The organism is Limnohabitans sp. MMS-10A-192, assembly GCF_003063335.1.
Lineage (GTDB): Bacteria > Pseudomonadota > Gammaproteobacteria > Burkholderiales > Burkholderiaceae_C > Limnohabitans_A.
Genome location: NZ_NERX01000003.1, coordinates 338,956 through 454,298, shown reverse-complemented (window position 1 = coordinate 454,298; position 115,343 = coordinate 338,956). Strand labels below are relative to the sequence as shown.

Annotated in this window: 95 protein-coding genes, 2 pseudogenes and 1 riboswitch (2 of these 98 only partly in view); of the genes and pseudogenes, 56 read left to right on the top strand and 41 right to left on the bottom strand. The window is 60.4% G+C overall.

Going from position 1 to position 115,343, the window contains the following annotated elements; translation table 11 throughout:
• The 4 genes from B9Z43_RS09290 to lspA all read left to right on the top strand — a co-directional run.
• Window positions 1-3,163 carry the 3' portion of a CusA/CzcA family heavy metal efflux RND transporter gene (locus B9Z43_RS09290; RefSeq protein WP_108324643.1) on the top strand. Its footprint begins 32 nt before the window's first position, so 3,163 of the gene's 3,195 nt are visible here — the last part of the coding sequence; its start codon lies off the left edge, out of view; the stop codon is at window positions 3,161-3,163.
• Between the two features lie 49 nt (window positions 3,164-3,212).
• Window positions 3,213-3,596, top strand: a complete 384-nt coding sequence (locus tag B9Z43_RS09285) for a hypothetical protein (RefSeq protein WP_104801472.1) — start codon at window positions 3,213-3,215, stop codon at window positions 3,594-3,596.
• A gap of 135 nt (window positions 3,597-3,731) precedes the next feature.
• Window positions 3,732-4,025, top strand: a complete 294-nt coding sequence (locus tag B9Z43_RS09280) for a zinc ribbon domain-containing protein (RefSeq protein WP_104801471.1) — start codon at window positions 3,732-3,734, stop codon at window positions 4,023-4,025.
• Between the two features lie 295 nt (window positions 4,026-4,320).
• Window positions 4,321-4,797 (top strand): signal peptidase II, encoded by a 477-nt coding sequence (gene lspA / locus B9Z43_RS09275; RefSeq protein ID WP_108324641.1) that lies wholly within the window; start codon window positions 4,321-4,323, stop codon window positions 4,795-4,797.
• Between the two features lie 95 nt (window positions 4,798-4,892).
• Here the strand turns inward: lspA and B9Z43_RS09270 are convergent, their stop codons facing one another.
• The 12 genes and pseudogenes from B9Z43_RS09270 to B9Z43_RS09215 all read right to left on the bottom strand — a co-directional run bounded on the left by B9Z43_RS09270 (window position 4,893) and on the right by B9Z43_RS09215 (window position 17,125).
• Window positions 4,893-8,018 (bottom strand): efflux RND transporter permease subunit, encoded by a 3,126-nt coding sequence (locus B9Z43_RS09270; protein ID WP_108324639.1) that lies wholly within the window; start codon window positions 8,016-8,018, stop codon window positions 4,893-4,895.
• Between the two features lie 15 nt (window positions 8,019-8,033).
• Entirely contained in the window at window positions 8,034-9,638 is a 1,605-nt protein-coding gene (locus tag B9Z43_RS09265) for an efflux RND transporter periplasmic adaptor subunit (protein WP_108324637.1), read from the bottom strand.
• Window positions 9,635-10,903 (bottom strand): TolC family protein, encoded by a 1,269-nt coding sequence (locus B9Z43_RS09260; RefSeq protein WP_104801467.1) that lies wholly within the window; start codon window positions 10,901-10,903, stop codon window positions 9,635-9,637. Before B9Z43_RS09260 ends, B9Z43_RS09265 begins: the two co-directional genes overlap by 4 nt.
• Window positions 10,900-11,142 (bottom strand): DUF2789 domain-containing protein, encoded by a 243-nt coding sequence (locus B9Z43_RS09255; protein ID WP_104801466.1) that lies wholly within the window; start codon window positions 11,140-11,142, stop codon window positions 10,900-10,902. The genes B9Z43_RS09260 and B9Z43_RS09255 overlap by 4 nt, the downstream gene beginning before the upstream one ends.
• 157 nt (window positions 11,143-11,299) lie before the next feature.
• The gene (locus B9Z43_RS09250) at window positions 11,300-13,687 is read right to left on the bottom strand and encodes a heavy metal translocating P-type ATPase (RefSeq protein WP_108324635.1); all 2,388 of its coding nucleotides are present in this window, start codon (window positions 13,685-13,687) and stop codon (window positions 11,300-11,302) included.
• A gap of 8 nt (window positions 13,688-13,695) precedes the next feature.
• Window positions 13,696-14,205 (bottom strand): TPM domain-containing protein, encoded by a 510-nt coding sequence (locus B9Z43_RS09245; protein WP_104801464.1) that lies wholly within the window; start codon window positions 14,203-14,205, stop codon window positions 13,696-13,698.
• Between the two features lie 2 nt (window positions 14,206-14,207).
• Window positions 14,208-14,786, bottom strand: coding sequence for a YgcG family protein (locus tag B9Z43_RS17500; protein WP_108324633.1), 579 nt, complete (start codon window positions 14,784-14,786; stop codon window positions 14,208-14,210).
• A 134-nt stretch (window positions 14,787-14,920) separates the two neighbouring features.
• A complete protein-coding gene (locus B9Z43_RS09235) occupies window positions 14,921-15,214 on the bottom strand; it encodes a CopK family periplasmic copper-binding protein (protein WP_108324631.1) in 294 nt (97 codons plus the stop codon).
• Between the two features lie 201 nt (window positions 15,215-15,415).
• Complete coding sequence (locus B9Z43_RS09230) at window positions 15,416-15,775, bottom strand: hypothetical protein (RefSeq protein WP_108324629.1); 360 nt, start codon at window positions 15,773-15,775, stop codon at window positions 15,416-15,418.
• Between the two features lie 7 nt (window positions 15,776-15,782).
• Window positions 15,783-15,899 (bottom strand): annotated as a pseudogene (locus tag B9Z43_RS09225) (DUF3489 domain-containing protein); the annotation flags it as partial.
• A gap of 329 nt (window positions 15,900-16,228) precedes the next feature.
• Window positions 16,229-16,438, bottom strand: a pseudogene (locus tag B9Z43_RS09220) (two-component sensor histidine kinase); the annotation flags it as partial.
• Window positions 16,439-17,125 (bottom strand): heavy metal response regulator transcription factor, encoded by a 687-nt coding sequence (locus B9Z43_RS09215; protein WP_108324625.1) that lies wholly within the window; start codon window positions 17,123-17,125, stop codon window positions 16,439-16,441.
• Window positions 17,126-17,279: 154 nt separating this feature from the next.
• Here B9Z43_RS09215 and B9Z43_RS09210 point away from each other — a divergent pair, with 154 nt between their 5' ends.
• The 6 genes from B9Z43_RS09210 to B9Z43_RS09185 are packed head-to-tail and all read left to right on the top strand — an operon-like array spanning window position 17,280 to window position 21,849.
• Window positions 17,280-17,597, top strand: a complete 318-nt coding sequence (locus B9Z43_RS09210) for a hypothetical protein (RefSeq protein WP_108324623.1) — start codon at window positions 17,280-17,282, stop codon at window positions 17,595-17,597.
• Window positions 17,594-19,027: a TolC family protein gene (locus B9Z43_RS09205; RefSeq protein ID WP_108324621.1), complete on the top strand. Its 1,434-nt coding sequence runs from the start codon at window positions 17,594-17,596 to the stop codon at window positions 19,025-19,027. Before B9Z43_RS09210 ends, B9Z43_RS09205 begins: the two co-directional genes overlap by 4 nt.
• Before the next feature lie 16 nt (window positions 19,028-19,043).
• A complete protein-coding gene (locus B9Z43_RS09200) occupies window positions 19,044-20,462 on the top strand; it encodes a multicopper oxidase family protein (RefSeq protein WP_108324619.1) in 1,419 nt (472 codons plus the stop codon).
• A gap of 39 nt (window positions 20,463-20,501) precedes the next feature.
• Window positions 20,502-20,987 (top strand): plastocyanin/azurin family copper-binding protein, encoded by a 486-nt coding sequence (locus tag B9Z43_RS09195; RefSeq protein ID WP_369910142.1) that lies wholly within the window; start codon window positions 20,502-20,504, stop codon window positions 20,985-20,987.
• 26 nt (window positions 20,988-21,013) lie between these two features.
• Window positions 21,014-21,502, top strand: coding sequence for a DUF411 domain-containing protein (locus B9Z43_RS09190; RefSeq protein WP_108324615.1), 489 nt, complete (start codon window positions 21,014-21,016; stop codon window positions 21,500-21,502).
• A 2-nt stretch (window positions 21,503-21,504) separates the two neighbouring features.
• Window positions 21,505-21,849: a copper-binding protein gene (locus B9Z43_RS09185; RefSeq protein ID WP_108324613.1), complete on the top strand. Its 345-nt coding sequence runs from the start codon at window positions 21,505-21,507 to the stop codon at window positions 21,847-21,849.
• A 184-nt stretch (window positions 21,850-22,033) separates the two neighbouring features.
• On the opposite strand, the gene B9Z43_RS09180 is transcribed toward B9Z43_RS09185, so the two are convergent.
• The 5 genes from B9Z43_RS09180 to B9Z43_RS09160 form a co-directional block, all read right to left on the bottom strand.
• Window positions 22,034-22,543, bottom strand: coding sequence for a PIN domain-containing protein (locus B9Z43_RS09180; RefSeq protein WP_108324611.1), 510 nt, complete (start codon window positions 22,541-22,543; stop codon window positions 22,034-22,036).
• The gene (locus tag B9Z43_RS09175; protein ID WP_108324609.1) at window positions 22,524-23,603 is read right to left on the bottom strand and encodes a helix-turn-helix domain-containing protein; all 1,080 of its coding nucleotides are present in this window, start codon (window positions 23,601-23,603) and stop codon (window positions 22,524-22,526) included. The genes B9Z43_RS09180 and B9Z43_RS09175 overlap by 20 nt, the downstream gene beginning before the upstream one ends.
• 331 nt (window positions 23,604-23,934) lie before the next feature.
• On the bottom strand, window positions 23,935-24,315 hold the full coding sequence (locus tag B9Z43_RS09170; RefSeq protein ID WP_108324607.1) for a BLUF domain-containing protein: 381 nt from the start codon (window positions 24,313-24,315) through the stop codon (window positions 23,935-23,937).
• Between the two features lie 33 nt (window positions 24,316-24,348).
• On the bottom strand, window positions 24,349-25,272 hold the full coding sequence (locus B9Z43_RS09165) for an MBL fold metallo-hydrolase (RefSeq protein WP_108324605.1): 924 nt from the start codon (window positions 25,270-25,272) through the stop codon (window positions 24,349-24,351).
• Window positions 25,273-25,279: 7 nt separating this feature from the next.
• A complete protein-coding gene (locus B9Z43_RS09160; RefSeq protein WP_108324756.1) occupies window positions 25,280-26,965 on the bottom strand; it encodes an AMP-binding protein in 1,686 nt (561 codons plus the stop codon).
• Between the two features lie 160 nt (window positions 26,966-27,125).
• Between B9Z43_RS09160 and B9Z43_RS09155 the strand changes: the two genes are divergently transcribed.
• From B9Z43_RS09155 to B9Z43_RS09120, 8 genes are all read left to right on the top strand, one after another.
• Window positions 27,126-27,857, top strand: a complete 732-nt coding sequence (locus B9Z43_RS09155) for a GNAT family N-acetyltransferase (RefSeq protein ID WP_108324603.1) — start codon at window positions 27,126-27,128, stop codon at window positions 27,855-27,857.
• Between the two features lie 72 nt (window positions 27,858-27,929).
• Window positions 27,930-28,817, top strand: a complete 888-nt coding sequence (locus B9Z43_RS09150; protein WP_108324601.1) for an HlyC/CorC family transporter — start codon at window positions 27,930-27,932, stop codon at window positions 28,815-28,817.
• Complete coding sequence (gene lnt, locus B9Z43_RS09145) at window positions 28,814-30,364, top strand: apolipoprotein N-acyltransferase (protein ID WP_108324599.1); 1,551 nt, start codon at window positions 28,814-28,816, stop codon at window positions 30,362-30,364. Before B9Z43_RS09150 ends, lnt begins: the two co-directional genes overlap by 4 nt.
• Window positions 30,365-30,651: 287 nt before the next feature.
• The gene (gene glyQ, locus B9Z43_RS09140; RefSeq protein ID WP_100120369.1) at window positions 30,652-31,557 is read left to right on the top strand and encodes a glycine--tRNA ligase subunit alpha; all 906 of its coding nucleotides are present in this window, start codon (window positions 30,652-30,654) and stop codon (window positions 31,555-31,557) included.
• Between the two features lie 11 nt (window positions 31,558-31,568).
• Window positions 31,569-33,701: a glycine--tRNA ligase subunit beta gene (glyS, locus tag B9Z43_RS09135; RefSeq protein ID WP_108324754.1), complete on the top strand. Its 2,133-nt coding sequence runs from the start codon at window positions 31,569-31,571 to the stop codon at window positions 33,699-33,701.
• A 12-nt stretch (window positions 33,702-33,713) separates the two neighbouring features.
• Entirely contained in the window at window positions 33,714-34,280 is a 567-nt protein-coding gene (gene gmhB, locus B9Z43_RS09130) for a D-glycero-beta-D-manno-heptose 1,7-bisphosphate 7-phosphatase (RefSeq protein WP_108324597.1), read from the top strand.
• A gap of 14 nt (window positions 34,281-34,294) precedes the next feature.
• A complete protein-coding gene (locus B9Z43_RS09125) occupies window positions 34,295-35,038 on the top strand; it encodes a 1-acyl-sn-glycerol-3-phosphate acyltransferase (RefSeq protein WP_108324595.1) in 744 nt (247 codons plus the stop codon).
• A gap of 16 nt (window positions 35,039-35,054) precedes the next feature.
• Window positions 35,055-35,972: a M48 family metallopeptidase gene (locus B9Z43_RS09120; RefSeq protein ID WP_108324593.1), complete on the top strand. Its 918-nt coding sequence runs from the start codon at window positions 35,055-35,057 to the stop codon at window positions 35,970-35,972.
• Here the strand turns inward: B9Z43_RS09120 and B9Z43_RS09115 are convergent.
• Window positions 35,963-37,051, bottom strand: a complete 1,089-nt coding sequence (locus B9Z43_RS09115; RefSeq protein ID WP_233250149.1) for an MBL fold metallo-hydrolase — start codon at window positions 37,049-37,051, stop codon at window positions 35,963-35,965. The genes B9Z43_RS09120 and B9Z43_RS09115 overlap by 10 nt on opposite strands.
• A 120-nt stretch (window positions 37,052-37,171) precedes the next feature.
• Between B9Z43_RS09115 and B9Z43_RS09110 the strand changes: the two genes are divergently transcribed.
• The 10 genes from B9Z43_RS09110 (at window position 37,172) to B9Z43_RS09065 (ending at window position 44,815) form a co-directional block, all read left to right on the top strand.
• A complete protein-coding gene (locus tag B9Z43_RS09110; protein ID WP_108324589.1) occupies window positions 37,172-37,576 on the top strand; it encodes a MerR family DNA-binding transcriptional regulator in 405 nt (134 codons plus the stop codon).
• Window positions 37,577-37,703: 127 nt separating this feature from the next.
• A complete protein-coding gene (locus B9Z43_RS09105; RefSeq protein ID WP_108324752.1) occupies window positions 37,704-38,078 on the top strand; it encodes a PaaI family thioesterase in 375 nt (124 codons plus the stop codon).
• Window positions 38,079-38,121: 43 nt separating this feature from the next.
• A complete protein-coding gene (locus tag B9Z43_RS09100) occupies window positions 38,122-39,303 on the top strand; it encodes an isovaleryl-CoA dehydrogenase (protein WP_108324587.1) in 1,182 nt (393 codons plus the stop codon).
• Between the two features lie 29 nt (window positions 39,304-39,332).
• Window positions 39,333-40,001 carry a carbonate dehydratase gene (gene can, locus B9Z43_RS09095; protein ID WP_108324585.1) on the top strand — a complete coding sequence of 223 codons (669 nt, stop codon included), beginning with the start codon at window positions 39,333-39,335 and terminating at the stop codon, window positions 39,999-40,001.
• 44 nt (window positions 40,002-40,045) lie between these two features.
• Window positions 40,046-41,227, top strand: coding sequence for an acetyl-CoA C-acyltransferase (locus tag B9Z43_RS09090; RefSeq protein ID WP_108324583.1), 1,182 nt, complete (start codon window positions 40,046-40,048; stop codon window positions 41,225-41,227).
• 118 nt (window positions 41,228-41,345) lie between these two features.
• Window positions 41,346-42,023: an SDR family oxidoreductase gene (locus B9Z43_RS09085; RefSeq protein ID WP_108324581.1), complete on the top strand. Its 678-nt coding sequence runs from the start codon at window positions 41,346-41,348 to the stop codon at window positions 42,021-42,023.
• 20 nt (window positions 42,024-42,043) lie between these two features.
• On the top strand, window positions 42,044-43,171 hold the full coding sequence (locus tag B9Z43_RS09080; protein WP_108324579.1) for an acyl-CoA dehydrogenase family protein: 1,128 nt from the start codon (window positions 42,044-42,046) through the stop codon (window positions 43,169-43,171).
• Window positions 43,172-43,315: 144 nt separating this feature from the next.
• Window positions 43,316-43,747 (top strand): rhodanese-like domain-containing protein, encoded by a 432-nt coding sequence (locus tag B9Z43_RS09075; protein ID WP_108324577.1) that lies wholly within the window; start codon window positions 43,316-43,318, stop codon window positions 43,745-43,747.
• Between the two features lie 5 nt (window positions 43,748-43,752).
• Window positions 43,753-44,136, top strand: coding sequence for a YchJ family protein (locus tag B9Z43_RS09070; RefSeq protein WP_108324575.1), 384 nt, complete (start codon window positions 43,753-43,755; stop codon window positions 44,134-44,136).
• 31 nt (window positions 44,137-44,167) lie between these two features.
• Complete coding sequence (locus B9Z43_RS09065) at window positions 44,168-44,815, top strand: HAD family phosphatase (protein WP_108324573.1); 648 nt, start codon at window positions 44,168-44,170, stop codon at window positions 44,813-44,815.
• A gap of 65 nt (window positions 44,816-44,880) precedes the next feature.
• Here the strand turns inward: B9Z43_RS09065 and B9Z43_RS09060 are convergent, their stop codons facing one another.
• Window positions 44,881-46,509 carry a peptide chain release factor 3 gene (locus B9Z43_RS09060; protein ID WP_108324571.1) on the bottom strand — a complete coding sequence of 543 codons (1,629 nt, stop codon included), beginning with the start codon at window positions 46,507-46,509 and terminating at the stop codon, window positions 44,881-44,883.
• Between the two features lie 126 nt (window positions 46,510-46,635).
• Window positions 46,636-46,732, top strand: a riboswitch (S-adenosyl-L-homocysteine riboswitch).
• An 80-nt stretch (window positions 46,733-46,812) separates the two neighbouring features.
• Between B9Z43_RS09060 and ahcY the strand changes: the two genes are divergently transcribed.
• The 5 genes from ahcY (at window position 46,813) to B9Z43_RS09035 (ending at window position 51,155) form a co-directional block, all read left to right on the top strand.
• The gene (gene ahcY / locus B9Z43_RS09055) at window positions 46,813-48,246 is read left to right on the top strand and encodes an adenosylhomocysteinase (RefSeq protein WP_108324568.1); all 1,434 of its coding nucleotides are present in this window, start codon (window positions 46,813-46,815) and stop codon (window positions 48,244-48,246) included.
• A gap of 10 nt (window positions 48,247-48,256) precedes the next feature.
• Window positions 48,257-49,105 carry a TlyA family RNA methyltransferase gene (locus B9Z43_RS09050; RefSeq protein ID WP_108324566.1) on the top strand — a complete coding sequence of 283 codons (849 nt, stop codon included), beginning with the start codon at window positions 48,257-48,259 and terminating at the stop codon, window positions 49,103-49,105.
• An 18-nt stretch (window positions 49,106-49,123) separates the two neighbouring features.
• A complete protein-coding gene (metF, locus tag B9Z43_RS09045; RefSeq protein ID WP_108324563.1) occupies window positions 49,124-49,963 on the top strand; it encodes a methylenetetrahydrofolate reductase [NAD(P)H] in 840 nt (279 codons plus the stop codon).
• Entirely contained in the window at window positions 49,960-50,421 is a 462-nt protein-coding gene (locus B9Z43_RS09040; RefSeq protein ID WP_369910132.1) for a septal ring lytic transglycosylase RlpA family protein, read from the top strand. Before metF ends, B9Z43_RS09040 begins: the two co-directional genes overlap by 4 nt.
• Window positions 50,422-50,564: 143 nt before the next feature.
• Window positions 50,565-51,155: an OmpW family protein gene (locus B9Z43_RS09035; protein WP_108324561.1), complete on the top strand. Its 591-nt coding sequence runs from the start codon at window positions 50,565-50,567 to the stop codon at window positions 51,153-51,155.
• A 67-nt stretch (window positions 51,156-51,222) separates the two neighbouring features.
• On the opposite strand, the gene paaE is transcribed toward B9Z43_RS09035, so the two are convergent.
• The 6 genes from paaE to B9Z43_RS09005 form a co-directional block, all read right to left on the bottom strand.
• Complete coding sequence (gene paaE, locus B9Z43_RS09030) at window positions 51,223-52,323, bottom strand: 1,2-phenylacetyl-CoA epoxidase subunit PaaE (protein ID WP_108324558.1); 1,101 nt, start codon at window positions 52,321-52,323, stop codon at window positions 51,223-51,225.
• 21 nt (window positions 52,324-52,344) lie between these two features.
• On the bottom strand, window positions 52,345-52,857 hold the full coding sequence (gene paaD, locus B9Z43_RS09025) for a 1,2-phenylacetyl-CoA epoxidase subunit PaaD (protein ID WP_108324746.1): 513 nt from the start codon (window positions 52,855-52,857) through the stop codon (window positions 52,345-52,347).
• Window positions 52,858-52,962: 105 nt separating this feature from the next.
• Entirely contained in the window at window positions 52,963-53,745 is a 783-nt protein-coding gene (gene paaC / locus B9Z43_RS09020) for a 1,2-phenylacetyl-CoA epoxidase subunit PaaC (protein ID WP_108324748.1), read from the bottom strand.
• 8 nt (window positions 53,746-53,753) lie between these two features.
• The gene (gene paaB, locus B9Z43_RS09015) at window positions 53,754-54,053 is read right to left on the bottom strand and encodes a 1,2-phenylacetyl-CoA epoxidase subunit PaaB (protein ID WP_108324556.1); all 300 of its coding nucleotides are present in this window, start codon (window positions 54,051-54,053) and stop codon (window positions 53,754-53,756) included.
• Window positions 54,050-55,078, bottom strand: a complete 1,029-nt coding sequence (paaA, locus tag B9Z43_RS09010; protein ID WP_108324554.1) for a 1,2-phenylacetyl-CoA epoxidase subunit PaaA — start codon at window positions 55,076-55,078, stop codon at window positions 54,050-54,052. The genes paaB and paaA overlap by 4 nt, the downstream gene beginning before the upstream one ends.
• 126 nt (window positions 55,079-55,204) lie before the next feature.
• Window positions 55,205-56,095, bottom strand: a complete 891-nt coding sequence (locus tag B9Z43_RS09005) for a 23S rRNA (adenine(2030)-N(6))-methyltransferase RlmJ (protein WP_108324552.1) — start codon at window positions 56,093-56,095, stop codon at window positions 55,205-55,207.
• A gap of 196 nt (window positions 56,096-56,291) precedes the next feature.
• Here B9Z43_RS09005 and rplM point away from each other — a divergent pair, with 196 nt between their 5' ends.
• The 3 genes from rplM (at window position 56,292) to erpA (ending at window position 57,660) form a co-directional block, all read left to right on the top strand.
• The gene (rplM, locus tag B9Z43_RS09000; RefSeq protein WP_089953382.1) at window positions 56,292-56,723 is read left to right on the top strand and encodes a 50S ribosomal protein L13; all 432 of its coding nucleotides are present in this window, start codon (window positions 56,292-56,294) and stop codon (window positions 56,721-56,723) included.
• Between the two features lie 11 nt (window positions 56,724-56,734).
• Window positions 56,735-57,127, top strand: coding sequence for a 30S ribosomal protein S9 (gene rpsI, locus B9Z43_RS08995; RefSeq protein WP_108324550.1), 393 nt, complete (start codon window positions 56,735-56,737; stop codon window positions 57,125-57,127).
• Window positions 57,128-57,294: 167 nt separating this feature from the next.
• Window positions 57,295-57,660 carry an iron-sulfur cluster insertion protein ErpA gene (gene erpA / locus B9Z43_RS08990; RefSeq protein WP_090137811.1) on the top strand — a complete coding sequence of 122 codons (366 nt, stop codon included), beginning with the start codon at window positions 57,295-57,297 and terminating at the stop codon, window positions 57,658-57,660.
• A 45-nt stretch (window positions 57,661-57,705) separates the two neighbouring features.
• On the opposite strand, the gene B9Z43_RS08985 is transcribed toward erpA, so the two are convergent.
• Both B9Z43_RS08985 and B9Z43_RS17515 read right to left on the bottom strand, forming a co-directional pair.
• Entirely contained in the window at window positions 57,706-58,845 is a 1,140-nt protein-coding gene (locus B9Z43_RS08985; protein WP_108324744.1) for an anhydro-N-acetylmuramic acid kinase, read from the bottom strand.
• A 78-nt stretch (window positions 58,846-58,923) separates the two neighbouring features.
• Window positions 58,924-60,390: a M23 family metallopeptidase gene (locus B9Z43_RS17515; protein WP_108324547.1), complete on the bottom strand. Its 1,467-nt coding sequence runs from the start codon at window positions 60,388-60,390 to the stop codon at window positions 58,924-58,926.
• A 143-nt stretch (window positions 60,391-60,533) separates the two neighbouring features.
• On the opposite strand from B9Z43_RS17515, the gene tyrS reads away from it, so the two are divergent.
• The 6 genes from tyrS (at window position 60,534) to dbpA (ending at window position 85,960) form a co-directional block, all read left to right on the top strand.
• Entirely contained in the window at window positions 60,534-61,766 is a 1,233-nt protein-coding gene (gene tyrS / locus B9Z43_RS08975) for a tyrosine--tRNA ligase (protein ID WP_108324545.1), read from the top strand.
• A gap of 61 nt (window positions 61,767-61,827) precedes the next feature.
• Window positions 61,828-62,754, top strand: coding sequence for a cation diffusion facilitator family transporter (locus B9Z43_RS08970; protein WP_108324542.1), 927 nt, complete (start codon window positions 61,828-61,830; stop codon window positions 62,752-62,754).
• Window positions 62,751-63,194: a D-aminoacyl-tRNA deacylase gene (gene dtd / locus B9Z43_RS08965; protein WP_108324540.1), complete on the top strand. Its 444-nt coding sequence runs from the start codon at window positions 62,751-62,753 to the stop codon at window positions 63,192-63,194. Before B9Z43_RS08970 ends, dtd begins: the two co-directional genes overlap by 4 nt.
• Before the next feature lie 472 nt (window positions 63,195-63,666).
• Complete coding sequence (locus B9Z43_RS08960; protein WP_108324537.1) at window positions 63,667-64,644, top strand: OmpA family protein; 978 nt, start codon at window positions 63,667-63,669, stop codon at window positions 64,642-64,644.
• Window positions 64,645-64,717: 73 nt separating this feature from the next.
• Complete coding sequence (locus tag B9Z43_RS08955; RefSeq protein WP_108324535.1) at window positions 64,718-84,259, top strand: Ig-like domain-containing protein; 19,542 nt, start codon at window positions 64,718-64,720, stop codon at window positions 84,257-84,259.
• A 291-nt stretch (window positions 84,260-84,550) separates the two neighbouring features.
• Window positions 84,551-85,960: an ATP-dependent RNA helicase DbpA gene (dbpA, locus tag B9Z43_RS08950; protein WP_108324533.1), complete on the top strand. Its 1,410-nt coding sequence runs from the start codon at window positions 84,551-84,553 to the stop codon at window positions 85,958-85,960.
• A 297-nt stretch (window positions 85,961-86,257) separates the two neighbouring features.
• Here the strand turns inward: dbpA and ybeY are convergent, their stop codons facing one another.
• Both ybeY and B9Z43_RS08940 read right to left on the bottom strand, forming a co-directional pair.
• A complete protein-coding gene (ybeY, locus tag B9Z43_RS08945) occupies window positions 86,258-86,713 on the bottom strand; it encodes an rRNA maturation RNase YbeY (protein ID WP_108324531.1) in 456 nt (151 codons plus the stop codon).
• A gap of 39 nt (window positions 86,714-86,752) precedes the next feature.
• Window positions 86,753-87,733 carry a PhoH family protein gene (locus B9Z43_RS08940; RefSeq protein WP_108324528.1) on the bottom strand — a complete coding sequence of 327 codons (981 nt, stop codon included), beginning with the start codon at window positions 87,731-87,733 and terminating at the stop codon, window positions 86,753-86,755.
• A gap of 86 nt (window positions 87,734-87,819) precedes the next feature.
• Here B9Z43_RS08940 and ruvA point away from each other — a divergent pair, with 86 nt between their 5' ends.
• Both ruvA and ruvB read left to right on the top strand, forming a co-directional pair.
• Window positions 87,820-88,395, top strand: coding sequence for a Holliday junction branch migration protein RuvA (gene ruvA, locus B9Z43_RS08935; RefSeq protein WP_108324526.1), 576 nt, complete (start codon window positions 87,820-87,822; stop codon window positions 88,393-88,395).
• Between the two features lie 12 nt (window positions 88,396-88,407).
• Complete coding sequence (gene ruvB / locus B9Z43_RS08930) at window positions 88,408-89,454, top strand: Holliday junction branch migration DNA helicase RuvB (protein ID WP_108324523.1); 1,047 nt, start codon at window positions 88,408-88,410, stop codon at window positions 89,452-89,454.
• 216 nt (window positions 89,455-89,670) lie between these two features.
• Here ruvB and B9Z43_RS08925 read toward each other — a convergent pair whose 3' ends face one another.
• From B9Z43_RS08925 to B9Z43_RS08900, 6 genes are read right to left on the bottom strand one after another with little or no spacing between them, the layout of a single operon-like run.
• Window positions 89,671-90,315, bottom strand: a complete 645-nt coding sequence (locus B9Z43_RS08925; RefSeq protein ID WP_108324521.1) for a histidine phosphatase family protein — start codon at window positions 90,313-90,315, stop codon at window positions 89,671-89,673.
• 21 nt (window positions 90,316-90,336) lie between these two features.
• Window positions 90,337-90,960 carry a DUF4136 domain-containing protein gene (locus B9Z43_RS08920; RefSeq protein WP_108324518.1) on the bottom strand — a complete coding sequence of 208 codons (624 nt, stop codon included), beginning with the start codon at window positions 90,958-90,960 and terminating at the stop codon, window positions 90,337-90,339.
• A gap of 17 nt (window positions 90,961-90,977) precedes the next feature.
• On the bottom strand, window positions 90,978-91,916 hold the full coding sequence (ttcA, locus tag B9Z43_RS08915) for a tRNA 2-thiocytidine(32) synthetase TtcA (protein WP_108324742.1): 939 nt from the start codon (window positions 91,914-91,916) through the stop codon (window positions 90,978-90,980).
• A gap of 5 nt (window positions 91,917-91,921) precedes the next feature.
• Complete coding sequence (locus tag B9Z43_RS08910; RefSeq protein WP_108324516.1) at window positions 91,922-92,293, bottom strand: dihydroneopterin aldolase; 372 nt, start codon at window positions 92,291-92,293, stop codon at window positions 91,922-91,924.
• Window positions 92,290-92,685 carry a dihydroneopterin aldolase gene (locus B9Z43_RS08905; protein ID WP_108324514.1) on the bottom strand — a complete coding sequence of 132 codons (396 nt, stop codon included), beginning with the start codon at window positions 92,683-92,685 and terminating at the stop codon, window positions 92,290-92,292. The genes B9Z43_RS08910 and B9Z43_RS08905 overlap by 4 nt, the downstream gene beginning before the upstream one ends.
• Entirely contained in the window at window positions 92,682-93,455 is a 774-nt protein-coding gene (locus B9Z43_RS08900) for an SDR family oxidoreductase (protein WP_108324740.1), read from the bottom strand. The genes B9Z43_RS08905 and B9Z43_RS08900 overlap by 4 nt, the downstream gene beginning before the upstream one ends.
• Before the next feature lie 272 nt (window positions 93,456-93,727).
• Between B9Z43_RS08900 and B9Z43_RS08895 the strand changes: the two genes are divergently transcribed.
• The 5 genes from B9Z43_RS08895 to trxC all read left to right on the top strand — a co-directional run bounded on the left by B9Z43_RS08895 (window position 93,728) and on the right by trxC (window position 96,518).
• Window positions 93,728-94,765, top strand: coding sequence for a class I SAM-dependent methyltransferase (locus B9Z43_RS08895; protein WP_108324738.1), 1,038 nt, complete (start codon window positions 93,728-93,730; stop codon window positions 94,763-94,765).
• A gap of 18 nt (window positions 94,766-94,783) precedes the next feature.
• On the top strand, window positions 94,784-94,978 hold the full coding sequence (locus B9Z43_RS08890) for a DUF2905 domain-containing protein (protein ID WP_108324512.1): 195 nt from the start codon (window positions 94,784-94,786) through the stop codon (window positions 94,976-94,978).
• Between the two features lie 482 nt (window positions 94,979-95,460).
• Complete coding sequence (locus tag B9Z43_RS08885) at window positions 95,461-95,712, top strand: hypothetical protein (RefSeq protein WP_233250147.1); 252 nt, start codon at window positions 95,461-95,463, stop codon at window positions 95,710-95,712.
• Between the two features lie 14 nt (window positions 95,713-95,726).
• Window positions 95,727-95,981: a translation initiation factor IF-1 gene (gene infA / locus B9Z43_RS08880; protein WP_108324509.1), complete on the top strand. Its 255-nt coding sequence runs from the start codon at window positions 95,727-95,729 to the stop codon at window positions 95,979-95,981.
• A 90-nt stretch (window positions 95,982-96,071) separates the two neighbouring features.
• Window positions 96,072-96,518 carry a thioredoxin TrxC gene (gene trxC / locus B9Z43_RS08875; protein ID WP_108324734.1) on the top strand — a complete coding sequence of 149 codons (447 nt, stop codon included), beginning with the start codon at window positions 96,072-96,074 and terminating at the stop codon, window positions 96,516-96,518.
• A gap of 91 nt (window positions 96,519-96,609) precedes the next feature.
• On the opposite strand, the gene B9Z43_RS08870 is transcribed toward trxC, so the two are convergent.
• From B9Z43_RS08870 to B9Z43_RS08860, 3 genes are read right to left on the bottom strand one after another with little or no spacing between them, the layout of a single operon-like run.
• On the bottom strand, window positions 96,610-97,863 hold the full coding sequence (locus B9Z43_RS08870; RefSeq protein ID WP_108324507.1) for a multifunctional CCA addition/repair protein: 1,254 nt from the start codon (window positions 97,861-97,863) through the stop codon (window positions 96,610-96,612).
• A gap of 8 nt (window positions 97,864-97,871) precedes the next feature.
• Window positions 97,872-98,555 (bottom strand): glutathione S-transferase family protein, encoded by a 684-nt coding sequence (locus B9Z43_RS08865; protein WP_108324505.1) that lies wholly within the window; start codon window positions 98,553-98,555, stop codon window positions 97,872-97,874.
• 35 nt (window positions 98,556-98,590) lie between these two features.
• Window positions 98,591-100,585: a lytic transglycosylase domain-containing protein gene (locus tag B9Z43_RS08860; protein ID WP_108324503.1), complete on the bottom strand. Its 1,995-nt coding sequence runs from the start codon at window positions 100,583-100,585 to the stop codon at window positions 98,591-98,593.
• Window positions 100,586-100,594: 9 nt separating this feature from the next.
• Here B9Z43_RS08860 and B9Z43_RS08855 point away from each other — a divergent pair, with 9 nt between their 5' ends.
• Window positions 100,595-101,179 carry a 5-formyltetrahydrofolate cyclo-ligase gene (locus B9Z43_RS08855; protein ID WP_108324501.1) on the top strand — a complete coding sequence of 195 codons (585 nt, stop codon included), beginning with the start codon at window positions 100,595-100,597 and terminating at the stop codon, window positions 101,177-101,179.
• Between the two features lie 11 nt (window positions 101,180-101,190).
• Window positions 101,191-101,820, top strand: coding sequence for a TetR/AcrR family transcriptional regulator (locus B9Z43_RS08850; RefSeq protein ID WP_108324499.1), 630 nt, complete (start codon window positions 101,191-101,193; stop codon window positions 101,818-101,820).
• A 33-nt stretch (window positions 101,821-101,853) separates the two neighbouring features.
• Here the strand turns inward: B9Z43_RS08850 and B9Z43_RS08845 are convergent, their stop codons facing one another.
• Window positions 101,854-103,350 carry an AMP nucleosidase gene (locus tag B9Z43_RS08845; protein WP_108324496.1) on the bottom strand — a complete coding sequence of 499 codons (1,497 nt, stop codon included), beginning with the start codon at window positions 103,348-103,350 and terminating at the stop codon, window positions 101,854-101,856.
• Between the two features lie 220 nt (window positions 103,351-103,570).
• Here B9Z43_RS08845 and B9Z43_RS08840 point away from each other — a divergent pair, with 220 nt between their 5' ends.
• A complete protein-coding gene (locus B9Z43_RS08840; RefSeq protein WP_199222282.1) occupies window positions 103,571-105,538 on the top strand; it encodes a PhoX family phosphatase in 1,968 nt (655 codons plus the stop codon).
• A gap of 138 nt (window positions 105,539-105,676) precedes the next feature.
• Here the strand turns inward: B9Z43_RS08840 and icmF are convergent, their stop codons facing one another.
• On the bottom strand, window positions 105,677-108,967 hold the full coding sequence (gene icmF, locus B9Z43_RS08835; RefSeq protein ID WP_108324494.1) for a fused isobutyryl-CoA mutase/GTPase IcmF: 3,291 nt from the start codon (window positions 108,965-108,967) through the stop codon (window positions 105,677-105,679).
• Between the two features lie 251 nt (window positions 108,968-109,218).
• Between icmF and B9Z43_RS08830 the strand changes: the two genes are divergently transcribed.
• The 3 genes from B9Z43_RS08830 to B9Z43_RS08820 are packed head-to-tail and all read left to right on the top strand — an operon-like array spanning window position 109,219 to window position 113,946.
• Entirely contained in the window at window positions 109,219-110,544 is a 1,326-nt protein-coding gene (locus B9Z43_RS08830) for a TolC family protein (protein ID WP_108324492.1), read from the top strand.
• Entirely contained in the window at window positions 110,537-112,738 is a 2,202-nt protein-coding gene (locus B9Z43_RS08825; protein ID WP_108324489.1) for a type I secretion system permease/ATPase, read from the top strand. Before B9Z43_RS08830 ends, B9Z43_RS08825 begins: the two co-directional genes overlap by 8 nt.
• Window positions 112,735-113,946: an HlyD family type I secretion periplasmic adaptor subunit gene (locus tag B9Z43_RS08820; protein ID WP_108324487.1), complete on the top strand. Its 1,212-nt coding sequence runs from the start codon at window positions 112,735-112,737 to the stop codon at window positions 113,944-113,946. Before B9Z43_RS08825 ends, B9Z43_RS08820 begins: the two co-directional genes overlap by 4 nt.
• Window positions 113,947-113,994: 48 nt before the next feature.
• On the opposite strand, the gene B9Z43_RS08815 is transcribed toward B9Z43_RS08820, so the two are convergent.
• Window positions 113,995-114,504 carry an Lrp/AsnC family transcriptional regulator gene (locus tag B9Z43_RS08815; protein WP_108324730.1) on the bottom strand — a complete coding sequence of 170 codons (510 nt, stop codon included), beginning with the start codon at window positions 114,502-114,504 and terminating at the stop codon, window positions 113,995-113,997.
• 388 nt (window positions 114,505-114,892) lie between these two features.
• Between B9Z43_RS08815 and glmS the strand changes: the two genes are divergently transcribed.
• On the top strand, window positions 114,893-115,343 hold the start of the coding sequence (gene glmS, locus B9Z43_RS08810) for a glutamine--fructose-6-phosphate transaminase (isomerizing) (RefSeq protein ID WP_108324485.1). 1,412 nt of this gene lie beyond the right edge of the window; the window shows 451 of its 1,863 coding nt (coding positions 1-451); its start codon is at window positions 114,893-114,895; its stop codon lies beyond the right edge, outside the window.

Here is a 115,343-nt window from a genome sequence, read left to right as displayed (position 1 = left end):
GCACCGATGGTTGGTGTTGCTGGCGGTCTTTGGTATGGCTGCCATCGGCGTGTTCAACTACCAAAAGTTACCTATCGATGCCGTCCCGGACATCACCAATGTCCAAGTGCAGATTAACACCCAAGCGCCGGGATATTCCCCTCTGGAAACCGAGCAGCGGGTGACTTACCCGATTGAAACCGTGATGGCGGGTCTTCCCAATCTGGAGCAGACCCGTTCCTTGTCTCGCTACGGGCTGTCGCAAGTGACTGTGATCTTCAAGGACGGCACCGACATCTACTTCGCGCGCCAGTTGGTCAATGAACGCATCCAGGAGGCCCGCGACAAACTGCCTCCCGGAATCACTCCTGCGATGGGGCCCATATCGACAGGCTTGGGTGAGATTTACCTCTGGACAGTCGAGGCCAAGGATGGTGCGAAAAAACCTGATGGCCAGCCCTACACGGCCACCGATCTGCGCGAGATTCAAGACTGGATCATCAAGCCACAGTTGCGCAATGTGCCCGGCGTGACGGAAATCAATTCGATTGGTGGTTTTGCAAAGGAATACCAAATCTCACCGATACCCGAGCGACTGGCCTCGTTGGGCGTCACCCTGCAGGACATTGTGACGGCTCTGGATCGCAACAACGGCAACGTGGGCGCAGGTTATATCGAAAAGCGAGGTGAGCAGTACCTAATTCGAGCCCCCGGGCAGGTTAAGACACTTGAGGACATCGGCAATGTCATCCTCAGCAGTGCGGGTGGCGTGCCGATTCGGGTGCGTGATGTTGCCGAGGTCGGCATCGGACGTGAACTTCGCACCGGTGCTGCTACTGACAACGGCCGTGAAGTGGTGCTGGGCACCGTCTTCATGCTCATCGGTCAAAACAGCCGAACGGTATCAACAGCCGTCGACAAGAAGATGATCGAGGTCAACCGCAGCCTGCCCGAGGGTGTACATGCGGTGACCGTCTACGACCGCACCGTCCTGGTGGATAAGGCCATCAACACGGTCAAAAAGAACTTGTTAGAAGGCGCGATCCTGGTGATCGTGATCCTGTTCTTGTTCCTCGGCAACATCCGCGCCGCCATCATCACGGCCACCGTGATTCCCTTATCGATGCTGTTCACCTTCACAGGAATGGTGAGCTACAAGGTCAGCGCTAATTTAATGAGCCTCGGCGCACTGGACTTCGGCATCATCATTGATGGTGCGGTGGTGATCGTCGAAAACTGTGTTCGCCGTCTTGCCCATGCGCAAGCTCACTACGGCAGGCCATTGACTCGGGCGGAACGTTTTCACGAGGTTTTCCTTGCATCCAAGGAATCACGTCGCCCGCTGCTATTTGGGCAGTTGATCATCATGGTGGTGTACTTGCCCATCTTTGCCCTGACCGGCGTCGAAGGGAAGATGTTTCATCCGATGGCGTTCACGGTGGTGGCGGCGCTTGTGGGAGCCATGATTTTGTCGGTGACCTTCATTCCGGCTGCGGTCGCACTGTTCATTGGCAACCGTGTCAGCGAAAAGGAAAACTTCTTGATGGTGCAAGCCAAGCGCTGGTACGGTCCCTTGCTAGATCGCGTGATGGCAGCCAAGGCTGTTGTGTTGGCTGCCGCAGCCGTGGCAGTGGTGTTGTGCGGTTTGATCGCAACGCGCATGGGCAGTGAGTTCGTGCCCAGCTTGAACGAAGGAGACTTCGCTATTCAGGCCTTGCGCATTCCTGGCACCAGTTTGTCGCAATCGGTGGCGATGCAGCAGCAACTGGAAGCAACGCTGAAAGCCAAATTTCCAGAGATCGACCGTGTCTTTGCGCGCACTGGAACGGCGGAAATTGCCTCCGACCCCATGCCGCCGAACATTTCTGATGGCTACATCATGCTCAAGCCAATGTCTGAGTGGCCCGAGCCGCGGAAGTCTCGTGACGAGTTGCTGGCCGCCGTGCAGGAGGTCGTGGGCAAGATACCGGGTAACAACTACGAGTTCTCCCAGCCGATCCAACTTCGATTCAACGAACTCATCTCGGGGGTGAGAAGCGACGTGGCGGTGAAGATCTTCGGGGACGACATGGACGTCTTGAACAAGACAGCCGAAGAGGTTTCGTCCAAGTTGCAAAAAATCCCTGGTGCGTCAGAAGTCAAGGTGGAGCAGACGACCGGATTACCGATGCTCACAGTCAACATTGATCGTCAGAAGTCCGCGCGCTACGGGCTAAACGTGGCTGATATTCAGGATGCAGTGGCCACGGCCATCGGGGGGCGTGAGGCCGGTACGTTGTTTGAAGGTGACCGTCGATTCGACATCCTTGTTCGTTTGCCAGAGTCCTTGCGCAACGACCTTGAGAGCATGAAACGTTTGCCGATTCCTTTGCCACGCGGTTCGGGCGGCGTCGAAGGACGAACCAATTTCATCCAACTGGCCGAAGTGGCTAGCTTCGAGCTGGCACCGGGGCCTAATCAGGTTAGCCGCGAGAACGGCAAGCGTCGCATTGTGGTGAGTGCAAACGTGCGTGGCCGTGATGTCGGTTCCTTTGTGGCCGACGCGGAAGCTGCTTTGGCGCAGGTCAAGATTCCCGCAGGCTACTGGACGAGCTGGGGTGGCACATTTGAAAACCTGCAGTCCGCGACACAGCGATTGCAAATCGTCGTCCCTGTGTCGTTGCTCCTGGTCTTCGTGTTGCTGTTTGCAATGTTCGGCAACGTCAAGGATGGCCTGCTGGTATTTACCGGCATTCCATTTGCGTTGACCGGCGGCATTTTGGCGCTGTGGCTGCGTGACATTCCAATGTCGATTTCCGCCGCAGTGGGTTTTATCGCCCTGTCAGGTGTTGCAGTGCTCAATGGCCTCGTGATGATTTCTTACATCCGCAGCTTGCGAGAAGAGGGAGCCCAATTGGACGCAGCCATCCGTGAGGGAGCGTTGACTCGTTTGCGCCCTGTATTGATGACAGCCTTGGTGGCATCGTTGGGCTTCATTCCAATGGCAATCGCCACGGGAACCGGCGCGGAGGTACAGCGTCCTTTGGCCACCGTGGTGATTGGCGGCATCCTGTCCTCCACATTGCTGACGCTGCTCGTGCTTCCGATTCTGTATCGGCTGGCCCATCGTCCGGACGAGGAATTGGAGGGCGTCACTGCCGAACCGGTGCATCCGCAGGCTGCGGCTGCTTCGCAGAATTCATAAGCCAGTCTTTAGATCTGATTCTTAACCTGTACTTTTGAAAGGAAAACTCATGAAACTGATTTCGACCACCTTCGCTTTGATGTTGATGGCATCAGGCGTCGTATTTGCTGCGGACAAACATGACCATGGTCATGGAGACAAGCCTCTCCATGGAGGTTTGGTCACGGAAATCAAGGATATGGACTACGAGCTCGTGGCCAAGCCCGATGTGCTTCAGTTGTACGTGCGAGATCACGGGAAACCAGTTGATGTCAGCAGGGCAACAGCAAAAATCACTTTGCTCTCAGGTAGCGACAAGCAAGAGATTGATTTGAAACCATCGGGTGACAAGCTTGAAGCAAAAGGCAGTTTTAAAGTCGCGCCCGGTACGAAGGTTGTCGCGCAGGTGAATCTTGCAAGCAAGGCAGCGACGGCACGATTTGTTCTGAAGTGACGTAAGGGCGGAGAACGACCTTCTTGGCACTTCTTTGCATTGCCCTAGCGAGTGCGAATGTTTCGAAAAATTGTGATGAGATCCGTTGGTTGGCCTTAGCGGCCTTGTAAGGCGTTCTTGAAAGAGGAAAGATAAATGAGTATTTTTGACAGACTTTTCGGTGGTCATCAGGGTGGCGGCCACCATGGTGGGGCGCATCACGGTGATCGCCACGGCTATGGCGGTGGGTACGGAAGCGGCGGACCTCCAACCAGCGGAGGAGGCAACGCCGGCGTTGCATGCCCGAACTGCAAGGCGCTGAACGCGCTAGGGGCTCGTTTCTGCCAGCAGTGCGGAACTACGTTGGTTCCTTCTGCGTGCACGCAATGCGGAACGACCCTGCAAGCGTGGGCGAAGTTCTGTGCTCATTGCGGAAAGGCAGCGACTTGACGGAACCATCTTTGTAGGCGACAACTTTTCGGTGTCGCTTGCACTGACTTGGCCTGTGAAAGTTCCTGTCATGCATGATTTGATGAATTTGATGATCAAGTTAAGGAGCGTCTGCTTTAACCTCTTCGAGATGTGCTGATGCCACCAATTCGAATCGCTGCGCAGGTTCAGGCCGCTGGCTGCTGATGCACTTTTGACTACCGGATATTCACGCAGCCGTATGCCCCTTCAAGTTGCACTGGCCGCCGTCACATGCGGTGCCAAGCATCGATGTCCTCGAAATTGAAAAGTAGTAATGACGTATCCGAATCGCAAATCCTATTGGTATTCCGTGGCGTTCATCGTGCTTGCAATCGACCAAGCCACTAAGAGTCTCATTGATCTGACCACGCCGCTGGGCTGGTCACTTGAAGTGACACCGTTTTTCAATCTGGTCCATGTTCTGAACCCGGGCGCGGCTTTTAGCTTTCTGGCTGGCGCCGGAGGTTGGCAGCGCTGGTTCTTCCTTGCGATCGCACTGGGGGCTTCAATATGGTTGGCCTGGATGCTGAGCAAACCGGTGCGCCGTCTTGAGGCCTTGGCGTACAGCCTGATCTTAGGCGGTGCCGTCGGCAATGGCTTTGACCGCGTCGCACGCGGGCAGGTCGTCGACTATCTGGACTTTCACTTGCGTGGTACGCACTGGCCTGCGTTCAACATCGCCGACGTGGCGATCACGGGAGGAGTTGTTGCGCTAATAGCAGTTTCATTTCTTGAGGAACATCAGAAGTGACCTATCGCTTTCTTCACGGACATGCGACTGCTCAGGATTGCAGTTTCCGCTTGGTCAATACACAAGCAAGTCAAATTCTCTAGGAGAATAAAAACTCATTTTGAGTTGAGCTCCCGAACTTTAACCAAAGCATAAAGCGCGGGAATAACTGCCAGCGTCAGCACAGTTGAGGAAATCATTCCGCCCACCATCGGGGCCGCAATGCGGCTCATAACTTCAGAGCCCGTACCAGTACCCCACATGATGGGTAATAGGCCCGCCATGATGGCAACTACAGTCATCATCTTGGGGCGAACCCGCTCTACAGCACCTTCCATGACTGCTTGATATAGATCATTGGTATCAGGAATTTTTCCTTCAGAGATGCGTCTTTCCTTTATTTCCTCCCATGCATGATCCAAATAAATCAGCATCACCACTCCAGTCTCAGCAGCTACGCCAGCCAGTGCAATAAAGCCGACCGCAACGGCCACAGACAAGTTGTATCCGAGCAACCACATCAGCCAGACGCCGCCTACCAGCGCGAATGGGACTGACAACATGACGATCAGTGTCTCGGTCAGCCGCTTGAAATTCAGATACAGCAGCAAGAAGATGATCAGCAGCGTTACCGGAACCACCAGCTTCATCTTTTGTACAGCACGCTCCATCGACTCGAACTGACCGCTCCAGGTCACGTAGTAACCAGTTGGAAATTTGATCTGTTCGTTTACCGCCTTACGGGCATCCGCCACGTAACTGCCGATGTCACGTTCACGAATGTCGACGAAGATGTAGGCAGATAGCAACGCGTTTTCAGTACGAATGCCTGGTGCACCTTTGGCCACCTCAACCCGAGCGACCTGTCCCAGAGGCACCATTGCACCGTCCATGGTGGTCACAAGAACTTCCCGTGCAATTTGCTGCGGGTCTGAACGAAGTTCGCGAGGGTAACGGACTGTCACTCCAAAGCGTTCACGCCCTTCAACGGTGGTGGTCACCATGTCTCCGCCAAGCGCGGTACCGATCACCTCTTGCAAGTCACCTACAGCCAGTCCATAGCGCGCCAGTTGTGCGCGATCTGGTTCGATGTTCAGGTAGAAGCCACCAGTGATGCGTTCGGCAAATGCAGATGTGGTGCCTGGAACCTGCTTGACTACCGTTTCAATCTCGCGGGCCAAACGTTCCATCTCGTTGAGATCCTTGCCGAAGACCTTGATGCCAATTGGTGTACGAATGCCGGTGGACAGCATGTCGATGCGCGCCTTGATCGGCATGGTCCAAGCGTTTGATACGCCCGGGAACTGCAACGCCTTGTCCATCTCGGAAATCAGTTTGTCGGTCGTAATACCCTTGCGCCACTCAGAGGTTGGCTTGAGGTTGATCACCGTTTCAAACATTTCTGTCGGTGCCGGGTCCGTGGCCGTGTTCGCCCGGCCAGCTTTGCCATACACCGAAGCCACCTCAGGGAAACTCTTGATGATCTTGTTCTGCGTCTGCAACAACTCGGCAGCCTTGGTGATCGACATGCCTGGTAACGACGCTGGCATGTAAAGCAACGTGCCTTCATTGAGTGTCGGCATGAATTCGGATCCGAGCTTGCTGGCTGGATATAGCGAAATTCCCAGCACGAAGAGCGCTACGCCAACGGTTAGCTTTTTCTTGTGCATCACGCCAGCGATGATCGGGCGATACACCCAGATCAAGAAGCGATTCACCGGATTTTTAGCTTCCGGCATGATTTTTCCCCGGATGAACAGCATCATCAGTACAGGCACCAGTGTCACCGAAAGCATTGCCGCCCCCGCCATGGCGAAGGTCTTAGTGTAGGCAAGCGGTGAGAACAGACGTCCTTCCTGCGACTCAAGCGTGAACACGGGCAAAAAGGACACGGTGATGATCAAAAGCGAGAAGAACAATGCTGGTCCCACCTCCTTGCACGCAGTGATCATGGCCTCAACCCGTTGCGCGTTATCGTGGTCTTCGGGTAAGCGTTCCAGATGCTTGTGAGCGTTCTCAATCATCACGATGGCTGCATCCACCATGGCACCAATCGCGATGGCAATACCTCCCAAGCTCATCAAATTCGAGTTCATGTCCAGCAGACGCATGGCAATAAAAGCGATCAACACCCCCACAGGTAGCATCAAAATTGCCACCAGAGCCGAGCGAACGTGCATCAGAAACACAACGCAGACCAAGGCAACGATCAGACTTTCCTCCAGCAGCGTGCGCTTGAGAGTGTCGATCGCGCGGTGAATCAAATCAGAGCGGTCATACACCGCTTGGATGCTGACCCCCTCCGGTAATCCTGCTGAGACTTCCGTGATCTTTTCCTTGAGGTTGTGGATTACCTCCAGGGCATTTTGACCGTAACGAGACATGGCGATGCCGGAGACGACCTCACCCTCACCGTTGAGTTCAGTGATGCCGCGCCGCTCATCAGGAACCAATTCAACTCGTGCAATATCTCGCACCAACACTGGCGTTCCCTTGTCGGACTTGACGACAAGATTCTCGATATCCGAAACGCCGCGCAGGTAGCCACGTCCCCGAACCATGTATTCAGTTTCGGCCATTTCGACCACACGGCCACCAACATCTCGGTTGGATTCGCGCACCACCTGAGACACTTTGGCCAGAGGAACGCCGTAGGCGCGGAGTTTTACAGGGTCGACAGTGATCTGGTAAGTCTGGACAAACCCACCGATGGAAGCCACTTCGGCGACCCCATGTGCTTTTGTGAGTTGATACCGCAGGTACCAGTCTTGCAAGGTGCGCAGTTCAGCCAGGGTTTTGTCCTTGGCCAGCACGGCATACTGGTAAACCCAGCCCACCCCGGTTGCATCAGGACCGATTTGTGGCGTCACCCCCTTGGGCATGCGACTGGACGCGAAGTTCAAATACTCCAGTACCCGTGAACGCGCCCAGTAAATATCGGTGCCATCTTCAAAAATGATGTAGACAAAGGACGCGCCGAAAAATGAAAAGCCCCGAACGACTTTCGATTTCGGAACCGACAACATGGCTGTGGTCAGTGGATAAGTGACCTGGTCTTCAACCACCTGCGGAGCTTGTCCTGGGTACTCTGTGTAAACGATTACCTGAACATCAGACAGATCGGGAAGCGCGTCCAGTGGTGTCCTGATGACGGCGAATACACCGCCAACAACGACAAACAAAGTAGCAAGCAGGACCAAAAAACGGTTTCGTCCTGACCAATCAATGATCTTTGCAAGCATGGTGTCCCCCAAAGATCAGTTGTGACCAGTGTGTGGATTGGCCGCACTTGCCGTGACAGGCTTGATGGCGGTGATGATCCATTCGCCCTGGCCACGCTCAACGAACTCAAAGCTCAAAGACATTCCAGGCTTCAGACCAGATAGCAGGCTGCTATTTGCAACCTTGAATTCCATGGTCATGGCAGGCCATTTAAGGGTGGATACCGGACCGTGTGCGATCGTCAGCGAACCACTTTTGGTATCGATGTCCTCGATTTTTCCTTCTGCACGATGGCCTACGGATGCCGTGGTCTTGGATTCTGCCGATCCTCCTTTAGAAGCTGCCGCCCCGTGTCCCGAATGTCCCAGCCCCCCGATCGCAGCCTTGAGGTTACTTTCGGCGTCAATTAAGAAGTTCGCAGCAACAACTACCATCTCGCCATCTCGCACGCCCTCCAGAACCTCGATGCGATCATCGCTACGCGCGCCAAGCTTGGCCTCCCTTGGATCGAAGCGTCCTTCCTGCACTTGAACAAGAATGATTTGACGAGTCCCGCTATCAATCACGGCGGACGTGGGAACGGTTAGCACAGAACGCTTGCTGTCTACGGGCAGTTCGACCTGCGCAAACATGCCGGGCTTGAGAAGTCCATGTGGATTCGACAACTCCACGCGAACCGGAACGGTTCGCGTCTCCGATTTGAGGGTCGGGTAAACATAGGTAATTGCCCCCGAAAACTGCTTATCTGGATAGGCGTTGATCCGCACAGTGGCCTTGGCACCGGTTCGAATCTGACCGATGTCTTGCTCAAAGACATCGGCAATCACCCATACAGAGGCCAGATTGGTAACTTGGTAAAGCATTTCTCCCGGCATAAAACGCATGCCTTGAACGGCCTTCTTCTCGGTAACGATGCCCGAAACTGGTGAACGCAGCGTTAATGTGCGACGCGTCGCTGTAGATTGGGTCAAAGCCGTGATTTGTTCATCCGAGATATCCCAGTTGCGTAGTCTTGACAAGCTGGAGTCCGCCAGTTCACGCATGCCTCGCTGGGCTTCTTCACTGGCACTTTTCAAGGAATCAACACCTTGCGATGCAATGGCGTATTCACGCTGAGCGGAGACCAATTCGGGACTGTACACATCGAATAGTGGCTGGCCTTTGCCAACCGGTTGACCCGTTGCATTGACATACAGACGTTCTACATAGCCCTCAAACTTGGGAGCAATGGTGAAGGTCTGGCGCTCGTCAGGCTCTATTCGTCCTGCTGCACGCACGGTCTTGTTCAGAGCTTGCGTGCTTGCTGCCTCGACGCGCACGCCCAGCTTTTGAACTTTATCCGTGCTGATACGAATCAAATTTGCACTACCGAGTGTCGATTCCTGCTCTCCCTCATAGACCGGTATGTAGTCCATGCCCATAGGATCTTTCTTGGGCGTGGGCGAGGTGTCGGGCAGCCCCATCGGATTCCGGTAGAAGAGTATTTTTCGTGCTTCAGAAGCACTCTTGGCTAGCGTATTTGTTTCAGCACTACCATCCTTATGAACAATGGCTTGCTGTTTCCCATACCAATATCCTCCACTTGCTGTCAAGGTTGCAACGAATACCGCCGCCATGCCCAACTTCAAGGCAGTTGTCATAATTCTTCTCCTACGATGCGCTCGATATCCGCGAGACGCATTTGTGCATTGATGCCTGCCTTGACTTGATTCAACTTGGCTTGGCGGATTTGCTTTTGAGCATCCAGAAGTGTCGCAAAGTCAACTTTTCCTGATTCATATCCAGCAAGAGCCGACCGGAAGTTCAACTCTGACTGGGGTAGAAGACTTTCTGTTGTCAAAGTGAGCGAGCGTCGCTCTGACTCAAATCCTGTAACGTTTTCATAAAGATCAGCCAGGACTTGGTTGTTTATCGCTTCTCGTCTGGAGCGTGAGGCGGAAAGCATGGCGTCAGACTCTCTTTCCTGTGCTCGACGAGCGCCTTGCTGCAGTGGGATATTGATTTCAACCATCAACTCCCATTCGCGAACTGAGTTGCCGTATTGAATGGGTGACGCGCCCACAGTGAAGTCAGGAAATCGATTTTTATAAGCAAGTTCACGTGTCTTTTCCGCCGCTTTGATCTGTGCACCTTCAACTTGCAAGAGTGGATTGTTCGAACGAACACGTTGTTCTAAGGCTGAAAAATTCAAAACTTCCGGCGTAGGTAGAGACCGAATTTGTGTTGGTCTTGCTAGTGGTTCATCGGCTTGCCTGCCTGTCAGAGCATTCAACCTCGCTTGCAATTGACGACGCTCCGACTCAATGAAAATCAACTCACTGCGTATAGCGGTTTGTTCCACTTGAGACCGGATAACGTCTTGCTGAGCAGCCAGCCCACTTGCATACCGAACCTGAGCCACTTTTTCTAAACGAACCATTAGATCCAAAATTTCCTGGGTCAAGCGTTCGCTTTGATCTAAATAGTAGAGTTGTGCGTAGGTTGTTTTTATCTTCGAGGCCAACTCAAGCCAAGTACTTGTTACACGTACTTTCGCTGCTTCAGAAAGGGCTTCAGCTGTTTCACGCTTTAGTTCACGCTTGCCAAACCAAGGGAGGTCTTGCATTAGCAAGTAGCGCGTGCTTCCAACACGACTGGGTGAAAGGGTGGGTCCCTGTTCTCCCATACGTGTGATGTCACGCCACTCAGTGCGAAATTTAGGATCTGGGAGTGACCCGGCAGGTATAACTCTTTCAGATGCAGCATTCGCATCAAAGCTCATGCTGGCTAAGTCAGGATTTCTTTCCTTGGCTAGCTTTAGTAATCCTTGCAAATTGCTACCAATTTGTAGATCTTGGCCGTAGCTCGTTGGGGCAAGAAAGAGAGTGAAGCACGCTGCAGCGATGGCCGATTTGAAGTTAATCATTGCTTTCCTCGCCGTAGGGCCGCATTCAGCTGATCAATAACTTCGGCCCAGTCTGCGTCCTGGAGTATTTCATCACGTAGCAGGGTAGATTGCGCCTGCGTCCAAAAGGGCGCGTTTTCCAAACGAATAGATGGGTCAAGGGGGCTATGGTTCTCTAGAAAATGTTTTATGCCATCAACATCGGATGGCAGACCCAACTGCAAAAAGAGTTCAGTAAAGCGGTGGTAGCTTTGATTCATTGCACAGATTCCAATTGGCTTCAAATGTCGCTGGCCTGCGCTTGGTCAGACTAACGATTTCATTTTCTAAATATGTACCTGTTGTGAAGATGATGGCCAGATTACATTCATGTAACCTGATGACCTACACTGACTATTTCATAACCTGGTTTTAGTCTTATTCACCACGACGCAAGCGAAGGGCATTGCCGATCACCGAGGCCGAACTGAAGCTCATGGCCAGCGCAGCGATCAATGGGGACAGCAGCCAGCCAGTCAATGGATACAACACACCCGCCGCAACAGGAATCCCCAACGCGTTGTACAGAAAAGCAAACATCAGGTTCTGTTTCATGTTGCGCACAGTGTCCTGTGAGAGCGTGCGGGCTACCGCAATCCCGCGCAAATCACCTTTTACGAGAGTCACCTGGGCACTGTTCATGGCCACATCAGTGCCTGTTCCCATGGCGATGCCGACATCGGCCTTGGCCAGTGCAGGTGCGTCGTTGATACCGTCGCCAGCCATCGCTACGATACGGCCTTGTTTTTGCAACTGGTCCACGAGAGCCAGTTTGTCTGCGGGCTTGACTTCACCATGCACCTCGTCGATTCCAAGTCGTTCGCCAACTGAGCGGGCAGTGGTCAAGCCGTCACCTGTCGCCATGACGATACGCAGACCGGCAGCCTTGAGAGTGGCCAGAGCCTCGGGCGTGCTAGCCTTGATCGGATCAGACACGGCTAACAAGCCTGCTAGTTGCCCATCAACGGCCAGATGCATTACGCTTGCTCCCTCTGACCGCAATAACTCCGCCTGTGACACCAGTGCCTGGACAGCCACACCAAGCTGCTCCATCAATGCCGTGTTGCCCAGAGCCAGTTGTCGTCCTCCAACCTGACCTCGCACGCCAATTCCTGAACCCGACTCGAAGTTCTCAGGTTTGTCCAAAGACAGATGACGTTCGCGGGCCGCGCGCACGATGGCATCGGCCAGTGGGTGCTCGCTGCCTTGGTCCAGGCTGGCCGCAAGGCGCAGCACCTCTATTTCGTTAAAACCCGGGGCAGCCACCGCGCGATCAAACGCCGGTTTACCCTCCGTCAGCGTGCCGGTTTTATCGATGATCAGGGTATCAATTTTTCTAAGATTCTCAATTGCAGCGGCATCGCGGAAAAGAACGCCATGGGTGGCACCACGCCCGGTGGCGACCATGATGGACATCGGTGTGGCCAGGCCCAGCGCACAGGGGCAGGCGATGATCAGAACCGCAACTGCGTTAATCAGGGCATAAACCCAGCTTGGCTCGGGACCGAACAGGCCCCAAGCAAAAAAAGTGAGCAAGGCAACGCTGACAACTGCCATCACGAACCACCCCGCTACGGTGTCAGCCATTCGTTGCATCGGTGCTTTGGAGCGTTGCGCTTGGGCCACCATTTGAACGATTTGAGAGAGCATGGTGGCCGCGCCGACTTTTTCAGACCGCATCACGAGAGAGCCATTGGTGTTGAGAGTTGCTCCAATCACCTTGTCGCCAACTCGCTTAGACACTGGCACGGGTTCACCGGTCAGCATGGATTCATCGATGGCGCTACTGCCCTCGGTCACTACTCCATCAACTGGAACTTTTTCGCCGGGGCGAATGCGTAGCAAATCTCCTACATGCACATGCGTTAATGGAACGTCTTCCTCAGAGCCATCGGGACGCAGGCGACGTGCCGTCTTAGGGGCCAGCCCGAGAAGTGATTTGATTGCAGCAGAAGTCTGAGAGCGAGCCTTGAGCTCAAGAACTTGTCCCAACAAGGTTAGTGAAATGATGACAGCCGTTGCTTCGAAATACACAGCGACTCGGCCCATCGAAATAAAGGAGTCTGGAAATACCTGCGGTGCCACAGTGGCAACCACGCTGTAAACAAAGGCTGCACCGGTGCCCAGGCCAATCAGTGTCCACATATTGGGACTGCGGTTTACAACAGATTGCCAGCCTCGAGAGAAAAATGGCCAGCCAGCCCATATAACGATTGGCAGTGAAAGCGCAAATTCGCCCCAGCTTTGCACAGACATGTCAAACCACTTCAACCGGTGGCCAGCCATCGCCAAAAATGTCACGATGATGGTGAGTGGAAGCGTCCACCAGAAGCGTCTTTGGAAGTCACGCAACTCGGGGTTTTCGTCTTCTTCCAACTCAGGCAAAAGCGGTTCGAGTGTCATGCCGCACTTGGGACAATTTCCTGCATGATCCTGCCGGATTTCAGGATGCATAGGGCAGGTATAGATTGTTCCTGCGGCAGCAGATGTCATTTGCGACTTTTCAGCGTTTCCGCTCATGTACAACATGGGGTTGACATCAAACTTCGTTTTGCATTTGGTCCCGCAAAAGAAAAATGTGCTTCCCATGTGTACAGATTGATACGCAGCCTGCCTGGTTACTGTCATTCCACAAACAGGATCTTTTAGGTCCGTGGTGTTGCTCTTACTAGATTTCTCAGAAGAAGACGCGTCGGGATGTTCTATTGGGTTGTGGTGAACGTGCCCGTGTTCGTGGGCGTGATGGTCGTGTTGGTTTTTATTCATAGTATTTTTTAGTTTTTAAAATTCAACATGACGGGTGCGTCAGGAAGTTCGTTTTCATGCTTTTCATGAGCGGAAAAATGGAGGCCGATCACATTCGCAATTGCCGCTATTCCTTTTAATGCACCTGTCTCGAACTCTGATCTGGAGAAATGGTCTTGCATGGTTTGACATATCGACCGCCAACATTCATCGCCAGCCTTGATATGAATTCCCCTGTCGGCAACGATCTCGACCGCACGATCAGCAAGCAGTACATAAACTAAGACACCATTGTTGTGTTCAGTGTCCCAAACTCTTAGCTGAGAAAACACCTCGATGGCGCGGTCGCGAGATGATTGGCCCTTGAGAAGACGAATGCCGTCTAAGCCACCTTCTATCGCCAAGCGAATCTCACCGCCATGCAAATGTTCACTGTTATGAATCGCTTTTGTGATGGCATCAAGGCTTTCACGTTTAAAAGCACGGTGGACCTGCCAATCTGAGAACAGCAAATGTTGAAAGATACGTTTGATTGGCATAGTCACCACCTTCCCGATGCGCCGCCGCCGCCGAATCCGCCACCACCACCTCGAAATCCGCCGCCGCCCCATCCATGACGCCCACCCCCTGACATACCGCCTAATCCGTGAAGCACCGTAGACGCCCCGATCAGCGTGACGAACATAGCGGCAATGCCAGCGAAGATGGCGAGAAGCAGTGATCCGACAACCAACCAGGCAAGGCCAGTCACGACCATACCCGTGACGAGTGAACCGCCAACTCTTCCGAATGCACTGCGCAATACACTGCCGACACCTAAAGACACAATCAACAAGAAGGGGACAAGTTGACGAAGTCCTTGATCGGAATTTTTGGAGTGGCGTTGATGTTCTGGTAGTGGTTCACCATCGATTACAGAGATGATTTGTCCAACGCCCGATTGAAGTCCTTGGAAAAAATCGCCTCGCTTGAAATGGGGAACGATAACTTCACTGATGATTCGCTTACTGGTGATATCAGATAAGGCACCTTCTAGACCGTAGCCGACTTCGATACGTACAGTCCGATCATCTTTGGCCACCACCAAAATAACGCCATCATCCACCTTCTGCCGACCCAGCTTCCACTGTTTCTAATGGCAGAGATTTCACGAGCCTTGGCAAGATCGATTGATCATCGCCAAGACTCGTGAGACATCGTCCCCCAAAAGGAACGAAAGGCAGTACCTCAAACGGGGCATGCCTAAATGACAGGTCAGTTCTCGTGACCTTGGCGCAGCTGGAAGTCGAGACGCGCGCTTTCGCTGCTGGTCATGACGATCTTCTGACCGTCAGCCGCCTCCAGGACTTGGCCTTTGGGGAGATGGACGGCGCGGTCGAACTTGTCGGCCACTGCCATCTTTCCGTCCTTGAAAACGAATACGGTGCCACCGTCCTTCAGGCGGTAGGTCTTGTCGACATTGCCTGCCAGCGAGTCGGTGGCAAAAGCGGTCGATGCCAGGGTACTGAGCACGACGGCAGCGAAGAGCGAAGTGATGCGGGTGTTCATATCAGGTCCTTTCTTGAATACAGGTGCTACGTTACTCAAAGCACCTTGTGCGAATGCACGTCCTGTATTCTGTCGAGCGGCTCTGACATGAAGATGTGCTGGTGATTACATTTGCGTCAGGTCTGCAGTTCCGCAATGCGCGTAAAGATGCTGCCGGTGTCCGCGCTTAATCTTTCTGATCAGTTGCTTCTTCGCAACTGATCAGCCCAGACGCGCGAGATAGCGAACGCTGTCTCCTCCGGATGGATCGATGAACAAGTAAGGGCGACCAGGTGCGTGCACCATCACGCACAACCGGCCATCCCAGTAATCGCCTCCCTTGCCTTTGAGCCAGTCGCGAGACTTGCCAAGGTTCAATTTGAAGCCATCAAATTCTTCGGGATCCATCTCCCGGATCTCGGTCACGTAGACCGCCTCGACGCCGCAAGCGGCAATGTCGGAGATGTCTGTAGGCTTGCGGCCAAAGGGCAGCGGGATGCTGAGCTTTTGGACCTGCAATTCGCGGCCATCGAAGTTGATGGTCGTGGGCATGGATTCGATGGTGATAGTGATGGGGTTCATGAGGTCCTCAAACGGTTGTGGTGGTGATTCGGTAGACGCGGTCTGTGCCGGTCTGCTTCTCTGAGGTGATTTCTAGCCCCAGCTTCTTTTTGAGTGCGCCTGCCATCGCACCGCGCACGGTGTGAACCTTATGCCGACATCGGCATAAGCAGCATTACGCCGATGTCCTGGTTATGCCGACCTGCGTCGGAAATCCGGCCTGTGTAGCGGAAAGAGTTGCGATGAAGTCGGCATAAAAAAATGTCACGCGCATGATGAGAGCCCCTATTTCAAGGAGTTCTCATGTCGATCAAACCCCTAGAAGCCCAAGCTGTATGCGCCCGCGATGATCTTTTGCGGGATTTTGAAGTTGAGTTACTTCGGCAAGGATACAAACCAAGTACCGTTGCCAAAAAGAAGAAGTTGTTTGCTGATCTGAACGATTGGCTGCAGGTCCACGAACTATCCGCAGGTGAGCCGCCAACGCAGGTCCTCGGCAGAATTGGCGCTGGCCAGGATGTCGTCGATGAGGTGTCGCTTGTCTTGCAGTACGCTGCGATCTAGCTCGATGAAATGACGGTCCGCCGCCGTCATGAACAGCCCGCCCAATCCCAGCACCACACTGGCGGCCACCAGGGTGAAGAACAGGGTCAGACGGCGGATCAGCGAAAGGCGGCGCAACATTCAAGGCTCCTGCGGCACTTCCAGCACGTAGCCCATACCTCGCACTGTCTGGATTAATTTAACGGGCTGCCCGTCGTCAACCTTCAGTCGCAGTCGGCGCATGGCCACCTCGATGACATTGGTGTCCGAATCGAAATTCATGTCCCACACCTGCGAGGCAATCAATGAGCGCGGCAGCACTTCGCCTTGACGGCGCATCAGCAATTCCAGCAAACCGAACTCCTTGGCCGTCAGGTCAATGCGCTTTCCGCCTCGCGTGACGCGGCGGCGCAGCAAGTCCAGCTCCAGATCGGCCACGCGCAGGACATTGCTGTCCAGTCCGCCGCCTCGTCCACGCCGCAGGATGGTGCGCACGCGGGCCAACAGCTCGGCAAAAGAAAACGGTTTGACTAGGTAATCGTCGGCTCCCAACTCCAGCCCCTTCACACGGTCTTCCACCTGATCGCGGGCGGTCAGAAACAGCACCGGCATTTCCAGCCCGCGCCGCCGCAGTGATGCCAGCACCTGCCAGCCATCCAGTTCCGGCAGCATCACGTCCAGGATCACTAGGTCGTATTCGCCATGCAACGCCAGGTGCAGCCCGTCACTGCCAGTGGCCGCCAAATCCGCGACAAAACCGGCTTCATTCAACCCTTGGCGCAGGTATTCGCCGGTTTTCGGTTCGTCTTCAACGATCAATATTTTCACGGGCCTGCTCCATCTATTTCTACCGGTTAGTCTGACAGAATTTTGTCTTTATGGCAGCAAGATGACATAAATGTCATCTTGGAATCACCCTCCTGACAGGGGTGGTGGCCCAAACTCTTCTCATGTTTCAACAAATTGAAAGGAGCCTGCGGTGATGCCAAACCCTTCGTCCCTGTCCAGAAGTCTGTTGCCGTGGCTCTGCGTGCTGGCTACCGGTGCCGCACTGGCCGCGCCAGTGGAAAAAATTCAGGCCAATCCATTGCCGACCAAGTTGCAGTACGCCTCTGCATTGGCGAGTTATCAGGGCTACACCGATCAGGCGGTGCAGTCCTGGCGTGAGGCCAATGACCGGGTTGGCCGGATTGGCGGCTGGCGCGCCTACGCCAAGGAAGCCGCAACTGGACAGCCAGCGCCCGATACGCCACCGGCGGCCAATCCGCATGCCGGTCACCATGAGGGAGGCAAGCAATGAAGCGCTTGCTCTCATCTCATCGCGCCAAGCTGGCGGTGTCCGTGGTTGCTATCGGGGTTTTGTCTGGCTGTGCCAGCGTCAGCCTTGAGCAGAACGTGAACCGCGTCAATACCGAGACCACCGGCTTCACTGACGGGCAATTGAGCTTGGCCCAAAGCAATCAGGAACGTGAGCAACGCGCACAGCTCGCTGCCCAATTGCTGGCAAAACCCCTTGGGCAGAAAGAAGCTGTGCAGCTCGCATTGACCAACAGCCACGCCTTGCAAGCCCTGCTGGCGCAAGGTTGGGCGGAGTCCGCCGACGCGGCACAAGTCGGGCGCATTGCTAACCCCATCTTCAGTTTTGAGCGCATGGTGGTTGGTGATGAGCTGGAGTTGGCGCGCTCGCTCTCGTTTGGTCTGCTAGATATCTTGACCTTGCCTGCCCGCACTGGCATCGCCGAGCGCCGCATCGAGCAGGCGCAATTGCGTCTTTCTGCTGAGGTGGTGGATCGTGTGACGCAGGTACGCCAAGCCTGGGTGCGCGCTGTGGCGGCTCAGCAGGCCCTGAGCTACGCGCGACAGGTGTTTGAAAGCGCCGAGGCCGGTGCCGAACTCGCGCGGCGCATGCAGTCGGTAGGCAACTTCAATCGCATCAGTCGTGCCCGTGAGCAATCTTTCTATGCCGATGCCGCTACCCGCCTGGCGACTACCCAACACCAAGCGACCGCGAGCCGGGAGGAACTGATTCGTTTGCTGGGGCTTGATGAGGCGCAGGGGCAACAACTCCAACTGCCCGAACGTCTGCCCGATTTGCCCAAAGCGCCGCTCGAACCAAATACGGTCGGCGCATTGGCGACGAATGGTCGTCTGGACATTCGTTTGGCGCAAAGCGCACTGGCTGGCGCGGGCAAGGCACAAGGCTTGAACATCATCACCAGCTTCACCGACATCGAACTGACCGCGCGGCGCAATACGGTATTTGACAACGCAGCAGGAACCCGAACCGAACCGCGCGGATTCGAGGTGGCGGTTCGCTTACCAATTTTCGACTGGGGCGGCATGCAGCGCGATGCGTGGAATGCCCGCACGCTCGCGGCGGCCAATCAACTGGAGGCCACGGTGCGCGCGGCGGGCTCGCACTTGCGCGAGAGTTATTCGGCCTATCGCACATCATTTGATGTGGCCAAGCATTACCGGGATGAAGTGCTGCCCGTGCGCCGTGTGATCTCCGATGAAAACCAACTTCGCTACAACGGCATGCTGATTGGTGTCTTTGAGCTGATGGCCGATGCTCGTGATCAAGTCGGCACCGTGACCGCCGCCATCGCTGCGCAGCAGCAGTACTGGCTGGCGGACGCAGCCTTGCAGGCATCGTTGATCGGCCGCCCCACCACGACCTCCCTGTCCGTGATGACCAGCGCGCCTAGCGCTGGCGCGGCTGGACATTGAACACGAGAGTAAAGCAATGACATCCAGAAGAGATTTTTTCCGATTGGCCAGTATCGCTGGTGGTGCAGTTGCAGCCAGTGCTGTGAGCCGCGTGGCACTTGCAGCCTTGCCAGAGCCCGTCATTCAAACCAGCCCTGACACCATGCCGCCACTGGTGCCCAATACTGGGCGCTCATACAACCCGGTGGTGACACTCAACGGTTGGACTTTGCCCTGGCGTATGAACAACGGCGTAAAAGAGTTTCACTTGGTGGCCGAGCCAGTGGTGCGCGAGATGGCCCCAGGCTTCAAGGCCCACCTGTGGGGCTACAACGGGCAAAGCCCAGGCCCCACCATCGAAGTGGTCGAGGGCGACCGCGTGCGGATCTTTGTGACGAACAAGCTCCCTGAGCACACCAGCATTCACTGGCATGGACAACGTTTGCCCAATGGTATGGATGGAGTTGCTGGACTGAATCAACCCGCCATTCAACCAGGTAAAACTTTTGTGTATGAATTTGTCGCGCGTCGTCCCGGCACCTTCATGTATCACCCACACGCGGATGAAATGACGCAGATGGCCATGGGCATGATGGGCTTCTGGATCACGCACCCCAAGGCCAAGCATCCGCTGATCGATGAAGTGAACCGGGATTTTTGTTTCCTACTCAACGCCTACGACATCGACCCTGGGAGCTACACGCCCAAGATCATGACGATGCTGGACTTCAACCTGTGGAGCTGGAACAGCCGAATCTTTCCCGGCATCGATTCATTGAATGTGCGGTTGAACGACAAGGTTCGCATTCGTATCGGCAACCTGACGATGACCAACCACCCGATCCACCTGCACGGGCACGAGTTTCTCGTCACTGGCACAGATGGCGGGCCAACTCCCAAGAGCACTCGCTGGTACGAGGTCACCACCGATGTCGCGGTCGGCCAAATGCGGCAGATCGAATTTCTCGCCGACGAGGAAGGCGACTGGGCCTTCCATTGCCACAAGAGTCACCACACCATGAATGCCATGGGTCACAATGTGCCCACGCTCATCGGTGTTGATCATCGAGGGATCGCCAAGAAGATCAATTCCTTGATTCCAGACTACATGGTGATGGGCGAGCGCGGCATGGCCGACATGACCGAGATGGAAATGCCCATTCCTGACAACACCGCGCCCATGATGACCGGCGAAGGCCCGTTCGGCTCGGTCGAGATGGGCGGCATGTTCAGCGTGCTCAAGGTACGCCGCGACCAAAAGCCCGGTGATTACAGCAATCCGGGCTGGTTCAAGCACCCGGAAGGCTCGGTTGCGCACGAATACACCGGGCCACTGGCCAAACCCGCCCGCTTCAAGTCGGAAGGCGGGCAATCCATGCCACGCGCCGAGAAGCCGCTCACCCCAACGGAAGTAAAAGTGCGCAAGCCAAGCGGCGGCGGCCACGACAACCACTGATCCTTTTCATTCAACCCAGGAGAAATCGCAATGACCCAGATGACCCGAACCCTTCGTCCCTTAACCTTGATCGCCGCGCTGGCGTTGTCCAGTGCTGCTTTTGCAGGTGGTACCCATGCGGGTGGCCACGGACACGACAGTGATGAGACTGCGATTGGAAAGCCCGGCGTGGCCAGCAAGGCCAGCCGAACCGTCACCATCGAGATGACGGACAACATGCGCTACACGCCAGCCGACATTCAAGTCAAGCAGGGCGAGACGGTGCGCTTCATCGTCAAAAACAAAGGCCAGGTCAAACATGAATTGAGTTTGGGCACCCAGCAGGAATTACTGGAACACCTTGAGCAGATGCGCAAGTTTCCAGACATGGAACACGATGAACCCAGCAAAGTCACGCTGGCTCCTGGAAAGCAGGGGGAAATCGTCTGGCAGTTCACAAAAGCAGGTGCCGTGAATTTTGCCTGCCTGATGCCAGGTCATTACGAGGCCGGCATGAAGGGTCAGGTCAAGGTCAACAAGAAATAGTTTGAGCGATTGACGAGGAGCGCCACATGTCCCGACAGTACTCGATTGTTCTCACCGCCCGGCGCGCCTGCATCGCGGGTATCGCCGTGCTGGCACTGGCCCCTTTGAGCATGACCGCTTACGCCGCACCGGCAACTTTGCAGGTCTGGAAAGACCCCAATTGCGGCTGCTGCAAAGACTGGATTGCGCACCTCGAAAAGAATGGTTTTGCTGCCACTGTGATTGATCAAGGCAACAACGCCGCACGCGCACGCCTTGGTATGCCGCAGAAATTTGGCTCTTGCCACACGGCATTGATCCAGGGCTATGTGATCGAGGGCCACGTGCCCGCTGCGGACATCCAACGCCTACTCAAAGAAAAACCCAAAGCCTTGGGACTGTCAGTGCCAGGCATGCCGGTTGGGTCGCCAGGCATGGACGGTCCATCCTATGACAACCGACGCGATGCGTATCAGGTGCTGCTAATCCAGCGCGACGGCAGCACCACTGTTTTCAACACCTACCCACGAGGATAACCATGAACATCATCCAGAAAATCACCACCGTTTCCGCCTTGGCCTTGGGCATCGCGCTGCCTGTGAGCAGCATGGCACAGACCACCATGGATCACAGCAAGATGGATATGTCGCAGCCCGCTGCGTCGATGACCGAAGGCGAAGTCAAGAAAATAGACCTTGAGGCTGGCAAAGTCACCATCAAACACGGCCCCATTAAGCACATGGACATGCCCGGCATGACCATGGTGTTTACAGCCAAAGACAAAGCGTTACTCGCCAATGTGAAGCCTGGTGATAAGGTCGAATTCATGGTCATCAATGAAGGGGGGAAAATGATCGTTACTGATCTCAAGGGCGCTCGTTAAGAATTTTTTGGTTTGGTAGCTACGCCAGCAGTCTTAGTGGTCCTAGATTCGTTGGCTGACTTGGTCAGAATAGAAGGCCGGAACGGCAGTATTTGATTGGCATCGGTGATCTCCATACAGCAAAACGTATGGAGATCGAACGTGCGCGAAATTAGTGGCTGTTCCGTCGCCGTGGATGTTGTGCTCAGCGCAAGGCGTTGAGCATTTTTTCGGCTTCTGGCCAGGGCAACCGGCGCTTACCAAGCTTCATTCTGTCAAGCGCCTTGAAGGCGTCGTCGACCGTCAGCAACTGGTTTTCAATCATGGCGCACAACAGCCCAATGGTGCCCATGACGTTGACCTGCTCCTTGTTGGCGACAATTCGCAAATTGGTGTCACCCGTCAGCAGGGTGCAGACCTCTTGCTTCGCAAGTGCCAGAGCTAAGTAGTCGTTGTGACTGGGCTTGGGACCGTTTTTCGCTGGAAGCAGATGATTGTGCTGGGCTGGCAACTGCTGGGCATACGCCACGAAGTCGCCGCTGACCTCCATGATTTGTAGGCCCAGGTTTTCAAGTCCTGGGCTGCCCGGTTCAATTTCTTCGTAATACAGCAGGTCAGGGATGCCGAACTGCATGGGAAGCTGAAAGAGCGTGCCCATCAACGCCCCGGCTTCCATGTCGATCAAAATATTGGCATCACTGATGAGCAACCGCATCCGATGACTCCAACTGACGTTCTTTGTGGAAGCGCATCATCGGGATGCCCAGCAGTTCCGCTGCTTTGGCTTCAGAGATGTATTGCTCTGCCAGAGCGCGGTATACCAACTGATCGAAGAGTCGGGGGTGTTCCTGAGGTAATGGATTTCCGGGTTCGTTCTTGCGCCAGCCCTTGGCCGAAAAGCGTTTGAACATCATGAGATGTGCAGCATCGGTGATCACGCCACACTGCTTGGCTCGTTGCAGCCATCCAGACATCGATAGGCCGAACTCATGCTTGAGCACATAGAGCTCCTGCCACTCCAGCGCGTGGCGCTGCTGCCCAAGCAATTGATGCACGGCCACGCGTGGTGCCAAGAAGGCCCCCGCGAACCGGTCGCAGGCCTTTTCCTCATCAAGGCCAACAGCCAGCCGTCCCTCAAGCAGCAAATGCCCCAGTTCGTGAGCCAGCGTAAACCGCTGCCGATCGCCTGGCCACCGTTTTGAGACGGCCACGATCGGGAATTCCCGACCATCGTCGGTGCGGGCTTTGGCGGTCAGGCCAGAGAACCCTGGGTGTTCTTCATCAACGACAATGACCAGCAGACCAAGACCTTCAAGGGTGTCTGTGAGGTCTCCAATGGGGTTCATTCCCAACTGCCAAGCGTTGCGGGCCTGGTCGGCAAGTGCTTCGATCTCATCCAGCGCCTGGATGTGTTCAGGGAGTCCGACCGGAGGGGCGAACACCAATAGAGGTAATTCTGGAAAAGCCCCGAGAAGTTCCACACGCTTCTCCACCAACTCCACGACCTTGATCTTTAGTGCATCCTGTGCCGTCTTGCCAAAGGCCGCCGTTTTACGGAACTCTGGCTCAAGCAGTTCGACGGAGTGGGTGCGAAAGAAGTATTCGGTGCGGACGTCGCAGGCACGCGCCAGCTTGAGGAGTTGAGAGGAAGAAGGCGTTAGCAACCCCTTCTCGTACTTCTGGATCGCTGTGTGCGAGACACCGACTTTTTCACCCAAAGCACCCAGGGTCAGACCAGCAGCCAATCGTGCTTGCCGAATGCGATCTGCGATCATGATACCTCCTAGGGTTTGGTTTAAAAGATCTGGAAGTCTACCAAATTTTTAAACCCCTGGGTAGTCTTTGCCTTGGTGCGCGACAGATGGCGCTATATGCTTGCCAGGACTGCTGGCCTTCAGTGGCCGACACGCGTGGTGGCAGGAATTTCTCCTAACCAGCGAGGAAGTTAGAGCAAAACCTTGGAAGCGCCCCGATTTCCTCATTCGGGGGGTGTTTTCAGGACAACAAGCCTCACACCTTCGGGATGAGTGTTTGCGGTGCTGCTATACTCCACCACCAAATTAAAAAACCCATTGGTTCACGCCAGTGGGTTTTTTTTATGGTCTTTCAAGCTTCATGACACAGATCAATCAAGGGCGATTGGTCATTGGCGTCCACGGGAAAGAAGCCGCGCATGCCGTGCACATAAAACGCACTGTAGGTTGAAAATGCCATGCTCCACTCGGGAAATCGCCGCTTCTCAGTGGCCCGACGCATGAGCAATTGGATGTGTTGGTGACGAGGATCGCGCTGGATGTTTTGCCACAACAATTCGATGCTGCCGGGTGGACCTTCCATGCATTGGGTGAATTGACCATTCACAAAAAGCAGGTGTCCTGTGATCTGCATTTGCGCGTTTTTGTGTTGCGCATCTGTCAGCAATTTGAAAAGTGCCAGGGAGCCAAACTCCTGTGTGGGCGTGGACTGGTAAAGAAGGCGCTCAAGCATGCTGAAAATAATAGCATCGGGCCAGGGCCTGACTCAGGCGTCCATCAACATGTCCTCGTGCACCTGCATAGCGCCGCTGCGTTCCAGCTCGGCCAGCATCATGTCCAGCCAGGTCTTGCGGTCGATGCCCAAGCCAAAGCGCTCATGCAAGTCTTCCAGGTAGGGCACTTGCCCGGCCCAGGTGTCAAAGTCGGCACGTGAGATCTGGCCCCATTCGAGCAGCTTGAATTTCAGCAAGACCTTGGTGCCGTAGCGGGCGTGTTTTTCGGGGTTTTTCGCAAAGCCATCGAGCTTGCTTCGGGCCAAGGCCAGCGCTGGTGCCACTTCGGTGAAAACCGCGCCATGCCCCGGGATGATGGTGGCCGGATTCAGCTGCTCGAACAGGTCCAGGGTTTGGGCCACTTCGTCAAACGCATCCACGCCCACCAGCTCGGGAAACACCACGCCAAAACCGTTTTGCCACAGTGCATCGGCCGACATCAGCAAGCGGTGCTCGGGCGCAAACAAGATGACCGAGTGGGGGTCATGCCCGGGGGCCGCGTGCACTTGCCAGTCCATGTCGGCCCAGCGGTGGGTGCTGCCCGGTTGCAGCAGGCCGTTGAAGTGAAAGGGTGGGCAGTTTTGCCCGGTGGGCTTGTAGCTCAGCGCGTCTTCTTGCCAGCCTTGCACGGCCGAGGCCAGGCCGGGCGGGATCCAGGTTTGCAGCGCCGGGTAATGCGCTTGCAGGGCCTGGTTGCCGCCGCAATGGTCGCTGTGCAAATGGGTGTTGACCAGCAGATCCAGCGGGCGGCCTTGCAGGGCTTGATCGAGCAAGGCCAGGGTCTGCGCCTGGTGCGTGACATAACCGCTGTCCACCAAGGTGGCGCTGTTCTGGTCGCACAACAGGATGTTGTTGGCCGACAGCCAGCCGCGCTCCATCACGGTGACTCCAGCAGGCAGAGCAGGACGTGTCGACATGCGGGCTTTATTTGTTGCTGCGCAGTTCGCGGCGCAAGATTTTGCCCACGTTGGTCTTGGGCAGTTCGTCGCGGAACTCGATGTATTTGGGGCGCTTGTAGCCGGTCAGGTTCTCGTGGCAAAAACGCGCCACCGCCTCTTCGGTCAGCAGCGGGTCGTTGCGCACCACAAAGACCTTGATGGCTTCGCCCTGCATGTCATCGGCAATGCCCACGGCCGCGCATTCCACCACGCCGGGGCAGGTCGAGATCACGTTTTCCAGCTCATTGGGGAAGACGTTGAAGCCGCTGACGATGATCATGTCTTTCTTGCGGTCCACGATGCGGGTGTAGCCGCCTTCGTCCATCACGCCAATGTCGCCCGTGCGCATGAAGCCATCGGCGGTGAAGGTCTTGGCGTTTTCTTCGGGTTGGTTGTAGTAGCCCACCATCACGTTGGGGCCGCGGATGCAAATCTCGCCCGAGCTGCCCACGGGCAAGCTGTTGCCCGCGTCGTCTTTGATGGCGATGTCGATGCCGGGCAGGGGCAGGCCAATGTTGCCGCTGAAGGTTTTTTGCGTCACCGGGTTGTTGGTGCCGATCGCGCAGGTCTCGCTCATGCCCCAGCCTTCGATCATGGCGCTGCCCGTGGCCGCTTGCCAGTGGTGCGCCGTGCCGGCCGATGCCGCCATGCCGCCAGCTTGCGTCAGCTTGAGCGATGAGAAATCGATGGTCTTGAACATGGGGTGCTGCATCAGGGCATTGAACAAGGTGTTCACGCCCGGCAGCATGTGGAAGGGGCGCTGCTTGAGCACTTCGATGAACTTGCCGAAGTCACGTGGGTTGGGCACCAAGGTCATGTGCGAACCTTGGCGCATGGCCAGCAGGCACAGCGTCAAGGCGTAGATGTGGTACAGCGGCAGCGCGGCAATGCTGTTGACTTTGCGCAGGTCGCCAATGTCGGCCAGGGCCGGTGAAAACCAGGCTTCGGCCTGGAGCATCGCGGCCACCACGTTGCGGTGGGTCAGCACGGCGCCTTTGCTCAGGCCGGTGGTGCCGCCGGTGTACTGCAAGAAGGCGATGTCGTCCAGCGACTGTGGCATGACCTTCAGGTTCATGTTCCGGCCTTGCGCGATGGCTTTCTTGAACGGGGTCACCGTGCGCCCGCCTGCCAGCGACAACTCGTACTCGGGCACGAGTTTGGCCAGATGGCGCACGGCAAAAGTCATCCAGCGGCCATACCAAGGCCCCAGCAAGTCGCCAATCGAGGCCACCACCACATGTTGGATGGCCGAGCTGTCCAGCACCTCTTGCAAAGTGGCTGCAAAGTTCTCCAGCGCCACGATGGCGGTGGCGCCCGAGTCCTTGAGCTGGTGCTGCAATTCACGCGCGGTGTACAGCGGGTTGACGTTCACGCAGGTGTAGCCCGCGCGCAAAACGGCCGCCATGGTGACGGCAAATTGGGGCAGGTTGGGCAGCATGATCGCCACGCGGCTGCCGGCGGGCAGGCCCTTGCTTTGCAGCCAGGCGCCTAGGGCGGTGGACAGTTGGTTGAGCTCCTTGTAGCTCATCCAGCGGTTCATGCAGACCGAGAAGGGGTTGTCGCCGTGCTCGCGAAATGCTCTCTCCAGCAAGTCCGTCAGGCTGTTGTATTGGCCGGGGTCCACTTCATGGGCCACACCAGCGGGGTAGTTCTTTTGCCAAATACGTTCCATGTGCATTGCTCCTCTTTGTGGGCATTGTCGCCAGCTCCAGCCAAGGGTGTGATCGGGCAAGCCCTCGGTGAGCAAGAAAAAGGTCCCTCACGCGACAAATAACCGGTATTGGCAAGCCCCTGATTTGGAGGCAAAATCAGGGAATACCCTAGACAACACCATGACACCTGTTTCACCCCCTCGGCCCGGATTTTGGCGTCAGCTGTGGCGCCAACTGCTGTCTGCGGTTGATCTGCAGACGGTCAGTGGTGAAAAAACCGGATCACGCTGGATCCCGATCCGTTCGCTGGCGGCGCGTCACAAGCCCCGCATCCTCCAGCATTTGCAGGCGCTGGCGCCGCAAGACCGCTACTTGCGCTTTGGTTATCCCGCCACCGATGAGCAAATAGAGCGCTATGTGTCGGGCTTGAATTTCGTGCGCGACGAAATCTTCGGTGTCTTCAACCGGCGGCTGGAGTTGGTGGCCATGGCCCACTTGGCGTATTCGGTGGACCCCCAGTGGGCGACTTGCGCCGAGTTTGGCGTGTCGGTGGACACCCGGCAGCGCGGCAAGGGCCTGGGTGCCAAGCTGTTTCGACACGCCGTGATGCACGCCCGCAATGAAGGCGTGAGCATGTTGTTTGTGCATGCCCTCAGCGAAAACGTGGCCATGCTCAAGATCGCCCGCCACGCCGGTGCCCGTGTGGAGCGCGATGGCAGCGAAAGCGAGGCCTACCTCACGGTGCCCCAGGCCACATTGGACAGCCAAGTCAGCGGCCTGTTTCAGGACCAGATGGCCGAGATCGATTACCAGCTCAAAATGCAGGCCAAGCAATTTCGCGAATGGCTGGGCACCTTGCAAGAGATCCGCCAAGGCGTGCGCGATGCCCGACACCACCAAGACAAACCCTGAGTTCGGGTTTTGTCGCATGAATCCGCTATCCTTGTGGCTTCGCAATAACAGCATGTCCTGCATTCCTTGACTGTGTCAGACCCCCACCCTGCGCGCCCCGCTGAGCGCGAAGATAAACGCAGTTTTCTGCAAAAGCTGGCTGAATTCATCCACCCCGGCCCCGATTCGACGGACGAGTTGATTGAAACCCTGGCCGAGGCCGAGGACAACCACATCATCAACGCCGAGAGCCGCCTGATGCTCGAAGGTGTGATCCGCATGGCCGACATGACGGCCGGTGACGTGATGGTGGCCGCCCCCCGCATGGATTTGCTGAACATCGAAGACCCCTTCGACCAGCTGTTGCACCAAGTGATCGAGACTGCGCACTCGCGCTTTCCAGTCTTTGAGGGTGAAAAAGAAAATATCATTGGCATCTTGCTGGCCAAGGACCTGCTCAAACTGCAACGCGCCCCCGAGCTGAACATCCGCGCCTTGTTGCGCCCGGCGGTGTTTGTGCCCGAGAGCAAAGGTCTGAACGACTTGCTGCGCCAGTTCCGCGACAACCGCAACCACTTGGCCATCGTGATCGACGAGTTCGGCCGCACAGCGGGCCTGATCACCATCGAAGACGTGCTGGAGCAAATCGTTGGCGAGATCGAAGACGAGTTCGACATCGCCGATGACGACGGCGATATTTTTGGTCTGCCCGATCGCAGCTTCCGTGTCAGCGGCGACACCTCGCTGGAGCGCGTGAGCGAAGCCTTTGGCGTGAACCTGCAGGAAGCGCGCGAAGACACCGAGGGCCCGGACTTCGACACCATTGGCGGCTTGATCGCGCACGAGATGGGCCATGTGCCCCGCCGTGGCGAAAAGCATGTGCTGGCCGGTTTGCAGTTTGTGGTCTTGCACACCCGAGCGGGAGCGGTGCGCTGGTTCAAGGTCTCGCCCGTGGCGCTTGAGCCTGTGACGCCTGCATGAAGCGCCTGCGTCGGCCCACGGTGTGGCCTGCGTTGGCGGGCTTGGCCCAGGCCGCGTCGATCGCCATGCCCGGCAGCGGCCTCGCGCAGGGCTGGTTGCAGGTCTTGAGTTTGGCCGCGCTGGCAGCGGGGCTGCTGCACATCACCCAAACCGAGAACGCTTGGGCGGCGGCTTGGCGCCGTGCGGCCTGGTTCGGGGGCGTTTTTGCCACCGCCTGGTTGGCGGGCAGCTTCTGGTGGTTGTACGTGTCCATGCACGATGTGGGCGGGCTGCCTGCGCCGCTGGCGGCTCTGGCCGTGTTCTTGCTGGCGTCGGCCGTGTCCTTGTTTTATGTCGCCGCATCGGTCGGCTGGGTGGTCTTGAGCCGACGGGTGCCGCCGCGTTTCCAGCCTGGCTTGAGCAGCTTGTTGTTTGCCGCGGTGTGGACCTTGGCCGAGCTCATGCGCGGGCAGTGGTTCACCGGTTTCCCCTGGGGGGCCGGGGGCTATGCGCACGTCGATGGCGTGCTGGCGGTCTGGGCGCCTTGGGTGGGTGTGTACGGCTTGGGTTTTGTGGCGGCGTTCTTGGCCATGCGTCTGGCGCTGAGTGGCTGGCGTCTGGCCGCTGTCAAGCCTTTGGCGCTGGTGGGTCTGCTGTCCTGGGCCTTGCAGGCTTGGTCGCCAGCTTTCACCACGTCGGCAGGCATGGGCCAGGTGGAGTTGTTGCAAGCGAGCATTTTGCAGAGCGAAAAGTTCGATGTGCGCAGCGGCATCCGCGACGCCCTGCAGTGGTACGACGAGCGCTTGCGCGCCAGCCAGCAAGCGCTGGTGGTGGCGCCTGAGACGGCCATTCCCTTGCTGCCTCGCCATTTGCCCGAGGGCTATTGGTCAGGTTTGCAGCAGCACTTTGCGCAGCCCGGTCGTTCGCTGGCCCTGATCGGTGTGCCCTTGGGCTCGCTGGCCGAGGGTTATGCCAATGCGGTGGTGGCCATGGGGCCGCAGGGTCAGGCCGACTACCGCTACGACAAGCACCACTTGGTGCCCTTTGGCGAGTTCATCCCGCCCGGTTTCGCCTGGTTTGTGCGCCAGATGCAGATCCCTTTGGGTGATTTCAGCCGGGGCCGTCTGGACCAGCCGTCCATCGCCTGGCAGGGGCAGCGCCTGTCGCCCAATATTTGCTACGAAGACCTGTTTGGCGAAGAGCTGGCCGCGCAGTTCAAGGACGGGGCGCAAGCGCCCACCGCCTTGGTCAATGTGAGCAACATCGCCTGGTTTGGCAACACCATCGCGGTGGACCAGCACCTGAACATCTCCCGCATGCGGGCCATGGAGCTGGGCCGCCCCATGCTGCGGGCCACCAACACCGGGGCCACGGCCATCATTGACCACCAAGGCCGCGTCACACACGAGCTGCCGCGCTTTACCCGGGGCACGCTGGTGGGCACCTACGAAGGCCGCAACGGCCTCACCCCCTATGCCCGCTGGGCAGCCGCCTGGGGCTTGTGGCCGCTTTGGCTGCTGTGTCTGGGCCTTGTGCTGCTCATCGCATGGCGTCGCCGAGCGGTGTGAGCCGCGCCGCACCCGATACTGCCAAGGCTTTCCCTGCCCCATTGCCAAAGTGCCCTCCCGCACGCAACCAGCTTGTCACCCCACCCGCAACCAGCTTGTCACCCCACCCGCAGCAAGCTTGTCGTCCCGGACTCGATCCGGGATCCATGCCCCCGATCGCCATGCCGTGCCCTTGCCGTCTGCGCCCAGTCCGTTTCTGAGTGGCAAAGACCGTAAAATCAAGGGTTTGCGCAAATGCTTTGCGCCCATCTCACTTTGGCCAGCTCGCCGCTGGTCACGCTCAGGCCATGTTGACCTTCCAGCAAATCATTCTCAAATTGCAGCAGTACTGGGACGCCCAGGGCTGCGCCTTGCTCCAGCCCTACGACATGGAAGTCGGCGCGGGCACCAGCCACACCGCTACCTTTTTGCGCGCCATCGGACCCGAACCGTGGAAAGCCGCCTACGTGCAGCCCAGCCGCCGCCCCAAGGACGGCCGCTATGGCGAAAACCCCAACCGCTTGCAGCACTACTACCAATTCCAGGTGGTTTTGAAGCCAGCACCCAGCAACATCTTGGAGCTGTACCTCGGCTCGCTCGAAGCCCTGGGTTTTGACCTCAAGAAAAACGACATCCGCTTCGTCGAAGACGATTGGGAAAACCCCACGCTCGGCGCCTGGGGCTTGGGCTGGGAGGTGTGGTTGAACGGCATGGAAGTCACGCAGTTCACTTACTTCCAGCAAGTCGGCGGCATCGACTGCAAGCCGATCACCGGCGAGATCACCTACGGCCTGGAGCGTCTGGCCATGTACCTGCAAGGCGTGGACAACGTCTACAACCTGCAATGGACCGAGGGCTTGACCTACGGTGACGTTTACAAGCAAAACGAAGTCGAGCAATCGACCTACAACTTCGAGCACAGCGACGCCGAGTTTCTGTTCACCGCTTTCGGTGCCCACGAAAAACAAGCCCAGCACCTCATGGGTGCCCAGCTGGCTTTGCCCGCCTACGAGCAGGTGCTTAAAGCCGCGCACACCTTCAACCTGCTGGACGCGCGTGGCGCGATCAGCGTGACCGAGCGCGCCGCCTACATCGGCCGCATCCGCAACCTGGCGCGCAGCGTGGCCCAGAGTTATTACGAAAGCCGCGAACGTCTGGACTTCCCGATGGCCCCGCGTGAATGGGTTGCACAAATGCCCAAGAAAGCCGCGTGAGGGAGAACGACATGACGACACAAAATCTGCTGGTGGAACTGTTTGTGGAAGAGCTGCCGCCCAAGGCGCTCAACAAGTTGGGGGCTGCCTTTTCGGGCGTGCTGGCCGAACAACTCAAGGCCCAGGGCCTCGCTGCGGCCGATGCGGCTGTGACGGCTTTTGCATCGCCCCGCCGCCTGGCCGCGCACGTGACCGGCGTGTTGGCACAAGGTGCCGACAAGGCCGTGCAACAAAAGCTCATGCCCGTGGCCGTGGGCCTGGACGCGGCGGGCAACGCCACGCCTGCGCTGCTGAAAAAATTGCAAGCCCTGGGCGCAGATGTGAGCGACCCGGCGGCGGCTGTGGCCGCCCTCAAGCGCGCCCCCGATGGCAAAGCCGAAGCCCTGTTTTACGACAGCATCGTCAAAGGCGCATCGCTGCAAGCGGGCCTGCAAAAGGCGCTGGAAGAAGCGCTGGCCAAGCTGCCGATTCCCAAAGTCATGCAGTACCAGCTGGAAACCGATTGCGAATTGCCGGGCTGGAGCAGTGTGAACTTTGTGCGCCCCGCGCACAGCCTGATTGCGCTGCACGGCAGCGCCGTGGTGCCCGTCAAAGCGCTGGGCCTCACGGCTGGCAACAGCACACAAGGCCACCGCTTTGAGGCCAAGGTCTCGCCCGTGGTGTTGGCACATGCCGACCAATACGCCGAGACCTTGAAGAACGACGGCTCGGTCATCGCCAGCTTCGCCGAGCGCCGCGCCGAGATCGTGCGCCAGCTGAACGCTGCTGCGGCCAAGGTGGGCAACGGTGCCCGTCCGATCGAAGACGAAGCCCTGCTGGATGAAGTGACCGCACTGGTCGAGCGCCCGAATGTGCTGACTTGCCAGTTCGAGACCGAGTTCTTGGACGTGCCGCAAGAGTGCCTGATCCTCACGATGAAGGCCAACCAGAAGTACTTCCCTTTGATCGATGCCTCGGGCAAGCTGACGAACCGTTTTTTGGTGGTGAGCAACATCACCCCCGACGACGCTTCCTTGGTGATCGGTGGCAACGAGCGCGTGGTGCGCCCACGCCTGGCCGATGCCAAGTTCTTCTTTGACCAAGACCGCAAAAAGACGCTGGAATCGCGCGTCGAAGGTCTGTCCAAAGTGGTCTACCACAACAAGCTGGGCACGCAAGGCGAGCGCATGGCGCGTGTCTGCGCCATCGCCAAAGCCATTGGCCAGCAAGTTGGTGGCGACTTGCTGGCGCAGCAAGCCGAGCAGGCTGCGCGCTTGGCCAAGACCGATTTGCTGACCGACATGGTCGGCGAGTTCCCTGAGCTGCAAGGCATCATGGGCGGCTACTACGCCCGCCACGATGGCCTGAGCACCGAGGTGGCCGAAGCCATTGAAGACCACTACAAGCCGCGCTTTGCGGGCGACGAGTTGCCGCGCAACAACGTCGGCCTGGTGGTGGCGCTGGCCGACAAGCTCGAAACCCTGGTCGGCATGTTCGGCATCGGCAACGTGCCCACGGGTGACAAAGACCCGTTCGCGCTGCGCCGCCATGCCCTGGGCGTGATCCGCATGCTGATCGAAAAAGACGTGGTGCTGGGCTTGCCCGAATTGCTGGCGTTGTCCGCCCCCGTGTTTGGCGACAAGATCACGGGCGGTGCAGACGCTTTGATCGACTTCATCTACGACCGCTTGTCGGGCAACTTGCGCGAGCAAGGCTTCAGCGCGCAAGAGGTCGACGCCGTCATGGCCTTGCGTCCCGCTCGTCTGGGTCAGGTCAGCCAGTTCTTGTCGGCCGTGCGCGCCTTTGCCGCTTTGCCCGAAGCCCCCGCTTTGGCGGCAGCCAACAAGCGCATCGGCAACATCCTCAAGAAAGCCGGTGAGGTGGACGCCCACGTCAACCCCGCGCTGTTGCAGGAAGACGCCGAGAAAAACCTCTACGCCGTCATGCAAAAGCTGGTTCCGGAGTCCGAAGCGCAATTCAAGGCGGGTGACTACACCGCCAGCTTGCAAACCTTGGCCGCGCTGCGCGCCCCGGTGGACGCCTTCTTTGACGACGTGATGGTCAACGCCGAAGAAATGGACCTGCGCCTGAACCGCCAGGGCCTGCTCAAGTCGCTGCATGTGGCGATGAACCGCGTGGCCGATTTGTCGCGTCTTGCGGCCTGATCGCCATCGGCCATGAACACCCACCTGAAACTCGTCATCCTCGACCGCGATGGCACCATCAACCGGGCCAGCGAAGAGTTCGTCAAGTCGCCGGAAGAATGGGTGCCTTTGAACGGATCGTTGGAGGCGATCAGTCGCCTGAACCATGCGGGCTTTCACGTGGTGCTGGCCACCAACCAGTCGGGTTTGGGGCGCGGTCTGTTTGACATGGCCGCTCTCAATGCCGTTCACAGTCACATGCTCAAAACGCTGGCCGCAGCCGGTGGGCGCATCGATGCGATTTTTTATTGCCCGCATGCGCCCGACGAAGGCTGTACCTGTCGCAAACCCGCACCGGGTTTGTTGCATCAAATTCAGGAGCGCTACGGGATTGACCTCAAAGGCATGCCCTATGTGGGCGACAGCCTGCGCGACATGCAGGCCGCCCATGCTGCGGGCTGTGCGCCGCATTTGGTGCTGACCGGTCGCCACCCCGATGTGCAGGGCCAGGCCCTGCCCGCCACCTTCCCGGCCGACACCCAAGTGCACGCCGATCTGGCCGCCTTTGTCGATCACCTGCTGGCTGAAACAGCTTCCTAGAACTGAGTGCCCTCATGAATTTCATCCGCGCTGTTCTTCACATGGTCTGGATGGCCGTCACGGTCATTCCTTGGGCGCTGTTTGTCGTGGTGGTGTCTTACTTCATCAGCAGTACACGCTTGTACTGGATCTGCGCCGCTTGGCTGCGATTGGCGGTGAACAGTGGCACCTGGATTTTGGGCATCCAAAACCGCATCCACGGCATGGAGAACCTGCCCCAAGGCAGCAAAGATCCCGCCGTGCTGCTGGTCAAGCACCAGTCGACCTGGGAGACTTTTGTGATGCCCGCGATCATGCCGCACCCGCTGGCCTATGTGTTCAAGAAAGAGCTGCTGAGCGTGCCGTTTTTTGGCTGGGCCATGGGCCGTCTGGACATGATCCACATCGACCGCAAGCAGCGCTCACGTGCTTTTGCCAAGGTGGTGCAGCAAGGCCGCCGTCTCATGCAAGAAGGCGTGTGGGTCATCATGTTCCCCGAAGGCACGCGCATCCCGCGTGGGCAAAAAGGCGAATACAAAACCGGCGGTGCTCGCTTGGCCATCGCCGCTGGTGTGCCCGTCATTCCGATTGCGGTGACCTCGGCACGTTGCTGGCCCACCAAGGCCTTCATCAAAAAGCCGGGTGTGGTGGACATCTCGATCGGCCAGCCCATCCCCAGCGTGGGCCGCGATGCCGATGAGCTGATGCGCGAAGTCGAAAACTGGATCGAGGCTGAAATGCACCGCCTCGACCCCGAGGCCTACCCCGCCTCGCGCTGAGCACACAGGGCGAAGCATGCGCGCGCCTTTGCAATTTGTGCTGGATTTTTTCACCGGTGGTGATCCGGTGATGCCTGCCTCTTTGGTGTCCTCTGCGGCACCTGCCCCCGCGCAGCCACCATCAGCACCGCCAACAGCGGACAGCGCCGAGGCCCCGCCCTTGCGCGTTTTGCCAGCGCCTGAGACGACGGAGCCGGCGGGCTTTACCCATCCCAATGCCAACCGCCACGCGCTCTTGCATGGCATCACGGTGTCGTATGTGTTCGAGCGGGCACGTCGCCGCAGCATCGGCTTTTTGGTGGGCAATGAGGGGCTGGTGGTGCGTGCGCCCAGCTGGGTGACGCTGCGCGAGGTCGACGCCGCCGTGCAGGAAAAGGGTGCCTGGATCGTGGCCAAGCTGCAGCAGTTCAAGCAACGTCAGACCGAGCAGTTTCAGCAAGCCATCGAATGGACGCATGGTGCGCAGGTGCCTTTCTTGGGCGGCACGGTGCAGCTGTGCGTGCTCGAGCGCGGCACGCCGCAAGCCGCAGCAGCAGATGTTCCGCGTTTGCCCGTCAGCGTGCCGCCAGGCGCTTCAGCCACCCAGGTGCGCGAGGTGGCCGAGGCCTGGCTCAAGAAGCAGGCCCGCACTTTGTTTGAGCAGCGCCTGCAGCACTTTGCGCCCTTGCTGGGTGTGCGCTGGAGCAAGCTCAGCCTGTCGAGCGCCAACACCCGTTGGGGCAGTGCGCGAAGCGACGGACACATCCGGCTGAACTGGCGGCTCATCCATTTGCCGGTCAGCCAGATCGACTATGTGGTGGTGCACGAGTTGGCGCACCTGCGCGAGATGAACCACAGCCCCCGCTTTTGGGAGACCGTGGGCGAGGTCATGCCCGACTACGCGCAGCGCCGCAAAGCCCTCAAGCAAGCCCCCATGGGACTGGCTCAGGACTGAGCGCGGCTGAAGCGGTAGATGCCGTCTTCGCCCAGCTCGCGCCGCAATTGCCCAGCCAGCCACAGCATGTGCAAGTGCGCCACCGACTCGCCCATGGCGAAGGTCATCTGGTGCACGTTCAAGGGGCGCTTGAACAGCACCGGCAGCGCATCGTGTGCCGACAGGGCTTGACCGGTGCACGCGTGCAGCAGCTCGCTCAGGCGCTCGTCGTGGTGTGCACGCAGCTGCGCAATGCGCCGGGCCGCGCCTTTGAAGGGCCGCCCGTGTGAGGGCAGCACCAAGGTGCTGTCCGGCAGGTCTTGCATCTTGGTCAGCGAGTCCAGAAACAGTTGCAAGGCATTGCCCTGGGGTTCTTGCGCGTACACGCTCACATTGGTCGAGATCGAGGGCAGCAGCATGTCGCCGCTGATCAAGATGTCGCGCTCTGTGCAATGCAAGGCCATGTGTTCGGGCGAGTGGCCGAAGCCGCTGATGCAGCGCCAGTGTTGCCCGCCGATGCTGACCGTGTCATCGGCCATCAGGCGCACATAGGCCTGCGGCACTTTCGGCACCAGGCTGGGGTAGTAGCCCACGCGGGCCTTGATCTGCAAAAGGTCCTCTGTTTTGTTCCAGCCATGCGCGGCATAAAACCGCACGGTCGGCTCACCGCCGAAATTGGACACGCCCGACTGGGCCATCAAGGCCGACTGGTATTCGCTGGTGCTCATCCACAAAGGGGCTTGCCAGCGTTCACACAGCCAGTGCGCCAGGCCCATGTGGTCGGGGTGCATGTGGGTGACCAGCACGCGCAGGATGGGCAGGCCCTGCAGGTGGTTTTTTTCGATGTTGAGCCAGGCCTCGCGTGTGGCCTCGTTGTCGATGCCGCAGTCCACCACGGTCCAACCTTCTTGCGTCACGCCGGTCTGGCTGGGGTGGGGCAGGCGGTCACGCAGCAGCCACAGGTTGATGTGGTCCAGCGCAAAAGGCAGGCCCATGCGCAACCACAGCACGCCCGGGGCGACTTCCATCACGCTGCCTGGCGCCGGGAGTTGCTCGGCGTGCGGGTAGTCCAGAGGGTTGGCTGGTGCGGAATTGGACATGCGGGCAGTGGTTTGGGTTAGCATTCGCTCAATTGACGTTACGTAACGTCAAGCATAAAAGCATTCTAGGTGGCGGTCCTCGCAAGGGCCTGTCCCCATTGCGCAAGGACGGAGTACCCCATGGCCAGCACTTACACGATCAGCGATCTCGCTCAGGAATTTGACCTGACCACCCGCGCCATCCGTTTTTACGAAGACATGGGCTTGTTGGAGCCCGAGCGCTCTGGCCCGGGTGGGCGCAACCGCGTGTATTCGGCCCGCGACCGCACCCGCCTGAAGCTGACCTTGCGCGCCAAGCGCTTGGGCCTGTCGCTGACCGAGGCCAAAGACCTGATCGACATGTACGACACGCCGCGTGACACGGTGCCGCAGCTCAAGAAATTTCTGGTGATCCTGGCTGAGCACCGCCAGCAGCTGGAGTCTCAGCTGGCCGATCTGGAGGCCACGCTGGACGAGGTGAAAGCCCACGAAAAAGAAACCCGCAGCCTGCTGACCAAGGCCTCCAAGGCCGCCTCAGCCGGGTAAAACCCTGATTGACGTTTACGTAAACGTCAATTAGAGTAGTGGCTTCTGATTTTGAGCGAAACCGACCGTGACCACTTCCAACTCAGCCCATGAACGTGTTGCCCACAGCCTGGCCCGCCAAGGCATGATGCAGCACTTGGGCGTGCGCTTGTTGTCGGTGAGCGCGGGCCAGGTCGAGCTGGCGCTGCCCTATGGCGACAAGACCACGCAGCAGCAAGGCGGCTTTCACGGCGGTGCCATCGGGGCCTTGGCCGACATCGCAGGCGGTTATGCCGCTTTGACGGTCTTGCCCGAAGACATGGAAGTCGTCACCGTCGAATACAAGATCAATTTCCTCAGCAGTTGCCAAGGCGGCGAGATCCGCGCCACCGGCAAGGTGGTCAAGGCCGGTCGCCGTGTGGTGGTGACCACCGCCGAGGTGGTGCACATCGACGCCAACGGCAAAAGCTCGCCTTGCGCGGTGATGCAACAAACCCTGGCCCCTGTGCCGCAAACCTATTGACGCGCTCAGCGCGCCTTCTAACCCGCTCATTCGGAGACTCCCCATGAACAACTTGCCCGGCCTGAATTTCCAACTCGGTGAAGACATCGACGCCCTGCGCGACGCGGTGCGTGAATTTGCCCAAGCAGAAATCGCGCCCCGTGCGGCCGAGATCGACCGCAATGACCAGTTCCCGATGGACCTGTGGCGCAAGATGGGCGACCTGGGCGTGCTGGGCATCACCGTGGGCGAGGAATATGGCGGCGCCAACATGGGTTATCTGGCCCACATGGTGGCCATGGAAGAAATCTCGCGTGCCAGCGCCTCGGTGGGCCTGAGTTACGGCGCGCACTCCAATCTGTGCGTCAACCAAATCAAGCGCAACGGCACGCCCGAGCAGCGCGCCAAATACTTGCCCAAGCTGATCAGTGGCGAGCATGTGGGCGCTTTGGCCATGTCCGAACCCGGCGCGGGCTCCGATGTGCTGAGCATGAAGCTCAAGGCCGAAGACAAAGGCGGTTACTACCTGCTCAACGGCTCCAAAATGTGGATCACCAATGGCCCCGATGCAGACACCCTGGTGGTCTACGCCAAGAGCGAGCCAGAACTCGGCGCACGCGGCGTGACGGCATTTTTGATCGAAAAAGGCATGAAGGGTTTTTCCATCGCGCAAAAGCTCGACAAGCTGGGCATGCGCGGCAGCCACACGGGCGAGCTGGTGTTCAACAACGTCGAAGTGCCCGAAGCCAATATTTTGGGCGGCGTGAACAACGGCGCCAAGGTGCTCATGAGCGGCCTTGACTACGAGCGTGCTGTGCTGACCGGTGGCCCGCTGGGCATCATGCAGTCCGTCATGGACAACGTGATCCCCTACATCCACGACCGCAAGCAGTTTGGCCAAAGCATTGGCGAGTTCCAGCTGATCCAGGGCAAAGTGGCCGACATGTACACCGTGCTGCAAGCCGGTCGCAGTTTTGCCTACACCGTGGCCAAGAACCTCGATTTGCTGGGCGCCGAGCATGTGCGCCAGGTGCGCAAGGACTGCGCCAGCGTCATTTTGTGGACTGCCGAAAAAGCCACCTGGATGGCCGGTGAGGGCGTGCAAATCTTTGGCGGCAACGGCTACATCAACGAATACCCGTTGGGCCGTTTGTGGCGCGATGCCAAGCTGTACGAGATCGGCGCGGGCACCTCGGAAATTCGCCGCATGCTGATCGGCCGCGAACTGTTCTCCGAAACCTGCTGAGGTTTTTGTTGCACTGCGACAATTGATGCATGAGCACTTCACTACAACACCTTTTCGACAACAACCGGACCTGGGCGCAAAGCATGGTGCGGCAGGACCCGGCGTATTTCTCGCGTCTGGCCAGCCAGCAAAATCCCAAGTATTTGTGGATTGGCTGCTCGGACAGCCGCGTGCCCGCCAACCAGATCACCGGGCTGGACCCGGGCGAGGTCTTCGTGCACCGCAACGTGGCCAACCTGGTGGTGCACTCTGACTTGAACGCTTTGTCGGTCATCCAGTACGCGGTCGATGCGCTCAAGGTCGAGCACATCATGGTGGTGGGCCATTACGGCTGCGGCGGTGTGTTGGCTGCCGCACGGGGCATGCGCGTGGGGCTGGCCGACAATTGGCTGCGCCATGTGCAAGACGTGCATTTGCGTCATCGCCAGCGCCTGAACCACCTGCCACAAGCCGATTTGGAAACCGTGCTGTGCGAGATGAACGTCATCGAGCAAGTGGGCAACGTCGCGCTGTCCAACGTCATGCAAGACGCTTGGAGCCGTGGCCAAAAAGTCACCGTCCATGGCTGGATTTATGGCCTGGACAACGGTCTGGTCAAAGACCTCGGTGTGAGCATGAGCCACGCCGGTGAAGTGGTCGATGTGTTCCGCAACGCTTTCAAACGCTACCCCCGTGGTGGCATGCTTCCGGCCGCGTGACCCTGTGGGGTGGCGTGGCGATTTTTTACTGATTGGAGAAAACCATGTCCGACCCCATCGTCATCGTCAGCGCTGCCCGCACCCCCATGGGCAGCTTTCAAAGCGACTTCGCCAGCCTGTCTGCGCACGACCTGGGTGGTGCGGCCATCAAGGCCGCTGTGGAGCGTGCCGGCATCAGCCCTGAGCTGGTCACCGAAGTGCTGTTTGGCAACTGCCTGATGGCTGGCCAAGGCCAAGCGCCCGCCCGCCAGGCCGCTTTCAAGGGCGGCTTGCCCAAAAGCGCGGGCGCGGTCACGCTGTCCAAGATGTGCGGCTCAGGCATGCGCGCGGCCATGTTCGCCCACGACATGCTGGTCGCAGGCACGCACGACGTGTTGGTGGCCGGTGGCATGGAAAGCATGACCAATGCGCCCTACCTCATGCTCAAAGGCCGCAGCGGTTACCGCATGGGCCATGACCGCATCTTTGACCACATGATGCTCGACGGCCTGGAAGACGCCTACGAAGCCGGCCGCAGCATGGGCACTTTTGGCGAAGACTGTGCTGCCAAGTACAGCTTCACCCGCGCCGAGCAAGACCACTTTGCCACCACCAGTGTGCAGCGCGCCAAGGCTGCTACTGAATCTGGCGCATTTGCCGCCGAGATCACACCCGTCACGGTGAAAGACCGCAGCGGCGAGCGCGTGGTGTCCATCGACGAAGGCCCTGGCAAAGTCAAGCTCGACAAGATCACATCGCTCAAGCCCGCCTTCAAGAAAGACGGCACCATCACCGCAGCCAGCAGCTCGTCCATCAACGACGGAGCCGCAGCCTTGGTGCTGATGCGCGAGAGCACCGCTGCCAAGTTGGGCTGCAAACCGCTGGCCCGCATCGTGAGCCACGCCACGCACGCACAAGAGCCCGAGTGGTTTGCCACCGCCCCCGTGGGCGCGACGCAAAAAGCATTGGCCAAAGCGGGCTGGAAAGTCGAAGACGTGGACCTGTGGGAAGTCAACGAAGCCTTTGCCGTGGTGCCCATGGCCCTCATGAAAGAGCTGAACGTGCCGCACGAGAAGGTCAATGTGAACGGCGGCGCTTGCGCATTGGGTCACCCCATCGGCGCGTCCGGTGCGCGCATCATGGTCACGCTGATCCACGCCCTCAAGGCCCGTGGCTTGAAAAAAGGCCTGGCCACCTTGTGCATCGGCGGCGGCGAAGGCACGGCTGTGGCGTTGGAACTGGTGTGATGAATGACCGTCATCGCGACCGCGAGCTTGCGTGGCGGGTGGTGATCCAGATGAACCCTCGCTGTGCAGATGCACTGGACTGCCGCGCTGCGCTCGCAGTGACGGGGCGGTTGGAGCCATGAAAACCGTCCTCCTCATCGGCGCATCGCGCGGCATCGGCCAAGAGCTGGCCCGTCAATACATCGCAGACGGCTGGCGCGTGATCGCCACCGCCCGCTCCGACGATGGGCTGGCGAGCCTGAAGGCTTTGGGCGCACAAACCCTGCGCCTCGATGTGGCCAACCCGGCCAGCAACTCGGGGCTGTCTTGGCAGCTGGACGGCGAGAAGATTGACCTGGCCATCTATGTGGCAGGCGCCATGGACCGCGCCAGCGCCAACACCCCGCCCACCCGCGACAGCTTTGACGCCGTCATGCACACCAACGTGATGGGCGCGATGCAGGTCATCCCGCAAATCGTGCCCATGGTGCAAGAGACAAAAGGCGTGATCGCCTGCATCAGCTCCGTCATGGGCAGCATGCAAGAGACCACCAGCGGCAATGCGGCGCTCTACCGCGTGAGCAAGGCTGCCCTCAACATGGTGGTGCGCTGCACGCAAGCCGAGCAGCCCGACATCACCGTGCTGGCCATCCACCCCGGCTGGGTGCAGACCGAGATGGGCGGCGCGGCCGCGCCCCTCACGCCTGAGCAAAGCGCAAGCAGCTTGCGCCAAACGCTGAACCGAATCCTTGAACAACGCGACCCGACACACCGTGGCGCATTTTTGAACCACGACGGCCAGACCCTGCCGTGGTGAACCGATAAAGAAAGAGCCCCATGCTGCTGACCCCCGACCAGGAAATGATCCGCGACGCCGTGCGCGACTTCGCACAACGCGAACTTTGGCCCCATGCCGCGGAGTGGGACAAAAAACACCACTTCCCGAAAGACGTGCACAAGGGCCTGGCCGAGCTGGGCGCCTATGGCATTTGTGTGCCCGAAGAATTGGGCGGCGCGGGCCTGGACTATGTGACGCTGGCGCTGGTGCTCGAAGAAATCGCCGCCGGTGACGGCGGCACCAGCACCGTGATCAGCGTGACCAACTGCCCGGTGAACGCCATCTTGATGATGTACGGCAACGCCGCGCAAAAAGCGCAATGGCTCACGCCCTTGGCCCAAGGCCAGATGCTCGGTGCGTTTTGCCTGACCGAGCCGCATGTGGGCTCGGACGCATCGGCCCTTCGCACCACCGCCGTGAAAGACGGCGACGGCTACGTCATCAACGGCGTCAAGCAGTTCATCACCAGCGGTCAAAACGGCGACGTGGCCATCGTGATCGCGGTGACCGACAAGGGCGCGGGCAAAAAAGGCCTGAGCGCCTTCATCGTGCCCACCCGCACGCCCGGTTACAACGTGGCGCGCCTCGAAGACAAGCTGGGCCAGCACAGCAGCGACACCGCGCAGATCAACTTCGACAACTGCCGCATACCCGCTGAAAACCTGATCGGCCAGGAAGGCGAAGGCTACAAAATCGCCCTGTCGTCTTTGGAAGGCGGGCGCATCGGCATTGCAGCGCAAAGCCTGGGCATGGCCCGCAGCGCCTTGGATGTGGCCATCGACTACGCCAAGCAGCGCGAAAGCTTTGGCACCGCCATCTTCAACCACCAAGCCGTGGGTTTCAGACTGGCCGATTGCGCCACGCAACTCGAAGCGGCGCGCCAACTCATTTGGCACGCGGCCAGCCTGCGCGATGCCGGTCGCCCTTGTTTGAAAGAAGCCGCCATGGCCAAGCTGTTTGCCAGCGAGGCCGCCGAAAAAGTGTGCTCCGCCGCCATCCAGACCTTGGGTGGTTACGGCTATGTGAGCGATTTTCCGGTCGAGCGCATTTACCGCGATGTGCGCGTCTGCCAGATCTACGAAGGCACCAGCGACGTGCAAAAAATCATCATCCAGCGTGCTTTGTAAATGCCCAAGAAACTGGATGGCCGCGCTTCGCTCGCCATGACGGTGTGGGCCGTCACTGCGAGGAGCGCAGCGACGTGGCAGTCCAGCATCTGCGCTCGTCATGACGAAGCATTGAACCATTGACTTTCAAAAGAGGAGCCCCGCATGCCCATCACCAAAGGATTTCAGGCGCTGGTTGACGAAGCCATGGCCCAGGTCACGACCTACAGCGTCGATCAAGTCCGTGCGCGTTTGACCGACGCGCATGTGCAGATCGTCGACATCCGCGACCCCCGCGAGCTGGAGCGCGAAGGCACCGTGCCAGGCGCTTTGCTGGCACCACGCGGCATGCTCGAATTCTGGGTGGACCCGGCTTCGCCCTACTTCAAGCCCGTGTTTGCCGACGAGAGCAAAGAGTTCATCTTGTTTTGCGGTGCGGGCTGGCGCAGCGCCCTGGCCACCAAAACCCTGCAGGACATGGGCATGACCAACGTGGCGCACATCGACGGCGGTTATGCGGCCTGGAAAAAAGCCCACGCGCCCATGGTCACGCTGGAACAGCACAAGGCCGAAAGCGCTGCGCGCAAAAACCATTGAGCACGATGCTTTGTCCCTGCGGCCGAACCACGGCCAAAGGCCAGCCGCTCGCACTGGACGCGTGTTGCGGCCTTTATCACGCCGGTCAGCCAGCCCCCGATGCCGAAAGCCTCATGCGTTCGCGCTACAGCGCCTTTGTGTTGGGTGATGTGCCTTACCTGCTGGCCACCTGGCACAGCAGCCAGCGGCCTGCCGAGCTGACGCTTGAAGCTGGGGCCAAGTGGCTGGGTCTGGACATCAAGCAACACCGCAGCACAGGCGAGCACACCGCTGAAGTCGAATTTGTTGCGCGTTTTCGCGTGGGTGGCAAAGCCATTCGTCAGCACGAACGCAGCCGCTTTGTGCGCGAAGAAGGGCGCTGGTATTACGTCGACGGCGACGTGCTCTGAGCCTGTGTGATGTGTTCAGTATGATCCCCGCATGACATTCCAAGCCATTTTGTTCGACTGCGACGGCGTGCTCGTCGACAGCGAGGCCATCACCTGCGGCGTGCTGCGCGACATGTTCGAGGAACAGGGTTGGCGCATGACGCTGGCCGAGTGCATGCAGCGTTTTGTGGGCCACACGGTCAAAAGCCAGCGCGTGACCATCGAGGCGCACACCGGCACGCCGCTCACCGATGAATGGCTGCAAGCGTTTTTTGAGCGCCGCAATGTGCGCTTGCAAGAGAGCATCACCGCCATCGAAGGCGTGCACGAGGCCGTGGCGCATCTGCATGACCATTGCCAAGGCCGCATCGCGGTGGCCTCTGGTGCCGACCGTTTCAAGGTCGAGATGATGCTCAAGCAAGTGGGCTTGCACAGCTTTTTTGAAGGCCGCATTTTCAGCGGCCATGAAATGCCGCGCAGCAAACCGCACCCCGATGTGTACCTGGCCGCTGCTGCGCATTTGCAGGTCGATCCTGCGCGTTGTCTGGTGGTCGAAGACACCACCGTGGGCATCACGGCGGGTGTGGCCGCAGGCGCCACCGTGTGGGCCTATGCCGCACCGCCTGCGGTGCACGCACCTCTGTTGCAAGCCGGTGCTGCGCGGGTGTTCACCGGCATGCACGAGTTGCGCTTGGCATGAAAGCCCGACACCGGTCCAGCAAAGTGCAGCCTTCAGTCAGGGCTCAAGCCCAGTGACCTGAACACTCAGTTGGCCGAGCCCAACGCCAAGCCCGCATGCTCGCGCAGCGGGTGGAAGTGGATCTTGGGAAAGCGCTCTTGCGCCAGGCGCACGTCATAGGGGCTGGTGCACAAATAGGCCAGCGTGCCTGCCGCATCCAGCGACATACGCTGAGGGTAGGCGTTGGTGAACTCACGCAGTTCGGCTGGGGTGTCGGCCGTGATCCAGCGGGCGCCGGTGTACTGGCAGCCTTCCAGGCGCACGTCGCAGTCGTATTCAGCCTTCAGGCGGTGCTGCACCACTTCAAACTGCAACTGACCGACCGCGCCCAACAGCATGGGGCCGCCGATCTCGGGTTTGAAGACTTGGATCGCGCCTTCTTCACCCAATTGATCGAGGCCGGTTTGCAGTTGCTTGGTGCGCAGCGGGTTCTTCAGGATCACGGTCATGAAGAGTTCGGGCGCAAAGAAGGGCAGGCCGGTGAACTGGAGGTTGGCCCCGTCGGTGATGGTGTCACCCAGCTGCACGCCGCCGTGGGTGGTGAAGCCAATGATGTCGCCCGCGAAAGCCTCTTCCACGGCTTCGCGACGTTGGCTCATGAAGGTGACCACGCTGGTGGGGCGCAGTTCTTTGGCGGTGCGTTGCACCTTAAGCTTCATGCCGGGGGTGTATTTGCCAGACGCCATGCGCACAAAGGCGATGCGGTCGCGGTGGTTGGCGTCCATGTTCGCCTGCACCTTGAACACCACGCCCGAGAACGCGCTGTCTTCGGGCTGGATTTCTTTGACCACGGGTTGCTTGTTGACCAGCAGGTTGCTGGTGCGGGGCTTGGGCGCTGGGGCCAAGTCGACCAGGGCGTCGAGCACTTCCATCACACCGAAGTTGTTCACACCCGAGCCGAAGAACACGGGGGTTTGCTTGCCCGCCAGGAAGGCGGCTTCGTCAAACGCGGGCGAAGCGCCGGTGGCCAGCTCCATGCTGTCCATGGCGGTTTGCCATTCCAGGCCAAAGCGCTCGGCCAGTTGGGCTTGTTCGGTGAGGGGAATGGTTTCAAAGTCTTGCGGCAGGCGTTCGCTGCCGGAATCGAACACCGTCATGGCCTGCGTGCGCAGGTTGATGATGCCGCCAAACGATTTGCCTTGGCCCACAGGCCAGGTCATGGGCACGCAGGGCATGCCCAGCTCGCGTTCGACTTCGTCCAGGATGTCGAGCGGGTCGCGCACTTCGCGGTCCATCTTGTTCACAAAGGTGATGATGGGTGTGTCGCGCTGACGGCACACTTCAATCAAGCGGCGGGTCTGGGCTTCCACACCGTTGGCCGCGTCAATGACCATGAGCGCCGAGTCCACGGCAGTCAGCACGCGGTAGGTGTCTTCAGAGAAGTCTTTGTGGCCGGGGGTGTCGAGCAGGTTGATGACGTGCTCGCGGTAGAGCATCTGCATCACGGACGAAGCCACCGAGATGCCGCGCTGCTTTTCGATTTCCATCCAGTCCGAGGTGGCGTGGCGCGAGGCCTTGCGGGCCTTGACCGAGCCGGCAATCTGGATCGCGCCCGAGAACAGCAAGAGCTTTTCGGTCAGCGTGGTTTTACCCGCGTCGGGGTGGGAAATGATGGCAAAAGTCCGGCGGCGCCGGGTCTCGTTGGCGTAGGTCACAAAACGTCCTGAAATTCATGCGGGCGGCAAACGCACCCAGTGCGGCAAAGCGCAGAGCAGCTTGCGCAAAACCCCTGATTTTACGGGCTGAGTGCCATACGGGGATCATTCTTCGTATAATCGCAGGCTTCCGAGGAGCGTTGCAGCGTCCCCTGGCTTTGAACAAAGCTGGCAGCGGGGCGTGAGGCTCGGAACCTTCATACAGCAACGACGCTCATCCACTCGACGTGTGGTGAGCCTGTTTTTCCCATTCAGTGCTTTTCCTGCGCGTGTGGTTCATTCACATTGCTTGGAGCTTTTCTCATGAATGCACGTATTCCTACCGCCATCAACGCTGACTGCGTGATCGCCGACATCGGCCTGGCCGATTGGGGCCGCAAAGAAATCAAAATCGCCGAGACCGAAATGCCCGGCCTGATGGCCATCCGCGAAGAGTTCAACAAGGCCCAGCCCTTGAAGGGCGCACGCATCACCGGCTCGTTGCACATGACCATTCAGACGGCCGTGCTGATCGAGACCCTGCAAGCCTTGGGCGCTGACGTCCGCTGGGCTTCTTGCAACATTTTCTCGACCCAAGACCACGCCGCTGCCGCGATTGCTGCCGCCGGCACCCCCGTGTTCGCCATCAAAGGCGAGACCCTGGCCGACTACTGGGATTACACCCACCGCATTTTTGACTTCGGCGCCGCAGGCACCGAAGGCGAAGGCCCCAACATGATCCTGGACGACGGCGGCGATGCCACCTTGCTGATGCATTTGGGCAAGCGCGCTGAAACCGACGCATCGCTCATCGCCAACCCCACCAGCGAAGAAGAGACCTGCCTGTTCAACGCCATCAAGGCCAAGCTGGCCGTGGACCCGACCTGGTACAGCCGCAAGGGCGCGCACATCATCGGCGTGACCGAAGAGACCACCACTGGCGTGCTGCGCCTGAACGAGATGGCCGCCAAGGGCAGCTTGATGTTCCGCGCCATCAACGTCAACGACTCGGTGACCAAGAGCAAGTTTGACAACCTGTACGGCTGCCGTGAATCTTTGGTCGATTCGATCAAGCGCGCCACCGACGTGATGATTGCTGGCAAAGTGGCTTGCGTGGCCGGTTACGGCGACGTGGGCAAGGGCTCGGCCCAAGCCTTGCGCGCTTTGAGCGCCCAAGTCTGGGTGACCGAGATCGACCCGATCAACGCCCTGCAAGCTGCGATGGAAGGCTACAAAGTGGTGACCATGGAATACGCCGCTGACAAGTGCGACATCTTCGTGTCCGCCACCGGCAACAAGAACGTGATCCGCTACGAGCACATGGCCGCCATGAAAGACGAAGCCATCGTTTGCAACATCGGTCACTTCGACAACGAAATCGACGTCGCTTCGTTGGAAAAGTGCCAGTGGGACGAGATCAAGCCGCAAGTCGACCATGTCATCTTCCCCGATGGCAAGAAGATCACCTTGCTGGCCAAAGGCCGTTTGGTGAACTTGGGCTGCGCCACCGGCCACCCCAGCTTCGTGATGTCTTCTTCGTTTGCCAACCAGACCATCGCCCAGATCGAACTGTTCACCAAACAAGACCAGTACGAGTCCGGCAAGGTTTACGTGCTGCCCAAGCACCTCGATGAAAAAGTGGCCCGCCTGCACCTCAAGAAAGTCGGCGCCATGCTGACCGAGCTGAGCGACGAGCAGGCCGCCTACATCGGCGTGTCCAAGAACGGCCCTTACAAGGCCAACACCTACCGTTACTGAAATTCACCGCATGCGCATTGATCAACTTCTTGTCGAACGCGGCCTGGCCGCTTCCCGTTCCCAGGCACAGCGCCTGATCGCCGGGGGCGTGCAGTGGCAGCTGCCTGACGGGAGTTGGCGTGCGGTGGTGAAAAACCGCGACGAAGTGCCCGAGAGCGCTGCTTTGCAGCTGCTCGACGACGCCGAGTCGCGTTATGTCTCGCGCGGTGGCTTGAAGCTCGAAGGGGCTTTGAAGGCCACGGGCGTGCAGGTGGACGGCTTGCGTTGTTTAGACGTGGGCCAAAGCACCGGCGGTTTCACCGACTGCTTGCTGCAGCACGGTGCGGCCGAAGTGGTGGGCATTGATGTGGGCCATGCCCAGGTGCACCCGCGCATTCGCGAAGACGAGCGCGTGATTTGCATCGAAGGCGTGAACGCCCGCGAGTTGCAGCCCGGTGACGAACGCGTGCCCGATGCGCTCGAAGGCTTTGACCTGATGGTGGGCGATGTGTCCTTCATCTCGCTGACCTTGGTGTTGCCGGGTGTGGTGCATTTGCTCAAGCCCACAGGCCAGTTGCTGATGCTGGTGAAGCCCCAGTTTGAATTGCAGCCCGGTCAGGTGGGCAAGGGCGGCATCGTCAAAGACGACACGCATTTCCCCTTCATCGAAAACCGTGTGCGCACGGCTTTGACCGAGCTGGGCATGCAGGTGACGGCATGGCTGGCCAGCCCGATTGAGGGTGGTGACGGTAACCGCGAATTTTTTGTGCAGGCTTGTTGGCCTGACCCTGCTGCGGTGTTGCCCGCACGCGAGGCCACACGCGTGGCCCACGAGGCCGATCTGGCCGCCAAGGCCTATGCCAAGGCCAACGACTATTGAATTTTTGAAGGTGTTGAGATGTCTGCATTGAAGCTGCCGATCAGTCTGGAATTTTTTCCACCCAAAACGCCAGAAGGCGCTGAGAAGCTCCGAGTCGTGCGTCAAACCTTGTATGGCCTCAAGCCTGAGTTTTGCTCGGTGACTTATGGCGCGGGTGGTTCCACACAAGAGGGTACCTTTGCCACGGTGGGGGCGATCTTGTCCGAGGGTGTGGCCGCCGCTTCGCACTTTTCGTGCATTGGCGCGACCAAGGCTTCTGTGCGCGCCGAGTTGGCCACACTCAAGGCCATGGGCGTCAAGCGCCTGGTGGCCTTGCGCGGCGACTTGCCCAGCGGCTACGGCGCAGGTGGCGAGTTCCACTACGCCAGCGATCTGGTGGCCTTCATACGGGCCGAGACCGGTGACGACTTCCACATCGAAGTGGCGGCCTACCCCGAAATCCACCCACAAGCCAAATCACCTGAAGCCGATTTGCAGGCCTTTGCCACCAAGGTCAAAGCCGGTGCCAACTCTGCCATCACGCAATACTTCTACAACAGCGATGCGTATTTCCGCTTTGTGGACGACGCCTACAAACTGGGGGTCGATGTGCCCATTGTGCCGGGCATCATGCCCATCACCAGCTCCTCACAGTTGCTGCGATTTTCGGACGCCTGTGGGGCCGAAATTCCGCGTTGGATCCGCTTGCGCTTGCAAGGCTATGGCGATGACATCGAGTCGATCAAAGCCTTTGGCCTGGAAGTGGTGTCGGATCTGTGCGAACAGCTCATCAACGGTGGCGTGCCCGCGATCCACTTTTACACCATGAACCAAAGCGCCGCCACATTGAGCGTTTTGTCGGCGCTGAAAAGCCGTTGAAAATCTTTGCTTTAGCCTTGGCGTTGTGGTGTGGCGCCGCGGTCGCAGCTGTGCCCGAGCCGTCTGCCGATGCGGTAATGCAGCAGGCCTTGCCATCGGAGGCTGAGGCCAGTGATGCCATGGCGCAAGACATGGCTGGAACGCTGCTTCAGCACGGGCTGGCCTCTTGGTACGGCGGCAAGCGCTGGCAGGGTCGGCGCACAGCCAGTGGAGAACGCTTTGATGGCCAAGCCTTGACGGCGGCGCACAAAACGTTGCCTTTGGGCAGCCGTGTCCGTGTTGTCAATCTTGGCAATGGACGGGCGGTCACCGTGCGCATCAATGACCGGGGCCCTTTCACCCCCCAATTCATCATTGACTTGAGCGAAGCCGCTGCTGAACGCTTGGGCATGCGCCATGCCGGGCGAGCGCAGGTGGCCTTGCACCGCAGCGCATCGGTGTCCAAGTCGTCGCGGTGAGTGCCGCCTTTTTGATCTGCCGCAAACCGCACGCAGATCGGGCGGCGAGTCGGTTCTGGATTTGACGCAGCGCAAGACCGCATACACCCCATGGGCGTCCAATGACTTTGAGGCGAAAAGCTTCTTCGTTAAAGGAAAAAACCATGAAAAAACAATTGATCGTTATCGCCGCTTTGGCCGCATTGGGCATGGGCGTGGTTCAAGCGCAAGAAACACCTTGGCTGGTGCGTGCACGTGCCGTGAACTTGGACATGGCCAACAAAGACAGCACAGGCTTGGGCCTGACGGTGGACAACAAGACCATCCCTGAAGTGGATGTGAGTTATTTCTTCACGCCCAACATTGCAGCCGAGTTGATCTTGACGGTGCCTCAGAAGCAGACCGTGTCCAGCAATGGCACGTCGATCGGCACATTCAAACACTTGCCTCCAACATTGTTGATGCAGTACCACTTCACAGGTTTGAATGGCTACAAGCCCTATGTGGGCGCCGGTATCAACTACACCGACATCAGCAAAGTCAACCTGCTTGGCGGTGTCGCCACTTTGGACAAAGACAGTTGGGGCGGCGCCTTGCAAGTGGGCGTGGACATCCCGCTCGACAAGAACTGGTCGATCAACTTCGATGTCAAAAAAGTCTATATCCGCACCCATGTTTACGCAGGTGGTGTGAATGCAGGGACGTTGAAGCTCGACCCCCTGCTCGTCGGCGCAGGCGTGGGCTACCGCTTCTGATCGGGTTCACCCCTGAAGCAAAACGCCCTGCAATGCAGGGCGTTTTTCATGGGCGACCGAATACAAATCAGCGTTCGTCGAAGCTCACCACCACGCGGTCGCTGGTGGGGCGGGCTTGGCACGACAGCACGAAGCCTTGGTCAACTTCGGGTTTCTCGAGCGTGAAGTTCTTGTCCATTTCAGTGGAGCCTTCCATCACCTTGCAGCGGCAGGTGCAGCACACGCCGCCTTTGCAGGAGTAAGGCAAATCCAGGCCGAGTGCCAGCGCGATGTCGAGGATCTTCTCGTTCTTGTTCATTGGCATGTCGTAGGGCTTGCCGTCCAGCACCACGGTGAGCTGCACTTCGCCACCGTCGCGCGTGGCCTTGTGGCCCAGTACGGCTTTGGCTTTTTGCTCGGGGCTCAGCGCTTCGAGCGTGGGCGAGGTGAAGCGTTCGGTGCGGATGCGCTCGGATTTGACGCCGGCATCGAGCAAGGTCTTCTCGGTCTCTTCAATCATGGCCTCGGGGCCGCATATGAAGACCTCGTCCATGCTGCCCACGGGCAGGAAGGCGTCGATGATGGCGCGCACTTTGTCCGCGTTGATCCGGCCCTCGAGCAAAGGCACTTCTTGCGATTGGCGCGAGAGGATGTGGATCAGCGTGAGGCGAGAAGGGTAGCGGTCTTTCAGGTCTTGCAGTGCCTCGTTGAACATCACGCTGTCCATGCGGCGGTTGCCGTAGACCAGGGTGAATTTCGATTCGGGCTGCTCTTCGAGCGTGGTCGCCAAAATGGACAGGATGGGCGTGATGCCTGAGCCTGCAGCGAAGCCGACGCGGTGGATGGCGCGCTGCTTTTGCACGGTGAAGCGGCCGTCTGGCGGCATCACGCGCAAAGTGTCGCCCGCTTTGAGCTGGCTCGCCGCCCAGTTGGAAAACACACCGCCTTCGACGGGGCGGATGCCCAGTTCGAGTTCGCCTTGCTGCAACTGGCTGCGGGCCGAGCTGATGGAGTAGCTGCGGCGCACGTCGGCGCCATCGATGCTGGCGCGCAGGGTCAGGAACTGACCCGGCGCAAAGTCAAAGGCTTTGCGCAGATCGGTGGGCACGGCCAGCGTGATGGCCACGGCGCCAGCGGCTTCGGGCGTGACTCGGGCGACGGTGAGGTCATGAAAACGCAAGGCGGTCATGGCGGGCTTTCTTGAGAAGCTTCAGTAAGGTTTGAAGTAGTCGAACGGTTCCATGCAGTCGAGGCACCGGTACAGGGCCTTGCAGGCAGTGGAGCCGAAATGGGAGGTTTCGGTGGTGTTAGCCGAGCCGCATTGCGGGCAGTTGACGACCTCGGCTTTGGCGCCGCGTGCTGCGAACTGCACCACGTTGGCCGAGCCGGATTTCTCGCTGGCGCAGGCGTGGGGCGGTGCAATGCCGTAGGCACGCAACTTCTCGCGTGCCGCTTCGGTCATCCAATCGGTGGTCCAGGCGGGGGCCAGTTGGGTGACGACCCGGCCACTTAAGCCGTTGTCAGCCAATGCCGCCTTCACATCGTCTTCGATCTGGCCCATCGCGGGGCAACCGCTGTAGGTCGGGGTGATGACCACTTCCAAGCCATCGGGGCCTTCGCGCACGTCACGCAAAATGCCCAGCTCGCGCAGAGAGACCACCGGGATTTCCGGGTCGCTCAGGTGTTCGAGCAGGCCCCAAGCGCGCTGTTCAAGCGCCGTCATCGCGAGCGGAGAACGCTCTGTCGACGCGAGCGAAGCGCGGCGATCCAGTGCCTGTTCAAGCGCGCTGGTGCTGATGGTCGGTTCGGTCATGTGGGCGGAGCGGCTTTACCAGGTGGCTTGTGGGTGTGCGCGGGCCAGACTTTGCATTTCGGCCAAGACAAAACCCAGGTGCTCGGAGTGCAGACCTTGTTTGCCGGTGGGCACAAACCCGCCTGTGGCTGGGCGCTTGAGCGTGGCTTCTTGCACCGCCGTGTCAACGATTTGGTCCCAGTCGGCTTGCAGTGCAGCCATGTCGGTGCCCGTGCCATTGGCCCGAGCGGCTGTCTCTTGCGGGCTGGCGGTCCAGAACTCTTGGCAATACGGCAGCAGCTGGTCGAGCGCGGCTTGCACTTTGGCATGCGATTCATCGGTGCCATCGCCCATGCGCACCAGCCAGTCACGCGAGTGTCGCAGGTGGTAACGCACTTCCTTGAGCGACTTGGCGGCGATCGCTGCCAGCTGCGTGTCTTTGGACGTTTGCAATTGGTCCCACACCAGCACCATCAAGCTGCTGTAGAGGAAGTTGCGCACGATGGTCATCGCAAAGTCGCGGTCGCCTGCCGAGGTGGCGGCCATCAAAGGCATGTGCGGCAATTCACACAGTGTGTAGTTTTTGAAGTCAGGCACATCGCGGAAGTAGGCCAGCGTGTCTTCGGTGGCGCCGCCGCCATGCAGCTCGGCCGCGCGTTGGTACAACATGCGGGCCTGACCGATCAGGTCCAGGCTGTTGTTGGACAGCGCGATGTCTTCTTCCAAGATGGGGGCGTGGCCACACCATTCGGCATTGCGCTGACCCAGGATCAGCGCGTTGTCGGCAAGGTGCAGCAGGTAATCAACAGGGGCGTTCATGGTGGCGCTCACATGTGTCCCACTTCTTCTGGGATTTCATAGAAAGTCGGGTGGCGGTACACCTTGTCGCTGGCCGGATCAAAGAACTCGGGCTTGTCATTGGGCTCGCTCGCCGAGATGCTGGCCGAGGGCACGACCCAGATGCTCACACCTTCTTGGCGGCGGGTGTACACATCGCGCGCCATTTGCAGGGCGTGCTCGGAATCCGATGCGTGCAGGCTGCCGCAATGCTTGTGCTCCAGGCCTTGCTTGGAGCGGACAAAAACTTCCCACAGGGGCCATTCTTTCAGTGCAGGTGTGGCGCTCATGCGGCCTCCTTCATTTGACGTTGCTGTTGTTTCTTGGCGTGGGCCAGAGCCGCTTCGCGCACCCAGGCGCCATCGTTCCAGGCCTTGACGCGGGCGCCCAAGCGCTCCTTGTTGCAAGGGCCATTGCCGTTGACGGTGGCCCAGAACTCGTCCCAGTCGATCTGACCGTAGTCGTGCGCTTGGCGCGCTTCGTTCCACTTCAGATCGGGGTCGGGCAAGGTCACGCCCAAGACCTTGGCTTGCGGCACGGTGGCGTCTACAAACTTCTGGCGCAGGTCGTCGTTGCTGATGCGCTTGATGCCCCAGCGCATGCCTTGCGCGCTGTTGGGGCTGTCGGCGTCGGGCGGCCCGAACATGGCCAGGCACTTCCACCACCAGCGGTTGACGGCGTCTTGCACCATGGCTTTTTGCTCGGCGGTGCCTTGCATCATCACCAGCAAAGCTTCGTAGCCCTGGCGCTGGTGGAAGGACTCTTCTTTGCACACCCGCACCATGGCGCGGGCGTAAGGGCCATACGAGCAGCGGCACAGCGGGATCTGGTTCATGATGGCCGCGCCATCGACCAGCCAGCCGACCACGCCCACATCGGCCCAGTTGAGCGTGGGGTAGTTGAAAATGGAGCTGTATTTGGCTTTGCCGGTGTGCAGCGCGTCCAGCATCTGGTCGCGGCTGGTGCCCAGGGTTTCGGCGGCGCTGTACAGGTACAGGCCGTGGCCGCCTTCGTCTTGCACTTTGGCAATCAAGATGGCCTTGCGCTTCAAGCTGGGGGCGCGGCTGATCCAGTTGCCTTCGGGCAGCATGCCCACGATTTCGCTGTGGGCGTGTTGGCTGATCTGGCGCACCAGGGTCTTGCGGTAGGCCTCTGGCATCCACTCGCGGGGCTCGACGCGGCCATCGGCGTCGATGCGTGCATCGAATTGAGCTTGCAGCGCTTGTTCGCTGGCGCTGACTTGCTTGGGCACGGCCTTCAGGCCGGCTGACTTCGCGTCATCCTGGTCGGATACGCTGAAAGATTGCGTGTACATGGGCTTCTCCTGCGCCTGACAGGATGGAATGATCGTGGCGCAGAAGCGAGTATAGCAATTAACCGACCGATCGGTCGGTTAATTAAAGCCCTTGTGCTCAGGACTTTCCCTGAGCCGGGGCGAGCCTCAGGATGAGGATTCGACTTTCCATTCCTTGCCCGTGCCACGCGCCAGTGCGGGGCCCACCACGTCCAGCGCCTTGCGGATCTGGTCCTTCAGGGTGAAGGGCGGGTTGATCATGAACATGCCACTGGCCACCAGGCCGCCGACGTCGCCAGGGCCACGGCCAATGGCCAAGGTGGCGTTGAGCCAGGGCTTTTGCGCCTGGTTGGCCAGCGTGCGCAAACGGCGGGGCAGCTCGTGCGCTTCGGGGCGCGGGATGATCGGGTACCAGACCAGATAGGTGCCGGTCGAGAAACGTTTGAGGTATTCCTGAATGACGTTCGCGACCTTGACGTAATCCGACTTGATCTCGTAGCTGGGGTCAATCAGCACCATGGCGCGTTTGGAGCCGGTGGCCGATGCCGGTGGCGGCAACAGCTTCTTGAGTGCCTCAAAGCCATCTTCGCGGCTCACGGTGACGGTGCGGCCCGCCTCCAATTGGGCGATGTTGGACATCAGCGACTTGCTGTCGGTGGGGTGCAGCTCAAACAGGCGCAGGCGGTCGCGCGACTCGTGGCGCATCAGGCGCTGCATCAAAAAAGGTGAGCCGGGGTAGACCCGGGCCTCGCCATTGGCGTTGAAGCTCGCGATCTGCGCCAGATAGTCTTCGATGGGTTCTGGAATGCTGTCCAGTTTTTCCAGGGCCGCCAGCAGTTTGAACAAACCGTCCTGGGCCTCAGCGCCTTTTTGGGAGTAATCGCCGTCCAGGCGGTACAAGCCCGCGCCGGAATGGGTGTCGATCAAGGTGATGCCGGCCTCTTTTTGCATGAGGTGGCGCATGGTCGCCAGCAAGGTGATGTGCTTGAGCACATCCGCATGGTTGCCGGCGTGGAAGGCGTGTCGATAACTGAACATGCACCGATGGTAACCAATATCCCCGCAAGTCCTTGATTTTTCGTATAATGGCAGGCTTCGCAGCGATTCAGTGGTCCCGCGGCGAAGACGCCCAAGCCTGTAAAGGCGGGGGCAAATTCCCACCTAAGAGGCTCCCAACAGAGGAGCACCGACCGTGGAAAAGGACCCAACAAACCTTTCTTCAAAGAGAAAACTCATGACAACAACTTTCAGCGCAAAACCCGCTGAGGTCGTGCACGAGTGGTTTGTGATTGACGCGACCGACAAGGTCCTCGGACGAGTAGCCAGCGAAGTTGCTCTCCGTTTGCGCGGCAAACACAAGGCCATTTACACGCCTCACGTCGATACCGGTGACTTCATCGTCATCATCAATGCTGCCCAGCTCAAAGTGACTGGCACCAAGACCATCGACAAAGTGTATTACCGTCACTCGGGCTATCCCGGCGGTATCACTGCAACCAACTTCCGCGACATGCAAGCCAAGCACCCTGGCCGCGCACTCGAGAAGGCTGTCAAGGGCATGCTGCCCAAGGGCCCACTCGGTTACGCCATGATCAAGAAACTCAAGGTGTATGGTGGCGCTGAGCACCCACACACCGCCCAACAGCCTAAAGTGCTGGACATCTAAGGAGCCTTGAGATGATTGGTGAATGGAACAATGGCACAGGCCGTCGCAAATCCAGCGTCGCCCGCGTGTTTCTGAAAAAAGGCACTGGCAAGATCACGGTCAACGGCAAGGACATCCAAGCCTACTTCGGCCGCGAAACTTCGATCATGATCGCCAAGCAACCCCTCATGTTGACCAACCATGCCGAAACTTTCGACATCATGATCAACGTGCACGGCGGTGGCGAATCCGGTCAAGCCGGCGCATCGCGCCACGGCATCACCCGCGCCCTGATTGACTACGACGCAACGCTCAAGCCTATGCTGAGCCAAGCTGGTTTCGTCACTCGCGACGCCCGTGAAGTCGAACGTAAAAAGGTTGGCTTGCACTCTGCTCGCCGCCGCAAGCAATTCTCGAAGCGTTAATCCGCTTTCTTGTTTTGCCAAAAGCCGCAACGGTTCGCCGCTGCGGCTTTTTTGTTGGGCAAATCACCGTGGGCATACCCCCAACGCCAGTAGCGTTAATGGCTTGGGTGAACGGGAATAACCTACTGCGGCGCTATACTATTCACCATTGATCCCGGAGAAACACCATGAGCGCAGTTGCAGAAAACATCCAGACCGAAATGCCCGCACCGATTGTCTTCACCGACAGCGCTGCCGCCAAAGTGGCCGACCTGATCGCGGAAGAAGGCAACCCCGACCTGAAGCTGCGCGTGTTCGTCCAGGGGGGTGGCTGCTCGGGCTTTCAGTACGGCTTCACCTTCGATGAAATCACCAACGAAGACGACACCACCATGAGCAAAAATGGCGTGTCCTTGTTGATTGACGCCATGAGCTACCAATACCTGATTGGCGCTGAGATCGACTACAAAGAAGACCTGCAGGGCGCGCAGTTTGTCATCAAGAATCCGAACGCCACATCCACTTGCGGCTGCGGTTCTTCTTTTTCGACCTGATAAAGCAAGCAGGCGAGCACGGCTCGCCACACACATCACCGGGGGTCAGCGTGGATACAGCGCCCCCAAGACACGGGCGCCTCTGGCGCCCGTGACGCTTTTCAGGCTGGCCGTTTCGCGGCGCAGTGCCTTGAAGGCCAACCAGGCAAAAGCGGCAGCCTCTACCTGCAACGGCGGCAGACCACACTGCTCGCTGCTGACCACGTCCATGCCCGGCAGGTGCGCTGACAGCCGGCGCATCAAGTGCCCATTCAAGGCCCCCCCACCGCACACGATCAGCCTTTGAGCCTTGGCGGCATGCACGCTGACATCCATGGCACAAGCCAAGGCCGTGAACTCGGTCAAGGTGGCTTGCACATCCACCGCAGAGAGCTTGTCAAATGCGCGCAGGTGCTGTTCCAGCCATGCCGGATTGAACAGATCACGCCCTGTGCTCTTGGGCGGGACGCGGCTTAAAAAATCTTCGCTCAGCAAGCTGTGCAGCAAGTCCGCATGCACCGTGCCAGTTGCAGCCCAAGCGCCGTCGCGATCAAAGGTTTGGCCGGAGTGCTGCTGGCACCAAAAATCCATCAAGGCGTTGCCGGGCCCACAGTCCCAGCCTTGCACCGAGCCATCGGCGTGCAAGACGCTGATGTTGGAAATGCCGCCAATGTTCATCGCCGCCACGCATTGACCGGGCAGGCCAAAAACACCTTGGTGAAACGCGGGCACCAGCGGTGCACCCTGGCCGCCAGCGGCCAGATCGCGGCTGCGAAAATCGGCCACCACATCAATGTCGGTCAGCTCTGCCAGTAAAGCGGCATTGATCAGCTGGATCGTGTACCCCACAGCCGCTTGCTGTGCGGCATCGTCGCCATCAAACTCCAGCGGCCGATGGCGTACGGTTTGGCCGTGAGCGCCGACCGCGGTGATGTCTTGGGGCTTGAGCGAAGTCTGTGTCAGCAAATCACCGACCACCTGAGCGTAATGCCGCGACACCCGATTGCCAGCCAAAGCAGCTCGGTGCAGTTCGTCGGGGCCGCTTTGGTTCAGTGCCAGCAAGGCTTCGCGAAAGGGGGCGTCAAAAGGTCGGAAAGCATGGCCTTCGACCTGCATCTGACCGTTTTCGTGGATGCGGGCCAGCACGCCATCGACGCCGTCCAAGGATGTGCCTGACATCAGGCCAATGTAGAGACGGGAGGGCATGGAGGGCGTGTCAGAAAAGAGCGGCAACAAGGACCGTGATGATGCCATCAAAAAAGGACCCGAAGGTCCTTTTGTAGATCACAACTCGTTGGTGTCGCGCATCAGCGCCGCAGCCTCGAATTGAGACTTGGCGTATTTCACAGCCGCATTGAAGCGGGCCATGGCCGCTGGCGAGATCGGCGTAGCTTGCGCTTGCTGTATCACGCTTTGCGGATCGACGTGTGCGCCATTGACGCGGAACTCAAAATGCAGATGAGGGCCGGTGGACCAGCCGGTGCTGCCCACGGCGCCAATCGTCTGGCCCTTTTGAATGGACTGGCCTTTGCTCACTTGGATGCGGCTCAGGTGGGCGTAGACCGTGCTGTGGCTGGGGCTGTGGCGCACGATCACCACATTGCCGTAGCCGCCTTGTACACCTGCAAAATCGACCACACCATCGCCAATCGACATCGCGGGGGTACCGGTCGGTGCGGCGTAGTCCACACCGTTGTGCTTTTGAAGCGTCTGGAAAATGGGGTGCAGTCGCATGCCCATGCCGCTGGTCTTGCGAGAAAAAGCCACAGGTGCCGCCAGGTAAGCGCGGCGCAGACTCTTGCCATCCAACGCGTAGTAATTGCCCTTTTGACCGGGCTCCTGGAACCAAACCGCTTGGTAAAGTTTGTTGTCGTTGTTGAACTCGGCACTCAACACGCGCCCAGTGCGGATGGGCTCGCCATCGGCCTCCAGCACCTCATAAACCACCGCGAAACGAGCGCCTTTGCGCAAAGTGCGGTGGAAGTCGATCTGACTCGAGAAGATATCAGTCAGCTGGCTGATCACGGGGTCGGGCAAACGGGCTTCATCAGCCGCTGCATACAGCGAACTGGCCACCGTGCCGCCGGTCATGCGCACGCTGGTGTTCATTGCGGCAGACGTCTGAACGGCTTGCAAGCCTTGGGCAGTACGCGTCACCACCAAACGCTGGAAAGCGGTGTCCGTTTCATTGCGCAACCAACGCACGCTCAACTGGCGTAATTGCTTTTGGTTGTTGACCTCGGCCGACACCGTACGGCCCGAGCGCAACAACGCCTCCTTGGCCAAAGGGTTCTTGCGCAAGAAGGCGGCCACTTGCGGATCCACCACACCCATGCGACGCAACAAGCTCTCGGGCGTATCCGCAGTGCGGGTCAGATCCGAACGGGTCAAGTTCAGCTCGGTTTGCTCAATGGCCAGCGCTTGCGCTGCCAAATCGGCCACTTCAACAGGCACGGAGACACTGACCACCGGTTGGTCAGAAATGTCAGGACCCAAATTGGCAATGGCAAAAGCGCCTGCGCCGGTGGCCATCAACACGGAGGCCACGGTGCTGCTGATCATTTTGGGGTGACGCAGCACCCAAGTGCGCAGGGCATTCAGCCACTGAGTCAGTTGCGGGTGCTGGCCGTCCAACCAGGCCAAGGCACGTTGAATGCTCGACAAAGCTGCGCCCAGAGCCAAAGTGCCCTGAACCAACAGCTTGATCAGCAACGCACCCAGTCGGGTCTTGAAATCATTCAAAAAAGGCATTCAATTCACGGTTGCATTGAAGCTGCGACACAGACGTGCGGCAGTTCAACAAAAGGAGGGGCAAGCGCATCCACCTAAAATGGAGGCCTTGGCAAGGAGCAGAGTTTACCGCCCGAGCCCATTTGACTCCAGAAAAAACCTTTATGAATCAAGCGCTTGTTACAAAGTTCCCAGTCACGGACTCGGTTTTGAATGCTTTGGAGGTCACTTTGCGCGGCTGCGAAGAACTGATCCCCAAAGAAGACTGGCTGCAAAAACTGGCCAAATCCGAAGCCACAGGCGTGCCCCTGCGCATCAAGCTGGGCCTGGACCCGACCGCGCCCGACATCCACATCGGTCACACCGTGGTGCTCAACAAAATGCGCCAGTTGCAAGATCTGGGGCATCAAGTCATCTTCCTGATCGGCGACTTCACCAGCCTGATCGGTGACCCGTCGGGCCGCAACAGCACCCGCCCGCCGCTCACGCCCGAGCAGATCAAGCTCAACGCCGAGACTTATTACAAGCAAGCGAGCCTCGTGCTGGACCCCGCCAAGACCGAAATCCGCTACAACAGTGAGTGGTCGCTTCCATTGGGCTCCATGGGCATGATCCAGTTGGCGGCCAAATACACCGTGGCCCGCATGATGGAGCGCAACGACTTCCACGACCGCTTCCACGCAGGCACCCCCATCAGCGTGCACGAATTTTTGTACCCGCTCATGCAAGGGTACGACTCCGTGGCGCTCAAGAGTGATCTGGAACTGGGCGGCACCGACCAGAAATTCAACCTGCTCATGGGCCGCCACCTGCAAGCCGAATACGGCCAGGACCAGCAATGCATCCTGACCATGCCCCTGCTCGAAGGCCTGGACGGCGTGGACAAAATGTCCAAGTCCAAGAACAACTACATCGGCATCACCGAAGAAGCCAACAGCATGTTCGCCAAAGTGCTCAGCATCTCCGACACCCTCATGTGGCGCTGGTACACGCTGCTGTCCTTCAAGTCCATGGCCGAGATCGAAGCCCTCAAAAAAGAAATCGAAGGCGGGCGCAACCCCAAAGACGCCAAGGTCATGCTGGCCAAGGAAATCACCACCCGCTTCCACAGCGCAGCCGCTGCAGAAGCGGCCGAGCAAGACTTCATCAACCGCAGCAAAGGCGGCGTGCCCGACGACATCCCCGAGGTCGCCCTGTCCGGTGCGCCCATGGGCATTGGCGCCTTGCTCAAATCGGCGGGCCTGGCCCCCTCCACCACAGAAGCCGGTCGCCTGATTGACGGCGGTGGCGTGCGCATTGACTCCATTGTCATCAGTGACAAAGGCCTCAAACTGGAGGCGGGCACCTACGTCGTGCAAGTGGGCAAACGCAAATTCGCCAAAGTCACCCTGGCCTGATCGCGCCGCTGCAGCGCCGGTGCGTCACCAGCGCTGCACCGCGGCGGAGTATCCTCAAAGCATGAAACAACTCGATGCCTGGATGACCCCCAAGCGCATGCTTTGGGCCTCGGTGGTGGTGGCCCTGGTCACCATCGCCCTCAAAACCCTGGCCTGGTGGCTCACCGACTCGGTCGGCCTGTTGTCTGACGCCATGGAATCCCTGGTCAACCTGGCCAGTGCCATCTTCGGCCTCATGATGGTCACCGTGGCCGAAATGCCGCCCGACGAAGACCACCCCTACGGCCACCACAAAGCCGAATACTTCTCCTCAGGCTTCGAAGGCATCCTCATCATCGTGGCGGCCTTGGGCATCGTCTGGGCCGCCGCACACCGCATATTTGACCCCCAACCGCTGGAGCAAGTCGGCCTGGGCCTGGCCCTGTCGGTCGGCAGCTCAGCCCTCAATGGCGTGCTGGCTTGGCTCATGTTCCGCGCTGCCAAACAGCACCGCTCGCTGGCGCTGCAAGCCGATGCCCGCCACCTGGTCACCGACGTCTGGACGTCTGCAGGCGTCGTGCTCGGCATCGCGCTGGTCAGCGTCACCGGCTGGCTCTGGCTCGACGCCGTCGTCGCCATCGGCGTCGCCCTCAACATCCTGAGAGAAGGCGCCCACCTCGTTTGGGAATCCTCGCAAGGCCTCATGGACGAAGCGGTGGAAGCCGAGGTCATGGCCGACATCCACACCGTCCTGCAAGGCTTTGCCCACCAGCGCGGCGACGTCGAAATCATCCGCTTCGACCACCTCACCACCCGCAAAGCCGGACAACGCCGATTCGTCGACGTCCACATGCACATGCCCGCCAGCTGGACCCTGGGCCGCGCCGCCGCCCTGCGCACCAGCGTCGAACAAGCCCTCATGAGCGAAGTGCCCGGCCTGCGTGCCAGCATCCAGCTCTTGCCCAGTGATGTCGAAGCCCACTTCGACGACCCCCGCGACCTGAAATGATCGCCATCCTCCAGCGCGTCAGCCAAGCCAGCGTGCGGGTCGATGACGAAGTCATCGGCCAGATCGGCGCCGGCCTGCTGGTGTTGCTCTGCGCCGAAAAAGGCGACACCGACGCTGTGGCCGACAAAATGCTGGCCAAGATGCTCAAGCTGCGCATCTTCAGCGACGACGCCGGCAAGATGAACCGCAGCGTGCAAGACGTCGGTGGCGGCATGCTCGTGGTGAGCCAATTCACCCTGGCCGCCGACGTGGCGGGCGGCAACCGCCCCAGCTTCACCCAAGCCGCCGCACCCGACGAAGGCCGACGCCTGTACGACCACTTCGTCAGCCAAGCCCGCGCCCTTCACCCCGTGGTGCAAACAGGCCGCTTCGCCGCCGACATGCAGGTCTCGCTCATCAATGACGGCCCCATCACCATCCCCATGCGCATGAACGCCTGAGCCTTGGCGCCCGAAACGCGAGCCCCTGACTTGTGCTTGCGAGCCCTTTGACTTGTCATTGCGAGCGAAGCGCGGCAATCCAGACTTCCCTTCGACGAGCTTGACGTTTCTGTCAAGCGATGGCTGCTGCACGCCATTTTTGCCAGTGACAAGCATGACAGAGGTCGGGCGCCATCCCTGTCATGACCCCGGCTTGTCGCTGTCACTAAGAGCCTGAAGGTATTGTTTGTATTTGTATTTTGAAATGTCAGTTTTGACGGTGATGTTCTTTTTTTACTTGTATTTTGTGACTACAAAATAACTGCAAAGTCAAAAAAAGAGACGTTAATAATTAGTTACAGAAATGTCACATGTACGCCATTTGGCGTATATAAATTTCCAAAAAATCTTGGATACTTTTGTCATAAGCCCCTAATTGGGACACCTGTGACAAAAAGTTGCTAAACCAAGTGCGCGCAGCCAAAGGAAACCTATGACATACAAGACGTTTTTGAACCAGTCCAAGCACTCAATCCGGCAAGCCGGCTTTGCCCGCGGCCTGGTCGCATCCTTGATGCTGTGCCTGTCTTTGGGCGCCTTCGCCCAGAACTACTACACCGCCCCAGGCAGCCCCATCAACACCTTTGGCCAGAAATTTGCCCAAGCGCCCCAAGTGGTCGACAGCCAGACGCGCATGGTCTTCTACCGCACCCGCCAGTCCTCTTCTGTGCCCGGCGCTGCCAGCATCTACGTCAACGGCGCCTACCACGCCTCCATCATCCCCGGTGGCTACAGCCAGCTGTGCATGCCCCCGGGCAGCGTCGAGCTGGGCCTCAAATCGGTGGAAGTCGGCACCAACGTCAAAGACAACCTGGACACCATCACCGCCATCCGCAGCGCCAGTGCCCAGACCCAGTTCTTCCGAGTGCAAGAAGCCGGCCGCGGCCGCCAAGTCTTGCAGCCTGTGCAAGTGGCAGAAGCCCTGCGCGAGATCGACGGCGCACGCGAGCAAACCCACACCATCTCGCGCGTGACTGGCGCTGTCGAGTGCAGCATCAACCGTAACCCCGCTCCCGCAGCGCCGCAAACCATCACCTTGGCCGCTGACGCCTTGTTTGCCTTTGGCCGCTCGGACCTGGGCGCCATGTCGCCCACAGGCCGCGCCTCGCTCGACGCGCTGGTGGCCCGCCTGCGCAGCGAATACATCCAGCTGGACCGCATGAACATCATCGGCCACGCCGACCCGCTCGGCCAGCCCGGCCCCAACGAGCGCCTGTCCATTGACCGTGCCAACACCGTGCAGCAATACCTGGCCCAAGCGGGCCTGGGCAGCGTGCGCATGACCAGCGAAGGCCGCGGGGACCGCGAGCCCGTGGCCTTGCAGTGCGGCCGCGTGGCCACACCGCAGGCCATCGCCTGCCACGCGCCCAACCGCCGTGTGGTGATTGACATCGCGGGCGCGCGTCGCTGATCGCAGCTGAACACCGAACAACAACCGAACACATCAGCCGCAACGGCACCCCATATTTAGGAAAAAACTCATCATGGCTCAGCAATTCAAAGTCCTCGTCAACGCCGGCAAATCAGAAGAAGTTCAATCGCTCTTGGCAGAGCAAGGCGCAGGCCAGCGTGGCCGCCCCCTGATCATCAAAGCCAAGGCCGGTGCCAAGTACCAACTGGTGGAGATGGGCAAGGCCAAGGGCAACAACACCGACTTGGCCCCTGACAACATCAAAGCCAAGCGCGTGGGCAAGCACCTGCACCTGATGTTTGAGACCGACACGGTGGCCGACGTCATCATCGAGGACTACTACGACGTGATGGCTGAGGGCTACAACGGCGTGATCGGTAAAGCAGAAAACGGCAGCTACTACGAGTACCTGACCGAAGACCCAACAGACCCGGGCCTGATCCCCCAACTCAAGGACAACGTCACAGCCGTCACGCAGGCGCTGGGCGGCGCTGAAGTGTCCCCTGCAGGCGCTGCGGTGGCCTTTGCCGCGTTCCCATTGCTGGGTGCACTGGGCTTGCTGGGCGGCGCAGCCGCTGTGGCCGCTGCGGCCAACGCAGGCACCACCACGACCACCGGCACCACCACCGGCAAGCTGGACGCTACGGCCCCCAACGACAGCGGCACGCTGGGCGACAACAAGACCAACGACAACACGCCCACATTGACCGGCACCGTGCCCACGGGCTCCACAGCAACCGTCACCATCAACGGCCAGACTTACCCTGTCACCGTCAACCCCAACGGCACCTGGTCCTTCACAAACCCGACCAACTTGCCTGACGGCACCTACTACCCGGTCCTGAACGTCACCACCAACGGTGTGACCACCCCGACCAACCTCACGCCCTTCACCATCGACACCACGCCCCCCACCGTGGCCGTGGTCCGCAACGCCGCCGCACTGGCCGCAGGCGAGACCGCCAACATCACCTTCACCCTGTCCGAGCCCAGCAGCGACTTTGCGCTGGACGACATCGCCGTCAGCGGTGGCACCCTGAGCAACCTGACACAAAGCGCCACCGACCCCAAGGTCTACACCGCCACGTTCACGCCATCCAGCAGCGGCACCAGCGCCACCATCAGCGTGGCCAGCGACAAATTCGCCGACGCCGCTGCCAACCGCAACACCGACGGCGCAGAAACCAACAACAGCGTCAGCTTCAAGACCAACGCCACCGCCACCGGCGCGCTCACAGCCACGGCCCCTAACGACAGCGGCACTCTGGGTGACAACCTCACCAACGACAACACGCCCAACCTGAGCGGCAAAGTGCCTGCAGGCTCCACAGCCACGGTCACCTTGAACGGCAAGACCTACCCTGCCACCGTGGACAGCACAGGCAAATGGACCGCACAGATCCCCGACACCGACAAGCTGCCCGACGGCACCTACACGCCGCAGCTGAACGTCACCACCAACGGCGTGACCACCACCACGCCCATCACACCGTTCACCATCGACACCGTGCCCGCCACGGTGGCCGTGACCAGCAACGCCAGCACCTTGGCCTCGGGCCAGACCACCAACGTCACCTTCACGCTCAGCGAGCCCGTGACCGACTTCACCGCAGACGACGTGCAAGTCACCGGCGGCACCTTGTCCAACTTCCAGCAAAGCCCCACCGACCCCAAGGTCTACACGGCCAACACCACCGCCAGCGTGAGCGTGGCCAGCGACAAATTCGCTGACGCCGCAGGCAACTTGAACAAAGACGGCGCCGACACCAACAACACCTGGTCCAGCACCGTCACGCCTGCTTCGGGCAACAACAGCGTCAAGACCGCCTTGGCCATCGACCCGATCGCCGCAGACAACGTGCTGCTGGCCAGCGAGTCGGGCGCCACCACCTACACCGTCACCGGCAAGGTCACCGGCACCTTCGCCGCAGGCGATGTGGTCTACCTCAAGCTCAACGACACCACTTACCCCGCCATCGTCAACGCAGACGGCACCTACAGCGTGCCCGTCAGGATGAGCGACCTCAAAGCCGACCCCGACACCAAGATCGAAGGCAGCATCAACCCCACCGGGGGCGACCCCGCCACCGCGGCGCAGGACTACACCGTCGAATCGGGCAACGTGGCCACCCAAACGGCCTTGAGCATCGACCCGGTCACCGCCGACAACATCATTGGCAGCACCGAGTCCACAGGCAACATCACCTTGACCGGTAAAGTGACCGGCAAGTTCTCTGCTGGCGACGTGGTCAAGCTCACCGTGGCTGGCGTCACGTACTCGGGCACCGCAGCGGCCGACGGCAGCTACAGCATCCCCGTGCCTGCAGCCAGCTTGACGGCTGACACCGACACCATCGTCGACGGCACCGTGACCGGCACTGGCGGCACTGTGGCCAACGCCATTCAAGACTACGGCGTGGATGCCAAAGTCAACCCCGCCTCTGTCAGCCTGAAGACCGCCTTGGCCATCGACCCGATTGCCGCAGACAACGTGCTGCTGGCCAGCGAGTCGGGCGCCACCAGCTACACCGTCACCGGCAAGGTCACCGGCACCTTCGCCGCTGGCGATGTGGTCTACCTCAAGCTCAACGGCAACACATACCCCGCCATCGTCAAAGCCGACGGCACCTACAGCACCTTGGTCTCCATGACCGACCTGAAGGCCGACTCTGACACCAAGATCGAAGGCAGCATCAACCCCACCGGTGGTGAACCCGCCACCGCTGCGCAGGACTACACCGTCGAATCGGGCAACGTGGCCACCCAAACGGCCTTGAGCATCGACCCGGTCACCGCCGACAACATCATTGGCAGCACCGAGTCCACAGGCAACATCACCCTGACTGGCAAGGTCACGGGTAAATTCTCTGCTGGCGACATCGTCAAGCTCACCGTGGCAGGCGTCACCTACTCGGGCACCGCAGCTGCCGACGGCAGCTACAGCATCCCAGTGCCTGCTGCAGGCCTGATCGCCGACAGCGACACCATCGTCGACGGCACCGTGACCGGCACTGGTGGCACTGTGGCCAATGCCATCCAAGACTACGGCGTTGACCCCAAAGTCAACCCCGCCTCCGCCAGCCTCAAGACCGCGCTGACCATCGACCCGATCACTGGCGACAACGTCGTCACGCTGAGCGAATCCGGCGCCACCACCTACACCGTCACCGGCAAGGTCACAGGCACGTTTGCAGCAGGTGACCTGGTCACCCTGAAGATCAACGACCACACCTGGAACGCCACCGTCAACGCCGATGGCACCTATAGCACGGTCATCCCTATGGCCGACATCAAGGCCGATGCGGACACCAAGATCGAGGGCTCGGTCACCGGCACTGGTGGCCAATACGCCACGGCTGCGCAAGACTACACACTCGAAGCGACCAACGCCGTCACCCAGACCGCATTGAGCATCGACCCCGTCACTGCTGACAACATCATCGGCAGCACGGAATCCAACGGCAACATCACCTTGACCGGTAAGGTCACGGGCAAATTCTCTGCTGGCGACATCGTCAAGCTCACCGTGGCAGGCGTCACCTACTCGGGCACCGCAGCGGCAGACGGCAGCTACAGCATCCCCGTGCCCGCAGCGGGCCTGATCGCCGACAGCGACACGCAAGTGGACGGCACCGTCACCGGCACTGGTGGCACGGTGGCCAACGCCATCCAAGACTACGGCGTGGACCCCAAAATCAACCCCGCCTCCGCCAGCCTCAAGACCGCGCTGACCATTGACCCCATCACCGGCGACAACGTTGTCACCTTGTCCGAAAGCGGTGCCACCACCTACACCGTCACCGGCAAGGTCACAGGCACGTTTGCAGCAGGTGACCTGGTCACCCTGAAGATCAACGACCACACCTGGAACGCCACCGTCAACGCCGATGGCACCTATAGCACGGTCATCCCTATGGCCGACATCAAGGCCGATGCGGACACCAAGATCGAGGGCTCGGTCACCGGCACTGGTGGCCAATACGCCACGGCTGCGCAAGACTACACACTCGAAGCGACCAACGCCGTCACCCAGACGGCATTGAGCATCGACCCCGTCACTGCTGACAACATCATCGGCAGCACGGAATCCAACGGCAACATCACCCTGACTGGCAAGGTCACGGGCAAATTCTCTGCTGGCGACATCGTCAAGCTCACCGTGGCAGGCGTCACCTACTCGGGCACCGCAGCGGCCGACGGCAGCTACAGCATCCCCGTGCCCGCAGCGGGCCTGATCGCCGACAGCGACACCCAAGTGGACGGCACCGTGACCGGCACTGGTGGCACCGTGGCCAAGGCCGTGCAGGACTACGGCGTGGACCCCAACATCAACCCCGCACCGGCCAGCCTCAAAACCGCGCTGACGATTGACCCCATCACCGGCGACAACGTCGTCACGCTGAGCGAGTCGGGCGCAGCCACTTACGTCGTCACCGGCAAGGTCACCGGCACCTTCGCTGCTGGCGACATGGTCACCCTGAAGATCAACGACCACACCTGGAACGCCACCGTCAACGCCGACGGCACCTACAGCACCACCATCCCCATGGCTGACATCAAGGCCGATGCGGACACCAAGATCGAAGGAACCGTCACCGGCACGGGTGGCAGCGTGGCCACTGCAGCGCAAGACTACACACTCGAAGCGACCAACGCCGTCACCCAGACCGCATTGAGCATCGACCCCGTCACTGCTGACAACATCATCGGCAGCACCGAATCCAACGGCAACATCACCTTGACCGGTAAGGTCACGGGCAAATTCTCTGCTGGCGACATCGTCAAGCTCACCGTGGCAGGCGTCACCTACTCGGGCACCGCAGCGGCCGACGGCAGCTACAGCATCCCCGTGCCCGCAGCGGGCCTGATCGCCGACAGCGACACCCAAGTGGACGGCACCGTGACCGGCACTGGTGGCACCGTGGCCAAGGCCGTGCAGGACTACGGCGTGGACCCCAACATCAACCCCGCACCGGCCAGCCTCAAAACCGCGCTGACGATTGACCCCATCACCGGCGACAACGTCGTCACGCTGAGCGAGTCGGGCGCAGCCACTTACGTCGTCACCGGCAAGGTCACCGGCACCTTCGCTGCTGGCGACATGGTCACCCTGAAGATCAACGACCACACCTGGAACGCCACCGTCAACGCCGACGGCACCTACAGCACCACCATCCCCATGGCCGACATCAAGGCCGATGCGGACACCAAGATCGAAGGCTCGGTCACCGGTGGCAATGGTGGCCAATACGCCACCGCTGCACAGGACTACACACTCGAAGCCACCAACGCCGTCACCCAGACTGCATTGACCATCGACCCCGTCACCGCCGACAACATCATCGGCAGCGCCGAGTCGAACGGCAACATCGCCATCACCGGTAAGGTCACGGGCAAGTTCGCCGCTGGCGACATTGTCACGCTCACCGTCAAAGGCATCACCTACAGCGGCACTGCAGCGGCTGACGGCAGCTACAGCATCCCTGTGCCTGCAGCCAACCTGATCGCCGACAGCGACACCGCCGTGGACGGCACCGTCACCGGCACCGGTGGCACCGTGGCCAAAGCCGTGCAGGACTACGGCGTTGACAGCACCATCAACCCGCCACCCGCCGCTGTGGCCGACACCAACACCGTCACCGAAGCCGGTGGCACCCTGAACGGCACCACCTTTGCCGACCCCACAGGCAACGTGCTGACCAACGACACCGCCGTGGGCGCCACCAAGACCGTCTACGACGTCATCACCAACACCACACCGCCCACCAGCAAAGTGCTCGCCGCAGGCGTTAGCAACAGCATCACCGGCACCTACGGCACCTTGTACATCAAGACCGACGGCAGCTACAGCTACACCCCCAACAACGCCGCCCCTGCGGTCGAAGCGCTCAACGTGGGCAGCGCCCCACTGGTGGAAACCTTCACCTACACGCTCAAAGACAGCACAGGCGCCAGCGCCCAAACCACGCTCAAGATCAACATCACCGGCACCGACGACGCGCCCGTGGTCAGCGTGAAAGAAAGCAACCAGACCGCCACCATCGGTACCGCGTTCAGCTACACCGTGCCCACCACCACCTTCAGTGACGTGGACGACGCGGTCTCCACACTCACCTACAGCGCCACACTGGCTGGCGGTGCGCCACTGCCCAGCTGGTTGACCTTCAACCCCACCACCCGCACCTTCAGCGGCACCCCACCTGCAGGCACACCCGCCACCAAACTGACGCTGGCCGTCACCGCCACCGACCCAGGCAAACTCAGCGCCACCGACACCTTCACGCTCGACGTCAGCAGCAACCACGCCTCGACCGTCAACCCGATCACGCCGCCACCGGCCATCGCTGAGCTGACCGACGCCAGCGCGCAAAACATCGCCGCCATCAACGGCACCGTCACCGTCAACGACGTGGACACCGGCAACACCCTGACCGCCACAGCAGCCCCGGCCACCGCCACCTGGAGCGGCGGCACCTCGCTGCCCACCGGCGTGGACGTCAGCGCCCTCGTGGCCGCCAGTGCGCTCACCTTCGGTCCAGGCGTCACGCCCAACGGCACCGCCAGCAACATCACCTGGACGTACGACCCCGCAGCTGCCAACCTGGACTGGCTGCCCATCGGCCAAACCATCACACTGACCTACCCCGTCAGCGTGTCAGACGGGCAGGGCAGCTCTGTCAGCCAACCGCTGGTCATCACCATCACCGGCACCAACGACGCGCCCAAAGCCACGGCCATCAACCAGCAATACAACAAAGGCGCCGCTGCCGCCACAGTGGGCCTGCTGACCAACGCCACCGACCCTGACTTTGGCGAAACCGCCACGCTCACGGTCGACGCTGCCTCGGTCACCTACACCGTCACCACCAACTCCAGCAACGGCACGGCACAAGCGGCCAGCGCCACCGTGCCCCAAGGCGTCACCTTTGACGCCACCACCGGCACCCTGCGCATCGACCCGAGCAACCCGATCTTCAGCACCATCGCTGCGGGCCAAAACGAAACCATCGTTGCCACCTACAAAGTCAAAGACGTCAACGGCGCCTGGACCACCACCACCGCCACCCTGGTGGTCAACGGCGCGGGCACCAACGCCGTCATCGCCAGCGACGACACAGCGCTGGCCACCGAAGCCGGCGGCACAGCCAACGGCCAAGGCGGTGCCACACTGGGCGTCAACCCATCGGCCAACCTGCTCACCAACGACAGCAACGTCGTCGGCACCAAAGCCATCCAAGACGTCACCGGCGCAGGCGCACTCATGCCCGTGGCCGCCACAGGCACCACCACCATCACTGGCGCCTACGGCAGCCTGGTGATTGCCGCAAACGGCACCTACACCTACAACGTCAACAACACCAACCCCACCGTTGAAGCCCTGCGCACCAGCGCCGACAAGCTCACCGACACCTTCAGCTACACCCTGACCGACGGCCAAGGCCACACCAGCACCGCCAAACTCAGCGTCACCGTGCAAGGCGCCAACGACGCGCCCGTGGCCGTCAACGACACCGCCAGCGCCACCGAAAAAGGCGGCGTGGGCAACGCCATCGTCGGCGTTGACCCCACAGGCAACGTGCTGGGCAACGACACCGACATCGACAGCGGCGACACCAAAACCGTCTCGCTCGCGCAAGCCAGCTTTGGCGGCCCCGTCGGCATCGCCAGCGGCACCACCAGCGCCACCGTCAGCACCCCCGTCACCGGCGTGTACGGCGCGCTCAAACTCGGCGCCGACGGCAGCTACACCTACGTGGTGGACAACACCAACAGCACCGTGCAGGCCCTCAAAGACGCCAACGCCACCGTCACCGACGTCTTCACCTACACCGTCAAAGACACCGCAGGCCTGACCAGCACCGCCACCCTGACGGTCACCATCCACGGTGCCAACGACGCCGTCACCGCCAGCGTCATCGCCTCGCCAGCGGCCATTGACGAACTCCTCGCCGCCAGTGCACAAGACATCGCTGCCATCAACGGCACCATCAGCGTCAACGACGTGGACACCGGCAACGCCATCACCGCCAGCGCAGGCGCAGCCGTCGCCAGCTGGACTGGCGGCGCCTCGCTGCCCTCTGGCGTGGACGTCAGCAAACTCACCGCAGCCAGCGCACTCACCTTTGGTGCAGCCGTCACGCCCAACGGCGCGGCCACCAACCTGGGCTGGATCTACGACCCCCAAGCGGCCAACCTCGACTGGTTGCCCAAAAACCAAACCCTCACACTGACCTACCCCGTCACCATCAGTGACGGGCAGGGCGGCACCGTCGTTCAACCGCTGGTCATCACCATCAAAGGCACCAACGATGCCCCACTGGCCACGCCCATCTACGAGATCTACAACAAAGGCGCCGCAGCAGCCACCGTGGGCGCGCTGAGCAAAGCCACCGACCCTGACTTTGGCGAAACCGCCACCCTGACGGTCGACCCCGCCAGCATCACCTACGCCGTCACGACCACCTCGTCCAACGGCTCGGCCCAAGCAGCCAGCGCCACCGTGCCACGCGGCGTCACATTCGACACCACCACCGGTCAAATCCGCATCGACCCGAGCGATGCGATCTTCAGCACCATCGCCGCCGGTGAAAACGAAACCATCGTCGTCACCTACAAAGTCAAAGACGTCAACGGCGAATTCGTCACCACCACCGCCACGCTGGTGGTCAACGGCTCGGGCTCCAACGCCGCTGTGGCCAGCGACGACACCGCCACCGCCATCGAAGCGGGCGGCACCCTCAACGGCACCACTGGCACCAACCCCAGCAACAACGTGCTGACCAACGACACCAACGCGGTGGGCACCAAAGCCGTGCTCGACGCCAAAGGCGCAGGCGCAATCACCCCCGTGGCCGCCAGCGGCAACACCAGCATCACCGGCGCCTACGGCACCTTGCTGCTGGCCGCAGACGGCACCTACACCTACAACGTCAATAACACCAACCCCACGGTCGAAGCGCTGCGCACCAGCACCGACAAAATCACAGACACCTTCACCTACACCCTGACGGACGGCCAAGGCCACACCAGCACCGCCAAACTGGTGGTCACCGTGCAAGGCGCCAACGACGCGCCCGTGGCCGTCAACGACACCGCCAGCGCCACCAAAGCCGGAGGCATCGGCAACGCCACCGCAGGCGTCAACCCCTCGGGCTACGTGCTCATCAACGACACCGACGTCGACACCGGCGACACCAAAGTCGTCAGCCAAGTCCAAGGCGTGGGCAGCGCACTGCCCGTGGCAGCCAGCACCACCAGCACAACAGGCGCCACCACAGCCACCGGCACCTACGGCTCGCTCAAGCTCGGCGCTGACGGCAGCTACACCTACGTGGTCGACCCCGCCAACGCCACCGTGCAGGCGCTGAAAGACTTCAACGCCACCGTCACCGACACCTTCACCTACACCGTCAAAGACGCCGCAGGCCTGACCAGCACCGCCACCTTGGTGGTCACCGTGCACGGCGCCAACGACGCCGTCACCGCCAGCGCCATCTCGTCGCCACCGGCCATCGTCGAGCTGACCGACGCCAGCGCGCAAGACATCCCCGCCACCAGCGGCAGCATCAGCGTCAACGACCCCGACAGCGGCAACATCATCACCGCCAGCGCCGCCACCGCCACCGCCACCTGGAGCGGCGGATCGCTGCCCACCGGCGTCAACGTCAGCGCCCTCGTGGCCGCCAGCGCACTGCAATTTGGCCCTGGCGTAACCCCCAACGGCACCGCCACCAACCTGGGCTGGACGTACGACCCCCAAGCGGCCAACCTCGACTGGCTGCCCGTGGGCCAAACGCTCACCATCACCTACCCCGTCACCATCAGTGACGGGCAGGGCGGCACCGTCATCCAGCCGCTGGCCATCACCATTACTGGTACCAACGACGCCCCCACCGCTGTGGCCATCCAAAAGGCCTACAACAAAGGCGCCGCCGCCGCCACCGTGGACCTGCTGAGCTCCGCCACCGACCCCGACCTGGGCGAAAAAGCCACCTTGGTGGTCGACCCCAACACCCCGGTCACCTACGTCGTCACCACCAACTCGTCCAACGGCTCGGCGCAAGCGTCCAGCACCGTGGTGCCCGCCGGCGTCACACTCAACGCTAACGGCACGCTCACCATCGACCCGAGCAACCCCATCTTCAACAACATCTTCACTGGTGAAAACGAAACCATCGTTGCCACCTACAAGATCAAAGACGTCAACGGCGCCTTCGTCACCACCACCGCCACCCTGATCGTCAACGGCCTGGGCGCAGGCCTGCCCATTGGCAGCAACGACAACAACACCGCCACCGAAGCAGGCGGCGTGGGCAACGGCACCGTGGGCGTCAATCCACAAGGCAACGTCGTCACCAACGACACCACCTTCACCGGCGTCAAGCTCGTGAAAGACGCCACCGGCGCCGCAGGCCAAACCAGCGTGGCCGCCACCGGCACCACCAACATCACCGGCGCATTCGGCACCCTGGTGCTGGCCGCTGACGGCACCTACACCTACAACGTCGCCAACAGCAACCCCACGGTGGAAGCATTGCGCACCACCTCGGACAAGCTCACCGACACCTTCACCTACACCCTGACCGACGGCCAAGGCCGCACCAGCACCGCCCAGCTGATCGTCACCGTGCAAGGCGCCAACGACGCCCCCGTGGCCGTCAATGACACTGCCAGCGCCACCGAAGCTGGCGGCGTGGCCAACGCCACCCCGCCCGTCAACCCCGCAGGCAACGTGCTCAGCAACGACACCGACATCGACACCGGCGACACCAAGTTCGTCAGCCAAGTGGTCGGCACCGGCGCGCCCGTGCTCATTGCCACCGGCACCAGCAGCACCACCGTGGCCACACCGGCCGCAGGCGCTTACGGCTCGCTCAAGCTCGGCGCTGACGGCACCTACACCTACATCGTGGACGACAGCAACGCCACCGTTCAGGCCCTCAAGAACTTCAACGAGACCCTGACCGACACCTTCACCTACACCGTCAAAGACGCAGCAGGCCTGACCAGCACCGCCACCCTGACCGTGACCGTGCACGGCGCCAACGACGCCCCCGGCGTCGTCGGCACCAGCACCGCCGTCACATCGGCCACCAACATGGTGCCCGCCAACTTCGGCACCGCCTTCACCTTCTCTGACGTGGACGTCGGCACCGGCGTCATGACCCTCACGCTCAGCTCCAGCGACACCGACGGCAAAATCAACGTCACCCCCGGCAGCAGCGGCGCCACCGTCACGGCAGGCAACGGCACCAACAGCGTCACCGTCAGCGGCACCCTGGCCCAATTGCAAGCCCTCACAGGCAACGCCAGCAACTTCACATTTGTGAACACCGCCAGCTACAACGCCAGCCACAACGTCACCATCACCGCGCTGCTCAACGACAACGGCAACCAAGGCAACGTGGCCGCCCCGCTGACCAGCTCGGGCACCATCACCTTTGCGGTGGTGCCAGACCCCAACGCGCAAGCGCTGATTGACATCACCACCATCACCACCGACAGCGGCGTCAGCGCCACCGACTACAACACCAACGACAACACCCTGGTGTACAGCGGCACGGTGACCAACTTCACCGCCAACGGTGCCCGCGTCAAGCTTGAACTCATCAAGACCAAAAACGCCGATGGCACTGCACTGGGCACACCGCAAGTGGTCGACACCACCACCGTGGACCCCTCCCTTGCCGGCACCAGCGGCACCTGGACCTGGAACCGTACCAGCACCACCGAAACCGACGGCACCTACCAACTGCGCGCAACCATCGTAGACGCCAACGGCAACCGCGTGAACCCCACCAGCACCGTGGGCAGCAACACCGGCACGCAAGACGTGCAGGCCATCGTCATCGACACCAACACTCCAGACGTTGACCCCAACCGCGTGGCCACCATCGACATCGTCACCATCGACGACGGCCTGAGCTCGACCACCGCTGCCACCGGCTCCAAAGACACCGGCTCCAGCGCCACCGACTTCATCACCAGCGACCGCACCTTGGCCTACAAAGGCACCATCACCATCGCCAACGGCTGGGACACCACCCAAGGCGACTTGGTCAAACTGGTGCTGCGCGACGCCAACAACAACATCGTGGCCACCAAGTTTGTGACCCCGGTCAAAACCGCCACTGGCGCCAGCTGGTCGTGGGACGACACCGGCGTGACCCGCGACAACAACACCACCTACACGCTGGAAGCGAGCATCGTCGACACCGCAGGCAACCGCGTCAACCAAACCGCACCGGTCAACGGCACCAATGGCGGCATTGACACGCAGCTGATCACCATCGACACCAGTGTGGTCAACACCGCGGTCAGCTTCAGCAGCATGACCAAGGACAGCGGCACCATCGCCAACACCAACGCCAACTGGACGACTTCGGACTCCAGCGCAGGTCGTTTGGTCTCGGGCACCTTGAGTGCACCTTTGGCCGCTGGTGAAACCCTCAAGGTCTTTGTCGGCGGTGTGGAAATTCCTGCGGCTAACATCAAAGTGGTGGGCAACGCCTGGGAAGCGACCGACCTGAATGGTTATGGCACCGACGCCAGCTGGACCTACACCGCGCAAGTAGTGAATTCGGTGTCGTCTGGCACCTTGGCCACCCAAGTGGTCAACTCCGACTACGTGGCGGCACCGCCGGTCATCACCGCGGCTTATGACGCGGCCAACGCCAGCATCGCCGATGCGGGCTCGACCACCAAGGCCATCACCAAGCTCAGCGGCACATCCGAGCCGAACGCCATGGTGTACCTGTACGACAACACCAGCACCAACCTGGTCGGCAGCGCCATGGCCGACGGCAGCGGCGCCTGGACAGTCACGGGCCTGAACATCACCGTCCCGACCAACCAGTTCGCAGCCAAGCAGCTGGACATCAACGGCAACCTGAGCGGCTTCTCCAACATTTGGGACGTCAACTCCAGCGGCAATGGTTTGGACAACGGCAACTTCAGTGCAGGTATGACCGGTTACACGACCGACATCACGCCCATTCCAACCACCTTGAACGTGGGTTATGACAAGTTCGAATACATCCGTGGCGGCAACCGCATTGGTGTGATTGACTTGGTGCCCAACCAAGGCGGCATGACCATTGGCGCCTTGCCAGGCAACTGGACAAAGCCCACCATTGGCACCTTGACGCAATCGGCCACCCAGAACTGGAGCAACGGCACATGGTCTGAAAACGTCTATGTCGCTTCAGACGCGAACTTCGTCGAGCAAACAGCTTGGGGCACCTTCTACAGCCTGGCCAGCGGCAAGATTTTGGGCGGCAGTGCCGACGGTATCGTGGCCACTGACACAGGCTTGCCTTCGTCTGCAGCCAACCCAGGCCACTGCTGGGCTGAGCAGGTCAGCGTCGTGAAAGGACAAACCTACCAGTTCAGCTTCAACTACTGGAACACCACAAGCAAGAACCTTGTCTCCTCAGGTTTCATGGACGTCGTGATCGACGGCCAAGTGGCCATGACCACCAAGAACAGCTCGGCCGGTACAGTCACGGTCAACTATGTGGCCACCAAGACCGGCCTGATTGACCTGAGCCTGGACACTTGGAGCACCAGCAACAGCGCTGACTTTGCGCTGGACAACATGAAGTTCAACCAGACTTCGGGCGCCACACCTGACGGCAGCTTGCAGCCCGGCGGCACGCCCCCCGCCACGCCCAACCCCGACGCGCTGACCTACACTGGCGGTGCGGTGGATGCACTGGGCAGCGGCGACACGATCAACGTCACCGGCACCGACCTGCAGACCCTGCTGAACAACGGTGGCTACATCAACGGCGGCTCGGGCATGGACACGCTCAAGCTGGCCGCAGGCACCACACTCAATTTGGACAACCTGACCCGCAACCAGACGGTGCAGAAAATCCAGCAGGTCGAGGTGTTCCAGCTGCAAGGCTCTTCTAGCCTGACGCTCACCGCCAACGATGTGCTGTCCCTGGGCGGCTCCAACGCCACCACCATGCAGCCCTACACCTTCACCAGCACCAGCGGCGGCTCGGCCAGTGCCAGCAGCGCGGGCAAAGTGCAGTTTGTGGTCAACGGCACCAGCACCGACACCGTCACGCTGCAGACCTTGGTCAACGACGGCGTGACCACCAACGGCACCCTGGGCAACACCGGCCTGGCCGGCACCTGGGCCGACATGGGCACCACCCAAATTGGCGGCAACGTTTACCGTGTGTACAACCACAGCACCACCCAAGCGCAGGTGTTGGTGGCAGGCGCCAACACGGTCACCCCGGCCACCACGCAGTCCATCTTGATCACCCGTGCCGACAGCAACAACGTGTCGGGCACCTATGTGGAAGAGTTTGGCAACTCGGGCACCACCGCCCTCAACACCGTGGTGGACACGGTCGACACCGCGGCTTGGACCATCCAGGTCAAAGACTTCTTGAGTGCCGACGCATTGGTGCCTGAATTGCAATTGCAGTCGGGTGCATCGGGCTACACTCATGTGGACGACGGCTTGGGCACCGATGCCAAGCTGAAGTTTGGCCCCACTGCAGGTCAAGGCAACGCGAGCGAGCCGCGCTTGAACCTGTTCTCCTCCAAAGCCGGTGCGTTCTCGGCCATCGCGTTCAACTACTTAGAGCTCAACAGCTCGTATGCGCACAACACCAATGGTGGCTCGATCGTCAAGTTTTACAACGCCGATGGCCTTGTGATCCACGAGACGATATTTGAGGTGCCACTGGCGACAGGCACCGGTAAGCTGGGCAGCTACAACTACACCTTGCCTGCTGGCTTGAGCGCTGCCTCATTCAGCATCACGACCAACACCAACGACCAGTGGTTCATGGACGGCCTGACGATGACCCCCGTGGCATCGACCTACCTGCCGCACACGGGCAGCACGGTGGACTCCACCCCCTTGCTGTCGGGCACCTACGCCAGCAACCTGAACGCGGGCGACGTGATCAAGATCTACGACAACACCGGCACCGTCTACCTGGGCGACGCCACCGTGGACGCGGCCACCAAGACCTGGACCTACCAAGTCACGGTGCCGCAGGCCATTGGCTCGGACACCTATCAGGCCAAGATCGTGAACGGCACCACCAACGTGGCCACGTCCAACAACTACACGCTCAACGTGTTGGCGTCTTCGCTCAACATCACGGCCATCAGCCAGGACACCGGCACCTCGACCAGCGACTTCATCACCAGCGACAACACGCTGACCTACAACGGCGCTTTGCCCAAGCCTTTGGCCACTGGCGAAAAAGTGTTGGTGCAGATCTATGACTCGACAAACACCACCGTGCTGCGCACCGGCACCGTGACGCCTGCCGCAGGCGGCACTACTTGGACCTGGACCGACCCCGGCAGCGCACTGGCCGATGGCAACTACATCATCAAAGCCACCATCGTGGACAGCGGTGGCGTGAACCCCGTGGCCGCCTATGGCACCAACGGCGTGGACACCCAGCCCATGACGATTGACGCCACACCGCCTGCGCAGACCGTGGCCTTCAGCAGCATGACCAAGGACAGCGGCGTCACCCTGAACGCCGACTGGACCACCTCCGACGGCAGCGCAGGCCGCTTGGTCTCGGGCTCGGTCAGCGCCGCATTGACCACCAACGAAGTGGTTGAGGTGTATGCCAACGGCGTGAAGATCGGCAATGCCGTGGTCAACGGCACCAAGTGGGAGATCACCGACACCAAGGGCTACACAGGCGACTGGACTTACACCGCCAAAGTGGTCAACGCGGTCGGCGACGCAGGCCCACAGGCTTCGCGCACAGTGACCACCGACTTCACCGAAGCGCCACCGGTCATCACCTCGGTGACAGACTCGGCCAGCGCCTCGATTGCCAACAACGGCAGCACCACCAACACGCTGACCACCGTCAGCGGCACCGGCTTGGCCGGTGACACCATCTATCTGTACGACAACAATTACACCACCTTGGTGGGCACGGCTGTGGTCAACGGCAGTGGCGCATGGTCGGTGACTTCGCTCACGGGCACCTTTGCTGGTAGCAACACGTTTGCTGCAAAACAGGTCGATGTGAACGGCAACCACAGCGATATGTCTAACCAGTGGACGGTGACGGCACCTGGTGCCAATATGGTTCCTAACGGCGATTTCTCTAATGGAGCAACAGGCTACACATTCTTTGGCAACTTGCAGCCTACAGCTGTGAGCTATGACTCATGGGACAACTACATCGTCGGTGACATCAAGGGGATGGTTGGTGCAAGAGCGAATACTTTGATCAATGCCGATGACATCGCGGCCCCCGTTTACACAGGTGCGCCAGATACTTTGAGTCAGACAGCCACTCAAACTAATGGTGCCTTGACTTGGTCGACCGCATATTTAGACTTGGTCGATGGAGGTGTTGGTTCATTGGCACGCCAACGCGTGGGCAGGACCTTTGAATCATTGGCCGGCACGGTCGGCCAGTCCAACCAAGTGCTCACGGGTAATGTTTGGACGAGCAATGGTGGGACTTTGCACACCATTCTTTCAACTACAGTGAATGTCGAGGCCGGGAAAACGTACACCTTCAGCTATGACTATTTGACTTCTTTCTGGTCTGGTAATCCGTGGGGTGGTTCTGCAGGTACTGGTGGACGATTGGCGGCGGTAGTTGATGGTGTTCGAATGGAGGTGCCTTACACCTTGGTGAACAATGACGCTGAAATTAGCACTGGCACGATGACGGCTACCTATACGGCCACCGCCACAAAAGCAATCACGATTAAATTCACAGGCAAAGGCACAGACTCGAATTCATATGGTGACTATGCACTGGACAACATCAGCTTTACAGAAGCTGCACCGGCAGTTCCTGACACTCCATTTTCGACTGGCCCAACGCCCAATCCCGACACGCTGAGCTACACCAAAGGTGCATTAGACGCACTGGCCAGCAACGACACCATCACCGCCACCAGCACCGGCTTGCAAGCCACGCTGGCGGCAGGCGGCGCCATCAACGGCGGCGCGGGCGTGGACACGCTCAAGCTGGCCGCAGGCACCACGCTGAACCTGATGCAGTTGACGCACAACCAGACGGTCAAGCCGATCCAAGAGGTTGAGGTGTTCCAGTTGCAAGGCACGTCCACGCTGACCTTGTCGGCCAACGATGTCTTGTCTTTGGGCGGCGCCAACAGCAGCACCATGAGCGCTTACAGCTTTGCCGCTTCTACCGGCGGTGCCAGCAGCACGGGCAAGGTGCAGTTTGTGGTCAATGCCTTGGGCTCCGACACGGTCAACCTCGAAAACCTGTTGGGCGATGGCGTCTTGACCTCGGGCACCGAGGGCAACACCGGTCTGGCCGGCACTTGGGCCAACATGGGCACGGTGGACATCGGTGGTGTGACATACAAGGTCTACAACCACAGCACCACCGAAGCACAGGTTTTGGTGGCCAATGCCACGGTCAATACCGGCCCCTTGGCTGTGACCACCACCATCGGCTCGGCTGCGTCGGATGTGGGTCTGGTGGATTCGTTCACCACCTCCACCGATTCGGGTCAGGTCCAAACATTGAGCACAGCGCTGTGGAATATCACAAGCGACCACAAAATGGATTGGCTCCCCAACCCCTTGGCTTCCAATTGGGTGTTCAGCGGTCCCTCTGTGCTTTTGAACCTCAATCAGACTTCTGCAAGTACGACCACGGCAACCGAAACATTCACGGCTAAAAATGGTGTGACGTTCAACGCCATCAGCTTCCAGGCTGGTTATGGTGCCGCTGCGCAAAATAGCTTGATCACCGTGAATTTCTACGATGCCAACAACACCCTGCTGTCGACCAAGACCTTCTCGTTCTCGGCTTTGAGCATGGGCAGTATTTACAACTTTTCGCATTCGTTCACGGGGGCTGCCACACACTTCACCATGTCCACCGATGGTCAGAACTCGTTCGCGATCGACAACCTGGGCTACACCCCGGTCAGCGGCTTGAGCAGCATTTCGGTGGCTTCGGGCGGCACGGTCACAGACACCACTCCGGTGTTGATGGGTGCGATTTCGCGTCCCTTGGCTGTCGGCGAAACTGTGGAAATCTTCGTTGACGGTTCCGCGACAGCCGCAGGCACGGCCACGGCAACGGTCGGCTCCAGCGACTGGACCTGGACTCAGCCTACAGCCTTGTCAGCGGCCGTGCACACGTTTGTGGCCAAGGTCAAGAGCGGTGGTTCTTATGTGAGCACATCCAGCGCCTTCAGCTTGACAGTGGCCGCCACACCGTTGGCACTGGACTTGAACGGCGACGGCGTGCAGACCGTGAGCATCGACCAGGGCGTGCAGTTCGACTTGTTGAACACAGGCGCCAAGCAGTCTGTGGGCTGGGTTGACAAGCACGATGGCTTGCTGGTGATGGACTTGAACGGCGACGGCAAGATCAACAGCGGTGCCGAGCTGTTCGGTGACCGCACGAAGCTGGCCGATGGCTCGCTGGCCAAAGACGGCTGGGCCGCGCTGGCCGGTCTGGACAGCAATGCCGACGGCGTGATCGATGCCAAGGACGCTGCGTTCAACGCGCTGAATGTGTGGGTGGATGCCAACGGCGACGGCGTCACCGATGCGGGCGAGTTGCACACGCTGAAGGATTTGGGCATCAAGGCCATTGGCTTGAGCACGACGCAGCAGCAAGTGGCGCAAAACGGCAACATTTTGGGCGATAAGGGCCAGTTCACCACGGTGGACGGTCAGGCGCACGATGTGGTGGATGCCTGGTTCAAGGTGGATGCTGCTGCCGCTCAGACGCCCGCTGCGGCCAAGAGCGCGAGCGTTGCCGCCAGCGCTACTGCCGCTGCGTTGCAAGCAGAAGCTACTCCTGTGGCAGACGCGATCACCGGCGCGGTGACGGCGGCGGCTGCAGACCAGATGGTCGATGTCACGCTCAACGAACTGGCGCCTACAGGCACCGAGCCCGTGGTCTTGCAGCCTGCCTCTGCCTTGATCCAGAACAAGCCTTACACGCTGAGCCCTGAGCAGATCGCTCAGTTCCAGGCGGTGGTGGACGCTGCAACGGCAGCCGCTGGCGACAACGCGGTGGACGTGACCATCAATGAACTGGCGCCTACAGGCTTGGAGCCTCTGGTGTTCCAGCATGTGTTGCCCATCAACTGCGAGCCTTCGGTCATGGTGCCCCCCGCGCCGGTGGATGCGGCTGTGCCGACAGACGCCACCGCGGTGGTCGACCAGCAGCAGCCAACGCATTGCGACGAGCCTTGGCTCATCGAGCTCAACGGCCCAACCGGCACCGAGCCTGTGGTGTTCAACCTGAACCCTGCTTCGTGGAACAAGCCGTTCGCGCTGAGCGCTGAGCAGTTGTCTGAGCTGGGCTTGCCCGTGCCAACCGACAGCAACTTGGCCAACGCCTTCAAGCTGAACGTGACCGACGTGTTGTTGACCCCAGCCGACGGCGTGACGCCACCAGCGCTGCAGATCAACGGTGCACCGGTCAACGGCAACACGCTGAACCTGAGCAACCTGCTGGGTGCAGACGCCGCCCCGACACAGCTGACCGCCACCGGCACTGAGCAACAAGACGGCCAAGCGTTCACCTACCACGTGGACGCCACCCTGCAAGCCATGATCGACCAGCAGCACCTGCAGCACGCGACGATGTCGTAAAGCCAAAGGCATGGATCCCGGGTCAAGCCCGGGATGACATGAATGAGGCTGTGATGACAAATGAATGTCACCCTGGCCTCCCAAATGAATGTCATCCCGGCCTCCGAGCCGGGATCCACTTTTTAGCCCCCGCGAAGCGCATTTGTCACCCCGGCCCCTCAAATGTCACCCCGGACTTGATCCGGGGTCCATCTGTTGGCCCCCCTCGTCATTGCGAGCGAAGCGTGGCAATCCAGGTCTTCGGTGGTTTGGCCTCGACACAGGCCAGCGCATGCCGTCGATAATCGCTGCATGACTGCAAAACCCCAAGACGCGACATCGGCTCGCTTTGACCAGCTGACGCTGGCCCCCGCCACCCTTCAAAACTTGGAGCAATTGGGTTACACCCAAATGACCCCCATCCAGGCCGCGAGCTTGCCTGTGACTTTGGCCGGGCAAGATTTGATCGCCCAGGCCAGCACCGGCAGCGGCAAGACCGTGGCCTTTGGCTTGCCTTTGATTGAACGCTTGCAAAGCGCGGGCTCGCCCAGTGCGCCGGTGCAGGCGGTGATTTTGTGCCCCACCCGCGAGCTGGCCGATCAGGTGACGATGGAAATCCGCCGCCTGGCGCGTGCGCGGCAGAACGTGAAAGTGGTCACCTTGTGTGGCGGCGTGGCCCTGCGCGGCCAGACTGTGAGCCTGGAGCATGGCGCCGACATTGTGGTGGGCACGCCCGGCCGAATTTTGGACCACCTGGAGCGCGGCTCGCTGAGCTTGGCCGGTGTGAACACGCTGGTGCTGGACGAGGCCGATCGCATGCTGGACATGGGCTTTTTTGACGACATCGCCAAGGTGGTGCGCCAGTGCGCCAAGGACCGCCAGACGTTGCTGTTTTCGGCCACGTACCCCGAAGGCATCGACAAGCTGGCCGCGCAGTTCATGCGCCAGCCCAAGACCATCAAGGTCGAGGCGCAGCACAGCGCGCACAAGATCCGCCAGATCTTTTTTGAAGTGGCTGAGCACGAGCGCTTGCATGCCGTGTCGAGCATCCTGGCGCATTACCGCCCCGAGCGCACGCTGGTGTTTTGCAACACCAAGCAGCAGTGCCGCGATGTGGTGGCCGTGCTGCAAGCCCAAGGCCTGAGCGCTTTGGCCTTGTATGGCGAGCTCGAGCAGCGCGAGCGCGATCAGGTGCTGGTGCAGTTTGCCAACCGCAGCTGCTCGGTGTTGGTGGCCACCGATGTGGCTTCGCGTGGGCTGGACGTGGAAGGCCTGGAGGCCGTGATCAACGTGGACGTGACCCCCGACGCTGAGATCCACATCCACCGCATTGGCCGCACGGGCCGTGGCGATGCCGAAGGGCTGGCGCTGACCCTGGCCAGCATGGACGAGATGGGCTCGGTCGGCAAGATCGAGGTGCTGCAGGGCCGCGAGTCCGATTGGCAGCCTTTGTCCATCTTGACGCCTGCAGCGGGCGGCCCTTTGCGCCCACCGATGCGCACTTTGCAAATCGTGGGGGGCCGCAAAGAAAAGATCCGCGCTGGCGACGTGATGGGCGCTTTGGCCGGCGAGTGCGGCATGACCCGCGAGCAGGTGGGCAAGATCAACGTGAACGAGTTCTCTACCTATGTGGCGGTGCAGGCCGATCTGGCCAAGAAGGTCGAGGCGCAGCTGTCGAGCGGCAAGATCAAGGGCAAGACCGTCAAGGTCCGCTTGATCTGACCTTTGTTTCTGTTGGTGGCGGTGTGTGAGGGGATGCGGCGGGTTCCTCATAACGGGGTACCGACAAATCGTCACCCGCCGCATCCACTCACACACCTGAGTTGTCATTTGTGCAAATGGTCGGTGCTCAATGATCGGTTTGCGGTCCAAAGCCTGCAGGTTTGAGGTGGCTCAGATGTCCCGCACGTTTTGAAAGAGCACCACGGCCTTGAATGGGAAGGGGCCGGGTGACGATTTGTCGGTACCCCGTTATGAGGAACCCGGCCCCTTCCCATTCAAGGCCTCACCCGCTGAACACTACAGATAAGGGTTCTTGATCCCCAACTCCGCCAGGATGTCAATTTCGTAGGCTTCCATTTCCTCGGCATCGGCCTCGCTGGTCTCGTGGTCCCAGCCCTGCGCGTGCAAAGTGCCGTGCACCAGCAAATGCGCGTAATGCGCCGCCAGCGTCTTGCCTTGCTCTTTGGCCTCACGCGCCACCACCGGGGCGCACAGCACCAGGTCGGCCAGCACCACCGGCGCTTGCGCATAGTCAAAGGTCAGCACGTTGGTGGCGTAGTCCTTTTTGCGGTAACTCTTGTTGAGCTCCCGGCCTTCTTCTTCGCCCACGATGCGCACGGTGATTTCGGCATCGTCGGCCAAGGCGTGGCGAATCGCGCGGGTGACCGCATGGCGGGGCAGGGCGGCGCGGTGGCGGGCGGCATCGGGGATGTCGCCAAATTGCAGTGAGAGCTGAAGTTGTTGCAGGGCCATGGGTGCTTATCGGGTGTCTGTCGGGTTTCGGTCGGCTGTTCAATCGTCGGTGGGCAAGGGCTTGCGGCGGGTGCTGATGCCTGCGCGCATGACCGCGCTGCCTTGGGCTTCGTAGGCGTCCACGATGCGGGCCACCAGCGGGTGGCGCACCACGTCGGCGCTGCTGAAGCGGGTGAAGGCGATGCCTTTGACGCGCTTTAACACGCGCTCGGCATCGATCAGCCCGCTCAACTGCCCTTTGGGTAAGTCGATCTGGCTCACGTCGCCCGTGACCACGGCCTTGGCGCCAAAGCCGATGCGCGTCAAAAACATCTTCATTTGCTCGGTGCTGGTGTTCTGGGCTTCGTCCAGGATCACAAAAGCGTTGTTCAGCGTGCGCCCGCGCATGAAGGCCAGCGGCGCTATCTCGATCGCGTTGCGCTCAAAGGCTTTTTGCACTTTGTCGTAGCCCATCAGGTCGTACAGCGCGTCGTACAGCGGACGCAAATATGGGTCCACCTTTTGCGACAGGTCACCCGGCAAAAAGCCCAGGCGCTCGCCAGCTTCCACGGCCGGGCGGGTCAGCACGATGCGCTGCACACTGCTGCGCTCCAGCGCGTCCACCGCGCAGGCCACGGCCAGATAGGTTTTGCCCGTGCCGGCCGGGCCAATGCCAAAGCTGATGTCGTGGGTGGCGATGCTCTCCAGATAGGCCGCTTGCACCGGGGTGCGGGCTTTCAGGTCGGCGCGGCGGGTTTGCAGTGCGGGCAGCTCGGCTTCTTCGCCCCCGCTGTCGCCCACCAGCATGAGCTGCACCATGTCAGGGGCAATCGGGCGGTCGGCCCGCTCATAAATCGCTTGCAAAATCTCCATGGCCCGCATGGCCACCGCCTTGGGGCCGTCCACCTTGAACTGCTCGTGGCGGTGGGCGATGCTCACTTGCAGCCCCGCTTCGATGGTGCGAAGGTGCGCGTCCATCGGGCCGCACAGGTGCGACAGGCGGGTATTGTTGTGCGGGGTGAAAGTGTGTCTGACGATCAAGTTGATAATCCTAGGTGAGCGCGTTGCCGGGTCGTCGGCCAGCGCGCATTTTCTCCCATGATAGGCATTTGAAGGCACCCCTCTCCATGATTGGCAAACTGACCGGCATCCTGAGCGACAAGAACCCCCCCGAGGTGATCGTGGACTGTCATGGCGTGGGCTACGAGGTGAATGTGCCCATGAGCACTTTCTACAACTTGCCCGCCACCGGCGAGAAAGTCAGTCTGGTCACGCACTTTGTGGTGCGCGAAGACGCGCAAATCCTCTACGGCTTTGCCACTTTGAGCGAGCGCGAGGCGTTTCGCCAGCTCATCAAGATCTCGGGCGTGGGCCCGCGCACCGCTTTGAGCGTGCTCTCGGGCATGAGTGTGGCCGATCTGGCCCAGGCCATCACCAGCCAAGAGGCGGGGCGCTTGGTCAAGGTGCCGGGCATCGGCAAGAAAACCGCCGAGCGCCTCTTGCTCGAGCTCAAAGGCAAGCTGGGTGGCGACTTGGGCGGCCTGTTCGCGGTCAACACCAGCGATGCGCAAAGCGACATCCAGCAAGCCCTGATGGCGCTGGGCTACAGCGACAAGGAAGCCTCGGCCGCGCTCAAGAGCCTGCCGGCCGATGTGGGCGTGAGCGAGGGCATCAAGCTGGCGCTCAAGGCCTTGAACAAATAAGCGAGCCACCCCATGAGCATCCGCACCGACGACTTTTTGCCAGAGCCCGTGCCCCGGGTCATTTCTGCGGCCCCCGTGTCGCACCAAGAGGAAGCCATTGAACGCGCCTTGCGCCCCAAGCTGCTCGACGAATACGTCGGCCAGGTGAAGGTGCGCGAGCAGCTGGAGATTTTCATCAGCGCCGCCAAGATGCGCGAAGAACCGCTGGACCATGTGCTGCTGTTTGGCCCGCCGGGCTTGGGCAAGACCACGCTGAGCCACATCATTGCGGCCGAGTTGGGTGTCAATTTGCGCCAGACCAGCGGCCCGGTCCTGGAAAAGCCCAAAGATCTGGCCGCGTTGCTGACCAACTTGGAGCGCAACGATGTGCTCTTTATTGACGAGATCCACCGTCTGTCGCCCGTGGTGGAAGAAATTTTGTACCCCGCGCTGGAGGACTACCAGATCGACATCATGATCGGCGAAGGCCCGGCGGCCCGCAGCATCAAGCTCGATTTGCAGCCCTTCACCTTGGTGGGCGCCACCACCCGGGCGGGCATGCTGACCAACCCGCTGCGCGACCGCTTTGGCATCGTGTCTCGGCTGGAGTTCTACACGCCCGAAGAATTGACCCGCATCGTCACGCGCAGTGCGGGCTTGCTCAAAGCGCCGATCGACCCCGAAGGTTCGTTCGAGATCGCCCGCCGTTCACGCGGCACGCCGCGCATTGCCAACCGCTTGCTGCGCCGGGTGCGCGACTATGCCGATGTGAAGGGCGACGGCACCATCCACAAGGCCATCGCCCAAAAAGCCCTGGTCATGCTGGATGTGGACCCCGAAGGCTTCGACCTGATGGACCGCAAACTGCTGGAGGCGGTGATCCACCGCTTTGACGGCGGCCCGGTCGGCCTGGACAACATCGCCGCCAGCATCGGCGAAGAGCGCGACACCATCGAAGACGTGATCGAGCCCTATTTGATCCAGCAAGGCTATTTGCAGCGCACCCCCCGTGGGCGCATGGCCACCTTGGCGGCCTTCAAGCATCTGGGCGTGACGCCACCCAAGTCGTTCGGGCAGTGAGCCGCCGCGAGGCATCGGCTTTCAAGGGCGCCATGACGAGGCCCTGACCCTCAAAGTGGCCATCGCGGCCGGTCATTCCTGACAGAGGTCATTGCGAGGAGCTTGCGACGCGGCAATCCAGTTAGGGCGTTGGCAAAGGCTCTGGCGCTTGCGCGTCCTCAGCAGCTGGATTGCCACGCTGCGCTCGCAATGACGAGGTATCTGTCGTCGCGCCGCTCAGGCGCTCGTCTCGTCCTTGCCCACCGCATCCAGGTGCGAGGTGTCGCCCCAGCCCACCAGCGACAGGCCCTGTGGTGTCCACAGCAGGCGGTTGACGGCAGTGTTGGTCAGCTGCCAGGTGCGCGGCGCCTGCAGGTCCAGGCGGGTGGCGGCGCGGTAGAGGATGTCCATCACGCCGCCGTGCGCGACCATCACGATTTGCTGGCCCCGGTGGCGTGCGGCCAATTCGTCCACGGTGTTCAAAATGCGTTCGCGCAGCACGATCAAGGATTCACCGCCGTCTGGTGGCGCCCACTCGGGCGTGCGTTTGCGCCAGTGCCAGGCATCGTCCGGCAACTCGGCCTCGATCTCGGCAAATGTGCGGCCCTGAAAAGCGCCAAAGTGCCGCTCGCGCAAGCCGGGGTGTGCCGTGACCGATTGGCCCATGGCCTGGGCAATCGCGCTGGCGGTGGTGTGGGCGCGTGACAAGTCGCTGGCATACACCGCATCGATGGCTTCACTTTGCACCAAGGCTTGGCTCAGGTGCGCGGCTTGTTGCAAACCCACTTCGTTGAGCGGAATGTCCAAGTGACCCTGCAGTCGGGTGTCCACGTTCCAGGCGGTTTCTCCGTGGCGAATGGCCAGAATGCGAGTGGCGTCCATGCGAGGCGGTGTCCAGAAAATTCAGCGGGGGATTTCGATGTTCACCCGGCGCAAACCAGCGGGCGGGTTCGGGAAGTTGGCCATGGCGGCCTGAAACAGCGTGGCAAACAGCTGCGCGCTGTCGTTCCAAGGGCCATCGTGCGTGGCGCGGGTTTCATAGACCACTTGGCCGGATCTCAAGTCGCGCATGATCAGGCTGACTTCGCGGCGGTAATGTGTGGGGGGCGGAAAGCGCATGCCCATGCCCAGACCCACGTTGGGGCCGATGCCTCGCCCCATGGAAATGCTGCCGTAAAAAGGCGACCAGGCTCCCGGTGGCAAAGGGCGGCCCCAAGGATCGGCCAGGTACTGCGTTCCCGCAAAGCCCACCAGCACGCTGAGCTGCGCATTCGCATCGTCACGCACCAAGCCCACCGCTGTCATGGCCGCTTGCGCTTGCTGTTCGGCCAGGCCCGCTTCGGGGTTGTTGGCCTGCGAGGGCAGGCGCTCAAAGCGGTATTTGGCGCCTTGCAGGCTCATGCCCGCAGGGGCTGCGGCCACCGACACCACATCGCTGTCGATCAGACGCACCGTGGCGCAGCCCGTCAACAGGCTCAACACCAGTGCGGCCATGGCCAGAGAAATACGCCGCAATCCTTTGTGCATGATCAGACTCCTGAGGATCACATCGAGATGACCTGAATGCCGGGCAAGGAAGCTTCCTTGAACTCTTCTTCGTCAAAAGCCTTGTCGCCCGCCTCGTCGGCGATGCCGGTGATCTTCAGGTCTTTGAAGCCGTGCAGCTTGGCATCCATCAAATGCGAGGGCACCACATTTTGCAAAGCCGCAAACATGTTTTCAATGCGACCGGGGTGCTTTTTTTGCCACTCGCGCAGCATGTTGCCCACCTGCAGGCGTTGCAGGTTTTCCTGGCTGCCACACAGGGTGCACGGAATGATGGGGAACTGTCGGTGCTCTGCCCAACGGATCAGATCGGTTTCGGCCACATAGGCCAGTGGGCGGATCACCATGAACTCGCCGTTGTCGCTGACCAGCTTAGGCGGCATGCCCTTGAGCTTGCCGCCAAAGAACATGTTCAAAAAGAAGGTCTGCAGCATGTCGTCCCGGTGGTGGCCGAGCGCCAACTTGTTGCATTTGAGCTCGCGTGCGACGCGGTACAAAATGCCTCGACGCAGACGACTGCACAGGCTGCACATGGTCTTGCCTTCGGGGATCTTGTCCTTCACGATCGAATACGTGTCTTGCGTCTCGATGTGGTACTCCACCCCCAGCTCTTTGAGGTAGGCAGGCAGGATGTGGTCAGGGAAACCCGGCTGCTTTTGGTCCAGGTTGACCGCGACCAACTCAAAGTCCACCGGGGCGCGGGCCTTCATCTTGAGCAAGATGTCGAGCATGCCGTAGCTGTCTTTGCCTCCCGACATGCAGACCATGATGCGGTCGCCCGCTTCGATCAGGTTGAAGTCACTGATGGCCTGGCCCATCTGGCGGCACAGGCGTTTTTCGAGCTTGTGGGTTTCGCGTTCGATCTTGACGGCTTTGGCAGCCTCTGATTCGGCTTGCGCTTGTACCCATGCGTTGTCTGCTGCTGTGTCTGTGTTCATGAGGTTCACCACTGTCCGGTTTCCATGCGAATGGCCACTTCGCAGTCTTCAAAAATTTCAAGTTTGGCAATCTTGACGCGCACACCCAACACGCCGGGCAACTGCATCAGGCGGTTCGAGACTTTGCCGATCAGTGTTTCCAGCAGGTTGATGTGCTCGGCGGTGCATTCATCGATGATGATTTTGCGCACCTTGCGGTAGTCCAACACATGGTGGATGTCGTCGTCGCTGGGCAGCAGGGGCTGCGTGCCCAGGTTCAGTTCGGCATCGACCTGAATCGGTTGCGGGTCGGTTTTTTCGTGCTCGAGGATGCCCAGGTTGGCGTCAAAGCGCAAACCGGTCAGCTCCAAAGTTTGGTGTCCTGCGGGTGTTTTCATGGCGCGGGTTTGATTTGGAAAATTTCAACCCCGACGGCTTCGCAGTCCGGGTACACATCGGGTTTGCAGCTTGACAGGCGCACCGCCTGCACCTGCGGGTGCGCGATCAGCTCGCGCATCAGGTCGTCACACAAAGTCTCTTGCAGCACGATGTGGCACCGGGCCACACGGCGGGCAATCACCTCGCGGATGAAGTCGTAGTCCACCACCTCGGCCAGGTCGTCCTGTGTGGGGGTGGACGCGCTGTAGGGCACGAACAGTTCCACATTGAAGACGATGCGCTGGGGACCGAGCTTTTCAAAGTCGTGCGCGCCAATGCGCACGTCCACCATGTGGTTGCGCAAAAACAGGCGGCGGCAGTTGAGGGCCAATTGCGTCAGAACATCGCTCATGAGGCATCTTTCGTGTCGGCCAAAAACATCACGTCCCGCGCCAAAGGCACCAAGTGTTGGCCGTTGTCCACGCAGACGGTGGTTCCGGTGATGCAAGGGTTCTGTGCCAAAAACAGGCAGGTGGCGGCCACCTGCGCCGGGTCAATCGGCTCGCGCAGCAGGTTCACGCGGCTGGCGCGGTCAAAGTTGTCTTGGGTTTGCGGGCCGCTCAAAAACATCAGGCCCGGGGCCACGCCGCACACGCGCAAGGGGGCCAGGGCTTGGGCTTGCAAGGCCACAGCGCGCTCCAATGCCAGTTTGGACACCGTGTACGAAAAATAGTCCGGGTTCAGGTTGAACACCTTCTGGTCCAGGATGTGGACCACGCTGCGCTGGCCGGGGGCCGCGTCAGGGGCACTTTGCCGGGCCATGAGCGAAGCCAGCGTCATGGGCGCGATCAAATTCACTTCAAGTTGTTGGCGCGCACCGGGCAAGTCCATGTCAGTGCCTTCATCGGGCTCGAACAGCGACGCGTTGTTCACCAGGCAGTCGAGTGGCCCGGTGGTCTGCGTGATGTGGGCCATCATGCGCTCGACGTCGGTGCTTTGCGCCAAGTCGGCTTGCACGCATTCGACATGGCCCCCAGCAGCCTGCAGCTCAGCCTGCAGTGCCTTGGCCGCATCGGCTGAGCGTTGGTAATGGCACCACACGCGCCAGCCCGCCGCCGCAAATTGGCGAACGATCTCTGCGCCCAGGCGGTGAGCGCCTCCGGTGACCAGAACTTGTTTCATGGAAGAAGATGGTTGGTTTTGGCTGTTTTTTGTGACCCCGGACTTGGGTCCAGGGTCCATGCTTGTTCAACCAGGGATGCCGGGTCAAGCCGGGCATGACAGCAGGTCAAGCAAACCGTCAATTATCGGGCAAGCCATGAATTCGGACTTGGCGCCCCTCTCAAACCCCGAACACCTTCGGCGACAATCACCGCGTGTCTACGCCGAACATCAACCCCCCTTCCGAATTGACCCCACGCATCCACCAAGCCATCGCGCAAGCGGGCGGCTGGATGGGCTTTGACCGCTTCATGGCCATGGCCCTCTACGAGCCGGGTCTGGGTTACTACACCAACGCCTTGCAAAAGTTCGGCGCTATGCCGTCTTCGGGCAGCGATTTTGTGACCGCGCCCGGTTTGTCGCCCCTGTTTGGACACACCTTGGCGGTGCAGCTGCGCCAGGCCTTGCAAGTCACAGGCACGCAAGATGTCTGGGAATTTGGCGCGGGCACCGGTGCCCTGGCCTTGCAATTGCTCGACGCCTTGGGCGATGCGGTTGGCCGCTACACCATCATCGATTTGTCGGGCACTTTGCGTGCCCGACAAGCCGACACCTTGCTGAAATACGCGGACAAAGTCCGCTGGCTCGACGCGTGGCCCGATGTCATCGAAGGCGTGGTGGTGGGCAACGAGGTGCTCGACGCCATGCCCGTGCAGCTCTTGCAGCGCACAGGCGGCGTCTGGCATGAGCGCGGCGTGGTCAGCACTGGCGAGGGTGAGGGCAGGGCCTTTGCCTGGCAAGACCGCCCCACCGATTTGCGCCCACCGATGGACATCGAGGGCGAGCACGATTACCTGACCGAAATCCACCCACAAGCTGAAGCCTTCATCGCCAGTTTGGCCGAACGGCTCAAGGCGGGCCGGGGCGGCGCGGCGTTTTTTCTGGACTATGGCTTTCCCGAGGGCGAATACTTTCACCCCCAGCGCCACATGGGCACCGTCATGTGCCACCAACTGCACCAGGCCGATGACGACCCGCTTGTGGCCGTGGGCCAGAAAGACATCACCGCCCACGTCAACTTCACCGGCGTGGCGCTGGCTGCACAGAACGCCGGGCTCGAAGTGTTGGGCTACACCTGCCAAGCCTGGTTCTTGCTCAACCTGGGCCTGGCCGAACGCATGGCTGAGGCCTCTTTGGCCGAGCGCAGCCAGGCCCAGCGCCTGGTCAACGAGCACGAGATGGGTGAGCTGTTCAAGGTGATCGGCCTGGCCACCTCGGGCGATTGGGCCGCACAAGGGTTTGACCGGGGTGACCGGTCGCACCGGCTGTAAACCGCTTCAAGGCAACACATGTTTCGTTGGCTCATCGTCGTTTTTCTGGCCCTGATCATCTTCAGTGGCCTGCAGTCTTGGCTGCAAAAGCTGGGCTTTGGCCGTTTGCCGGGCGATTTCCGCTTTCGCCTGTTCGGGCGCGAATGGTTCATCCCGATCACCAGCACCTTGCTGCTGAGTATGCTGGCAGCCGCTATTGCCAAGTGGCTGTGATGGTGGTGCGGTGATGGATCCCGGCTCGGGGGCCGGGATGACAAATGCTGTACAGCACCTTTAAATGTCATCCCTAGCTTTTAAATGTCATCCCGGACTTGATCCGGGATCCATCTGCGCGCCTTCCCGCTGCCCCACATCTGTCGTTGACACCTGCCACAAAAGCAAGCCAGACCCGAACGTGTTACAGTGCGACACGCCATTGGCGACTTATGCCCATCTAGCTCTTCGCGAGCCGATAGCGCATCCCGGCAGAGGGATGCCAGTCTTGTCCTCCACTGTGCTCATCGCCCGCCATGCTTTTACAGCTGGGCCCAGACGATTTTTTGCTTCCTTTTGATGCACCTCTGCACGGTGCGCTGTGGTCCACTCCCAGTGGATTTATCGGAGGCGTTTTTGGCACCAGGACATGCCAAATCCCGCGCCGCGAGACCGCCCGAAAGAGGCAGGAAAAGCGGCCAGACTTCCGTTAGATAAAATCCATGTCGATTCACCATTGTTTTCACAAGTCCATTTCGATGGGCAAGTACCGAATCCAACCTTGCTCCCGGGCGCTGCCCAATGGGGCTTTTGGCGCGCAAGTGTCCGTGGCCAGTGGCCGTGGAAGCGCCAGCACCGACCGCGTGATGCGGTTTGTGCCCGAATTTGCAACGCCTGCCGCTGCCAGCCAATACGCCCTCGACGAAGGCGTGCTCTGGGTCGAGCGTCAGACGACCAAACCGATTCTGTTTTGAGAAAGACGTTTTAAATGGCTAAAGAAGAACTGATTGAATTGATGGGCGTGGTCAACGAAGTGTTGCCCGACACGCGTTTCCGTGTGACCCTGGACAACGGTCACCAGCTGATCGCTTACTCGGCAGGCAAGATGCGCAAGAACCACATCCGCATTTTGGCCGGTGACCGCGTGACCCTGGAACTGTCGCCTTATGACTTGAGCAAAGGCCGCATCAGCTTCCGTCACCTGGCCGGTCGCCCACCCATGACCCCACGCACCCCACGCTGATGGGGTGGACGGTTTGGCAGCCGTCCTTCGCATGGGACTCTTGAACCGCAGGCCATGGCCCCCAGATGTGATGAAACACAGGGGGAATTCATGACCACTTCAACCGAGTCTTTGCACATTGTTTGTCCGCATTGCCACACCACCAACCGGGTGCGTGTGGCCGATATGCGCAGCAGCCCCGATTGCGGGCAGTGCCACCAGTCCCTTTTTGATGGCCACCCCGTGGCCTTGGACGACGCCAGCTTTGACAAGCACATCGGCCGCAGCCAGGTGCCTGTGCTTGTGGACTTTTGGGCGCCCTGGTGCGGCCCTTGCCGCATGATGGCCCCGGCTTACGAGCAAGCCGCTGCCTTGCTGGAGCCCCAAGTGCGCCTGGCCAAACTCAACACCGAAGAAGCGCAAGGCATCGCGGCCCGCTTCAACATCCGCAGCATCCCCACGCTGGCGCTGTTTGTGGGCGGCAAGGAAGTGGCCCGACAGGCGGGTGCGTTCCGCTCGGCAGCAGACATTGCGCAGTGGGCGCGTTCGCATCTTTGAGGCTGAGTCCGTGATGGACCCCGGATCAAGTCCGGGGTGACATCTGTATCGTCATCCCGGCCCCCGAGCCGGGATCCATGCCCCCACGGAATCAACGCAAGACCTGGCGAATGGCCTGCACCCGCGCTTGCGTGATCCGCTCGCCGATCTGAGGGCCTTTGAGTCCTTCTTGCGCAGCGGCTTGCGCAATCGGTGCCGTCTCCACCGCTAAGGCCGCTTTTTGAGCCAGCATCAGCCGCTCGGCTTGTGGATAGGCCGCATCGGCCAAGCCCAAGCGCCCCCGTGCATCGCATTCACAGGCTTGCAGCACCCGTTCAAAACGCTCGGCCTGGCGAACCGCATCACAGCGCTCCAGCAGTCGCATCACCGCCTCGGCGTTCAACTCAGCACTGCGGTGGATGTTGCCGTGCTCGCGCGCCACCACCTCGGCCAGTTCTTTGCAGTCGCGGGGCACGCGCAGGCGATCGCACACCTTGAGCAACAACTTCACGCTGCGCCCTTCGTGCCCAATGTGGCGTGGCAGCACATCGGCCGGTGTGTTGCCTTTGCCCAGGTCGTGGAACAAACAAGCCACGCGCACCGAAAGCGGCGTGTTCAGCCGGGCGGCCATGTCCATCACCAGCATCATGTGCGCGCCGGTGTCGACTTCGGGGTGGTATTCGGCGCGTTGGGGCACGCCCCACAGGCGGCCCAGTTCGGGCAGCAACACTTTGAGCGCGCCGCATTCGCGCAGCACCTCGAACATGCGCGAAGGCTTGGTGCTCATCAGCCCCTTGGCCAGCTCCTGCCATACGCGCTCGGGCACCAAATGGTCCACTTCGCCGCCCTCGACCATCTGGCGCATGAGCGCCATCGTTTCATCGGCCACACTGAAGTCGGCAAAGCGCGCCGCAAACCGTGCCAGCCGCAGGATGCGCACCGGGTCTTCGGCAAAGGCCTCGGTCACATGGCGCAGCACTTTGGCTTGCAGATCGCGCTGGCCGTCATAGGGGTCGACGATCAGGCCCGTCCACGTGCTGGGTGCTGAATGGGCCAAGGCCTCGGGCACGGCCATGGCATTGATGGTCAGGTCGCGCCGGGCCAAGTCCTCTTCGAGCGTGACGTCGGGCGCGGCCTGCACCGCAAAGCCTTTGTAGCCCCGGGCGGTCTTGCGCTCGGTGCGGGCCAGCGCGTATTCCTCGCGGCTTTTCGGGTGCAAAAACACCGGGAAATCCTTGCCCACCGGCACATACCCTTGCGCGGTCATGGCCTCGGGCGTGCTGCCCACCACCACCCAGTCGCGGTCGTTGACACTCAGGCCCATCAAGGCATCGCGCACCGCACCGCCGACGACAAAAACCTCCATGGCGGCCTTCAGCGAGCCACCCGGAAGGGCTCTTCAAAGTCGATGAAATCCTGCTCGGCCAAGGCGTCATCCATCCAGGCCTTCACGCCGGGCAGGGCGCACACGCGGTCCATGTAGGCGGCCACATCGGCAGGCACCGGCAGGGCGTAGGTTTTCAGGCGCATCACCACCGGGGCAAAGTAAGCGTCGGCCACGCTGAAGTCGCCAAACAGCATGGGGCCGCCGTGCGCTTGCAGCAGGCCGCGCCACAGGCTGCAAATGCGCTCCAGGTCGGCGCGCACGGCGGGTTTGTCGCGCAGGGCGAGTGCTCCGATTTCGGGCAGCTGGGCCTCGATGTTCATCGGGCAGGCGCTGCGCAGGCCTGCAAAGCCGCTGTGCATTTCGGCGCAGATGCTGCGCGCGCGGGCTCGGGCGGCGCGGTCAGTGGGCCACAACAGCTTGTCAGGAAACTGCTCCGCCACATATTCTGCAATCGCCTGGGTGTCCCAGATGGCCAGCCCATCGTGCACCAGCACAGGCACCTTGCCCACGGGGTTGACGTCTTTGAGCGTGGCCTTGAACTGCGAGTTGGGCGCAAAGCTGTCGAAGCGGACATAGACCTCTTCAAACGCAATGCCCGCCTGGCGCAACAGCACCCAGGGGCGCATGGACCAGGACGAGTAGTTCTTGTTGGCGATGTAAAGCTGCAGCATGTGGTGGCCTCCCTTGTTTTTCTGCCCTCAGACCGTCATGGCAGGTCGTTGTTGACTTCCGGCAAGTTGCTGTTGCGCGGCCCTACTTGTCCCAGTCGGCTTTTGAGCGATTGCGGTTGGCGCGTCAGGATGGCGGCGTAGTTGGTGGTGTTGGACAACACCTTTTTCACGTAGTCGCGGGTTTCCTGAAATGGCACGTTCTCAGCCCAGATGGCGGCTTCCAGCACCGGGCCATTGCGCCAGTTGCGTGGACGGTTGGGCCCTGCGTTGTAGGCGGCTGCAGCCATGGCCATGGAGCCTTCAAAGTCATTCAGCACCAGCTTGAGGTAACCGGTGCCAATGGCCACGTTGACTTCCTTGTCGGTGATCTGGTCGGGGGTGAAGCTGGTCATGCCGATTTTCTTGGCGGTCCATTTGGCCGTGGCGGGCATGACCTGCATCAGGCCCGAGGCGCCCACGCCCGAGCGGGCGTCCATGATGAAGCGGCTTTCTTGGCGGATCAGGCCATACACATAGGCCGGGTCGAGTTTGACCTCGCCCGCACGGCGCAACACGATGTCGCGCAGCGGCATGGGAAAGCGCTGCTCAAAGTCGATCACGTCCTTGGTGCGCTCGCTGGTGTTGATGCAGCGGTCCCACACCTGGCGCTGGCAGGCCAGGTCGGCGGCGGCCAGCAGTTCGCGGTCGTTCATGCCGCCAGGGCTGTGCAAGTTGGTGCTGTAGTTCCACTCGCGGTTGCCTTCGGCGCGCAAGCCGATGCTGATGGCGTAGAGCGCACGTTGCAAACCCGGGTTGGCCTGGGCGGTGGCTTTTTCTTGCGCGCTCAAAGTGCTGGGGCGTTCGGGCACCGTGATGCTCTGACCCAGCTCCTCCAGCGCGAGCTGTTCATAAAAACCGCGCACGCTGGCGATGCTGCGCAGCAAGCTTTGCGCCTCTTGCTTGGCCGCTTCGTCTTTGCCAGCAGTGGCCAGCAGGGCGCGGGCTTGCCAATACACCCAGGTGGCCTCCTTGCGGCTTTCTGGCGACATGGCTTGTGTGGCGCTGAGCACCTGTTTCCACTGTCCCATGCGCAAGGCGGCGCGCACTTTCCAGCCCAGCAAATCGTCGTTCAGGTCACCATCGCGGCGCACATTGGCAAAGTAGCTGCTGGCGTTGTCTTGCAGTTTTTGCGCGGCCTGCTTGCCAATCACGGCCCAGGTCCAGTTGCGCTCTTCGGCGCTCAGTTGGACGCCCCAGTGGTGCTCCAGCAAATTGGCCGCTTTGTCCGGATCGCTTGCGGCCAAGCGTATCAAGGCCAACACCGCCAGTTCTTTGCGGTTGCGCGTGATGGCGATGATGCGTTTGTCCAGGTACTTGGCCGGGTCGGCGTGGATCAAGGCCACTTGCTCGGACAGGCGTGGTGCCTCGATGTCCACCGCCGCTTGCGCGGGGCGGGGGCGGTTGGCGTCCATCGCGATGCGGGCTTTGCGCCACAGGTCGATGCCATTGATCTGCCGGCCCGAGTGCAGGTGCTCGGCCACATAGGTGCAGCCGTCTTCGGCTTCGCGCAGCGAATACCAAAGACGTTTGGCCTCATCGGCCACATTGGCTTTGCTGTTGATGGCCTCCGTCGCCAGCGCATAGCAACGCACTTCTCGGTCATCGCGCATGCGGTAGTGGGGGTATTCGGCGGTGAATGTGGCCCAGTCGCGGCGTTTGCCCAGCTGCAGCAGCCAGTCGTTGCGCAGGCGGTCTTCGTAATAGCTGCCCGCATACGTGTTCAGGAAGTTGCGGACCTCGGACGCCGATGCGCTGTCCAGCCGAGGGCGCAGCTCCCAATAGGCGGCCAAGGGCTCCAGCAGGTGCCCGCGGGCTTGTGGCAGCAGGGCGCTCAAGCGGGCTTTGTCGTTTTTGCGGAAGGCTTGGGCCATCTCCAGCAGGGTTTCGTCGCCTTTGTTTTGCGCTTGCGCAGGAAAACAGGCCAGGCCAATCGCGGCCAAGGCGCCAACCAGTGTCAGAATCTGTGTCAGTTGCTTGAATGAATGAGGCATGGGTTGATTATGGACAAAGCGGATGCCAAGAAAGCCTTGAGAAAGGCCTTGATCGAAGAAAGATTGAACCTGCCGGACCGCCTGGAGCGGGCCGAGGCCTTGCAGCGCGTGATGCGCATCTGGCTGTTTGACCGCCCGGACACCGTGATCGGTGCTTACTGGCCCATCAAGGGCGAATTTGACCCCTTGCCCGTGCTGCACCGCTGGAAAGAAGACGGCGAGCTGCATGGCGAGCCGCAGCGCCGCCGCATTGGCCTGCCGGTGGTCAACAAGTTGCACAAGACACTTACCTTCCACACTTGGTATCCCGGCTGCCCGATGGAAGAAGACGCCTACGGTATCCCCAAGCCCAAAGACACCGAAGTGATCGTGCCCACCTTGCTGTTTGTGCCCTGCGTGGGCTATGGCATTGGTGGCTACCGCCTGGGTTACGGCGGCGGTTTTTACGACCGCACCCTGGCCACGCTGCAGCCCAAACCGTTCACCGTGGGCCTGGGCTTTACCCAAGGCTATGTGGACGACTTGGAGCCCGAGGCGCATGACGAGCCGCTGGACGCGATCTTGAATGACAACGGCGTTGTCTGGCCTGTTTGAAAAGCTGACACATGGCCCGCCCCAAATCTGCCACCCACGACATCAAGCGCGACGCGATCCTGGACATCGCAGCGCAAAGCTTTGCGCAAAGCAGCTACCCGGCCGCCAGCATGAACGAAATCGCGACCGCCTGCGGCACGTCCAAGGCGCGGCTGTACCACTATTACGAGAGCAAAGAAGCGATCCTGTTTGACTTGTTGGACCGCCACACCCAGCGCCTGCTGGGCCTGATCGCGCAGACCGAAGCCACGGCCCAACGCAAGAACCTGGACGACCGCGCCACCTTGCACGAACTGGTGCGCGCTTTCTTGCAGGAATACGAAACCTCGGCCACCCGGCATGCGGCCTTGCTCAACGACACCCAATTTTTGAGCGATGCGCCCGACCCTGCTCTGGGTGCCACCCCGGTTTCGCCCAGAGACTTGATCCTCAACCGCCAGCGCGACATCGTCGCCGCCATGACCCGCTTTTTGAAGCGCGCCTACCCCGAGCGCCTGACCCCCACCAACCAGACGGCCCTGACCATGATGCTGCTGGGCATGATCAACTGGACCTTCACCTGGCTGCGCCCGGGCGGCCCGATCAGCTATGCGGCTTTCGCCGAAGAGGTGATTGCCATGCTCGAAAAAGGTTTGGGGTGATCTGCCGCTGACCCATCGCAGCACCCTTGTAGCTTATTGAAACGCCACTTCGGCAAAGCTGCGCAGTTTGCGGCTGTGGAGTTGGGCCGGGCCTGCGGCGCGCAGCAATTCCAGCGCACGGATGCCGATTTGCAGGTGCTGGTTCACCCGTTCGCGGTAAAAGTGGTTGGCCATGCCCGGCAGCTTGATTTCGCCGTGCAGCGGCTTGTCGCTCACGCACAGCAGCGTGCCGTAGGGCACCCGAAAGCGGAAGCCGTTGGCCGCAATCGTGGCGCTTTCCATGTCGAGGGCCACAGCGCGGCTTTGGCTGAAGCGCCGCTGCGGGGTGTTGTCGGGCAACAGCTCCCAATTGCGGTTGTCGGTGCTGGCCACGGTGCCGGTGCGCATGAGCCGCTTGAGGTCATGGCCTTTGCAGCCTGTGATTTCGGACACGGCATTTTCCAACGCCACCTGGATCTCGGCCAGCGCCGGAATCGGCACCCAAAGCGGCAGCTCTTCATCCAGCACATGGTCTTCGCGCACATAGGCGTGGGCCAGCACATAGTCGCCCAGCTGCTGCGTGGTGCGCAGGCCCGCGCAATGGCCCACCATCAGCCAGGCGTGCGGACGCAGCACCGCAATGTGGTCGGTGATGTTCTTGGCGTTGGCGGGCCCCACCCCGATATTGACCATGGTGATGCCGCTGTGGTCTTCGCGCGCGAGGTGGTAGCCCGGCATTTGCGGCAGGCGCGGTGGCGGGGCGCCCAGCGCATCGTCAGGCTCGGCACTCAGGCCCACACGCCGCGTGACCACATTGCCCGGCTCCACAAACGCCACATAGGGGCTGTCCGGCTTTGCCATCTCGGCGCGGCCCAGCGCGATGAACTCGTCGATGTAGAACTGGTAATTGGTGAACAGCACATAGTTCTGAAAGTGCGCCGGACTGGTGCCGCTGTAATGCCGCAAGCGGTGCAGCGAATAGTCGGTGCGCGCCCCGGTGAACAGCGACAAGGGCTCGGGCTGGCCCTGCGCGCCGCGCCAAGTGCCATTGGCAATGCTGTCGTCCATCGCGGTCAGGTCGGGCAGGTCAAACACATCGCGCAAGCGGGCGCGGCGTGCAGCGCTCATCTCGCCTTCCATGTGCTCGTTTTCTGCAAACGAAAAATGCACCGGCATCGGCTCTTTGCTGGTGCCCACCTCCAGCCGCACACCGTGGTTGAGGATCAACAGCTCGAACTGCTTGCGCAAATAAGGGGCAAACAAGTCCGGGCGGGTGAGGGTGGTGGCGTACTGCCCAGCGCTGGCCAGAAAGCCATAGCTCAGCAACTCGGCTTCGGCATCATCCGGTGGCGTCCAGTCGGTGGCGGTCTCCAGCCGCACATAGGGGTAGCAAGCGCGCACCCGGTCGTGCAGCTCGTCACCGGCCACAAAGCGCTGCATGGCTTGGCGCAGGTGTGTCACGCTTTGCGCGTAAATGGCCTGCACGCGGGCCAGGGCCGCATCGGCGTTGTCAAAAACTTCGGGGGCGATGAAAGGGATGGGGGTTCTCATGGCCCCATTGTGCCCAAGCTGTGCGCCCCTTACGGTCCGACAAGTGCAGGCGCCACCCACAGACTTGTCCAGCTTGAATCCTCCGACCTGTTGGCGCAGTTTTGAAACCAAGAGTGTCTTGAAATCTTCAATCCATTTTCATGTGTCTGACACATGGCCTTGCAAGACTGAATGGGTTATCCCGGTCACGCTTATTTATTTACTTAACGGAGAATTTTCAATGCAGATCAGCGCCATCGACAGTGAAGACTTGCCCACCAATCTGACCCAGAACGAACATTTTCAAAATGTCGTCAACCGCGCAGTCAATCGTCGCGGATTCTTGAAATTCGGCAGCGGTGCGGCCGTTGCCACATTCCTGGCGGGCCCTTTGGCGGCTTGCGGTGGCAGCGACAACGAGAGCGTCGCTTCATTGCTCGGCTTCAAGGCGCTTGCGGCATCATCTGCCGATACCGTTGTGGTGGCCGAGGGGTACACCGCCACGGCCTTTGTACCTTGGGGTACACCCTTGTTTTCGACCGGTGCAGGTTCGACATGGTCGGGCAATGGCACCGAGTCTGCTGCAGACCAAGCACGCCAAGTGGGTGACAACCACGACGGCATTCATTTCTTCCCCATCAATGGCACATCCAGCAGCGAAGGCTTGTTGGTGATGAACCATGAATACAACACCACTTTGGCACCAGCCTACACCGACTACCTGACCTTGTTCGGGCCCACACCAGCGCCCGCCAACACGCTGGAGCGCGTCAACAAGGCCATCAACTCTTGGGGTTGTTCGGTCCTCCACATCAAGAAAACCGCTGGCACTTGGGCCTTGGTGACGGACTCTGTGTACAACCGCCGCATCACTGCCGCGACCCCCATGTTGCTCACGGGGCCAGCTGCTGGCGACGACAAGTTGAAAACCAGTGCAGACACCACCGGCACCGATGTGTTGGGCACGATCAACAACTGCGGTAACGGTTACACCCCGTGGGGCACTTATTTGACCTGCGAAGAAAACTTCAACAACAATTTCGGGACCACTGTGGACCCCACTGTGGATGGGCGCACAGTCTCCATGAAGCGCTACGGGATCACAAAAAACACGTCCGGTTATGCGTGGGAGGTACAACACACCAGGTTCGATTACAAAATCGAGCCCAACGAGTCGAACCGTTTTGGTTGGATTGTTGAGATCGATCCATTTGATCCCACCTCTAAACCCAAAAAACGCACTGCGCTGGGTCGCTTCAAGCATGAAAATGCCGCTTACGCCTTTACCAAAGACAAACGTGTGGTGGTCTACATGGGCGATGACCAGGCCGATGACTACGTCTACAAATTTGTCTCGACCAATGCGTACATCGAAGGCAATCAGCGTGCCAATGCCAACTTGCTCGACAGCGGCAAGCTGTATGTGGCCAAGTTCAACGATGGAGCCACCACAGGCGATTTCATGGGCACTGGCCAATGGGTTGAACTGAACATCAGCAATGCATTGATTTCAGGCTACGCCACTTACACCTTCACCAACCAAGCCGATGTTCTCATCAATGCACGGCTTGCCGCTGACGCTGTTGGTGCCACCAAAATGGACCGGCCAGAGTGGGTCACCGTGCACCCGACTTCAGGTGAGGTCTATGTGACCTTGACCAACAATTCTGGTCGCACTGCAGTCAACGACGCCAATCCGCGAACCAGCAATATTTACGGACAAATTGTGCGCTGGCGCGAAACGGGTGGCGACGCTGCTGCCGCGACCTTTGATTGGGATATTTTTGTTTTGGCGGGCAATCCCAGTGTGACTGCCAATCAGGGGACCCTCAAAGCGGGCTCAAGCAATGTCACTGCGGACAACACATTCAACAGCCCCGATGGCTTGGGCTTTGACCAGTTTGGACGCCTGTGGATTCAAACAGACGGCAAGTACAGCAACACTGGGGACTATGCCAAGCAAGGCAATAACCAGATGCTGGCGGCCGATCCGGTCACCAAGGAAATCCGACGTTTCCTCGTGGGCCCCAAGGAATGTGAAGTGACTGGATTGACCTTCACTCCGGACAGCAAAACCTTGTTCATCAATATCCAGCACCCAGGTGAAAACGGCGGTGGCTCTAGCCACTGGCCTGAAGGTGGCAGTGCCATGCCGCGATCGGCGACGGTCATCATCACCAAGAACGATGGCGGCGTGATTGGAACCTGAGGCCAGGTTTGCCCATGAAAAAGCCCCGCCTAGGCGGGCTTTTTGTTGGGGCGTTAGAGCTGGATTGCTGCGTCGCAAGCTCCTCGCAATGACACAAGCCTTGTCATCGCGAGCGGAGCGCGGCGATCCAGTCTTGGATCACATATTGCGTCGGTACTGACCACCCACCTCGAACAGCGCGTTGGTGATCTGACCCAGCGAGCACACACGCACCGCGTCCATCAGCACTTCGAACACGTTGCCGTTGTCGATCACGGCCTGTTGCAGGCGCTTGAGCATCGCAGGCGACTCGTTGGCGTGCAGGGCGTGGAAGTCGTTCAGGCGCTTGAGCTGGCTCTGCTTTTCTTCCTCGGTCGAGCGGGCCAGTTCCAGCGTTTCCATGACTTCGTCGCCCTTGGGGTTGCGGAAGGTGTTGACGCCGATGATGGGCAGCTCGCCGGTGTGCTTGAGCATCTCGTAGTGCATGGACTCGTCTTGGATCTTGCCGCGCTGGTAGCCGGTTTCCATCGCGCCCAATACACCGCCGCGCTCGGCGATCTTTTCAAACTCGGCCAGCACCATTTCTTCGACCAGCTCGGTGAGTTCGTCGATGATGAAAGCGCCCTGGTTGGGGTTCTCGTTCTTGGCCAGGCCCCACTCGCGGTTGATGATCAGCTGGATCGCCATGGCGCGTCGCACCGAGTCTTCGGTGGGCGTGGTGATGGCTTCGTCAAACGCGTTGGTGTGCAAGCTGTTGCAGTTGTCGTAGATCGCGATCAGCGCTTGCAGCGTGGTGCGGATGTCGTTGAACTGGATCTCTTGCGCGTGCAGCGAGCGGCCCGAGGTCTGGATGTGGTACTTCAGTTTTTGTGAACGCTCGTTCGCGCCGTATTTCTCTTTCATGGCCACCGCCCAGATGCGGCGCGCCACGCGGCCAAGCACCGTGTATTCGGGGTCCATGCCGTTGCTGAAGAAGAAGGAGAGATTCGGTGCGAAGTCGTCGATGTGCATGCCACGCGCCAAATACGCTTCCACGAAGGTGAAGCCGTTGGACAGCGTGAACGCCAGCTGGCTGATCGGGTTGGCCCCGGCTTCTGCGATGTGGTAACCCGAGATGGACACCGAGTAGAAGTTGCGCACGTCGTGGTGCACAAAGTACTGCGCGATGTCGCCCATGACCTTGAGCGAGAACTCGGTCGAGAAGATGCAGGTGTTTTGGCCCTGGTCTTCTTTCAGGATGTCGGCTTGCACCGTGCCGCGCACATTGGCCAGCACCCATTCCTTGATCTTGGCGGTTTCGGTCTCGGTGGGTTCGCGGCCGTTTTCGGCTTTGAACTTGTCGATGTTCTGGTCGATGGCCGTGTTCATGAACATGGCCAGGATCGATGGCGCGGGGCCGTTGATGGTCATCGACACGCTGGTGGTCGGGTTGCACAGGTCAAAGCCCGAGTACAGCACTTTCATGTCGTCGAGCGTCGCCACGTTCACGCCCGAGTTGCCGATCTTGCCGTAGATGTCCGGACGCAGGTCGGGGTCGTTGCCGTACAGCGTGACCGAGTCAAACGCGGTGGACAGGCGCTTGGCGGGCAAGCCTTCGCTCACCAGTTTGAAGCGGCGGTTGGTGCGGAAGGGGTCGCCTTCACCGGCGAACATGCGGGTCGGGTCTTCGCCTTCGCGCTTGAAGGCAAAGGTGCCTGCGGTGTAAGGGTAGCTGCCGGGCACGTTGTCCAGCATCAGCCACTTGAGCACTTCGCCATCGTCTTCGTATTGGGGCAGGGCCACTTTGCGGATGGTGGTGCCGCTCAGCGATTTGGTGGTGAGCGCCGTGCGGATTTCCTTGTCGCGGATCTTCACCACGTACTCGTCGCCCGCATAGGCTTTTTGCATGTCGGGCCACTGGGCCAGCAGCTTCTTGGCGGTGGGGTCCTGGGTTTCTTCGCGGGCCACGGCCAAATCGATGGCGGCTTCCGACGCCTTGGCGCGGCCGGGCTTGCCTTCTTCGAGCATGCGGGCCGCAGCGCGCAGTTGTTGAATCTCGCGGGCCAAGCGGGCTTGCGCGATGGCGCGCTTTTTGTAGCCGCGCACGGTGTCGCTGATTTCGGCTAAATAGCGCGTGCGAGCCGATGGCACTACAGGATTTTGGTGGGTGCTGTGGCGCACGTTCACCACGGGCAAACGGCCATCGCTGGCCTTCATGCCCAGTTCCATCAAACGCACCTTCAGCGCCTGGTACAACGCGGTCACGCCGTCGTCGTTGAAGCGTGCCGCCATGGTGCCAAACACCGGCATCTGCTCGGTGGGCACGGTCCAGGCTTCTTTGTTGCGCTGCACCTGCTTGGCCACGTCACGCAGGGCGTCAGATGCGCCCTTGCGGTCGAATTTGTTGATCGCCACGAACTCGGCAAAGTCCAGCATGTCGATCTTCTCGAGCTGGCTGGCCGCGCCAAACTCGGGCGTCATCACGTACATCGGCACATCCACATGCGGCACGATGGCGGCGTCGCCCTGGCCAATGCCCGACGTTTCCACCACGATCAAATCAAAGCCCGCCACCTTGCAAGCCGCCACCACATCGGGCAGGGCGGCAGAGATTTCAGAGCCAAAGTCACGCGTGGCCAGCGAGCGCATGAACACACGCGAACCTTGCGACCAAGGGCTGATCGCGTTCATGCGGATGCGGTCGCCCAGCAGCGCGCCACCGCTCTTGCGGCGCGAAGGGTCGATGGAAATGACGGCCACACGCAGCGCATCGTCCTGGTCCAGGCGCAGGCGGCGGATCAACTCGTCGGTCAGCGAGGACTTGCCCGCACCGCCGGTGCCGGTGATGCCCAACACGGGCACGCGGGTCTTGGCCGCTTGCTCGCGCACGGCTGCCACCACTTGGGCGTCGGCCTTGTCGTTTTCCAGGGCGGTGATCAGCTGGGCCAAAGCGCGCCAGTTCATCTCGCCGTGGCCCTGAATGGCCGCCATGTCTTTGGGCGCCAGCGGGCTCACGTCCGTGTCGCAATGCATCACCATCTCGCCGATCATGCCGGCCAGGCCCATCTTCTGGCCGTCTTCGGGGCTGAAAATGCGCACGCCTTTTTCGGCCAGGGCGCGGATCTCGGCCGGCACGATCACGCCGCCGCCGCCGCCAAACACCTTGATGTGCTCGCCGCCACGGGCCTTGAGCAAATCCACCATGTAGCTGAAGTATTCGTTGTGACCACCCTGGTAAGAGCTGATCGCGATGCCCTGCGCGTCTTCTTGCAGCGCGGCCGTGACCACCTCGTCCACCGAGCGGTTGTGGCCCAGGTGGATCACCTCGGCGCCCATGCTCTGCAAGATGCGACGCATGATGTTGATGGCCGCATCGTGCCCGTCAAACAGGCTGGCTGCCGTGACGAAACGCACCTTGTTCGTGGGGCGGTAATTGGCCAAAGCTTTGAATTCTGCGGAAAGGTCGGTCATGGTGGTCTCCGGGCCGAGAAAGGCGTTTGAATGGGTGTTACGTTTACGTAAACGTCAATCATAGCGCCAAGCCCCTATTTGTCGAGAGGGGGTTTGTCCTCTCTCATCGGTTCAAGTGCGGTTGTCTGTTTGCAGTTTTTGGCTTTCAAAACGACAAAAGTTAGTTTTATTAAATCTGTAATCTAGTGTAAATGGATAAATTAATATTCATTTAAGTGGTAAGTTCACGAATCCCCCGCCACCAGCGATACATGACCTCCACTGCACTCTCACCGCGCACGACATGGCCGCGCCGACTCCAATCCATCGCGTCCTCGGTGTGCCTGGGGGCCATCGTGCTGGGCGGGCTCAGCTCACCCGCCCTGGCGGCCGACTTCACCCTCAAACAACTGCTCGAAATCGGTGCCGACCGGCACCCCAGCGTCTTGCAAGCCCGCAGCCAAGCCCAAGCGGCGGGTTTTGATGTCGAATCGGCCCAGTGGGGGCGCTTTCCCACCGTCAGCACCCAACTGCGCTCGGACACCAACCTCAACCAAAGCCTGGCCAAAGTCGAGCAACCCCTCTGGACGGGCGGCAAACTCAGCTCACGCATCGAACTGTCCGAGGCCAATTTGCGCGCCGCCGAAGCCGGCATCCGCGAAGCCGAGCTCAATGCCCTCACGCAAGTGGCCACCGCCTTCTTTGAAGCCTTGCGCCTGGAGCGCCGCCTGCAAAGCGCCACCCTCAATGTGAGCGAACATGAACGCCTGGTGGGCCTGATTCAACGCCGCACCGAAGCCCAAATCAGCCCCCCCGCCGACACCACCCTGGCCCTGGCCCGCTTGCAGCAAGCCATCAGCGAACGTATCCAGATCAAAAAGCAACTCGACGCGTCGCTGACCACCTTGGCGCAATGGACGGTGCCGCTCAACGGCGCCCTGAATGGCTCGCTCAATGGTTCGCCCAATGGCCCCATCAAAGCGCCTGCCGACATCGTGTTCACCCCCCCCGCAGAAGGCGTGCTGCTCGAGCGCGCCATCGCCCACTCGGCCCAGCGCAAACGCCTGCTGTCGCAAATCGACAGCGCCGACGCCCAGATCAACGTCAGCAAGGCGCAGGTCTGGCCCACCGTGGTGGCGGGCTTTCAACACACCTGGGGCGGGCTGGTGCCCGCCAACTACGACCGCAACAAAGGCTACTTGGGCCTCGAGTTCCAGTCTGGCGCGGGCCTGAGCGCACGCACCGGCGTGCAAGCGGCGGTCTCGCGCAAAGAAGCCACCCAGCAAGAACTCGAAACCCTCGAGCGCAACCTCACCGCACAAGTCAGCGCGGGCCTGTCCGAGCTCCAAGCGCTGCAAGCGCAGCTCGAGCCCTCCCAATCCTTGCTCGCCGGCACCACCGAAATCGTCGAATCGTATTTGCGCCAATACCAGGTCGGCCGCAAAAACTGGCTCGACGTGCTCAACGCCCAGCGCGAAAAAACCCAAGCCCTCTACAGCGATGCCGACACCCGCTTCGGCTACCAATCTTCCAAAGTGCGATTGATGATCCTGACCGGCGACATCAGCGCACAACACCTCACAGCGCTCCATGACTGACACGTCTTCATCCCTCAGCCCCCGGGGCCATGCGCAGCCCAGCTACCAGCAAGACCCCGAACTCGCCGCCTTGCTCTCGCGCCTGGCCGCGCTGCAAGGCCACTCGGTGCCCGCCTACCGCTTTGGCATGGTCCACCAAACCGCCGACGGCGTCGATGTGGCCAGCCTCAGCCGCAAGCACCGCGCCATCGAGCTGTGGAGCGTGCACTTCGCATCGGCCGCCATCAGCGAAGTGGCGGCCCTGCAACTGAGCAAAGGCCAATTCCCGCTGGTCTGGGTGTCCGAAGACGGCTCCCAAGTGCTCATGCTGCGCGGCAAACTCAGCCACGGCGGCTGCACCACCGAAGACCACACCGGCCGCGTCGGCGAAGTCAGCCTGCTGGCGCTGGAAAAAGGCCACATCCTCGCCCTGCACGTCACCTCGGTGCAAGACACAGAACAACACACCGGCCCCCAAAGTGCAGGCGAATGGTTTGTCTTTGCGCTCAGCCGCTACCGCTCGTCCTTCATGGACGCTGTCTTTGCCACCTTCATCATCAGCTTCATCGGCCTGCTGGCGGCCATGTACTCCATGCAGGTGTATGACCGCGTGGTGCCCAGCAAAGGCTACTCCACGCTGCTGGTGCTCACCATCGGCGTGCTGATCTCCATTGCGCTGGAGCTGCTCATCAAACAAGTGCGCGCCCACATGGTCGAGCGCGCCTGCAAAGCCATCGACCAAGAGTTGTCCGCTGTCTTCTTTGGCAAAGCCCTCGACATCCGCATGGATGCACGCCCCCGCACCGTGGGCACCTTCGCCTCGCAAATCCGCCACTTCGAATCGGTGCGCAGCTTCCTCACCTCGTCCACCTTGTTCATCCTGGCCGACGCGCCGTTTGCGCTGCTGTTTGTGCTCGTCATCGCCATGATCTCGTGGCAAGTGGCGCTGGTGCCACTGGTCATGGTGCCGTTGGCCATCTTGGTGGGCCTGTCGTTTCGCAAGCCGATCGAAAAATACACCGCCATGCACATGGCCGAATCCAACCGCAAAAACGGCCTGCTGATCGAAGCCATCGACGGCATCGAATCCATCAAAGCCGCCAACGGCGAGTGGAAACAACTCGACCGCTGGCGCCACCTCACGGCCACCATCGCCCAAGGCGAGCTGCACATGCGTGCCCTGTCGACTCTGTCGACCAACGTCACGCAAGTCATGCAGCAAATCACCTACGTGGGCATGGTCGCCATGGGCGCCTACATCATCACCATCGGCGACCTCACCATGGGCGGCCTGATCGCTTGCACCATCATCAGCGGCCGCGCCCTGTCGCCGCTGGCGCAGTTCCCCGGCCTCATCGTGCAATGGAAGCACGCGCAAATCGCCCTCAAGGGGCTCGACGGCATCATGGCCATGCCCAGCGACCGCGACCCGGCCACCCGCCTGGTCGTGCCGCAAAGCTGCCAAGGCCAAGTCCGCCTCGACAAAATTGCCTTTGTCTACAGCGACAAACATCCCATCCTCGAGGTGCCCGCACTGGCCTTTGCCCCGGGCGAGCGCGTGGCCATCCTCGGCGCCGTGGGCTCAGGCAAATCCACCCTCATCAAGATCTTGTCGGGCCTGTACAAACCCAGCGCAGGCCATGTGTTTCTGGACAACGTGGATGTGACCCAACTGGCCCCCGAATTTGTGCGCGAACACATGGGCTACCTGCCGCAAGACGTGCGCCTGTTCCAAGGCACCCTGCGAGAAAACCTCACGCTCGGCATGCCATCTCCAAGCGACAGCCAAATCCTGCGCGCCGCCGCCATGACCGGTCTGGACCAAGTCATCCAGAACCACCCCAAAGGCATGGAGTTGGAAATCTCCGAAGGCGGCAAAGGCCTCTCGGGCGGCCAACGCCAGCTGGTGGGCATCACCCGCATGCTGCTGCAACAACCGCGCATCATGCTGCTGGACGAGCCCACCGCCTCCATGGACGCGCAACTCGAAAACCGCGTCATGCACCACCTCTTCAACGAACTCGCCCCCGAGTCGCTGCTGGTCGTGGTTACCCACAAGCCCGCACTGCTGGCCTATGTCAGCCGCGTCATCGTGGTCGACAAAGGCCGCATCGTGCTCGACGGCCCGCGTGACGCCGTGCTCGCCCGCCTGCGCGGCACAGCCACTGTCAGCACCGAAACCCATCCATCCGCCCCCGCCGAGGCCAAAGCATGAACCTGTTCTGGGTCTTCAAACACCGCACTGCCGTCATCAACCCGCGCTTCGCACCCGCCGCGCCCTTCAAGGTCGGCGGCCTGCGCCTGACGGTCTGGATCACCTTCTTCACCTTGCTCATCTTTGTGCTGTGGTCGCTGTGGGCCAGCCTGGACCAAATCACCCGCGCCCCCGGCTCGGTCATTGCCAGCTCGCGCACGCAAATCATCCAATCACAAGAAGGCGGCACCATCGCCGACCTGCTGGTCAAAGAAGGCGACACCGTCGAGGCCGGGCAGGTCTTGTTGCAGTTCGAAAAAACCCGCTTTGAAACCAGCTACCTCGAAGCCCGTGCCAAAGCCGCAGGCCTGGCCGCCACCGTGGCCCGCCTGCAAGCCGAAGTGCTCGGCACCGAGCTGAAATTCCCGCCCGAGCTCAAAGACTACCCCGACTTCACGCAAAGCCAAGGCATGCTCTTCAAAAAGCGCCAAGCCGCCATCCGTGAAGACATCGCCGCGCTCGACGGCATGATCGCGCTGGTTGAAAAAGAACTGGCCATGACGCAGCCCCTGCTCAAAACCGGCGACGTCAGCCAAACCGACATCCTGCGCCTGCAACGCCAAGTGGCCGAGCTCAAATCGCAAGCCACCAACAAGCGCAACAAATACTTCCAGGACGCCCAAGCCGAACTGGGCAAAGCCCAAGAAGACCTGGCCGGCGTGCAGCAAAACATGGCCCAACGCAAAAGCCAGCTCGAGCTGACCGAGCTGCGTGCGCCTGTGCACGGTGTTGTCAAAAACGTGCGCATCACCACCTTGGGCGGCGTGATCCGTCCTGGTGAAGAAGTCATGCAAATCGTCCCGCTCGAAGACGACCTCGTCATCCAGGCCAAAGTCTCGCCCGCCGACATCGCCTTCCTCAAACCCGGGCAAGACGTGCGCGTCAAGATCGACGCCTACGACTACACCGTCTACGGCGAACTGTCCGGCAAGCTCACCTACATCAGCGCCGACACCCTGAGCGAAGACCTGCGCCAAGGCGAGCAACCGTATTACCGCGCCCAAGTGCGCACCACGGGCCGCCAGTTCAGCGGGCGCCCCAACGAAAAGCTCGAAATCCAGCCCGGCATGACGGCCACCATCGAAGTCAAAACCGGCCAACGCACCGTGTTTCAGTACCTGACCAAGCCCATCGTCAAAACCTTCAGCCAGTCACTGGGAGAGCGCTGATTCATCGGGTTGGTACGTCGCTGCGTTTGCACATGATCGGCAGGGACCTCATCTGGACGCGCCTGCGATGCGGCGATCCAAAACTGGCCAAGTGGTGGTGAACTTGGCGCGCTTGGTCGAGAAGAAGGCTTTGACGTTGCGCACGTTGGCGTCTTGCGTGAACAGCGCCTGGCTGATGCTCAGGTAGTGCGGCATGTCAGCGGCCTGCACGACCAGCATGAAGTCGGGGCCGGGCGAGACGCGCCAGCATTGCTGCACAGCGTCGTGCGCCACGGCGCGGGTTTCAAAGGCGTCGAGGTGCTCGGCGCCTTGTTTGTCCAGCGACACCTCCACCAGTGCCGTGAGGCCATGGCCCAGTGCGGCGCCCAATTGGTCAGCATTGAGCACGGCGATTTGCCGCTCGATCCAGCCGCCGTCGACCAGGCGCTTGACGCGGCGCAGGCAGGTGGGCGGCGAGACGTTGACCTTCTCGGCCAAGGCCACGTTGCTCAGGCTGGCGTCGCGCTGCAGGCTGTCCAGCAGTTGCAGGTCGATGGCGTCAAGTTCTATGGGGTTCATGGGAGCCTTTGTGATGGTGCTGATGAGGTGCTGGTGCAAACACTGGATTGCCACGCTTCGCTCGCAATGACAGATCAAAGGCATCGCCAAGACACAGAAAGTGACTGGCAGTACCCATTCCGTCATCGCGAGGCGCTTGCCTCACATTTGTCATCGCGAACAGCTTGCCTCTAATTTGTCATCGCGAGGAGCTTGCGACGTGGCGATCCAGCAGCAGAGCTTGCGACGCGGTAGTTCAGTTTTTTCATTTAAAAGCTTCAATCATTTGAAATTTTATTTCATTTATGCCAGTACAAGAAATATAAATACAAATTGCTTTAATAATTGATCTGAAATTTCTTGTTGCCCACTCTAACATCCCCCCACTTTCCTGTTCTGGAGCATCTCTATGTGTGGCATCGTCGGCGCCGTTTCTTCCCGCAACATCGTTCCCATCCTCGTGCAAGGTCTGCAACGGCTCGAATACCGGGGCTATGACTCCTGCGGCGTGGCCGTGCACGCGGCCAGCTTGAGCGGTGGCACAGGCGGTTTGCAACGCGCCCGCAGCACCTCGCGTGTGGCCGAGCTGATGGACCAGGTCACCGCCGACCACATCGAAGGCGGCACCGGCATTGCCCACACCCGCTGGGCCACACACGGCGCGCCCGCCGTGCACAACGCGCACCCGCACTTCAGCCACGGCACGGGCGCAGCCGACACCAAGCCGGGCAAAGTGGCTTTGGTGCACAACGGCATCATCGAAAACCACGAAGAACTGCGCGCCGCCCTGCAAGCCAAGGGCTATGTGTTTTTGAGCCAGACCGACACCGAAGTCATCGCCCACCTGGTGGACAGCGTGT

Excerpts from the sequence above, each read along its gene's own strand:
- B9Z43_RS09080 (WP_108324579.1), top strand. The coding sequence starts at position 42,044 with ATGCTGCTGACCCCCGACCAGGAAATGATCCGCGACGCCGTGCGCGAC.
- B9Z43_RS09230 (WP_108324629.1), bottom strand. The coding sequence starts at position 15,775 with ATGAACCCCATCACTATCACCATCGAATCCATGCCCACGACCATCAAC.
- B9Z43_RS08830 (WP_108324492.1), top strand. The coding sequence starts at position 109,219 with ATGACCTCCACTGCACTCTCACCGCGCACGACATGGCCGCGCCGACTC.
- paaE (WP_108324558.1), bottom strand. The coding sequence starts at position 52,323 with ATGACCGCCTTGCGTTTTCATGACCTCACCGTCGCCCGAGTCACGCCC.
- B9Z43_RS09100 (WP_108324587.1), top strand. The coding sequence starts at position 38,122 with ATGAACAACTTGCCCGGCCTGAATTTCCAACTCGGTGAAGACATCGAC.
- B9Z43_RS09250 (WP_108324635.1), bottom strand. The coding sequence starts at position 13,687 with ATGAATAAAAACCAACACGACCATCACGCCCACGAACACGGGCACGTT.
- B9Z43_RS09115 (WP_233250149.1), bottom strand. The coding sequence starts at position 37,051 with ATGTCCAATTCCGCACCAGCCAACCCTCTGGACTACCCGCACGCCGAG.
- B9Z43_RS09245 (WP_104801464.1), bottom strand. The coding sequence starts at position 14,205 with ATGCCAATCAAACGTATCTTTCAACATTTGCTGTTCTCAGATTGGCAG.
- B9Z43_RS08865 (WP_108324505.1), bottom strand. The coding sequence starts at position 98,555 with ATGCTGCAGCTTTACATCGCCAACAAGAACTACTCGTCCTGGTCCATG.
- B9Z43_RS09255 (WP_104801466.1), bottom strand. The coding sequence starts at position 11,142 with ATGAATCAAAGCTACCACCGCTTTACTGAACTCTTTTTGCAGTTGGGT.
- B9Z43_RS08820 (WP_108324487.1), top strand. The coding sequence starts at position 112,735 with ATGAACCTGTTCTGGGTCTTCAAACACCGCACTGCCGTCATCAACCCG.
- B9Z43_RS09195 (WP_369910142.1), top strand. The coding sequence starts at position 20,502 with ATGACCCGAACCCTTCGTCCCTTAACCTTGATCGCCGCGCTGGCGTTG.
- B9Z43_RS08920 (WP_108324518.1), bottom strand. The coding sequence starts at position 90,960 with ATGCACAAAGGATTGCGGCGTATTTCTCTGGCCATGGCCGCACTGGTG.
- B9Z43_RS09160 (WP_108324756.1), bottom strand. The coding sequence starts at position 26,965 with ATGGAACGTATTTGGCAAAAGAACTACCCCGCTGGTGTGGCCCATGAA.
- B9Z43_RS09270 (WP_108324639.1), bottom strand. The coding sequence starts at position 8,018 with ATGCTTGCAAAGATCATTGATTGGTCAGGACGAAACCGTTTTTTGGTC.
- B9Z43_RS09235 (WP_108324631.1), bottom strand. The coding sequence starts at position 15,214 with ATGAACACCCGCATCACTTCGCTCTTCGCTGCCGTCGTGCTCAGTACC.
- ahcY (WP_108324568.1), top strand. The coding sequence starts at position 46,813 with ATGAATGCACGTATTCCTACCGCCATCAACGCTGACTGCGTGATCGCC.
- B9Z43_RS09170 (WP_108324607.1), bottom strand. The coding sequence starts at position 24,315 with ATGCTTGAGCGCCTTCTTTACCAGTCCACGCCCACACAGGAGTTTGGC.
- tyrS (WP_108324545.1), top strand. The coding sequence starts at position 60,534 with ATGAATCAAGCGCTTGTTACAAAGTTCCCAGTCACGGACTCGGTTTTG.
- ybeY (WP_108324531.1), bottom strand. The coding sequence starts at position 86,713 with ATGGCCCTGCAACAACTTCAGCTCTCACTGCAATTTGGCGACATCCCC.
- trxC (WP_108324734.1), top strand. The coding sequence starts at position 96,072 with ATGACCACTTCAACCGAGTCTTTGCACATTGTTTGTCCGCATTGCCAC.
- B9Z43_RS09260 (WP_104801467.1), bottom strand. The coding sequence starts at position 10,903 with ATGATTAACTTCAAATCGGCCATCGCTGCAGCGTGCTTCACTCTCTTT.
- B9Z43_RS08855 (WP_108324501.1), top strand. The coding sequence starts at position 100,595 with ATGGACAAAGCGGATGCCAAGAAAGCCTTGAGAAAGGCCTTGATCGAA.
- B9Z43_RS08825 (WP_108324489.1), top strand. The coding sequence starts at position 110,537 with ATGACTGACACGTCTTCATCCCTCAGCCCCCGGGGCCATGCGCAGCCC.
- B9Z43_RS09070 (WP_108324575.1), top strand. The coding sequence starts at position 43,753 with ATGCTTTGTCCCTGCGGCCGAACCACGGCCAAAGGCCAGCCGCTCGCA.
- rplM (WP_089953382.1), top strand. The coding sequence starts at position 56,292 with ATGACAACAACTTTCAGCGCAAAACCCGCTGAGGTCGTGCACGAGTGG.
- B9Z43_RS09075 (WP_108324577.1), top strand. The coding sequence starts at position 43,316 with ATGCCCATCACCAAAGGATTTCAGGCGCTGGTTGACGAAGCCATGGCC.
- B9Z43_RS09175 (WP_108324609.1), bottom strand. The coding sequence starts at position 23,603 with ATGATCGCAGATCGCATTCGGCAAGCACGATTGGCTGCTGGTCTGACC.
- paaA (WP_108324554.1), bottom strand. The coding sequence starts at position 55,078 with ATGTACACGCAATCTTTCAGCGTATCCGACCAGGATGACGCGAAGTCA.
- lspA (WP_108324641.1), top strand. The coding sequence starts at position 4,321 with ATGACGTATCCGAATCGCAAATCCTATTGGTATTCCGTGGCGTTCATC.
- icmF (WP_108324494.1), bottom strand. The coding sequence starts at position 108,967 with ATGACCGACCTTTCCGCAGAATTCAAAGCTTTGGCCAATTACCGCCCC.
- B9Z43_RS09155 (WP_108324603.1), top strand. The coding sequence starts at position 27,126 with ATGACACCTGTTTCACCCCCTCGGCCCGGATTTTGGCGTCAGCTGTGG.
- B9Z43_RS08905 (WP_108324514.1), bottom strand. The coding sequence starts at position 92,685 with ATGAGCGATGTTCTGACGCAATTGGCCCTCAACTGCCGCCGCCTGTTT.
- dbpA (WP_108324533.1), top strand. The coding sequence starts at position 84,551 with ATGACTGCAAAACCCCAAGACGCGACATCGGCTCGCTTTGACCAGCTG.
- metF (WP_108324563.1), top strand. The coding sequence starts at position 49,124 with ATGTCTGCATTGAAGCTGCCGATCAGTCTGGAATTTTTTCCACCCAAA.
- B9Z43_RS08850 (WP_108324499.1), top strand. The coding sequence starts at position 101,191 with ATGGCCCGCCCCAAATCTGCCACCCACGACATCAAGCGCGACGCGATC.
- dtd (WP_108324540.1), top strand. The coding sequence starts at position 62,751 with ATGATCGCCATCCTCCAGCGCGTCAGCCAAGCCAGCGTGCGGGTCGAT.
- B9Z43_RS09280 (WP_104801471.1), top strand. The coding sequence starts at position 3,732 with ATGAGTATTTTTGACAGACTTTTCGGTGGTCATCAGGGTGGCGGCCAC.
- B9Z43_RS09200 (WP_108324619.1), top strand. The coding sequence starts at position 19,044 with ATGACATCCAGAAGAGATTTTTTCCGATTGGCCAGTATCGCTGGTGGT.
- B9Z43_RS08885 (WP_233250147.1), top strand. The coding sequence starts at position 95,461 with ATGTCGATTCACCATTGTTTTCACAAGTCCATTTCGATGGGCAAGTAC.
- B9Z43_RS08890 (WP_108324512.1), top strand. The coding sequence starts at position 94,784 with ATGTTTCGTTGGCTCATCGTCGTTTTTCTGGCCCTGATCATCTTCAGT.
- lnt (WP_108324599.1), top strand. The coding sequence starts at position 28,814 with ATGAAGCGCCTGCGTCGGCCCACGGTGTGGCCTGCGTTGGCGGGCTTG.
- B9Z43_RS08910 (WP_108324516.1), bottom strand. The coding sequence starts at position 92,293 with ATGAAAACACCCGCAGGACACCAAACTTTGGAGCTGACCGGTTTGCGC.
- glyS (WP_108324754.1), top strand. The coding sequence starts at position 31,569 with ATGACGACACAAAATCTGCTGGTGGAACTGTTTGTGGAAGAGCTGCCG.
- B9Z43_RS09190 (WP_108324615.1), top strand. The coding sequence starts at position 21,014 with ATGTCCCGACAGTACTCGATTGTTCTCACCGCCCGGCGCGCCTGCATC.
- B9Z43_RS09210 (WP_108324623.1), top strand. The coding sequence starts at position 17,280 with ATGCCAAACCCTTCGTCCCTGTCCAGAAGTCTGTTGCCGTGGCTCTGC.
- paaC (WP_108324748.1), bottom strand. The coding sequence starts at position 53,745 with ATGAACGCCCCTGTTGATTACCTGCTGCACCTTGCCGACAACGCGCTG.
- paaD (WP_108324746.1), bottom strand. The coding sequence starts at position 52,857 with ATGACGGCGCTTGAACAGCGCGCTTGGGGCCTGCTCGAACACCTGAGC.
- B9Z43_RS09205 (WP_108324621.1), top strand. The coding sequence starts at position 17,594 with ATGAAGCGCTTGCTCTCATCTCATCGCGCCAAGCTGGCGGTGTCCGTG.
- B9Z43_RS09180 (WP_108324611.1), bottom strand. The coding sequence starts at position 22,543 with ATGCGGTTGCTCATCAGTGATGCCAATATTTTGATCGACATGGAAGCC.
- B9Z43_RS08900 (WP_108324740.1), bottom strand. The coding sequence starts at position 93,455 with ATGAAACAAGTTCTGGTCACCGGAGGCGCTCACCGCCTGGGCGCAGAG.
- B9Z43_RS09285 (WP_104801472.1), top strand. The coding sequence starts at position 3,213 with ATGAAACTGATTTCGACCACCTTCGCTTTGATGTTGATGGCATCAGGC.
- erpA (WP_090137811.1), top strand. The coding sequence starts at position 57,295 with ATGAGCGCAGTTGCAGAAAACATCCAGACCGAAATGCCCGCACCGATT.
- ruvA (WP_108324526.1), top strand. The coding sequence starts at position 87,820 with ATGATTGGCAAACTGACCGGCATCCTGAGCGACAAGAACCCCCCCGAG.
- B9Z43_RS08960 (WP_108324537.1), top strand. The coding sequence starts at position 63,667 with ATGACATACAAGACGTTTTTGAACCAGTCCAAGCACTCAATCCGGCAA.
- infA (WP_108324509.1), top strand. The coding sequence starts at position 95,727 with ATGGCTAAAGAAGAACTGATTGAATTGATGGGCGTGGTCAACGAAGTG.
- rpsI (WP_108324550.1), top strand. The coding sequence starts at position 56,735 with ATGATTGGTGAATGGAACAATGGCACAGGCCGTCGCAAATCCAGCGTC.
- B9Z43_RS09035 (WP_108324561.1), top strand. The coding sequence starts at position 50,565 with ATGAAAAAACAATTGATCGTTATCGCCGCTTTGGCCGCATTGGGCATG.
- B9Z43_RS09125 (WP_108324595.1), top strand. The coding sequence starts at position 34,295 with ATGAATTTCATCCGCGCTGTTCTTCACATGGTCTGGATGGCCGTCACG.
- B9Z43_RS09110 (WP_108324589.1), top strand. The coding sequence starts at position 37,172 with ATGGCCAGCACTTACACGATCAGCGATCTCGCTCAGGAATTTGACCTG.
- can (WP_108324585.1), top strand. The coding sequence starts at position 39,333 with ATGAGCACTTCACTACAACACCTTTTCGACAACAACCGGACCTGGGCG.
- B9Z43_RS08985 (WP_108324744.1), bottom strand. The coding sequence starts at position 58,845 with ATGCCCTCCCGTCTCTACATTGGCCTGATGTCAGGCACATCCTTGGAC.
- B9Z43_RS08815 (WP_108324730.1), bottom strand. The coding sequence starts at position 114,504 with ATGAACCCCATAGAACTTGACGCCATCGACCTGCAACTGCTGGACAGC.
- B9Z43_RS08860 (WP_108324503.1), bottom strand. The coding sequence starts at position 100,585 with ATGCCTCATTCATTCAAGCAACTGACACAGATTCTGACACTGGTTGGC.
- B9Z43_RS09165 (WP_108324605.1), bottom strand. The coding sequence starts at position 25,272 with ATGTCGACACGTCCTGCTCTGCCTGCTGGAGTCACCGTGATGGAGCGC.
- B9Z43_RS08970 (WP_108324542.1), top strand. The coding sequence starts at position 61,828 with ATGAAACAACTCGATGCCTGGATGACCCCCAAGCGCATGCTTTGGGCC.
- gmhB (WP_108324597.1), top strand. The coding sequence starts at position 33,714 with ATGAACACCCACCTGAAACTCGTCATCCTCGACCGCGATGGCACCATC.
- B9Z43_RS09105 (WP_108324752.1), top strand. The coding sequence starts at position 37,704 with ATGCAGCACTTGGGCGTGCGCTTGTTGTCGGTGAGCGCGGGCCAGGTC.
- B9Z43_RS09050 (WP_108324566.1), top strand. The coding sequence starts at position 48,257 with ATGCGCATTGATCAACTTCTTGTCGAACGCGGCCTGGCCGCTTCCCGT.
- B9Z43_RS08955 (WP_108324535.1), top strand. The coding sequence starts at position 64,718 with ATGGCTCAGCAATTCAAAGTCCTCGTCAACGCCGGCAAATCAGAAGAA.
- paaB (WP_108324556.1), bottom strand. The coding sequence starts at position 54,053 with ATGAGCGCCACACCTGCACTGAAAGAATGGCCCCTGTGGGAAGTTTTT.
- B9Z43_RS08895 (WP_108324738.1), top strand. The coding sequence starts at position 93,728 with ATGGGCTTTGACCGCTTCATGGCCATGGCCCTCTACGAGCCGGGTCTG.
- B9Z43_RS08840 (WP_199222282.1), top strand. The coding sequence starts at position 103,571 with ATGCAGATCAGCGCCATCGACAGTGAAGACTTGCCCACCAATCTGACC.
- B9Z43_RS09005 (WP_108324552.1), bottom strand. The coding sequence starts at position 56,095 with ATGTTCAGTTATCGACACGCCTTCCACGCCGGCAACCATGCGGATGTG.
- B9Z43_RS09065 (WP_108324573.1), top strand. The coding sequence starts at position 44,168 with ATGACATTCCAAGCCATTTTGTTCGACTGCGACGGCGTGCTCGTCGAC.
- glyQ (WP_100120369.1), top strand. The coding sequence starts at position 30,652 with ATGTTGACCTTCCAGCAAATCATTCTCAAATTGCAGCAGTACTGGGAC.
- B9Z43_RS09085 (WP_108324581.1), top strand. The coding sequence starts at position 41,346 with ATGAAAACCGTCCTCCTCATCGGCGCATCGCGCGGCATCGGCCAAGAG.
- B9Z43_RS09120 (WP_108324593.1), top strand. The coding sequence starts at position 35,055 with ATGCGCGCGCCTTTGCAATTTGTGCTGGATTTTTTCACCGGTGGTGAT.
- B9Z43_RS09185 (WP_108324613.1), top strand. The coding sequence starts at position 21,505 with ATGAACATCATCCAGAAAATCACCACCGTTTCCGCCTTGGCCTTGGGC.
- ruvB (WP_108324523.1), top strand. The coding sequence starts at position 88,408 with ATGAGCATCCGCACCGACGACTTTTTGCCAGAGCCCGTGCCCCGGGTC.
- B9Z43_RS08870 (WP_108324507.1), bottom strand. The coding sequence starts at position 97,863 with ATGGAGGTTTTTGTCGTCGGCGGTGCGGTGCGCGATGCCTTGATGGGC.
- B9Z43_RS08845 (WP_108324496.1), bottom strand. The coding sequence starts at position 103,350 with ATGAGAACCCCCATCCCTTTCATCGCCCCCGAAGTTTTTGACAACGCC.
- B9Z43_RS09090 (WP_108324583.1), top strand. The coding sequence starts at position 40,046 with ATGTCCGACCCCATCGTCATCGTCAGCGCTGCCCGCACCCCCATGGGC.
- B9Z43_RS17515 (WP_108324547.1), bottom strand. The coding sequence starts at position 60,390 with ATGCCTTTTTTGAATGATTTCAAGACCCGACTGGGTGCGTTGCTGATC.
- B9Z43_RS09265 (WP_108324637.1), bottom strand. The coding sequence starts at position 9,638 with ATGACAACTGCCTTGAAGTTGGGCATGGCGGCGGTATTCGTTGCAACC.
- ttcA (WP_108324742.1), bottom strand. The coding sequence starts at position 91,916 with ATGAACACAGACACAGCAGCAGACAACGCATGGGTACAAGCGCAAGCC.
- B9Z43_RS08925 (WP_108324521.1), bottom strand. The coding sequence starts at position 90,315 with ATGGACGCCACTCGCATTCTGGCCATTCGCCACGGAGAAACCGCCTGG.